The organism is Stenotrophomonas sp. TWI819, assembly GCF_039673075.1.
Lineage (GTDB): Bacteria > Pseudomonadota > Gammaproteobacteria > Xanthomonadales > Xanthomonadaceae > Stenotrophomonas > Stenotrophomonas rhizophila_B.
Genome location: NZ_JBDJKY010000006.1, coordinates 56668 through 170125, shown reverse-complemented (window position 1 = coordinate 170125; position 113458 = coordinate 56668). Strand labels below are relative to the sequence as shown.

The following is a 113458-nucleotide window of genomic DNA, read 5'->3' as shown; positions in this document are numbered from 1 at the left end:
GCGTGGGCGCGTATGTGCCCACCCTCGGCAACGGCAGCCAGGCCGGCGCGGCCACCGGCAACGCCGGCGCACCGGACCCGGTGACCGGCATTGCCACCGGCCCGGCCATCGGCACGGTCGGCGGCAACGGCCAGGGCCCGAACGTCGGCGCACCGGCACCGGGCACCAGCGGCGTGGTCAAGCCGCCGCAGGTGTTGGGCACCGCGCAGAATCCGCTGCCGGGCCTGCTGGCGCCGGATAGTGGCCTGTACACCGTGAACCCGGGCAACCAGCGTTGGCTGGTGGAAACCGATCCGCGCTTCGCCAATTACGGCCAGTGGCTGGGCTCGGACTACATGTTCGCCAAGCTCAACCTCAACCCGGACCAGCGCCTGAAGCGCCTTGGCGACGACTTCTACGAACAGCGCCTGGTGCTGGAACAGATCACCGGCCTGACCGGCCGCAAGTACCTCGATGCCGACCTCGACAACGGCATGGACCAGTACCGCGCCATGATGGATGGCGGCGTGTCCGAAGCCGGCCGCCTGCAGCTCACCGTCGGTATCGCACTGTCGGCCGAGCAGATGGCCGCGCTGGACGAAGACATCGTCTGGATGGTGGCCCAGAACGTCGGCGGCCAGCAGGTGCTGGTGCCGGTGGTGTACCTGAGCCAGGCCACCGCCGACCGCCTGCAGCTGGGCGGCGCGGCGATTGCCGGCGAGAGCGTGGACATCCGCGCCAACAACGTGAACAACCAGGGCATGATCACGGCGGATTATCGGCTGTCAGTCGACGCCGGCAGCCTGCTGAACGACCGCGGTGCGGTCACCTCCGGCGGCAGCCTGCGGGTGTCTGCGGTTGAAGACATCATCAACAAGGACGGCCTGATCCAGGGCGGCAGCATCAGCCTGGTCGCCGGCCGCGACCTGCAGAGTGTGGCCAGCCTCGGCGTGGCACGCATCGAATCCACGGGTGGCCTGGAGCTGGTCGCCGGCCGTGACCTGTCGCTGGTGGGCGCTCAGACCAGCGCCAAGGGCAATGCCGCACTGCAGGCCGGGCGCGATCTCAACCTCACCACTCAGCAGAGCGGCGCCAACGGCGAGCTGTTCAACCGCACCACGCTGGATGTGGGTGGCAGCCTGGGCCTGCAGGCCGGCAACGACCTCACCCTTACCGCGGTGCAAGTGAAGGCCGGCAACGGTCTCAGCGCAGTAGCTGGCAACGACATCAACCTCAACGTGCTCAGCACCGAGCAGACCAGCCGCTACAAGAACACCGAGAGCACACGCCAGACCCTTCAGACCAGCGGCCTGGAAGCGGGCGGCAGCATGGCGCTGCAGGCCGGCCAGGACGTCAACCTCAACGCGGCCAACCTGACCGCCGGCAACGCGCTGGCCGTGGTGGCCGGGCGAGACCTCAACGTGGGCGAGGTCACCACCACCGACACCAGCTCGACCGACATCCGTCGCAAGCGCTATTCCCAGCAGACGCAGACGCTAGACCAGACCGTCCACGGCAGCACGATCAAGGCCGGCGGCGACATCGCGCTGGTCGCAGGCCAGGACGCCACGCTTACCTCGGCCGGCGTGTACAGCGATGGCGGTACCGTTGCCGTGTCCGCGGGACGCGACGTGGTGCTGGCCACCGCCGATGAGGAGCACACGTTCGAGCAGGACACCTGGAAAAAGAAGAAGAAGACCCTCTCCAGCACCACCACCACCACCCGCGAAACGTCGTCGGACACCTACGCGGTAGGCACCACGCTCAGCGGCGACGGCGTGCAGATCGCGGCAGGCCGCGACATCAGCGCCACCGGCGTGCAGATCGGCGCCACCGGCGACGTGCTCCTGGCGGCCAACCGCGATATCACCGTGGAAGCGGCCACCGAGCAGCACAGCGAGTCGTTCGACCAGAGCAGGAAGAAGTCGGGCCTGTTCGGCGGCGGCGGTGCCAGCGGCTTCGGTGGCATCGGCATCACCGCCGGCAGCCAGAAGGGCAGTACGTCCACCTCGCTGGAGCAGACCACGCGTTCCGGCAGCATGATTGGCAGCCTGGAAGGCAATGTCAGCATGATCGCGGGTGGCGACGTCACCCTCAGTGGCAGCGACGTGCTGGCCGGCCGTGCGGCCGACGACGTGCTGGGCTTGGGCGGCAACATCGCCATCCAGGGCAAGAACGTCACCATCAATCCAGCCGAGGAAACCGAGCACTACCGGGCAAGCCAGAGCAGCCGAAGTAGTGGCGTGTCCGCAACGCTCACCGGCACACCGATCGACACCATCCGCAACCTGCAGCAGGTCAGCAACGGCTCGGGCAGCACCGCGGACAAGGCCGGTGGCTACATCAAGGAACTGGGCGCGGCCTCGCTGACCCTGCCCGGCATCAACGTCGGCTATGGCAGCAGCAAGAGCCAGGGCAGCGTTGCGGTGGACACCACCACCCAGCGCGGCAGCAGCCTCAACGCCGCTGGCAACGTCAGCATCCGTGCCACCGAAGGCGACATCACCGTGGCCGGCAGCTCCATCGCCGCCGGCGGCACCGCCACCCTCGATGCCCAGCGCCACGTGATGCTGCTCACCAGCATCGACACCCAGTCCAACGACCAGAGCAGTTCCTCACGCACCAACCAGTACGGGGCCAGCTCCATCTCGCTCGGCGACATGTTCCGCCACATCCAGGGCGGGCCGAACAGCAGCGGCGTGCGCATGTCGCCGTACAACAGCGGCAACAGCGACGGCAGCAGCACCCAGCAAGTGATCGGCCAGACCGGCAGCACCATCAACGCCGACAAGATCAACCTCGTCAGCCGCGAAGGCGACATCACCCTGCAGGGCGCGCAAGTTGCCGCCGAGAACGCACTCAACGTGCTGGCCCAGAAGGGCGGCATCGAACTGCTGCCGGGTGAGATCACCCGGACCTGGCAGGAAACCCAGCGCAGCAAGCAGATTGGTGATCTCGGTGGCGACGGTTACACCGGCAGTACCGGCGTGCGCAATGAATACCATGACGTCAACGGTCGGCAGACTGACCAGAACAGCGTCCGCACCAGCCTGACCAGTAACAAGGGCGACATCAGCCTGGTCGCCAAGGAAGACCTGGTCGCGCGCGGTGCGGATATCGCCGCAGGCAATGACGTGACCCTGGTCGGCCGCAATGTCATCCTTGACGCTGCTACCGATACCCTCACCCAGGCCGAGCGCCACCGCGTGAACCAGGCCGGCGGCACCATTGCCCTGTCCGGGTATGGCGTGCAGGCCGCGCAGGCGGCCGAGTCGGCGCAGCGCGCCTCTCAAGCCGGCGACGACCGCCTGGCGGCGCTCTATGCGGCGCAGGCCGGCTACGCCGCCAAGGACGCCATGCAGGGCACCGGCGCAGCAGTGAAGGTCACCGCCAGCGTGGGCAGCAGCAGCGCCTCCAGCAGCAGCACCCTGCACCAGTCCATCGAACAGGGCAGCACGGTATCGGCCGGGCGCAACGTCACCGTCGTTGCCACCGGCGACGGCACTACTGGTGCGGATGGCTACGCAGCGAACGGCGACATCACCCTGCGCGGCGCGCAGATCAGCGCCGGCAACAACGCCAGCTTCGATGCCGCCCGCGACATCAACTTCCTGTCCAGCCAGAGCAGCAACCAGCAGGATGGCGCCCACAAGAGCGGCAGCGGCAGCGTTGGCGTAGGCTTCGGCTTGGGCGGCTCGCAGAATGGCTTCACCATCGAACTGGCGGCGTCTGCCGCGCAGGGTCGGATGCAGGGCAACGGCACCACCCACCAGGCAACCCAGGTGGAGGCGGGCAACCAGCTGTCACTGACCAGCGGCCGTGACACCACCCTGCAGGGTGCCCAGGCCATGGGCGACAGCGTGCTGGCCGACATCGGCCGCGACCTGACCCTGACCAGCAGCCAGGACCGCCAGTACTACGACCTGAAGGACCAGAACGGCGGCTTCGGCGTCTCGCTGTGCATTCCGCCGCTGTGCTTCGGCGCCAGCAGCGGCAGCGTGAGCTACGGCCAGACCGACATCCACAACAACTACAACAGCACCACCCAGCAGACCGGTATCGCGGCGGGTGCGGGCGGCTACCAGATCAATGTGGGCAACCACACGCAGCTGGATGGCGCGGTCATTGCCAGCACTGCTGACCCGTCCAAGAACCTGCTTTCCACCGAGAGTCTTGGGGTGACGGATCTTTCCAACCAAGCCAACTACAGCGGCGGGAGCTTTGGCGGCTCGGTCGGATTCAGTGGGTCGATTGGTGATCAGAGCAATGGAGGCGCGAATGCGGGCGCACCGAACGAAACGCGTTGGAGTGGTCCGATTCCCGGTCCGAGCCTGGGTGTTCCAACGGGTGACTCGGCTAGCAGTGTGACCCGCAGCGACATTTCTGCCGGTACGGTCGTGGTGCGAAATGGCGATACCTCTGCTCTGACAGGCTTGGATCGCACTGCCACGGATCTGCAGCAGGAAGGTCTTGCGAACAAGTTTGATGCGGAGAAAGTGCAGCGCGACCTGATCGCGGCGCAAATCGCGAAGGAAGTGGCGTTCCGCGCGGCGGGCGATCTTGCAGAAGAAATGACGAGCAAGTATCGCGACGCCCAGGTGAGTGCAGCAGCTGCAGAGCGCGTGCTGAAAAGCGAAGGCGCCACGGAAGCGGACCGTGCCGCCGCGAGCGAGCTGTTGCGGCAGGCAAACGAAGTCATTGCCTCCAACCAGGGCCAGTATGACCTCTGGAAGGATGGTGGAACGGCCAAGTCAATCCTGCATGCAGTGACTGGCCTTGTGGTCGCGGGCGCCGGAAATGGCGACCTGCTCTCCGGAGCCTTGGGGGCAGGTGCAGCCGAGCTGGGACGGCCTCTTACGGACTCGGAATCGGCATGGGTCCGCGAGCTCGTCAGCGCCGCGATCGGGGCGCTTGTTGGCGGCGAAACCGGCGCAGCGACTGCACTCGCTGGTGAGCAGTTCAACCGCCAGCTCCATCCGAACGAAGTGCAGTGGATCAAGGACAACGCGATTGCCTATGCGGAGATCTGCGGGTGCTCAGTGCAGGAAGCGGAGAAGCGCCTGTTTGCCGAGGCAGCACGAACGGTGGACAAGGAATGGAGCGATCTGTTCGACAAGGTGGGGGTGAAATCGGATGCGGACGCCTATGTGTTCCTCATCGAGGGCGCGATCCGAACCGGCGCGGGGGTAAATCGGCCAGGTGAGAGCCTGTTTGCGGCATCGCAAACGGCTTTTGAGAACCAGGATATCTACAAAGGCCTGATGACAAAGAATCCGCAGCTGCTCGCGAGCTTCGCGTCGTCCATGCTGTTGGTTGCCAGCGATTCGAAGGATGACAAGGCAGTTGAGTATGCTCTTTCGCAGCTGAGGCGCTACACGAATGATCGAGATTCCTTCCCTTGCGATGGAATGAACGATTGCGAACAGATGCACATGATGCGCCAGATGCTGAATGGCGACATGACAATCGATGAGTACAACGTGCATACCACCCAGCGGGGCGGCGTTGGATCGGCCGCAGGCGTGCTCGTTGGCACGGCCTTGTTGGCGCCAGAGGTGATCGCGGTTGTGCGAGGCGTCTGCATGAAGTCGCCTGGTCTATGCCAGAAGGCATATGCGTTCGCGGCAGATGTGGCGGCAGGAGATGCACTGGGCGGCGCATCGTTCGGCGGTGCAGCGGTTGCCGGATCAACGGTCGCAGGCAAGGCTGAGGGCTTGGCGGAGCAGATTACGCGAAAGTTTGGCGATGATGCTGCGGCGGCAGCGGCCAAGGCCGCACACGAGGCAACTGAGTCGCGCGTTGCGCAGAACACTATTGCGGAGGCGCTGAGTGCGCCTTCACAAAACGTCACCGCGGGCGGATTCCTCAGTAAGCAGAAGGTGTGCGACGGCGGCTGCGTGGTTGACGTGGTAAGCGACGCGGAGAAAGCTCTCGTTCAGAGGATCGTAGATCACGGCGATCAGACCGGCGTGCTGACCGAGGAGCTCGTTGAACACATTGCCAAGCGAGAAGGCCTCATGTCCCTTGGTGGTACTAAATATGGCAGCAACAACGGCTTCGACCACGTGCTGCAATCTGCAGATGGGACGGTCACCATAATCTTGGACTCAAAGCAGATCTCTGCCGGGACAGTCCAGCTTGGATCTACGAAAGCCGGTGTCCAGCTATCGGACGATTGGATCAATGCGGTGCTTGGAAAAATTGGCCCTACACCGGCGGAGGCAGCGGTTCAACAGGCAATAAAGAACGGAACTTTGAGGATTGCGGTGGCCGGGGTGAACAAGGAAACTAGCGAGTTGGTAATGGTGAACATAAATCGGTGGTGACGAACGTGAAGAGCGCTGACTACCTCAGTGACATAAGCGGTGCGATTGAGCTTCTGCACCATCGGTTGCAGCCGGGTCAGTTCTATGACGCGGAATCCTGTCTTCGTTTCATCGAGACAAACACGGGAGACCCGTACGCCTGCAAAGAGCGTCTGCACATGTATGCGGTCGCTAAGGCGATGCTCTCGTGGTTCGAGGGTCAAGACCTGGAAGGGATGAAGCAGTGGTCGTACGTTGCAGCAAAGATCAGGCTCATCCTGTTTCAGGAGCGTCCAGCAAAAGACTGCCGGACGCCCATGTATCTGACGCCTTTGCTTTCCGACAACGTGGACCTCGTCGAGTGGTTCTCGCGTTTCGACTATCCATTTATGCCTGGAAGTGGCTCGCTATCTGGGAAGCGGCGTAACAATCCAAAAATGGATGAGTACTACCACTACAACACCCTGCTGGCGTTGCGTGGTGATTGGGAGACTTTGGTCCCGCGCTGCGAGGTATTTCTGGGGGATGTGCCTACCAAGCTTGGAAATTACCAAGCTGACTCTCGCTTTCACATGGCGCTAGCGGAAGGGGACGTCGCCCGCATGGAAGCCTCCCTGGACGAGTTGGTCGAGCCAAAGCTGATGAAGCGTCGGCAGGAAGAGGAAAGCGGTACCACCGGGCCATTCATATGCACGTTCGCTATTGTCTACGCAAAGATTGCATGGCTTCACGGTCACCGGGTGCAGGTGTCATCTCCATACGTGCCGAAGGAGTGGCTGCGCATTGCGCCGCTGCCGAAGTACGAGGATACATTTGCGTTCATGGCGCAATCTGACGACTCGATGCCGGTAGGACGCACGTGATTGCGGGAGCGCGCTTGGGGCAGATATAGTGCTGCGCAACATGACCGATGAACTTAACGATCTTGAAAAGGCGCTTGGGGGGCGACTGGCGCGAAAAGGGCAGCGCGAACTACCAGGCCTCAATCCCAGGGAGGGGTTAGAGGTCATCTATTATCAGGACGACGGAAGAACTACGGCCCGAAAGCTTTTCCGGATGCTTATGGAGGGCGTAAGCACCCCTAGCGCCAAAGCCGGCGGACTCGTGTCAGACCCGTGCACCATCGTCCTCCCGGATGGAAGACTATTTCGTGCAGCGTCATATCACGGCGATATCGATGGTTGGCGACAAGATATTGTCACTAATACGCGTGCGAAGGGAATTCTGTTAGGGAAGATCGATAGAGATCAATTCTTGGTAGCAGATGGCTCAAAGTTTCCACTACAGGAGTGTGTAGTCAAAGCAGAGGGTTGATCCGTGAGTCAAGAGGACCTTCGGGCCGGGATACAGCGACTGAACGAATCCTTGGATCCTAAGAATTCAGGGATAGACACTAGGGATGGTCTGAACAAATCTGCGCGAAATCTGATGGTGGCGCCGGCCGCTGGCGGGCAAGCTTGAGGTTCCTCAGACACCCGTTGTAGGACACTCCATGCAGCTGACATTCGGTGATGCCGAAGGCTTGGGCCAGCGCAAGAAGACGCGCCGCGAGCTGTTGCTCGACGAGATGGATCAGGTGGTTCCCTGGAAACGGCTGCTGGCGCTGATCGAGCCGCACTATCCGGTTTCAGGCCGACGAGGTCGTCAGCCGTACCCGCTGGCGACAATGTTGCGCATCCACTTCCTGCAGCAGTGGTACGCCCTGAGCGACCCGTCGATGGAAGAAGCGCTGTATGACATGGCGGTGATGCGCCGATTTGCCGGCATCAACAGCCTTGAGCGTATCCCCGACGAGACCACGATCCTCAACTTCCGTCGGTTGCTGGAGACTCAAAGGCTGGGCGCCAGGATGCTTGAGGCCGTCAACGCACACCTGCAGCATCACGGCCTGAGCCTACGCGCAGGTACGATCGTGGATGCCACGATCATCCACGCGCCCAGTTCTACCAAGAATGCCGACAAGGCGCGTGATCCGGAGATGCACCAGACCCGGAAGGGCAATCAATGGTACTTCGGCATGAAGGCGCACATCGGCGTGGATGAGTTCTCCGGCCTTGTGCACCACGTGAAGTGCACGGCTGCCAATGTCGGCGATGTCACGATCACGCACGAGCTCCTGCACGGCAAAGAGGGCTGTGTGCTGGGCGACAGCGGCTATACCGGAGCGGACTCGCGGCCGGAGCTTCAGGACTCGAAGGCGGCCTTCTTGATCGCCAGGAAGCGAGGCAAAGTGAAGGCGATCAAGAACGCGAGGGAGCGCCGGCAGCACGAGCGCTGGGAAAGTTGCAAAGCCAGCATGCGTGCGAAGGTGCAGCATCCCTTCCGGGTGATCAAGCGCCAGTTTGGTTACACCAAAGTGCGCTATCGCGGCCTGGCCAAGAACAGCACGCAGGTGCTGACGCTGCTTGCGCTGTCCAACCTGTGGATGACCCGTCGGCAGTTCCTGCCGGCCCGGGGATAAATCCGTCTGGAGGTGCCTAACGGGACCTCCAAAACCCCATTTTCGCAACTATCCGCTGCTCAGGTAACGCGCGGACGCTGTTTTACTCAAGAATCCAGCATTGCGCGTGATTTGCTCAGACCATCCCTAGAGATCCAGGTAATGGTCTGTACCTGGGGCAGCTGATCGACTACCAGCAGATGGTTCCGTCAGCGAATGAGGCAGCCAAGTCCGGGGCTGTAACAATTCCTTTGTGCGCAACCGGTCTTGGTTGCATGGCCGTAAGCGCCAAGGGCGTGGCTGACGGCATCGGTGAGATCAACAGAGGTAACGAAAAGGCTGGGTGGGCCATCATCGCTGCTTCCCTCGCCAGCGGTGGACTCAGCGCTCCGCTCGCGAAACAGGAGGCTGCAGTTGTCACTGGTGCGATTAAGGAAGCTGTCTCCAACCGGACTCTCATTGCCGAGCTTCTCTCTGTTGGAACGAAGATAACCGTGCAGGATGTTGTGGCCGTCGTGCGATTGCCAAATGGAACAATCGCATTCCTGGAGAGGGGCACGCCGAAGGCAGGCTTGGGCCATATCATCAAGGAGCATGCGGGCGACTTTGCTAACATTGGCGTGTCGCAGGCCGATATTCCAGCATTCGTTATGTATGCTTTGAAGTCAGGTAAGTTCGTCGGATACCAAGGCCAAGGAACGGGTCGTTCCGTCTATGAGGTTATGTTGAATGGCAAGGTCCAAAGAGTCGCGATTACCGTTTCCAGGAATGGATTCGTAGTGGGCGCAAATCCTGCAGGAAGCGGTCCGAGATGAAGATCAAGGTGATGCCTGACTACAAGGCCTATGCGCTATGGGACGACGAGTTCGCAACGGGAGATATTGACCCGGAGTCCCTGCCGATTTCAAAGGATCTGGTTCTAGAACTTAAACGCTGGGTTGAGTTCTATGAGCAGAAGCTAGATTGGGACGATCCTACTGCAGACCATTGGACCCAAGCCGAAGAACTGGATTTCGAGGCGAAAGGCCGATCGCTGACTTCAAAGGTCGCCAAGGAACTGGGGGCAGCACATCACGTTAGGTATTGGCAAGATCCCACAGATTATAGGGAACCATACTAGACAGAGGGTCACGACATATCCAATTCACGGGAGCGTGGTTCTCGCGGCGGACTGACACGTGTGGAGAAGACATGGCTTGGCGAGAACGCCCGATTCCGTGGGCGAAGAACCACGCTGGTTCGAGGGTGCGTTACCACCTTCGATCTGCGGCCTCGCCGAGGCGCTTTACGAGATTACTGCCGAGAACGCGGTGCGCACCGCCATGGCGAACGGAACGTTGAAGATCGCAGTAGCTGGCGTAAACAAGACTTCCGGTGAATTGGTTATGGTCACGCTTAGTCGATGGAAATGAATAATGAAAGATGACAACAATATGGCGAGCTTCGAAGCCGGAATCGAGCGTCTAAAGCTGTTTCTTGATCCCAACATTGGCCTCGACGCTGATGCGTACATTGCACACATCGAGAAGGGCACTGGTGATCCCTACATCTGTAAGGCGCTGCTGCACGAATACGCAATGGTGAGAGCCCTGCTGGCATGGTTTGAAGGCGGAGATATCAATGGGCTTAAGCAGTGGGCGTACGTATCGGGCAAGTTGAAGCGCATCACGTACCAACATGACCCGAAGGGCGTGTACTTCACTCCGGTGTACCTGATGCCACTGCTCTCCAACGAGCCATCTCTCATCGATTGGTTCGGCAAATTCGCCTATCCATTCTCATTGGAGAGTGGCAGCCCTGCTTCTACTCGCCTCAACAATCCCCGGATGGATGAGTACTACCACTACAACACGTGGCTGGCACTTCGCGGCGACTGGAAGCCGCTCGCAGAGCGCTGCCGCGAATTCCTCAGCGACGTCCCGGCAAAACAGGCGGCGTATCAGGCAGATAGCCGTTTCCACCTTTCGCTGACGGAGGGCGATGTGGGTGGGATGGAGTCGGCGCTGGCCGAGCTCGTTGAACCGAAGCTGATGCGGCGTCGTCAACGCGAGGAGAGCGGCTACAGCCAACACTTGATCTGCACGTTTGCCATCGTCTACGCAAAAATCGCTTGGCGGCATGGATTCCAGGTCAACGTTGACTCGCCATTCGTTCCGAAGGAGTGGCTGCCCATCGCGCCGCTACCGAAGTACGAAGATGTGTTTGCGTTCATGGCGAAATCTGACGACTCGATACCCGTAGCACGCACCTGATGAACTTGATCGTGAGGCCAATGCGCCTCTACCAAGGAGCAACAGATGTCAGTCATCCGCTCGGGTCGCAGTCGCAGTGTTCTTGTCATTGCCCTGGTCATCTGTAGTCTCTCCGGCTGCGTGACGCTTTCCGGTACGTACGTCGTATCGGCCACCGATGCAGAGGGGCGTGAGCTGTCTTCCAACCTGCGCATGACCGCCGATGGAAGCCGCATCTACACGGCGCGCAATGCGCTATGTGCGGCCCACCCTGGTGCGGTGGTGCACATCAAGGACCTGCAGACGGGTGAAGAGCTGCGCTCGGAGGGCCCTTACACCTGCAATCCGGCGAAATGACGCGCGAGGTGGCTAAGGGTCACGGCCCCGATCAAGCTCAAGGTCACGGCGGACTACGGGAGCTTTGCCTATTGGGACGACGAGTGCCCGACTGGGCCCATCGATCCTGCACCGCTGCCACTGACGCCCGGGTTGGCCGAGGATGTGCAGCGGTTGGTGGACCTCCTCGAATCCATGCTCAACTGGGACGTTCCGCCTGAAAATCGACCCCAACCTGCTTCCAGCGCTACCCGAAAAGACCTGGATGAACGACCTACTCAATGATTGGCTAATGTTCTCCAAGGGTTTTGCGCGAATTTGACAAGTCGCACTTACTTTGATTATTCAAAGATGAGCTTGATCAAGATCAGCTGCGCTCCATCTTCAGTGACGGCTCAACGGGTACGGAGCTGCACCGTAGGGCCGAGGAAGTGCTCGTTGTGTCAAAATTGGATGGCTACCTCTACTTCCAACCAAAAATCCCCGTTGATCCCGTGCTTCTGCTATCAGCCGCCAGGGCGGGGTTGGAAAAGCCCGCTGCATTCTGCAGCGACCGAGGAAATGCAAGACTTCAAGGTATAGCGGAAGGAGCGCGCATCGTTATACGCGACCGGCGATCTTTTCAGCTTCCAAAAGACCCAGACTCGCCAGCGGGATGGATGCTTGCATTCATAGGCGATGAAGTGGACTTCGCTCTTGGAGATGTCGATCCGGTGATCGATGCGCTGATGGAAGCACTGCTTAGACTCATTTTCCAAGTGCAACACCCGCTAACCAGTAGGGTGTCAGCATGTCCAGGCATTACAGCCATTTGAGCGCGGAAGAACGCGCCGTTGTCCAGATCGAGATCCAGGATGGCAAGAGCATGCGATCCATCGCCAGGCGCTTGGGCCGCAGTCCCTCGACCCTGAGCCGCGAGGTGGCCCGGCAAGGTGCGGCGACGTACAGCGCCGCCGAGGCCGGCAAAGCCTATCGCACGCGCCGACTACGCTCTGTTCGGCGTCGAAGGCTTGTCGAGGGCAGCGAGCTGTCTCAGTTCGTTCGTGATCACTTGGTGCTGTATCGCTGGTCGCCCCAGCAAATTGCTGCCAAGCTTCGCCACATGCATCCGGACGATTCCAGCCAGCGCATCAGCCACGAGGCTATTTACGCCAGCATCTATGCCCACCCGCGTGGCGAGCTGAAGAAAGAGCTGGTGGAAGCACTTCGGCAGAGCAAGCCGATGCGGGGTCTGCGCCGTACGACGGCAGCCAAGCGGACATGGGCTCCTGAGCAGCTGCGTATCGTGCATCGCCCGGAAGAAGTGCAGCAACGACTGGTTCCTGGCCACTGGGAAGGCGACTTGATCAAGGGGGCTTTCGACCGCTCCTGCGTAGCGACACTGGTCGAACGAAAGACCAGTTTTGTGATCCTCTGCAAGATGGACGGATGCACAGCTGAAGCGGCACTGGAGGGCTTCAGTCGCCAACTAAAGAAGCTGCCCGAATCCATGCGCACCAGTTTGACTTACGACCGAGGCACGGAGCTGACGTGCTACCCAGAGCTGATGGGCCGCCTGGATATCGACGTGTGGTTTGCTGATCCACACGCGCCATGGCAGCGCGGCAGCAACGAGAACACCAACGGATTGCTTCGCCAGTTCCTGCCGAAGGGCATTGATCTGTCGAGCGCGAGCCAGGAATATCTCAACCACGTTGCGATGCTCATGAACACACGACCACGTCAGACGCTGGGCTGGAAGACACCTGCCGAAGTGATGGACAAAGAGATCGCAGAATTCAGATCACGTGTTGCGCTTGCTTCTTGAGACCGCCCAGTCACTACTCAGCAGGAAGTTGCTATCCGTAAAGCAATATCCGACCAATCCAATGGCGTCATCAAGCCAGAATCAATCGACTTCATGAGGTGACAGCAATGAGCAACGTAGGATTCAGGGGGGGGAGCTCCCTGTTTGACTTGGGAAGCTCGCAAGCAATGGCAGCTTTCTTCGAGCTGATCCGCTCCCACCCTCAGCTTCTGGCGAACGCAGGATGCGAGCTTGTTACTGATCGGCTTTACAGACGCTACGTACGAAGAGTGGATGTAGCGTCTACAAGGCAGATACTGGAGAAGGTGAAGGACGTGTTTTCTGGAACTTCCAGCTCGGCGCTCTTGTCAATACTAAATCAAGTTGAGGCAATGCAAGGTGGGCTTGATCTTGGGGCAGATAATCTTGCGAAGGTATTCTCCCGATACTTCGATGCGATCGAGCATTGCATGGAGTCTGCTGAGGTTAACTTTCAAGAGTTTGCATCAGATCCAGCATCAAGCTACTGCTATGAACCGGTAAGGGTAGTCCGGAGTCAAATGCCTGCTTATATGATGGACAAGCGAATTCCGCTTGCGGCATATGATGATCTGGATGGCCGCCCGTTCTGGTTGCAATAGACGATGTAATACATGGGGCCTCGCGGTCTAACCTGTCGCAGGCCTACAACTGGGAAATGTGGAAGTTGCTAGGGGCCGAGGGCGTGGTGCCATGGAAGAACCTGCTGAACTGCGGCTACAACAGCCCGTTCAGCGGTGCTGGGGTGAAGGCTGAAGTGCCAAGAGCCCTCAGCCAGGTCGCAGGCACCATGATCTGTATGGAGCGGCTTGGATATACCCATTCCCTAGGAGGGCGTGACATCCCGATATGTCGCATCAGTGGCTGGAAGACGACAGATGCGTGTCTGTTGGGGAAAGATATTCGGACAACCGATCCGCAAAAGCGGTTGAACGGTGGCTACAGCAAAACGTACCCAAAATCGAGCGCGTGCATTCCCTGATCAGCATTGCGCTGCGGAAGCCTTCCAGCGCAAAGACTGAGTCATAAGTGCTGCCCAAGGAGTAACAGATGTCATTCATCCGCTCGAGTCGTAGTGTTCTTGTCACTGCCTTGGCCATTTTCAGTCTTTCCGGCTGCGTGACGCTGTCCGGTACGCACGTCGTATCGGCCACCGATGCAGAGGGGCGTGACCTGTCCTCCAACCTGCGCATGACCGCCGATGGAAGCCGCATCCACACCGCGCGCAACGCGCTGTGTGCGGCCTACCCTGGTGCGGTGGTGCACATCAAGGACCTGCAGACGGGTGAAGAGCTGCGCTCGGAGGGCCCTTACACCTGCAATCCGGCGAAATGACGCGCGAGGTGGCTAAGGGTCACGGCCCCGATCAAGCTCAAGGTCACGGCGGACTACGGGAGCTTTGCCTATTGGGACGACGAGTGCCCGACTGGGCCCATCGATCCTGCACCGCTGCCACTGACACCCGGGTTGGCCGAGGATGTGCAGCGGTGGGTGGACCTCCTCGAATCCATGCTCAACTGGGACGTTCCGCCTGAAAATCGACCCCGACCTGCTTCCACCGCTACCCAAGAAGACTTAGATGAACGACCTACTCAATGATTGGCTAATGTGCTCCAAGGGTTTGCGCGAATTTGACAAATCGCACTTCCTTGGACTATTCAAACAAGAGCTTGATCAAGATCAGCTGCGCTCCATCTTCAGTGACGGCGCAGCGGGTACGGAGCTGCATCGTAGGACGAAGGAGGTGCTCGATGCTTCAAAATTGGATGATTACCTCTACTTCCAACCAAAAAGCCCCGATGATGCCGTGGTTCTACTGTCAGCCGCCAAGGCGTGGCTGGAAGAACTCGCTGCCTTCTGCAGCGAGCGAGGAAATGCAAGACTTCAAGGCATAGCGGAAGGAGCGCGCGTAGTCATCCGCGACCGGCGATCTTTTCAGCTTCCAAAAGACCCAGATTCGCCAGCGGGATGGATGCTTGCATTCATAGGCGATGAAGTGGACTTCGCCCTTGGAGATGTCGATCCTGTGATCGATGCGCTGATGGAAGCGCTGTATGGGATCGCGGGCGATTACTATCTCTGTTGGTACGTCATCGAGGTGATGATTGAGCTCCCTCTGACCTTCGCGCCCTATCTATCCATCTGGCGCAATGGTGCTCGACCAGTGTTCGCTGAGGATGAGTTAGTACTTCTTGTTGAGGTTGATGGTTGAAAACTATTTCGCGAACATGGTGGCTGGCAATGAGTGAAGTAGTGACTCTGCATGGGGCTCGGTTTCTGACCTTCGTGCCTGCGCCGAAAGATTGAGAAGCGTGCCCATGAGCGAAGACCTCACTGAAATCGAAAAAATTCTGGGCGGGAAGCTGGAGCGGCGGGAAGCTAGGCTAGTCCCTGGGCTGCAGGAAGTGGACGGCCAAATGGCCATTTACTACCAAGATGACGGGAGAACTGCTGAAAAGTTACTTTTTAGAACTCTTTTGGACGGAGTTGCAGAGAGGAGTGCAACGTTTGGCGGTCGCATATCTGATCCGTGTTCGGTCCTGACTCCGGACGGCGACTTGTTTCGCGCGATGATCTGTCGGGGTGACATAGATGGGTGGAGGGCGGATGTGGAAGACGGGGCGCGCCACCTTGGACTTCTGCTGGCTCGGTTTGAGGGTGACAGTTTCGAGCTCTCGGACGGTCGTGTGTATTCTCTGAAGGAATGCGTCGTAACGTTTGAATGAGACGGATTTTGGCGGCCGCTGGATGTTCATTCCTGGTGCGCTAAACCCGTCCGCAGGTAGCTGACAAGGAGAAGAGATTGATCAGGATCACCCTGTTGGCCTTCGTCGTGTTTCTGACAGCAGGTTGCCTTCCACGCAATGCATTCGCTCCACCGCCCGACAATTGGGAAATGTGGAAGAAGCCAGGGACCGAAGACGTGGTGCTATGGAAGGACCTGCTGAACTGCGGCTATGACAGCCCCTTCGGCGGCCTGCGGGTGAAGGAGCGCGTGCCAAGAACGCTCAGCCAGGTTGCAGGCTCAATGATATGCATGGAACGGCTCGGCTATACGCACTCTCCTCGAGGACGTGACACCCCGATCTGTCGCATCAGCGGCTGGAAGTCGACAGACGCGTGCCTGTTGGGGAAAGATATTCCGATACCCGATCCCCAAAGGCGGTTGAACGGTGCCTACTGCAAGCAGTACCCCAAATCGCGCGCGTGCATTCCCTGATAAACATTGCGCTGCGGATGCCTTCCAGCGCAAAGACTGAGTCATAGGCGCTACCCAAGGAGCAACAGATGTCATTCATCCGCTCAAGTCGTACTCATAGTGTCCTTGTCACTGCCTTGGTCATCTGTAGTCTCTCCGGCTGCGTGACGCTTTCCGGTACGTACGTCGTATCGGCCACTGATGCAGAGGGGCGTGACCTGTCCTCCAACATGCGCATGACCGCCGATGGAAGCCGCATCTACACCGCGCGCAACGCGCTGTGTGCGGCCCATCCTGCTGCGGTGGTGCATATCAAGGACCTGCAGACGGGTGAAGAGCTCCGAAACGAGAGCCCCTACACCTGCAACGCAGCGAAATGACGCGCGAGGTGGCCGAGGCTCATGGTCCGATCAAGCTCAAGGTCATGGCGGACTACGGGTGCTTTGCCATCTGGGATGACGAGTTCCCGACCGGTGCCATTGATCCTGCATCGCTGCCACTGATGCCCGGGTTGGTCGATGATCTGCAGCAGTGGGCGGATACTTTCGATTCCATGCTCAATTGGGACGATCCGCATGAGAACTACTGGACTGCAGAAAGGGAGCAGGCCTTCAATACGCAGGGCAGGATGCTGACTTGCCGCGTTGCGGTTGAGCTCGGTAGTGGTTACGCCGTCCGATACTGGCGTGGGGCGGAATCGCATGACGCGCGGGATTTTGAGCTCTAGGAGAAGATGCAGTGATTCCGGAAGACTTGGTCATTTGCCAGGAACTATTCGCGCTCATCGATCAGGGGATCGTCGATGGCTACGATGCCTTCTCCTACGACTGCAGGGTGGCCATCTGTAGTCTCTCCGGTTGCGTGACTCTGTCCGGTACGTACGTCGTATCGGCCACCGATGCAGAGGGGCGTGACCTGTCTTCCAACCTGCGCATGACCGCCGATGGAAGCCGCATCTACACCGGGCGCAAAGCGCTGCGTGCGGCCCACCCTGGTGCGGTGGTGCCGAAGTCCCCCCAAGATCTACCGTTACGATCCAAAGACTGGAGTTCTTACGGAGTTCGAATGAGAAAGCTCGTTGTGATAGCCATCCGCTCTCGCGCGGAAACTACCAATCTGGCCTGGGCAGGGCGTTGATCTCTGCCCTTGCCTCCGAGGGCATGGCTCCTCAACAGGTGTCTCATAGTGCCGATCGTTTCACAGAGAGCTTTGATGGAGAGGCAAGCATTGCCGCGCACTGGGCGGAGATGGCAACCGTCAGTTCACGAGGGCGCTCATACCAATCGCCCCGGAGATTCGCATGGCGGAGAAAGACGCTAGTCAAGTCAAACGGATATGTGCGGCACGGTATCGTCAACGATGCGGGAGCGCCGGTGCCTGCGGCGATCGTCATCACTGCTCCCTGGAACAAGTCAGTCGCATGGGAGCGCTTGTTCCGTTCCATTCTGACGTTGTTTCCGGCACAACTTGCCATGCTCCACCTTTTCACTGCACCGGAAAACGTGAAGAGTGCGGCTTGGGCGTCGTTTGAGGCCGGATCGTTAGGGGCATCTCTATCGCCCCAACTCCCCAATCTTGCCTGGGCTACCTACTTCGGGGATGAGTTCGCCATTGAGGGCAACCGGCAGGAAATCCGGGACGCGGGGTACAGGGTGGACGATTTCGCCAACGGCTATCTGGTGAAGGTCACTGATGATCTACAGGATGTGGAAACGGATTTCGCAGATTTCTCGCTTCGTCGAGCAAAGCTGAAGGCGATGTATAGAAAAGGCCTTTTCCGCATCGAAGAAGAGCCTGTGCTTGGCGGCTGAAAGTTAGGGCATCGCGGAATACCGGGGAAGGCTGCGGGGATCTTCAGGAAGAAATACTCCTGATCCCGGTATCCGTAGGCCCGGCGCTTGATGACCTTGATGGTGTTGTTGATGCCTTCGACGATGCTGGTATTGAGCGGGTGTCGGCAGCGAGACAGGATCCCGGGCAGATAGGCTGTGAGAGGTTGTGCGAACAGGGCCAGAGCAGCGATTCCGCTGCCTTGGGCTTGTTCGAGCCAACGCTCCCACGCCTGTTGGACCTAGGCAGGGCGGCGGTAGAACCATAGCCGCTTCAGCTCATCACGCATGAGGTAGGTGGTGAGCAGCGGTTGATTTGCCGCCAGTAGTTCGCTCAGCTGTACCGCTTGCCCCCTATCCAGGTTCTTCCGGTTGCGCAGCAGCAGCCAGAGACTGGACTTGATTACCCGGCGGGCCGGCTTATCGTCCCGCAGCTTGCTGACCTGATCGACACGAACCCGGTCAATGACTTCGCGGCCGCACTTGGCCACCACATGGAACAAGTCGAAGACGATCTCAGCGTTGGGGCAGTTGCAGTTGCTTGAAGAACGTCGCTGCGGTCTCACGGGAGCGACCGTTGCCGATCCACAACACCTGGCGACTTATCGGGTCGACGACGACGGTGGCGTAGCGATGGCCCTTGTGCAGTGCGAACTCGTCCATCGCCAGATAGTGGACCTGGCTCCAGTCCGGCTCTTGGACGGTTCGGCCCAATAGGGCTTTATCCAGCGATTTGACCGTGTGCCACCGCAGCTGGAAGAAGCGGGCGACCGCCAGAATGTTGCTGGAAGCCAGCAACTGATTGACTGCCTCAGCCAGCCGGTCGGTGACCCGTTGATAGCGGCCCAGCCAGCTCAGCCTCTCCAGCCGCGGGCCACCGCACTGATCGCACCAGACCCTACGCCGTGGAACTACCAAAGCAACACGAAACGCCATCATGGGCAGGTCCCGCACCCGGCACACCGTCGTCTCACGCACCTGCCGGCATCGGCTGCCGCAGTGCTCGCAGTGCATCGTCCGCGCAGACGGTTTGAGTTAGATCGTGACGGTGCGGCTGCCATCCTCAGGCCACGCAAGACGCTCTACCCGATAGCCCTCCCAGCCACCAAGCTTCTCGATCGTCTTCCGGTCCAGCATGGCCGCACCCTCGAGCCCAGGAAATCAGGCCTCAAGGGTACCGTTGGTCAGCCAAGGCTCCACGCTAGTCCGCGATAAACCTTAATCTTGTGGTGAGTCTCCGCACGCAATCTGTTGCGCAGAACATCCTGGACCAGATCAGAGATGCGGGTGGCAAAATCTATCGCTATGATCCGAAGACGGGAGTATTGACGGGATTCTAATGAAGGCATACGTCAAAATTGCGCTTCGTAGCCGCATCGATACGAAGCCACAGGAGGTTGGAAGGGCGTTGCTAAACGTTCTCTCCTTGGGCGACGGGCATCTGTATCCGCAGCAGGTGTCCCACAACCCAGATAGATTCAAGGATGATTTTGAAGGCGCTGATGCCTTGGATGTCTGGTGGAGCGAGGTGGCGCAGATGCGAGTTGAGGGTGCTGTCTCTGATTTCAGCCTTGACTTTGCGTGGAGGCGAAAGGACGCAGTGAAGTCGACCGGCTACGTTTGCCATACGATGCGAAACAACCGGGGAGCATTGTTGCCGGGGACGGTTAGCCTTACGGCCCAGTGGAGTCCGAAGATAGAATGGATTGAAGTCTTTCGTGCGCTCATTGGCGTCTTTCCCCCTCGTTTGGCGATGCTCCATCTTTTCACTTCTCCGGAAATAGGGCGGCCGAGTCCATGGTCGTCTTTCGAAGCGGGATCGTTTGGGGCAGCTTTGAATCCAGATATCACCAATATCGCGTGGGCTATGTACTACGGAGATGAGTTCGCAGATGAAGGAGATCGTCAGAAGATGCGCGAACGGGGATTTTCTGTAGACGAGCAGTCCAATGGATACCTCGTCACCGTGACCAAAAGGTTGGAAGATGTGAAGAGTGATTTCGATTCCTTCTCCCGTCGCCGCGCAGAGCTCAAGACGTTGTACCGCCCCGGAAGATTTCGGATTGAGGAAGAGCCCATGCTTGAGCGCGATGTCACCTGATCAAAAGAGGGCGGCGTCAAGAATCAAGTGCTTGGACTCGACTTCCAAGTGCAATACCCCGCAATTACGTAGGGTGGCCGCATGGGAAAGCAGCCCAGTCATTTGAGTTCCGAAGAGCGTGCCGTGCTTCAGATCGAGCGCGGTAACGGTGCGAGCATCCGCTCCATCGCGCGCCGCCTCGGTCGTAGTGCGTCCACGTTGGCGCGTGAAACGGCTCGGCAGCATGGATCTGTCTACGCTGCCAGGAAGGCCGCCATCGAGGCAACGGGCGGAAAGGTCTATCGATACGACCCAAAAACCGGAATTCTCACGGAGTATTGATGAAGAAGTACGTGCAAATATCCATCAGAACTCGTGTGAACACTATCGAGCTGGAGCGAGGTCGGGCACTGGTCGCGCTCCTCGAAAGTCACGGCATGACTCCGGAACAGGTTTCTTTCAACCCGGACAAGATCAAGGATGACTTCCTTGGGGATGAATCGTTGGAACGTTGGTGGGCAGCGATGGCTACCGTCAAATCGCAGGGCCGGAGCTTTGAAGCACCCATGTCGTTCGCCTGGCGGCGGAAGAGGGTTGTAAGGTCGAGTGGCTACGTGCGACACCGAATCTATAACCATGCAGGGAAGGTGGTCCCCGCGAGTGTCAGCATCTCCGCCCCGTGGAACTCCCGAGTCGACTGGGGAATGCTGTTCAGTGAGCTTGTTCGGATCTTTCCGCCCCAGATTGGAATGCTCCATCTGTTCACTCCGCGCGAAACTGGGCGACGGGGCGCATGGTCGTCATTTGAAATAGGGTCGTTCGGCGCTTCGCTTGCTCCTGAGCTGCACAACGTTGCGTGGGCAACTTATTTTGGCGACGAGTTCTCCGAAGAGGGCGACCGGGATGCGATGAAGGCGGAGGGCTTCATTGTCGATGAGTACGAAAATGGATACCTCGTGCAGGTCACCCCGAGTCTGGAGGATCTGGATCGAAGCTTTGACGTGTTCTCAGCGAAAAGGATTAAGCTGAAGACCCTGTATCGTCGGGAACTGTTCAGCATCACAGATGAGCCAGAAGCATCAGGTGTTGCGTAGGATGGTGCCGTCGGAGATCAGCACGCTGCTTCCGGGCCGTTCATCCAAAGCGTGCGCCGCCGCGCCAAGTACCTGCGGTTCGATACCGCCATTGGCAGCGCGCTGCTGCACCTTGGCATGCCCGGTAGCCTGCGCATGCTGCCCGGCGACACCTCGGTGCGTGCGTACCGGCGCAGCCGCGGCCGCGGCTGCAGCACCTTGGTGAAGACCTTCTTGATGGACCAGGACAACGCGTCGTGGCCAAGGTCCAACGATGGTGATTGAAATGCAGAGGGACCGGCACATTCAGGGTGTTCCACCAGCGGTTGATCACCTCAAGACCTTCTTGGATCCCATGTGGGGACTCAAGCCGGAGGCGTACATCGCGCACATTGAGGGTTCAACAGGCGACGCCTATACGTGCAAGTCACTGCTAGGCGACTACTCGACCGTTAGGGGGCTTCTTGCTTGGTTTGAGCAAGGAGACATCGACCTGCTTAGGCGGTGGGCCCTTGCGTCCGGTAAGTTGACTCGCGCGATGTATCAACAGCGTCCTGATGGCATATGTTTGACGTCGACGTACCTGATGCCGCTGATCTCGAACGAGGTCCCCCTGATCAACTGGTTTGCCGGGTTCGAACGACCGTTCTCTCCTGGATCCGCCGCTGCTACGCGAATCGACAATCCAAGGATGGATGAGTTTCATCACTACAACACCTTGCTTGCGCTGTCCGGCGCGTGGGAGGTCCTGACGCCGCGCTGCGTCAACTTCCTATCGGACGTTCCTGCCAAGCAGGCAGCTCACCAAGCGGACAGCCGCTTCCACATCGCACTTGCGGCGGGGGATGTTCCGAGCATGGAAGCTGCTTTGACGGAGTTGGTGGACCCAACGTTGATGCGACGCAGAAGCAGAGAGGAAAGCGGATTTACAACAAAACCTGATTTGCACTGCAGCGGTCGTCTACGCAAAGATTGCGTGGTGGCATGGCTTCCACGTTGAGGTGGTCTCTCCATGGATTCCCGAAGAGTGGCTTCCTATCGCCCGGTTAAAGGACTACGAAGATCCTTTCACGTTCATGGCACAGCCGGATGACTCAATGCCGGTGTAGGCCGGGGTGAAAATCGCATCTGTGGCTGGAAGTCAACAGATGCCTGCGTGTTGGGTAGAGACTTTCCGACACCCGATCCCCAGAGGTGATTGAACAGCGGCTACTGCAAAAATTGCCCGGAATCGGCGGCATACGTCCCGTAATGGCGCAAAAGCAGGAGATGCTCAACTTCCATGACCGTCCGCCGCTGATATAAGATCGCCCGCCGGCGAACATGCCGGTACGCGCACGACTGCCTGAAAACAGGCAGAAGACAGGATGATCCCGGCACGCCGGTCGATCAGCGTGTTCTGCAGGCTCGGCATGTTGACTGCGATGGATCGCAGCAGGAAGAACATGGACGTGGATGCAGGGCCGTTGCACCGATGGGCGTCCACGGGTCTCGCCAAGGACGACCCAGGAACGACACCATGAAAACCCAGTACACCCTCCTCACCGCGATGCTGCTCGGCGGCATCGTCATCAGCATGCAGACCATGGCCAGCGAGCCGGTATCCGTCGATCCCCCCGAGCTTGCCGTGGACGACAGCGAACTTCCCTCCGATGCGATTGCCGTGGCCGCTGATGCAAGCGCCACAGACGATGCCGCTGTCGCCCCTGCAGCACCGGCATGGGAGCATCTGATCCCCATCACCGCGCAGCTGCAGACCGACTCCGGCGGTCAACCCATCGGCGCCAAGTCCCTGCGCCTGGTGCAGCGCTCCACCACGGCCAAGGTGGCCGGCGCGCAGGTCGCGATGTCGCTGCTGTCTGGCAGGATCGCCGGCAGCTCCTTCGGCAAAGGACAGTTGAAAGGCACCCGCATCGAGAGCGTCGTGCATCCCGCGTTCGGCCCAATGCAGGCGCAGGTGCGCACCCGCCTGGACGACTACTTCAAAGCACACCCTGGCGCTGTGCCTACCGAGGAGAAGCCGGTGCAGGCCACGCTGGGCGACTTCATCCTGGTCTACCAGGAACTGGATGATTCGCAGACCCTGTATGAACTGCGTCAATCGCTGAGCCTGGGCTTCCCGTACCGGCGCAAGCTGCCCACCATGCGCCTCACCGGTGGCGAAGGTGCCCAGTGCAACGTCACCGAGCCGGTCGCCGCCCCGCTGGAGGCCTGGCAGGCCGATGACTATGCGATGGTGAAGCAGACCGTACAACGCTATGCCGACGACTGCCTGGTCCAGTTTGTCGCCACACTGCCTACGCTGTTCCCGGACAAGCACCCGGTGACGGTGAACGCGCCGAGCGATACCGCCGAACCGGCCGACGCAGGCAACCCCGCGGTGCCGGAGGACGCGCAGGCCTGAAGGGAAGCGCACCGTGTTGCGGTGGGTCGTAGTCGGCCCTCCGCAGCCCGGCGCTAGAATCCCCCCATGCCCGAGCTCCCCGAAGTAGAAACCACCCGCCGCGGCCTTTCCCCGCACCTGGAAGGCCGCAGTGTCCACGGCGTGATCCTCCGCCGCCCCGACCTGCGCTGGCCGATTCCGCCGGAGATCAGCACGCTGCTCCCCGGGCAGGCCATCCAGGGCGTGCGCCGTCGCGCCAAGTACCTGCTGCTCGATACCGCCATCGGCAGCGCGCTGCTGCACCTGGGCATGTCCGGCAGTCTGCGGGTGCTGCCCGGCGACACCCCGGTACGTGCGCACGACCACGTCGACATCAGCCTGGACAATGGGCGGTTGCTGCGCTTCAACGACCCGCGCCGCTTCGGCAGCCTGCTCTGGCAGCCGGCCGGGCAAACCCATGAGCTGCTGGCAGCGCTGGGGCCCGAGCCGCTGGATGAGGCCTTCGATGGCGACTATCTCTTCGCCCGCAGCCGCGGCCGCAGCGCGTCGGTGAAGACCTTCCTCATGGACCAGGGCATCGTGGTCGGGGTGGGTAACATCTACGCCGCCGAAAGCCTGTTCATGGCCGGAATCAACCCGCTGCGCGAGGCCGGCAAGATCTCCCGCGCGCGCTACCAGCGCCTGGCCGATGCGGTGAAACAGATCCTGACCTACGCCATCACCCGCGGCGGCACCACCCTGCGCGATTTCATCAATCCGGACGGGGCGCCGGGGTACTTCGAGCAGGAGCTGCTGGTCTACGGGCGTGAAGGCGAGCCCTGCCGGCAGTGTGGCCGGCTGCTCCGCCACGCCACCATCGGCCAGCGCGCCAGCGTCTGGTGCGGCTACTGCCAGCGTTGAGCCGTCGCGCGGCCATCGCCTGCCGGGCGGTATAGTCCGGCCAACGTCACCGGCGGGGGTGTGCGATGGACCAGGGACCGGATATCACCGTATGGCTCGATTCGGCCCGGGCGGGCGACCGCGCCGCGCTCGACCGGGTCCTGACCCTGCTCTATCACGAGCTGCACAGCATGGCCCGTCGGCAGCTGGCCGGGCAGCAGGGGCGCACCCTGGATGCCACCTCGCTGGTGCACGAGTCCTATTTGAAGCTGCTCGGCTCCCGGGGCGCGGCCCGCTTTGAGGATCGCGCCCACTTCTTCGCCTACGCCGCCTCGGCGATGCGCAGCGTGGTGGTCGATTACGCACGCAACCGGCTGGCGCGCAAACGCGGCGGTGATCTCAAGCGGGTGGAGCTGCCGGAGAACAGCAGCAGCGGCGTGCGCCTGGATGAAGACCTGCTGGCGCTGGATGTGGCGCTGGCCCGGCTGCATGCGGTGGATGCACACCTGGCCAAGGTGGTGGAACTGCGTTACTTCGCCGGCCTGTCCGAGCAGGAGATCGCCGATCTATGCCAACGCTCGGAGCGCAGCATCCGCCGCGACTGGCAGAAGGCGCGCATGTTCCTGCTGGCTTCGGTCGGGGAGCCCTGAAAAGCCACGCATCGTCCGGGGAGAGGACCGATGGAGGCGTCACGCTGGCGGCAGTTGTCCTGCCTGCTGGATCAATTGCTGGAACTGCCCGAACCGGCGCGAGAGCAGCGGCTGCTGCGCCTGCGCGCCGACGATCCGGGGCTGGCCGAGGATGTGGAGCGCCTGCTCGCCCATGAGCGGGACAGCCATGAATTCCTGGCGCAGCCCCTGTGGACCGCGCCGCCGGAAGACAGCCGGGCAGGCACCCGGGTCGGTCCCTACCGGCTGTTGCGGGCGCTCGGCGAAGGCGGGATGGGTGAGGTCTGGCTGGCCGAGCGCGCCGATGGCCTGTATGAGCGCCAGGTCGCCCTGAAGCTGCTGCGCAGCGGCTACGCCGATCCCGGCCTGCGCCAGCGCTTCAGCCGCGAACGCGAAATTCTGGCGCGGCTGCAGCACCCGAACCTGGCCCAGCTGTTGGATGCCGGTGTGGACCTGGACGGCCAGCCCTATCTGGCGCTGGCGTATGTCGAAGGCGAGCCGATCACCGAGCACTGCCAGCGCCTGGCACTGCCGCTGGAGCGGCGCCTGCAGCTGATGCTGCAGGTCTGCGCGGTGGTCAGCCACGCCCACGCCAACCTGATCGTGCATCGCGATCTGAAGCCGTCCAACATCCTGGTGACGGCGGAGGGCGAGGTGAAGCTGCTGGATTTCGGCATCGCCAAGCTGCTCGACGATGACCACGGCAAGCCGCCCGCGCACCCGCCCACGGAAGCACGCGCGTTCACCCTGCACTACGCGGCGCCGGAGCAGGTGCGCGGCGAGCCGGTCTCCACGCTGACCGATGTGTACTCGCTGGGCGTGGTGCTGTTCGAGGTGATCACCGGGCAGAAGCCGTACCGCCTGCGCCGGCACAGCGATGCCGAGTGGGAGCGCTCGATCCTGGAGGTGCAGGCACCGCGCGCCTCGGCGGTGATGGCCCGCGCGGCCGCTGCCGGTGGGGAGCAGGCCGGGGCGGCAAGGCGCCTGTCGCGTCGCCTGCGCGGCGATCTGGACACCATCCTGCTCAAGGCCCTGCAGAAGGAACCTGCGCAGCGCTACGCCTCGGTGGAAGCCTTGGCCCAGGACCTGCGCCGCTTCCTCGAAGGCCGCCCGATCCACGCCCGCCCGCAGCACGTGGGCTACCGGCTGCGCAAATACCTGGGCCGGCATCGCTGGGGCGTGGCGTTGGGCAGCATGGCAGTGCTGGCGCTGCTCGCACTGGCGCTCACCGCGCTGTGGCATATGCAGCAGGCCCGGCGCGAGGTCGCGCGTGCGCAGGCCATGCAGGATTTCACCGTAGGCCTGTTCGACCGCGCCGCGGGCGTGCGCCATGGCAGCTTCGATCTGCGCCAGCTGCTGGCCACCGGTCAGCAACGCGGTGAGGCGGAACTGCGCGATCAACCGCTGTCGTTGGCCGAGCTGGAAGGCGTGATCGGCCGGTTGCGGATCGGTATGGGCGACTACCAGCTGGCGCTGCAGACGCTGGACCGCCAACGCGCGCTGCTGGAGGAGGCCGGCGAGGTGCCGCCGACCCTGCAGCTGGAAGCGGTGACCCAGCGCGGCCGTGCGCTGCGCATGCTCGGACGTTCCCGCGACTGCGTGACTCACCTGACACCGATGCAGTCGCTGGCCGCCGAGTACCGCCTGCGGCTGCCGGCGGCCGTGGCCGAGTACCACACCCAGTTGGGGCGATGCCAACAGCTGTTGGGCTACCGCGATGAGGCGCGCGGGGCGTTCGAGCAGGCGCTGGTGCTGCGCCGCGATGTGCTGCGCGATACCCCCGGCACCTCGGAGAGCGTCGCCGACCTTGCCGCACTGGACGGTGACGATGGCCGCGCGCCTGCTGCCCTGGCCGGTTACCGGCAAGCGCTGCAGCTGCTGCAGGCCGGTAACACGGTGCGCTACCCCCAGTTGATCGCGCTGCGTCGGCACATGGGCGAGACCCTGGCTGCGCAGGGCGATCTGGAGGCGGCCGAGCAGGCTCTGCAGCTTGCCGCCCATGATGCCGTGGGGCTGTATGGGCCCGATCACCCGGAAACCCTGTCGATCCGCCGCCTGCGCGCGCTGCTGGCGATGCAGCGCGGCGAACTGGCGCAGGCGCAGGTCCAACTCCAGCAGGTCCATCAGCTGACCCGGCAGGCCTTGGGCGAGCAGCACCGTGATACCGGATTGACCTGGCATGCGTTGGGGCGGCTGGCGCTGGCGCGCGGCGACAGCGCGACGGCGATCGATGACTTCGCCCGCGCCGTGGCGATCTGGCGCCAGCCCGATTGCGTGGGGCTGCTGCCGCAGGGGCTGTACGACCAGGGCGAGGCCCTGGCGCTGGCCGGTCGCTGGCAGGCCGCGCTGACCGCCCTGCATGAGGGGCGGCAATGGCAGGCAGCGCAGCGCGGCGATGACGATGCCTCGGTGCAGCAGGCCGACCGGCGCATGGCCGAGCTGGTCAGTGCCCACGGCGACCCCCATCAGGCCGGGGAGCAACTGGCGGCGCTGATGCGGCGGGTGGACCGGGCCGGGCCTGCCAGTGCGGGTCTGCACCGCGCGCTGCAGCTGGCCTGGGCCCGAAATCTGGGCCGCATGGGCCAGACCGTGGAAGCGCGACGTGCGCTGGCACCCCTGCTGGTGGGCGACGCCGCCGACCTGGACAGCCGCGCGCTGCGCTGGCGCGCCCGTGCGGCGATGGCCGAACTGGACTGTGGCACCGCACCCGTGCGTGCGCGCGCAGCGCTGGAGCAGCTTCAGCAGGAGCTGCAGGCGCAGTGGCCGCAGGGCGGACAGCTGCGACAGGAGCTCGGGCAGATCCTTGAGCGCTGTGCGCCGGCGACGGTTGCGGTCACCCCGTCACCCACGCTGGCTGAACGCCGCCCCGCATTCACCTCGGCGAATTAACGTCTGCGTGCCTATGATGGCCGGCCCTCCCTTGCCATCGCTGCCTGCATGCAACGACGCGACTTTCTCCGCAATGCCTCCGTGGCCCTGGCCGCCTTCGGCCTGCCTGCACTGCCGGCGTGTGCCGCGCAGGGCAACCAGGTCGGCCTGCGCCGGCTGGGCGAGCCCCAGCCGTTCGATTTCGCTTCGCTGAAAGGGCAGGCGCGCGCGCTGTCCCAGGCCGCCTACCAGAGCCACAAGCGCACCCTGCCGGGTCCGGTCGAAGCGCTGAGCTGGGACCAGTACCAGTCGATCCAGTACCGCCAGGATCATGCGCTGTGGGCGGACCAGCCCGGTCGCTACCAGGCCAAGTTCTTCCACCTCGGCCTGTACTTCCACTCACCGGTGCGGATGTTCGACGTGACCGATGGCAAGGCGCAGGAACTGGCCTACGACGGCGCGGCGTTCGACTACGGCAAGAGCGGCCTGAAGGGCAGTCATCTGCCGGCCGACCTGGGCTTTGCCGGCTTCCGTCTCAACACCCGCAAGGACACCGATCGCGACTTCGCCGCGTTCCTGGGTGCCAGCTATTTCCGCGCGGTTGGCAAGGAAGGTCAGTACGGCCAATCCGCGCGCGGCCTGGCGATCGATACCGGCATGGGCAAGCCCGAAGAATTCCCGGATTTCATCGCCTATTACCTGGAGCAGCCGGCGGCCGACTCCAATACGCTGGTGGTGTACGCCCTGCTGGATTCGCCCAGCACCACCGGCGCCTACCGCTTCGCGATCACCAACGGTGACGTGCTGCTGATGGACATCGACTGCGCGCTGTACCCGCGCAAGGCGATCGAGCGGCTCGGCATCGCCCCGTGCACCAGCATGTACCAGGTGGGCGAGAACGACCGCCGCATGGCCTGGGACTGGCGCCCGGAGATCCACGATACCGATGGCCTGTCGATGTGGACCGGTGCCGGTGAATGGATCTGGCGCCCGCTGTGCAACCCGCACAACCTGCGCTTCAACATGTTCGTGGACAACAACCCGCGCGGCTTCGGCCTGCTCCAGCGCGACCGCAACTTCGATCACTACCAGGACGACGGCGTTTTCTACGAGAAGCGCCCGTGCCTGTGGGTGGAACCGAAGGGGCAGTGGGGCAAGGGTTCGGTGCAACTGGTCGAAATCCCGACCGTGGATGAGACCTTCGACAACATCGTGGCGTTCTGGAACCCCGAGGCCAAGCCGCAGCCCGGCCAGGAGCTGCTGCTCGGCTACCGCCTGTACTGGGGCGCCGAGCCGCCGGCGCGCACGCCGCTGGCGCACTGCGTGGCCAGCCGTACCGGCCTGGGCGGGGTGATCGGCAAGAAGCGCGAGTACTTCTCGTGGCGCTTCGCGGTCGATTTCGAAGGCGGCGAACTGGCCGCGTTGATCGACAAGGGCGAGGTGGACGCCGTGGTCCAGGTCAGCCGCGGCCGTACCGAGATCGTCTCGGCGCGTCCGCTGCGCGAGATCAAGGGCTACCGCGCCATGTTCGATCTGGTACCGCCGGATGACGCCACCGAGCAGATCGACATCCGCCTGTACCTGCGCAGCGGCGGCAAGACCCTCACCGAAACCTGGCTGTACCAGTACAGCCCGCCGCCGAAGGGCGCGCCGGAGCGCACGCTGTATTGATCACAGCGGCGGGTGGCGACCGCTTAGCGGTCGTCAGCTCCCGGGGGACGTTCAGTGGCCTGCTGCAGGGGAGAGCCGACTTCCACGGTCCCGCGACGGATCTTCGACCACGTTTCGTCCTGCCAGCGCTGGTATTTATCCGGGTCCCAATATTTGGGGTCGTACAGCCGATCGGCCTTGATGGTTTTGGTGACGCCTCCCTCGCTGTAGACGATATCCACGTTGTTGGACATCGAACCAGTACGGCTGCCGGTCATGGCCCGCCGCCCGCGATTGAGCACCGCCGCAATGCGAGGCTTGGCAACCTCATCGCCGTATTCAGCACGCAACTCGCTGGCTCTAGCGCGCGCCACGGCGTGCTGCTCCAGCGGTAGGGACGCCCAGTACTGGTTACGAAGGTCGACAAAAAGCGGGTATCCACGCTCTGCGGCGACGTCCATCCAAGCGAAAGCCATCACAGGATCGGAGGGCATCTCGACGCCGAACCAGTACATTTCACCCAGGTATCCTTGAGAAGGCTTGTCGGCAAAACGCGCCGAGAGCCTAAAGTTCTCCATCGCTCCCTTGGGATCTCCCCGATGGAGCGAGGCAACACCCCATTGGCGATACATCATGTCCGGATGGCTGTCCATGAAGCCTGCGCCGACCACGGTGGAGCCCATATCGAGCGAAGAGGAGCCACTCTGCGCAAACAGGGGGAGCGGACAAAACAACAACAGCAGGGTGAGCGGGGCCGCAGCGCGCTTCATGGAAAATCCATCTTCATCCGTTGGTTGATGCAGCGTAGGCTGCATAGCGCCGACTGTACATCTGTCGAAAGCCATGGGTTTATAGCGGCAGACGCGCCTGCATCGGGTCGATGCGGCCCTCACCGCGCGTGATCTTCTTGAACTCCGCGCGGCTCACCGACACGTAGCGCTCGTTACCGCCGATCTCCACCTGCGGGCCGTCCTGCACCGCGTGGCCGTGCTCGTCCACGCGCACGGTCATTGTGGCTTTCTTGCCGCTATGGCAGATCGTCTTGATCTCCTGCATCTCGTCGGCCCAGGCCAGCAGGTACTGGCTGCCTTCAAACAGCTCGCCGCGGAAATCCGTGCGCAGGCCGTAGCAGAGCACCGGAATGCGCATCTGATCGACCACCTCGCTGAGCTGCCAGACCTGGCTGCGGGTCAGGAACTGCGCTTCATCGACCAGCACGCAGCCCAATGGACCGTGCGTGTCGATGTCGTCGGCGATCAGCTGCTGCAGGTCGGTGTCCTGCTGGAACGCGATCCCGTCGGCCTTCAGGCCGATCCGCGAGGCGACCACGCCGCGCCCGGCGCGATCGTCCAGCCGTGGGGTCAGGATGGCCACGCGCATGCCCCGCTCGCGGTAATTGTGCGCCGACTGCAGCAGGGTCGTGGTCTTGCCGGCGTTCATCGCCGAATAATAGAAGTAGAGCTTGGCCATCGGCCAATTCTAGACGCCGAGCCACGCCCTGTGGGCTGTCAGGGCGGAGGCCGGACGCTTTCGTCCGCTGCCGGAGATCTCCACGCCCCGGCTTGACGGCCCGGTACAATGCCCCTCCCCTGGAGATGGCATGCACGGTCTCAATCCTCCCCAACACGCAGCAGTGATGCACTGCGAAGGTCCACTGCTGGTGCTCGCGGGCGCGGGCAGCGGCAAAACGCGCGTGATCGTGGAGAAGATCGGCCAGCTGATCGCCAGCAAGCGCTACCCGGCGCGGCGGATCGCGGCGATCACCTTCACCAACAAATCGGCCAAGGAAATGCGCGAGCGCGTGGCCAAGCGCCTGCGCGGTGACGACGCCGATGAAGTGACGATCTGTACCTTCCACGCGCTGGGGCTGAAGTTCCTGCAGATCGAACATGCGGCCGTCGGGCTCAAGCGCGGCTTCTCGATCTTCGATGCCGACGATTCGACCGCGCAGGTCAAGGACCTGATGTATGGGGCCAAGCCGGATGACATCGAGGACGTGAAGAACCTCATCTCACGCGCCAAGAACGCCGGCCTCTCGCCCGAGCAGGCGATGGCCGCGGCGCGCAGCACCCGCGAGAAGGAAGCGGCCAGCGTTTATGAGCGCTATCAACTGCGCCTGACCGCGTTCAACGCGGTGGATTTCGATGATCTGATCCGGCTGCCGGTGCAGGTGCTGGAAGAGAATCCGGAGATCGCCATCGCCTGGCGCGAACGCATCGGCTACCTGCTGGTCGACGAATGCCAGGACACCAACGATGCGCAGTACCGGCTGCTCAAGCAGCTGGCCGGCAGCAAGGGCAACTTCACCTGCGTGGGCGATGACGATCAGTCGATCTACGCCTGGCGCGGTGCGAACCCGGAAAACCTGCAGCAGATGGCGCGCGATTATCCTGCGCTGGAAATCATCAAGCTGGAGCAGAACTACCGCTGCTCCAACCGCGTGCTGCGCGCGGCCAACGCGCTGATCGCCAATAATCCGCACGAGCATCTGAAGAAGCTGTGGAGCGACCAGGCCGACGGCGAGCGCATCCGCGTATGGGAATGCCGCAACAGCGAGCACGAAGCGGAAAAAGTCGCCGCGGAAATCTCCTTCCTGGCCACCTCGAAGAAGATTCCGTGGAGCGATTTCTGCATCCTGTTCCGCGGCAATTTCCAGTCGCGGCCGCTGGAAAAAGCGCTGCAGCTGGTGCGTGCGCCGTATCACATCACCGGCGGCACTGCGTTCCTGGAACGGCAGGAGGTCAAGGACACGCTGTCCTGGCTGCGCCTGTTGGTGAATCCGGACGACGATACCGCCTTCATGCGCGCGGTGCAGTCGCCCAAGCGCGAAGTGGGCGCCGGTACGCTGGCCAAGCTGGCCGAGCTGGCCTCGGAAAAAGACCTGCCGATGGCGCATGCGGCCGAAGCGATCGGTGCGCTCTCGCAGCTGCCACCGCGTGCGGCCAACGGCCTGAGCCGCTTTACCGACATCCTGCGCGATCTGCGCGCGGAGATGCCCAAGCTCAGCTCCGGTGACCTGGTACGCAAGCTGGTGAAGGACTCCGGGCTGGTCTCGGACCTGCGCAGTGCGTGCAAGGAAGAGTCCGTCTACCAGCGTCGCCTCGGCAACCTGGAAGAACTGGCGCAGTGGTTCGAAGGCGGCCCGCGGGGGGCCTCCACGGCGGATCTGGCCGCGCAGCTGGCGTTGCTCTCACGCAACGACAAGGACGACGGCGGCAACCAGGTGCGGATGATGACCATGCACGCCTCCAAGGGTCTGGAATTCCCGTACGTGTTCATCATCGGCTGCGAGGATGGCGTGCTGCCGCACCAGGTCAGCCTGGACGAAGGCAACCTGCAGGAGGAGCGGCGCCTGCTGTACGTGGGCATCACCCGCGCCAAGGTGCAGCTGTGGATGAGCTACAGCAAGCTCACCCGCAAGTTCGGCGAGCACGTGCGGCTCAAGCCCAGCCGTTTCTTCGATGAGATACCCGCCGAGGAAATGCAGCGCGATGGTGCAGATCCCGTCGCCGATGCCGCGCGCAAGAAAGAGCGCGCGAGTGCCGGGTTGGCCGCGATCCAGGCGTTGTTTGACTGAGCATCGCCGGGTAGAGCCACCCATGGGGTGGCTCTACGGCACAATCGGCCTATCACCCTTCACCGGTACCCGCATGTCCGCCGTGATCCAGACCGACCGCCTGCACCTGCGCCTGATCGACCCCGACCATGACGCGGCCGACATGCTGGCCCTTCTCAACGAGCCCGGCTTCATCCGCAACATTGCCGACCGCGGCGTACGCACCCTGGCGCAGGCGCGGGATTACACCGCCGAGCGCGTGCTGGGTAGCTACACGCTCAACGGCTTCGGCATGTACGCCGTCATCCGTCGCGAAGATGGTGCATGGCTGGGCAACGCCGGCCTGGTGCGCCGTGCCGGGTTGCCGGCGCCGGATATCGGCTATGCACTGCTGTCGCAGTACGAAGGCCACGGCTACGCGTTCGAGGCCGCGCGCGGGGTGATGCATTACGCGCGCGATGTGCTCGGCCATGCCGATCTGTACGGCATCGTCTCGCCGGACAACGTGCGCTCGGCGGCGCTGCTGCGCAAACTGGGCATGGAGGATCGCGGCGATCTGCTGCTGCCACCACCGCATGGCGGCGATGTCGTGCTGCTGTTCGCCACCCCGGGCGCGCCGGCCGTCTGACCCGGTATACCCACGCCGCCCGACCCGGAAGAGCCACGCCATGCGTGGCTGCAGTTCAGCCCCCCAACTGTGCGCGCAACGCCGCCAGCTGTTCCTGCAATTCGGCCACGGTGGCCTCCAGCTGCTGCACACGGGACTCCAGCGCCGGGTTGGCACCGCTGCCGCCAGCGCTGCTCGGTGCAGACCTGTACTGCTCGGCCAAGGCCTGCACGTCCACCGGGCCGGCCAGCAGGTGCATGTAGCGGTCTTCGCGCTGGCCACTGGCGCGTGGTAGCTGGACCGCCATCTCGCGCTGGATCATGCGCTCCAGGTGGTGGCGCAGTTCTTCCACGTCCTGGAAGCGGACCAGGCGCTCGCTGCGGGTCAGCAGCTCATTGAGGGTCTGCGGGCCGCGCAGCAGCAACAGGCCCAGGATCGCCAGCTGCTGGCGGGTCAGGTCCAGCGCGGCACCGGCGCGGTGCTCGTAGCGCTCGGCGCGCGAGGAGTACTGCTGGCGCGCCAGGCCCAGGGTCTCCAGCTGGCGCAGCGCGTGGTGCACATCGCCGGCCGACAGGGCCATGACCGGCTCGCGGGCGGTCTTCTGGTTGGCGGCCACCTGGGCGGCGTTGACCGTCAGCGGGTAGGCGTCCGGGGTGGTCGCCTCCTTCTCGATCAGGCAGCCCAACGCGCGGGCCTGGGCCGCGCTGAGCACGGGCAGGGCAGGGGTCTGGGTGTCGTCGGTCATGGGGCGCTCCGGGGTGTTTCAGGGGCGTGCAGCATAGCCGAGCCCCGCCTGTGGCATGAATGCCGCGGGACAAGCCGCTAAACTGGCGCGAATCTGTTGCCGGTGAATGCCATGCGTCGTAGTGCTGTTTCCCTGTCCGTGCTTGCCTGCGCCGTGATGGCGCTGAGTGCCTGCAAGCGCACTGAAACCCCGGCCGAGGCCGCCCCGCCGGCCGCCGCTGCCGCAGCGAGCGCGCCTGCCGCCACCGGCGATGCCGCCGTGGCCGCCAATGACAACCTCAACGCGGTGCTGTGGATGCAGCGTTCGCAGGAGTACCGGGCGATCACCGAGCAGACCTACCGTTCGGCGGCCGATCACCTGGACAAAGCGCTGAAGGAAGCCAACTGGGACGCGCTGGTGCCTGAAGAACGCGGTAATGCCGCCAAGGGCCTGAAGCCGGCGGTGGTGCTGGACGTGGATGAAACCGTGCTGGACAACTCGCCCTACCAGGCGCGCCTGGTGCGCGATGGCAAGGAATACGACGAGCTGAGCTGGGACCAGTGGGTGGCCGAGAAGAAGGCCAAGGCGATTCCAGGCGTGGTCGATTTCGCCAAGGCCGCCAATGCCAAGGGCGTGACCCTGCTGTACATCTCCAACCGCGCCGTGCATCTCAAGGACGCCACCCTGGCCAACCTGCGCGAGCAGGGCCTGCCGGTGGCCGACGACAGCGTGTTCCTCGGCCTGGGCACCGTGGTGGAGGGCTGCGAGCAGGCCGGCAGCGAGAAGAATTGCCGCCGCCGCCTGGCCGGCCAGCAATACCGCGTGCTGATGCAGTTCGGTGACCAGCTGGGCGACTTCGTGGAAGTCACCGCCAACACCAATGAGGGCCGTGACGCGCTGCTGCAGCAGTACCACGACTGGTTCGGTGAACGCTGGTGGATGCTGCCCAACCCGACCTACGGCGGCTTCGAACCGGCGCAGTTCAACAACGATTACAGCCAGTCGCGCCAGGCCCGCCACGATGCCAAGCGTGCCGCGCTGGACTACGCACCGTGAGCCGCGCGCCGCTGCCGCTGCGTGACGAGGAGCGCCTGATCTTCGCGCTCGACGTGCCGGGCCGCGCCGACGCGCTGGCCTGGGTCGATCGCCTCGGCGATGCCGTGTCGTTCTACAAGATCGGCATGGAACTGCTGGCCTCCGGCGAGTACTTCGAGGTGCTCGAGGCGCTGGCCGCACGCGACAAGCGGGTGTTCGTCGATCTCAAGTTCTTCGACATCCCGGCCACCGCTGCAGCAGTGATCAAGCGGCTGTCGCACTGGCCGGTGAGCTACGCCACCATCCATGGCTGGCACCCGGCGATGATGGAGGCCTGCGCGGCGGCCAACGGCAGCGACATGCGCCTGCTGGCGGTGACCGTGCTGACCTCGATGGGCCGCAGTGACCTGGCCCGGATGGGCATCGACCGCGAACCGGTCGAGGTGGTGGTCGAGCGCGCCTTGGCTGCCCAGGCCGCCGGCATCGACGGGGTGATCGCCTCCGGCCAGGAGGCCGGGCCGATCCGCGCCGCCACCGGCGCCGGGTTCTCGATCGTCTGCCCGGGCATCCGCCCCGGTGGCCCGGTCGGCGATGACCAGAAGCGCACCGTAGGCGTGGCCCAGGCCTTTGCCGACGGCGCCGATGCGATCGTGGTCGGCCGTCCGATCCGCTTGGCCAGCGATCCGCAGGCCGCCGCGCGCGCCATCCAGGCCGAGATCGCCCAGGCGCTCGCCGCGCGCTGAGGCGGTGACCGGGCGGGACGCTCCGTCACACGCGGTTTTTCTGTACATTCAAGGGCTTGCGCACCGAGCGCAGGGCCGGCAGGTCTGCCGGCTTGCCGCTGTCACCGAACAGGCCGCAAGATGCGGACCGGTCCGGGGAGTCCGAATTCATGTCCATGTCGTTGAAGCCGTGGCAGTACCGAGGGCAGGCGTTGGCGCTGGCCCTGTGCGGGTTGGTGCTGCTCAGTGCCTGCAAGGACAAGCAGATCGATCCGGATGCGCCGGCGTCCGAGCCGGTCGCGGCCCTGCAGCAGCTGGCGCAGCGGGTCGCCGACAACGATCTGGTCGGCTATGCGAAGGCAGCGGTGCCGCCCACCCAGTACGCCCGCCTGCAGGGCGCCTGGAGCCAGGGCCACAGCCGTTGGCCGCTGACCGAGCTGCCGCTGGATGGGCAGTTGCTGCCGATGCTGGCCGCACTGTCGCGGCCGGATGCGCCGCAGCGGCTGCAGCGTTCGTTCGATACCCAGATCGCCGGTCAGGCCACCCAGGTCCGTCAGGCGGCCCACTCGATGGGGTTGTTCGGCGAGCAGTACCTGCGCAACCAGAGCGAGTACAGCGACAGCGAGCGCGCCCACTACACCCAGGTGGTGAACGCGCTCAGCCGCTGGGCCGCCGCGGCGCCACTGACGGACAAGCAGCGGGCGAAGACGACCATCACCCTGCTCACCGCGACCGCGCGCACTGCGGGGCTGTCCACGGATGCCGAACTGCAGGCCGCGGGCATGGAAGAGAGTCTGCGCCGGCTCGGGCCCTTCATCAAAGCCTTCAAGACAGCCTTGGCCAGTTACGGGCTGTCGCTGGACGGCGCCTTGACCGAGCTGCGCGGCGAGCTGACGTCCGAGCTGGGCGACGATGCTGTGGTGCGTATCCAGTACACGCTGGCCGGCGAACAGATCGACGCTCAGGTGCGGATGACACGGCGTGACGGTCACTGGTACGTGACCCGCACGCTGGAAGACACCGATGCGCTGCTGCAGGCCGCCGACGCCGCACAAGCTGAACATGACGCCCGCCAAGCGGCCGAAGCAGAGGCGGCGGCGACGGTCAAGGACGGTGCTTCTGCACCGGCTAAGCCATAATGAAGCCGATGCCGAACCAGAATCCCCTGCCTTTCCCCGGCGAAGAGCCGCCCAAGACGCCGGACGCTACGTCCTCGTCACCCGCTACCGTGCCGTCCGACGGTGCTGCCGCTCCGGTTCCACCGGCCGCTGGCGCGCCCGTGGAGGCCGTTGCCGTGGATGCGGAGCCCGCCACCGTCGTGCCGTCCGCGATCGTGCCCGGCACCCGTCCGCCCAGTGGTCGCCCGCCGTGGTGGGCGCGCCTGCTCGGCCGCCTGGTCGAGCCGTGGCTGTCGCTGAAGATCGAGCCCGAACACCCCGGCCAGTACAACGACGGCCGCCCGGTGGTCTACGTGCTGGAGGACTACGGTCTGTCCAACGCGCTGATCCTGGACAAGGCCTGCCGCGAAGCCGGCCTGCCCTCGCCGCTGGTGCCGATCGCCGGCGATCCGACCGGGCGCAAGCGCGCCTACCTGGCCCTGTCGCGCCGGAGCAGCAGCAACTCGCTGATCCCCGAGCAGCGTGGCGCCAAGACCCACTCGGACTCGCTGGCCAAGGTCCTGCAGGCGCATCGCGCCCGCGGCGAGCTGGACGTGCACCTGGTGCCCGTGTCGATCTTCGTCGGCCGCGCGCCGGACAAGCAGAGCGGCTGGTTCGCGGTGCTGTTCTCGGAAAACTGGGCCCTGGTGGGTCGTTTCCGTCGCCTGCTGGCGGTGCTGCTCAACGGCCGCAGCACGATCGTGCGCTTCGCCCCGCCGATCTCGCTGCGCACCACGGTCGATGAGGGGCTGGACCCCGAGCGCACCGTGCGCAAGCTGCAGCGCGTGCTGCGCACCCATTTCCGCCGCATCCGCGAATCGGTGATCGGGCCGGATCTGTCGACCCGCCGCCTGCTGGTGGACAAGGTGCTCGACGCGGACACCGTGCGCGAAGCGATCGCCTCGCAGGCCAAGCGCGACAACTCCAAGCCGGCTGATGCCTGGAAAAAAGCCCACGCCTACGCGTGGGAAATCGCCGCGGACTACTCCAGTCCCGTGGTGCGCTCGGCCAGCTTCATGCTCAGCCATGTCTGGAACCGCATCTACGCCGGCGTGCTGGTCCACCACCTGGACAAGTTCAAGGCGGCCGCGCCCGGGCATGAAGTGGTCTACGTGCCCAGCCACCGCAGCCACATGGATTACCTGCTGCTGTCCTACCTGCTGTACGACCGCGGCATCGTGCCGCCGCACATCGTGGCCGGCATCAATCTCAACCTGCCGGTGGTCGGCACGCTGCTGCGCAAGGGCGGTGCGTTCTTCATCCGCCGCTCGATCCGTGGCAACGCGCTGTACTCGGCGGTGCTCAGCGAATACGTGGCGCAGCTGGTCGCCGGCGGCTACTCGATCGAGTACTTCGTCGAAGGCGGCCGCTCGCGCACCGGGCGCCTGCTGCAGCCCAAGGGCGGCATGATCTCGATGACGCTGCGCGCCTTCCTGCGCCAGCCGCGCAAGCCGGTGCTGTTCCAGCCGGTCTACATCGGCTATGAAAAGCTGATGGAGGGCGGCAGCTATCTGGACGAACTGTCCGGCCGGCCGAAGGAAAAAGAATCGATCTGGTCGCTGTTGTGGTCGATCCCGAAGGTGCTCAAGCAGAACTACGGCCAGGTCGTGGTGAACTTCGGCGAGCCGATCGCGCTCAACGACGTGCTCGCCCAGCGTGCACCGGACTGGAATGGCCAACCGGTCGGCGAAGACGAGAAGCCCTCGTGGTTGTCCGGCACGGTGGATCACCTGGCCGAACGCATCCAGGTGCATATCAACGGTGCGGCCGACGTCAATCCGATCAACCTGCTCGCGCTGGCGCTGCTGTCCACGCCCAAGCATGCGATGGGCGAGGCGGACCTGATCGCGCAGATCGAACTGTGCAAGACCCTGCTGGTCGAGATGCCGTACTCGGACCGGGTGACGGTGACCCCGCACTCGCCGGAGCGGATCATCGCCCACGCCGAGGAAATCAACGTCCTCACCCGCATCAAGCACCCGCTGGGTGACGTGCTCAGCGTCAGTGGCGACACCGCGGTGCTGCTGAGCTACTTCCGCAACAACGTCATCCACCTGTTCACCGCCTCGTCGTGGGTGGCCTGCTGCTTCCAGAACAACCGCCGCATGAGCCGCACCGGGCTGGTCCAGCTGGGCCGCACGGTGTATCCGTTCCTGCAGGCCGAGCTGTTCCTGCCATGGACCGAAGACGAGTTTGCCCAGCGCATCGAGCAGACCATCAACGTGTTCGTGCGCGAAGGGCTGCTGCAGAACATCAACGATGACGACGGCGGCATCCTGGCGCGCAACACCGGGCAGACCGACGAAGTCTTCCGCCTGCGCGCGATCGGCCATTCGCTGCAGCAGGCGTTCGAGCGCTATTACATCGCGATCTCGGTGCTGGTGAAGAACGGCCCCGGCACGTTGGGTGCGGCCGAGCTGGAAAGCCTGTGCCAGCAGGCCGCGCAGCGACTGAGCCTGCTCTATGCGCCGGCCGCGCCGGAGTTCTTCGACCGCACGCTGTTCCGCGGCTTCATCCAGAAGCTGCGCGAACTGCGCCTGGTGTGGCCGGATGAAAACAGCAAGCTGCTGTTCGATGCGCGCCTGGACGCGTGGGCGAAGGATGCGAAATTCATCCTCGGCCGCGAACTGCGCCACACCATCGAGCGTGTCAGCCCGGAAGCGGCGAAGCCGGAAGAGCCGGTCAGCACCGATTGACGACGGCACGTCGTCAATCCCAACGCTACGGGTAGAGCCACGCCATGCGTGGCTGGCTCAGGCCGGCTCGTCCGGAATCAACATGTCTTCCAGCTTGGCGATGCAGTCCTTCAGCTGCAGCTTGCGCCGCTTCAGGCGCTTGGCTTCCAGCTCGTCGTCGCCATTGGCGGCCATGCGCAGGATCTGGTCATCCAGCGCACGGTGCTCCTGCCGGAGCGTGGCAAGGCGGGCACTGATATCGGTGGGCGTCATGGTTTCCACAAGCTCCGAGCATACACATCCCCGATGACCGCCGGGAGTGAACGCAGTCACTTCCTGGCACCTGTGAGGGTGCGTCCCAGCCGGTAGAATGACAGGATGAGCGCTGTCATCCGCCTGCCTGATCCCGTCCCGCGCGCCCGCGATCCGCGCGCGCCCGGCGGTGTGCAGGACCGGTTGGCGCGGCAGCTGCGCCGCCAGGTCGGCCAGGCCATCGCCGACTTCGGCATGATCGAGGCCGGCGACAAAGTGATGGTGTGCCTGTCCGGTGGCAAGGACAGCTACACCCTGCTCGACATCCTGTTGCAGCTGCAGAAAAAAGCGCCGGTACCGTTCGAGCTGGTCGCGGTGAACCTGGACCAGAAGCAGCCGGGCTTTCCCGAGCACGTGCTGCCGACGTACCTGGCCTCGATCGGTGTGCCGTTCCGGATCATCGAGCAGGACACCTATTCGGTGGTCAGCCGGGTGATTCCGGAAGGCCGCACGATGTGTTCGCTGTGCTCGCGCCTGCGCCGTGGCGCGCTGTACCGGCATGCGGCCGAACACGGCTTCACCAAGATCGCGCTGGGCCACCACCGCGACGACAGTGTGGCCACGTTCTTCCTCAATCTGTTCCACCACGCCAAGCTCTCGGCGATGCCGCCCAAGCTGCGCAGCGACGACGGCCAGCACATCGTGATCCGCCCGCTGGCGTATGTGAGTGAAGCGGACATCAGCGCCTACGCGCAGGCGCGTGCGTTCCCGATCATTCCCTGCACGCTGTGTGGCAGCCAGGACACCCTGCAACGCCGCCAGGTGGAGCAGATGCTGCAGCAGTGGGAACGCGACCAGCCCGGCCGCATCGACCAGATCGCCCGCGCGCTGGGCAACATCCATCCCTCGCAGCTGGCCGATCCGGCCCTGTTTGATTTCATGGCACTGGGGCGCGCTGCGGCGGCCCCGCTGCCCGACCCGCCGGCCTGGGCCGGCACTGCCCACGACCTCGGCGACGCCCCCGGCCCGGCCTGAGCCACGCCGGTGCGCCCGCCCTCCCTTTCACGCTCTTACTCTGGACGTCCATGTTCTTTCGCAACCTGACGCTGTTCCGCTTTCCGACCGCTACCGATTTCTCCGACGTAGACACCCTGCTGCCGCAGGTGCTGCTCAAGCCGGTCGGTCCGCTTGAAATGAATTCGCGCGGCTTCATCTCGCCGTTCGGCCGTGAAGAAAAGGCGGTGTTCTCGCACCGCGTCGGCGATGCGCTGTGGCTGACCGTCGGCGGTGAGGACAAGATCCTGCCGGGTGCGGTGGTCAACGATCTGCTCGCGCGCAAGCTCGAGGAAATCGAGGAGAAGGAAGGCCGCAAGCCCGGCGGCCGCGAGCGCAAGCGCATGAAGGACGACCTGCTGCACGAGCTGATGCCGCGTGCCTTCGTGAAGAGCTCGCGTACCGACGCGCTGATCGACCTGACCCACGGGTACGTCGCCGTGGATTGCTCGAGCAGCAAGAAGGGCGAGAACATGATGTCCGACATCCGTGGCCTGCTCGGCAGCTTCCCGGCGATGCCGTTGAACGCCGAAGTGGCGCCGCGCTCGATCCTCACCGGCTGGATCGCCGGTGAAACCCTGCCGACGGGGTTGAGCCTGGGCGAAGAGTGCGAGATGAAGGATCCGGCCGAGGGCGGTGCGGTGGTCAAGTGCCAGCACCAGGAACTGCGCTGCGACGAGATCGACAAGCACCTGGACGCCGGCAAGCAGGTGACCAAGCTGGCCCTGGTCTTCGAGGACAACCTGTCCTTCGTGCTGGGCGACGACCTGATCGTGCGCAAGCTGAAGTTCCTGGATGGCGCGCTGGACCAGCTCGAGCACGCCGACGATGACGGCCGCCGCGCCGAACTGGACGCCCGTTTCGCCCTGCAGAGCGGTGAAGTGCGCCGCCTGTTCCTGCTGCTGGAAGAGGCCTTCAAGCTGAGCAAGGCGGACTGATCGGTTCCGATCAGTCCCCAGTCATGCGCCGGTCACGGCCGGCGCTATGCTGTACCCATGTCCGGATTCCTCCGCCGCCTGATTTCGCCGGCTGTCAGCACGCTGCAGCGCGATACGGTACGGCTGCGCCTGGAGGATGCCGAGATCGATGTCCTGCGCGTGCGCGACCCGCGTGCGCGCCGGATCAAGCTCAGCGTCGATGAGCGCGGCGTACGCCTGACCCTGCCACCGCGCGCCAGCCTGGTGATGGGCGAGCGTTTTCTCGACCAGCATCGCGGCTGGTTGTCCGAGCAACTGCGCAGCTACCAGGCCACCAACCTGCCGCCACCGCTGGTGATCGGCGAGGCGGGGGTGCTGCCGCTGCGCGGTGCGCTGCTGCCGCTGCGCTGGGAAACCGGTCGCTACGCGCACATGCATGTAGACGAGCAGGGCGCCTGCCTGCACTGGCCCACGCGCGGGACCGATGCCACGCTGCGCCGCACCCTTCGCGAATTCTACGAAGCACAGACCCGTGCCGACGTCGGTCAGTGGCTGCCGCGTTACCTGCCCGGCCTTCCGCGTGCACCGGCGCGGCTGCGGCTGAAGGTGATGTCCTCGCAATGGGGCTCGCTGGCGCCGGATGGCAGCATGGCGCTGGATCTGGCCCTGGTGCTGGGGCGGCCTTCGGCGTTCGAGTACGTGCTGGTGCACGAGCTCTGCCATCTGATCCAGGCCAATCACTCGCCGGCGTTCTGGGCGGAGGTGGAAAAGCGTTTCCCGGCGTGGCATGCCGAGCGGGACTATTTCCAGCTCGAAGGGCGGCGGCTCAAGGCGATGCTGCGGCAGCTGCTGACCCCGGCACCGTAACGGCGGCGGCAACGCTCGCTCCTCATCGGTAGTGCCGTCAGTTGCCCACCCGCACCGCGGCCGCCTGCGCCCAGCGCGCCGCCACCCGCGGCGCGGTGATGCACACGGCCTGATCGGTCACGGTGGTGACCGCGCGCTCCAGCAGCTGGATGTCGGCTTCGTGCTGGCGGGCGACGTGCGGGTCTTCGAAGAAGATCGCGCGCTGGCAATGGCCTTCCAGCACGCGATCGGCAATCTGCGCATCGCCGCCCATCGGGCCGCTCTGGTAGCGCGTCACCCATTCCTCGCCCTGCGGCCAGCCGCGGCTCCAGGCCAGCTCGTTGAGGCGCTGGCCGGTGGTGCCGGTGCCGACCCGGCTGCGGAAGCGCGACAGCACCGCGAAGTGTTCATCGGCGAAGGCCAGCATCGCCGGCTTCATCGCGTCATGCGCGATCAGGGCCAGCGTGTGCTGCTCGAAGGCGTGCAGGTCATCGGCACCCGGGTCCGGTGCCAGGCCGGCGTGCAGGCGCTCCACCTCGACCCAGTCGCGCGCGGTGGCGACGGTGGAGATGAAGGGCTTGCCGTGGATCACGCACTGGCGCTTGAGCGCGGTCGCTTCCGGAAAGACCGAGGAAGGATCGACCGGGTCCATCAGGTAGATCGCGCCATCCAGCGTGCGCTCCGGCGTGCCCATCCCGACCACCTCGGCCACCAGCTTCATCAGGCCGCCCTCGCGGCCGTTCGGGTAGCGCCGCAGCGGGGAGAAGTCCTGCAGGAAGCCCAGCCGCTGGATCGCATCGAAGGTGCGCCCGACCGCATGCAGTTCGACGCCCAGTTCGCGCAGGCCGGTGTCGCTGGCGCGCAGCCAGCGGAACAGCGCGGCGTGCTTGTCGTGGTGATGCAGGCGGTTCGCGGCCAGGCCAATGCGCATGGGGGCAGTCCAAAGGGAGTCGTCGCCAGTGTAAGCCGTTCAGGTTGCACCGATGCAAGCTGCGAAACGTGATGCGGCTCACGCGCCTTCACGCATTTTCGTACTTGTTGCATGGTGTCGGCAGGGGCCATATCCGACAGTGGAGGTCGTCCGTCAATCAGGAAACCCCTGCCATGACCCTCCCCCTTTCTTCCGTTGCCGCCTCATCCCAGCCCTTTGTTGCGGATCAGGGCAGTCGCATCCGCGCGCTGGCCGCCGTGCTGCGTGACGCCCCGCAGGCCGATGCCGAGGTCCTGCTGGCCGGGCTCGCACGCATGCTGGATGCGCATATCGGCCGCGGCCACGATGATGTGGTCAGCAACCGCCGCATCCGCGACCAGCTCGACAACATCGAGCTGCTGATGGCGCTGGAGATCGAGCGGGCCGGCGTGCGTCACACGTCGGTACCGGCGGTAGCGCGCGCCGCGTGAACGGCGCGCTTCGGTAGGGCACCCCGTTACGCCGAAAGCAGCTGCACGATGCTGCCGGCCGCGTCGCGGCCCTCGGCCACGGCCGTCACCACCAGATCCGCACCGCGCACCGCATCGCCACCGGCAAACAGGCGTGGGTGGGCGGTCTGGAACGGCAGGCGGCCACTGCCACCGGCCACGATGCGGCCGTTGTTGCCGGCCTCCACACCCTGTTCGGTCAGCCAGGCCGGCGCCGTCGGCGAGAAGCCGAAGGCGATGATCACCACGTCGGCTTCCAGCAGCGATTCACTGCCTTCAATCGGTACCGCGTTCCGGCGGCCTTGGGCATCCGGATCGGACAGGGTGGTCTCGACCACCATCACCCCGATCACTTCGTCATCCGCACCCGCCTCGATCGACAACGGCTGGCGGTTGAACAGGAAGCGCACGCCTTCCTCGCGGGCATTGGCCACTTCGCGCGCCGAGCCCGGCATGTTGGCTTCGTCACGACGGTAGGCGCAGGTCACCTTGGCCGCGCCGAGCCGGATCGCGCTGCGCACACAGTCCATGCCGGTATCGCCACCGCCCAGCACCACCACGCGCTTGCCCTCCAGGTCGGGCAGGGCGATCTGGTCTTCCCAGCCCGCGATTGGCCGGCCATGCGCGTCGCTGCCACTGACGATGCGGCTGTTCTGCACCAGGAACGGCAGTGCCGGCAGCACACCCTTGAGGTCCTGGCCAAGCAGGCCACCATCGGTATAGCGGTACGCGCCGGTGCCGACGAACACCGCGTCGTACTCGGCCAGCAGGTCATCGATGCTCACATCGCGGCCGATCTCCACGCCGAGACGGAACTGCACGCCCATGCCTTCAAGCACGTTGCGACGGCGGCTGATCACCGATTTGTCCAGCTTGAAACTGGGGATGCCGAACTGCAGCAGCCCGCCGATCTGTTCGTAACGGTCATACACCACGGCCTGGATGCCGGCATGCGCCAGCTTGTCGGCGCAAGACAGCCCGGCCGGGCCGGCGCCGATCACGGCCACGCGCTTGCCGGTGGCTTCCACTGCGGTCATGTCCGGGCGCCAGCCGGTGGCCAGCGCGGTGTCGACGATGTACTTCTCCACGGCGCCGATGGTGACCGCGCCGAACTCCTCCAGCGTGCAGCTGCCTTCGCACAGCCGGTCCTGCGGGCACACCCGGCCGCACACCTCCGGCAGCGGGTTGGTCGAGTGGCAGAGCGTGGCCGCTTCGTGGATGCGGTTTTCCTGCACCAGCTGCAGCCACTGCGGGATCGCGTTGTGCACTGGGCACTTCCAGCTGCAGTACGGATTGCCGCAGTCCAGGCAGCGACCGGCCTGGAACTGCGCGTCTTCCTTGCCGAACTTGCCGTACAGCTCGCCCCAGTCGCCGGAGGTGCGCAGTTCGACCGGGATGCGCTGCGGCATCGTCCGGGGCAGATCGAGGAACTGGAAAGCTTGCTTGCGGCTCATGGCTTGCTCTGTGGTGAGGTTGCCGGCCAGCGGCCGGCACTACAACGGTGGGAACACGAGGCCCCGGTCGATACCGGTGCTTCTCCGCGCTTACGCAGCGCGGCGCAGTGAGTCGGTCAGCGATTCGATGCTGGCGGCCTTGGGTTTGACCAGCCAGAACTTGCCGACGTAATCGCGGAACTCATCGAGGATCTGCTGCGCCCAGATGCTGCCGGTCAGTTCGCGGTGGCGGCTGATCAGGGTATGCAGGTGCTGGCGATGGTTCTCGAAGCCCTCGGCCGAGATGCGGTGGATGTCGATCAGCTCGTGGTTGTAGCGGTCCACGAAATCACGGTCGATATCCAGCACGTAGGCCAGGCCGCCGGTGAAGCCGGCGCCGAAGTTGAGCCCGACCTTGCCCAGCACCAGCACGATGCCGTCGGTCATGTATTCGCAGCAGTGATCACCGGCGCCTTCGATCACCGCCAGCGCGCCGGAGTTGCGCACGCCGAAGCGCTCGCCGGCACGGCCTGCGGCGAACAGTTCGCCACCGGTGGCGCCGTACAGGCAGGTGTTGCCGATGATCGCGGTGTTGCGCGCCTCGAAGCGCGCGCCACGCGGCGGGCGCACGACCAGCCGGCCGCCGGCCATGCCCTTGCCGACGTAGTCGTTGGCCTCGCCCTCGACCTCCAGCTGCAGGCCGCCCACGTTGAACGCGCCGAAGCTCTGCCCGGCCGTGCCACGGAAGCGCAGGGTCAGCGGTGCATCACTCATGCCCTGGTTGCCGTGCGTGCGCGCGATCTCGCCGGACAGGCGGGTACCGATCGAGCGGTCGGTGTTGTGGATCAGGAAGCGGTGTTCGCCGCCGAGCTTGCCGGCGATCGCCGGGGCCAGCAGGCCGTCCATCTGCGTGGCCAGGCTGTCCGGCGATTCATACAGACGCTGCGCGGCGCAGTGGCTGCCGGCGTACTCGGCCGGATTGAGCAGGCGCGACAGATCCACCTTGACGCCCGGGCGCGGGGAGACCTCCAGCTGCTGCAACAGGTCGGTGCGGCCGACGATCTCCTCCAGCGAGCGCACGCCCAGGTAGGACAGCCAGCCACGCACTTCCTCGGCCAGCAGGCGGAAGAAATTCTCCACGCGCTCGGGCAGGCCGGTGAAGTACTGCGCGCGCAGGCGCTCGTCCTGGGTGGCCACGCCGGTGGCACAGTTGTTGAGGTGGCAGATGCGCAGGTACTTGCAGCCCAGCACGATCATCGGCGCGGTGCCGAAGCCGAAGCTGTCCGCACCCAGCAGCGCGGCCTTGATCACGTCCAGACCGGTCTTCAGGCCCCCATCGGTCTGCAGCAGGGTGCGCCCGCGCAGGTCGTTGGCCACCAGTGCCTGGTGCGATTCGGCCACGCCCAGCTCCCACGGCACGCCCGCATAGCGGATCGAGCTGACCGGGCTGGCACCGGTGCCGCCGTCATGGCCGGACACGGTGATCAGATCGGCACCGGCCTTCACCACGCCCGCGGCGATGGTGCCGACACCGGCATGGCTGACCAGCTTCACCGAGACCAGTGCGGTCGGGTTGACCTGCTTGAGGTCGTAGATCAGCTGGGCCAGATCTTCGATGGAGTAGATGTCGTGGTGCGGCGGCGGCGAGATCAGGCCGATGCCCGGCTTGGCATAGCGCAGCCGCGCGATCAGTTCGTTGACCTTGTGCCCGGGCAGCTGGCCGCCTTCGCCGGGCTTGGCGCCCTGCGCGACCTTGATCTGCAGCACTTCGGCATTGACCAGGTACTCGGCGGTGACGCCGAAGCGGCCCGAGGCGACCTGCTTGATCTTGCTACGCTTCTCGGTGCCGTAGCGCACCGGGTCTTCGCCGCCTTCGCCGGAGTTGCTGCGGCCGCCAAGCCGGTTCATGGCGATGGCCAGCGCTTCGTGCGCTTCGGGCGACAGCGCACCGAGGCTGATCGCCGCGGTATCGAAGCGGCGGAACAGGTCTTCGGCCGGGGCCACCTCGTCCAGCGGGGTCGGCGTGGGCGCGGCCTTGAGCTGCAGCAGGTCGCGCAGCGCCGAGACCGGGCGGCCGTGCACGGCCTCGCAGTAGCGCTGCCAGTCCGCGGCATCGCCACTGCGTGCGGCGCGCTGCAGGGTCATGACCACGTCCGGGTTGTACATGTGGTATTCGCCGCCGTGCACGTACTTCAGCACGCCACCCACATCGGGGCGCAGCAGGTCGTTCCAGGCACGCACGGTGAGTTCGCGCGCTTCGTCATCCAGGCGCGCAAAGCCGACCCCGGCCACGCGCGAGGCGGTGTCCGGGAAGCACAGGTCGACCACCTCGTCATCCAGCCCGACGATCTCGAACAGCTGCGCGCCGCGGTAACTGGCCACCGTACAGATGCCCATCTTGGAGATGATCTTGGACAGGCCCTTGTAGATGCCCTTGCGGTAGCGGCGGCCGATCTGCGACTGCTCGCCGCCCTTGCTCAGCTGCAGGATGCCGCGCCGGCCCAGATCGAACAGGGTCTGGTAGGCCAGGTAGGGGTACACCGCGGTGGCACCGAAGCCGAGCAGGCAGGCCATGTGGTGCGGATCGCGCGCGGTGCCGGTTTCCAGGATCAGGTTGACGTCGCAGCGCAGCCCCGCGTTGGACAGGTGGTGATGCACCGCACTGGTGGCCAGCAGCGCATGCACCATCGGCCGGTCGGCGACCGGGTAACGGTCGCTGAGCAGCAGCATGACGATGCCTTCGCGTGCAGCGGCTTCGGCCTCGGCGCAGATGCGCTCGATGCCGGCCTTGAGGCCTTCGTCCAGGCTGTAGGACAGATCGATCAGCCGGTTCTTGTCGGCGTACTGCTCCATCTTGATCAGCTGGCGCAGCTTGCGCTGGCTGAGCACCGGCGAGTTGAGGATGACGTGGTTCACCGTCTCCGCGCCGGCATGGAAGATGTTGGTCTCCTTGCCGAGCTGGGTGGACAGCGACATGACGCAGTCTTCGCGCAGCGGATCGATCGGCGGGTTGGTGACCTGCGCGAACGCCTGGCGGAAGTAATCGTAGAGCGGACGGCTGTGCTGGCTGAGCACCGCCATCGGGGTGTCATCGCCCATCGAGCCGGTGGCTTCCTGCTCGGTCTCGGCCAGCGGGCGCAGGATCTGCTCCACTTCCTCGGTGCTGAGCTGGAACAGCTTGTGATAGCTGCGCAGGGTGCGCTCGTCGAAGGGCTCCTCCACCAGCGACGGATCGATCAGCTCGGTCTGCAGGTAGGTCACACCCTGCTGCAGCCACTGCTTGTACGGCGCGCGGCCCCGGTTGATGCGGTCGATGGCGTCCGAATCGAGCAGGTCGCCACGCTTCAGGTCGATGGCCATCATCTCGCCCGGGCCGAGCTTGCCCTTGCGCACCACGCGCTCGGCCGGCACTTCCCACACACCGGCTTCGGAGGCGACCAGGAAGTGGCGGTCGGAGGTCAGCATCCAGCGCGCCGGGCGCAGGCCGTTGCGGTCCAGCGTACAGGCGGCATAGCGCCCATCGCAGGCCACGATCCCGGCCGGGCCGTCCCACGGCTCGCTGTTGAGGCCGTAGAACTCGTAGAACGCGGCCAGGTCCGGATCCTTGAACTCCAGCGACTGGGTCGCCGGCGGCACCAGGATGCGCAGCGCCTGGATCAGGTCCATGCCGGCGCTGACCATCAGCTCCAGCATGTTGTCCAGGCTCTGCGAGTCCGAGCCATGCATGGAGATCACCGGGTTGAACTCGCCGATGTCGAAGCGCGGGGTCTTCCACACCTTGCTGCGCGCCTGCGCCCAGCGGCGGTTGCCCTCGATGGTGTTGATCTCGCCGTTGTGGGCGAGCATCCGGAACGGATGCGCCAGCGGCCAGCGCGGCAGCGTGTTGGTGGAGAAGCGCTGATGGAACACGATCGCGCTGGAGGCCAGATCGTTGCGCTGCAGATCCACGTAGAAGCGGCTGAGCTTGTCCGGCAGCACCATGCCCTTGTAGCTGATCGCATTCGGGCTGAGCGTGGTGACGTAGTAATCGGCGTGCTCGCGCAGCTGCTGTTCGCTGCGGCGCCGGGCCAGGAACAGGGCCAGGGTGAAGGCGGCCTCGTCCTGCGCGGCGCCGGCGTCGACGAACACCTGCTCGATGTGCGGCAGGGTGTCGCGTGCGAGCTGGCCGCACACGCTGGGATCGGTCGGCACCACGCGCCAGCCGACCGGCTGGCAGCCGGCGTCGCGCAGCTGCTGTTCCAGCGTCTCGCGGCAGGCCTGTGCAGCGGCGGCCTCATGCGGCAGGAACACCACGCCGGCGGCGAAACGCGCGCCAAGCGTGAGGCCCGCCTCGGCGGCAAGCGCCTTGAGGAACACATCGGGGCGGCGCAGCAACAGGCCGCAGCCGTCACCAGTGATCCCGTCGGCGGCGACGCCACCGCGGTGGGTCATGCGCGAGAGTGCGGCAATGGCCGTGTCGACCAGCAGCCGTGACGGCTGGTCGTCGAGCTGGGCGACCATGCCGAAACCACAGGCATCTCGCTCATCTTGCGGGTCGTAAAGCCCTTGGCGGTTGCGGGGGGCCATCTGTGCCTCGATGCGATGTCAGGTGAGCGGCGACACTCGTCCCCGCTCAGTCCTTGCAGCGCGGGTCGAAGCACCGGATGACCCGACTAGATCACAGTTGTTGCAACGCCGCAATACACGGTTGCAGGCGCAACCAAACCCCTATGTTTCCCGTGTTTTCCCGGCCCCTGTTCAGCCGCAACGGACGCTGGCGACCACGTTCTTGCCGTCCACTTCGATGTTCAACCGCTCACCCACGAAATCCATCGTGGTCATGTCATTCGGCTTGAGCACGCGCAAGGTGGTGGCGCCGGCATCCTGCTGGGCCTGGCTGCCGATCTGCTCGGTGTAGGGCTGGCCGACCAGGCTCTGCACCTGGGTGGCATCGCAGTTGCCGACCGGCGGCGCTTCCAGCGCCTTGCCTGCTTCATCGGTGGGCGCGGCGGCGGCCTCGGCCGCCTTCTGTGCATTGGTGGCGACCGCTTCCTGCTCGTCCATGGGCGGGGCGCTGCACGCACCGAGGACCAGCAGGGCGGGGAACAGGGCGATCAGCCCGAAAGAGCGCCGCAGGCGGCGGGACGACAGAGGCGACATCGATACTCCTGAAAAGCGAGCCAGTAAACGATGGAGGATATCGCCAAGCGCGGTGTGAGGTGTTTGTGTTGCGTTATTGACGCGGTGCCGCACCGGCACCGGCGACACTGCGTTCCCCTGATCCGCGCCGCCTCCATGAGCCCGAGCCGCACCGCCACCCCCGAAGTCGCCGCCGCCCGCCAGGCCGGGCTGCGCTATGTCAGCGATGAACTGCCGGGCATTGCCCGCCGCAAGGCCGGCAAGGGCTTTGCCTACCGCGATGCCGATGGTGCGGCGGTCCGCGATGCCGCCACCCTGGCCCGGATCCGCGCGCTGGCGATCCCGCCGGCCTACACCGATGTGTGGATCTGCGCACTGCCCAACGGCCATCTGCAGGCCACTGGGCGTGACGCGCGCGGGCGCAAGCAGTACCGCTACCACGCTGATTGGGCGCGGGTGAGGGGCGATGGCAAGTTCGATCGCATCATTGCCTTTGGTACCGCCCTGCCCACGCTGCGCCGGCGCCTGCGCCGCGATCTGAAGCTGCCCGGCTTCCCGCGCGACAAGGTGCTGGCGATCGTGGTGGCGCTGCTGGCACAGACGCTGGTGCGCGTTGGCAACGAAGTCTATGCACGTGACAACCGCTCTTACGGGCTGACCACGCTACGCAACCGCCACCTCGCGCTGGTCAAGGGCGGCCGGGCGCAGATGCGCTTCCGGGGCAAGTCCGGGCAGGCGCATGAGGTGGATGTGGATGACCGCGAACTGGTCAAGCTGATCCGGGGCTGCCAGCAGCTGCCCGGGCAGGCGCTCTTCCAGTACCGCGATGATGATGGCGCGGTCCAACCGGTGGATTCGGGCATGGTCAACGACTATCTGCACGATGCGATGGGCGAGGACTTCAGCGCCAAGGACTTCCGCACCTGGGGCGGCACGCTGGAGGCGATCCGTCAGCTTGCCGTGACCGAGCTGCCCGAACCTTCCAGTGAGCGCGCGCTGGCGGCGTTGCAGAAACAGGTGGTATGCGAGGTCGCGAACCTGCTGGGCAACACACCGTCGGTGTGCCGCAAGGCCTATATCGATCCTTGCGTATTCGATGGCTGGCGGGCCGGCTCATTGAAGGCCCTTGCCGGCCTGCGTGGCGAGCGTCAGTGGGAACTGGCCACGCTGAAAGTACTCAAAGCCGCGCGGCGCACCGTCCGGCGTGCCCGCGCGGGATGAGTGCAGCGGTCAGCCGCAGTAGAGGGCGGTGATGTTGTTGGTACGACCGGTTTCGATGGTCAGCCGTTCGCCGCCCTGCTCCGCACCCGGGGTGGGATTGGCCGCGCCACTGGCAGTGGCGCCACTTGCGGCACGCTCGCTGCGCACGACGATGACCTGCAAGCTGTCGCTGTCCACGCGGGCACGCTCGACCGTGGCTTGCGATGCCGCCAGGCCCACGGCGCCGCGGACCTTGTCCACGTGGCACTGGCCGGAAATGACGCCGTCGATCGGCTGGACCTGCGCGATGGGGGTGCTGCTGCAGGCGGACAAAGCAAGGACGGCCACAGCCGCGGACAGGTAACGAAGCATGCGACGCACTCCATGGGAATTGCGCTCAGGGTGCATCGGTGGCCGTATGCGGCGCATGAATCTCTACACGGTGTGGGCACGCTCCATTCACCGTCCCTGGCCGCCGGGTTGACCATAGTGGGGCTGCGCATTTCCACGGCGGCCAGCGCCGCGACGAACAGACGAACATGCGCCCGCGTGAGATCCACGCATCTGATCCGGCAACAGGAGTCGAACATGGCCACGGCCAAAACCCGTAAGACCACCAAGACCCCCACCTCCCGCAAGCGTCCGCGTCCGGCGGAGGCGGCTGCTGCGGCGGCCGAACCGCGCACCCGTACCCCGGTCGTCAAAACCGCGACCCGCAAGGCTGCCGCCACCGATCCGCGCGCTGCGCGCGTGGCGGCCCGCCAGCGCCGTCTGCAGGACCAGGAGAAGGCAAAGGATGCGCGTGCGGCGAAGAAGGTCGCCGCGTCCAAGGCCAAGAAGGTTACCCAGGCCGGCACGCGTCGCCAGCCTGAGAAAATGCCGGCCGAGCAGCTGGCCAAACCCGGCAACGAACACGAGATGCAGCTGGCCCCGCGTTTCCTTGCGCCGGACTACCAGGGCAGCGGCAAGCTCAAGGGCAAGCGCGCCATCATCACCGGCGCGGATTCGGGCATCGGCCGCGCGGTGGCCGTGCTGTTCGCCCGCGAGGGGGCGGATGTCGCCGTACTGCACCTGGATGAAAAGAAGGATGCGAAGATCACCCGCGAGCACGTCGAGAAAGAAGGCGGTCGCTGCGTGGTGATCGCCGGCGATGTGCGCGATCCGGCGTTCTGCAACAAGGCCGTCAAGCAGGTCGTCAAGGCGTTTGGCGGTGTCGACATCCTGGTCAACAACGCGGCCTTCCAGCTGCATTGCGATCGCTTGGAAGACCTCGAGGACGAGCACCTGCAGGAAACCCTGCAGACCAACATCGGCGGTTACATCCAGATGGCGCGCGCCGTATTGCCGCACCTGGGCGAAGGCGCCAGCATCATCAACACCGGCTCGGAAACCGGCCTGTTCGGCAGCAAGGCGCTGGTGGACTATTCGGCGACCAAGGGCGCGATCCATGCCTTCACCCAGGCGCTGGCCAGCCAGCTGCTGCCACGCGGCATCCGGGTCAATGCGGTTGCGCCGGGTCCGGTCTGGACCCCGCTCAATCCGGCCGACAAGAAGGCTCCGGATGTGGCCGAGTTTGGCCAGGACAGCGACATGGGCCGGCCAGCGCAGCCGGAAGAAGTGTCGCCGGCCTATGTATTCCTCGCTTCCCCGGTCACCGCCAGCTACATCAGCGGCGTGATCCTGCCGGTCATGGGCGGGCCGCGCGGCTGACAGACGGCATCTTGCCGAGATGGACCACCGAGGAACACCTCGGTGGTTCCCATCCGTACCGAGGCCCGATGGCGTGAGCATGCCGCCATGGCCCTCCGCCTTTCTGCGTCCATCTCCCGTCCATCCCCATCCCCATCTGCAGATTGACTACGCAGCCGCAGGCGCATGGCCAGCGGCCGACCGCAGCTGACCGTTCGTCGGCACGGACCCTCCGGCACTTGACGACATCTGTAGTCACTGGCACGGTAGCGACACGTGTAGTCATAGGGAGTGCGCCATGCGCGGCAAGACCATCGGGGACCAGGAACTGGCCCTGCTGCAGTACATCGCGGAACAGGACCGCCCCAGTGTCGGGGAAGTCGCCGCCGGGTTCGGTGAGCCGCGTGGACTGGCACGCTCCACCGTGCTGACCATGATGGAGCGCCTGCGCGCCAAGTCGTACCTGAGCCGCAAGCAGGTGGACGGCGTCTACCGCTATGTCACCACCAGCGGCCAGGACAGCGTGGTACAGGGTGCGGTGGCCAGCTTCGTGGAGAAGACGCTGCAGGGCTCGGTCTCGCCGTTCGTGGCGTTCATGTCGCACAAGGTGGATGTCAGCGATCAGGAACTGGCCGAGCTGGAAGCGCTGGTCGCACAGTTGCAGTCACGCAAGCGGGAGGGCTGAGCGATGGACATGATGATGAGCGAAGTGCTGATGCGGCTGGGCTGGACCAGCGTGCAGAGTGCGGTGCTGGTGGCGCTGGTATGGGGCGTGTGCCGGCTGTTGCCGCAGTTGCCGGCCGCTACCCGCTGCCGGTTGTGGTGGCTGGTGGCCGCGCAGGCGGTGCTGGGCCTGTTCTGGAGCAGCCCACTGGAACTGGCGGTGCTGCCCGCCCCGGCGGCAGTGACGGCACCGGCGATGGCGCTGCCCGCATTCGACGCCGCGGTGCAGGCCGCGCCGGTCACGTACGCCGCCAATGCGGTCGAGACGGCGACGATGACAGCCTTCTGGCCCGTGCTGTTGCTCGCCCTGTGGGCTGCCGGTGTGCTGCTGATGCTGGTGCACAGCCTGCGTGGCTACCGCGCCAGCCGCGCGCTGGTCCGCAGCGCTACCGAGTGCACCGACGCCGGCGTGCAGCAGGCGCTGCAGTTGGCCGCCGAAGCGCATGGCCTGCGGCGCTCGCCGCAGCTGAAACTCTCCACGCAGATCCGGTCGCCGCAGTTGATCGGCCCGTGGCGGCCGGTGCTGCTGCTGCCGGCCGGCGAGCTGCCGACGATGTCGGCAGACGATCTGGACATGGCGCTGACCCACGAACTGATCCATCTGCAGCGCCGTGACCTGTGGTGGGGGTTGCTGCCAGCGCTGTCGCAGCATCTGTTCTTCTTCCATCCGCTGGTCCACGTGGCGGCCCGCGAATACGCGTTGGCGCGCGAAGAGGCCTGCGATGGTGCGGTGGTGGCCGGGCATGATCACTGCCGCCATGACTACGGTCGCCTGCTGGTCCAACTGGGGGTGGCGCCGCGTCCTGCGGTGGGCGTGGCCAGCGCCTCGCCGGACCTGCGCAGCCTCAAGCGTCGCCTGCTGACGCTGCAGCAGACCCGCAGCGTGCCGCGTGTGGCCTCGTTGGCGATCACCGCGCTGTTCGTGGTGATCGGAATTGCACCGTTGCGTCTGGTGGCTGCGCCGCCGCCGCCGGCTGCACCCCAGGCACCGGTCGCCCCCAACGCACCGACGCCGCCGACACCACTGCCCGCATCTGCGGCCCGGCCGGTACCTGCGCCGGTCCCCGCGCCCGAGCCAATGTCGGCACCAGAACCATTGCCTGCTCCGGAGCCGCCCGCCGCGCCCCCTGCGCCGGAACCGCCGAAGGACCTGGATGACGGCATGTCCTTCGTCACCCACGGTCAACTCAACATCACCCGTCAACCCGCGCAGGCGTTCGTACTGATTGGCGGCGAGAGCAATTTCGTCGATGCGTCCGTCGCCGATCTCAAACAGGCGCGGCGCGATGCCGGCAATGATCAACCGGCGCTGTGGGTGCGCCGGGGCCAGGACCGCTATCTGATCCGCGATCCCGCGGTGCTCAAGGCGCTGGGACACGCCCAGACGGAAGTGGCCGCGCTCGGAACCGCGCAGGCCGAACTGGGCAACCGCCAAGCGGCGATCGGTCAACAGATCGCGGCGGCATCACTGCAGGTCACGTCCGATGCGTTGGCCGCGGTGGATGTCAGCGCGGTGGTCAACAGCGCGATCCGCGATGCCGGTCTGGATGCCGCTGTCGAAGCTGACCGGGCGGCCCGCCAAGGGGCTCGCCAGTCACGTGCAGCGGCGTCCGCAGCCAGCCAAGCCGCACGTGAAGCACGTACCGCCTCCGCCAGGGCGGTGGACGCCCGCCAGATCGCGCTGGTGGCGCGTGAGCAGGCCGAACTGGGCAAGGAACAGGCGCGCCTGGCGCAGCAGCAGAGTGTGGCTTCGGCGCGTGCGGTGCGCAACGTGCGTACCGCGATCGATCAGGCGCTGGCCAGCGGCAAAGCACAGCGCGTGCGCAACTGATCAACTCACCCGCAGTTGGCGCGCACGATCCTGTTCTGCGCGTCGACTTCGATGCTGAGCCGGTCTTCGCGGTAATCCATGGTCATCGCCATGCCCGGCTTGAGTACGCGGGCATGGCGGGCACCGCTGTCCTTCACCGCCTTCTGGATGACCGCCTCGGTGGCGGTCTGCCCGGTCAGGCCGGTGAGTTTTTCTGGGTCGCACTGGCCGCCACTGCCAGCCACCGCGGGTGGGGCGGTCGAGGTCGGGCTGTCAGGCGGCGTCGCGGCGGTCTTGGCCGGAGTGCTGCAGGCGGCCAGCGGCAGGGCACAGCCCAGGGCGAACAGAAGGTTCAGACGCATGTGGTGGTCCTCCCACGGTAAGTACCCGCAGTGTCCGTGGGCCGGCCTTTACACCGCGTCAATGGCCTGCAGCGCCAAGGTCTCCCGGTCGCGCTGTTCCTCGGCCACCAGCCGCCGCATCAGCAGCGCCAGGGTCACCACGTCCTGATGGTTGTGCTCGGCCACCCGGCGCAGGTTCACCGCACTGCCGCCACGCAGATAGTTCAACCACGCGGCCGGCGCTTCCGAGCCGGGCAGGTCATCCTCGCGCACGATCTGCAGCAGCTGCCGCTCGATCGTGGCCAGCCGGCAGTTCTCCCAGGTACCGCGATAGCGGCGGCGGGTCGGGAACAGCAGGTCGACATGATCCAGCGGCGTGATCGGGCAGCGTTGCCGGGCCAGCCGATAGCGCGTCTTGAGCAGCGGCGCGTCGTAGCAGCGCCCGTTGTAACTGGAGAACACCGTGCTCGGCTGCAGCCATCCGGCGAACTCGCGCAGCATCGCGGTTTCCGCGGCCATCGTGGTCATCAGCAGCTGACGGATACGCAGGCCATCGCCGTGCTCGGGATGGGTGTGCCAATCCGCGGCACCGATCATGAAGGCGCGGGTGCCGGTGCCGCCGGCCAGGCCGGTGGTTTCGGTATCGAAGAACAGCAGGTCCTGCGGCCGCACCTGCTCGCCGTCGCGCTTGGCGAAGGCCAGCGACAACGGTTCGGTCGGAATGGCCTGGGCGACGAACGATTCGATCAGGAACAGGCCCGGTGCGATTTCCTCACCCGGCACATGGCGGTCATTGGCGTTCGCGCGCGGGGTGGCCGTGCTGAGGCCGCGATCGCGCAGGCCGAGCAGACGGCGCAGGCCACCAATCTCGGGCTTGCGCAGCGCCGGCGCGGGAGCAGGAACAGGAGCAGAAACAGCGGGAACTGCCGGTGCGGTCTCGCGTGCGGCCGCGCCGGTCGGCTTGTGGCGGATCTCCTGCTCGACCCAGCCGAACACGGAGGCCGGTGCGGGCGCACGCGCACGCGCATCGTTGGCGGCGGCCGGAAGCGGGACGCCGCCCGTGTCGCCGGGAGCGCCGGTGTCAGCGGCAGCGGATCCGCGCCCAGGGGCGATGGCCGGACCAGAGGCAGGCGCCGCCGTCGCATCACCGGCCTGCCGGCGCAGCAGGCGCAGCTTGTCCAGGCTCAGGCTCACGGCGTCACCACCTCGGTGCTACGGCGCTCCTGCTCTTCAGCAGACGGCAGCGCGGCGCTGTCGAACAGATCCAGCACCTTCAACGCCAGCGCCTTGGGCGTGGTGGCGTCGTCCTCCTGGCCGGCCAGCACCGGGCCCACGCAGGCCGGGCAGCCGGCCTTGCAGTCACAGCCCCGCACCAGCTCGCGCGCGCGCAGCAGCAGCTCGGCCTGGCGCAGCCACAGTGGTTCGCTCAGGCCCACACCGCCGGGGAAGTTGTCGTACAGATACACCGTCGGCACGAACTGCTGCTGCAGCTCGATCGCGCTGGCATCGAACTCGGCGCCCCGCAGCTGCCCGCGTCCGCTCTGGTCGGCCACTGCGAACCACGCACCATCGCCATTGCCGACGGCCTTCTGCAGGTCGCGCGCATCGGCCATCACCGCCACCGTGGCGACGATGTGCAGCGCGTAGGCGGCGCCGAGGAAGCCGTCCAGCGCTTCCTGCTTGCTGTCGAACGCGGTCAGCAGCAGCGCCTGCGGCAACTGCCACCACACCGCGGTGGTGTGCAGCTCCTGGTCGGGCAGGTTGACCGGGCCGTAGCCGATGTTCTCGTGGGTGTAATAGCGGATCTTCTTGTAGCCGGCCACGCGGCGCACCACATGCACCTCGCCATGGTGGGAATCGCCGCGCCCGGCGATGCAGCCGTCGAAGCGGTCCAGCACCTTGAGCTTGGTGAAGTCGATGCTGTCGGTGTAGTAGTCCACGTGGGTACGGGTGACGTAGGCCTTGCGGCCTTCCCAGTCCAGACGCTCCACCTGGTACGGGGTGGACTGCACCATGTGGATGGCGCCTTCATACAGCGTCAGCGCGGCGGCGGAGTAATCCACCTCGGCGATGATCTGCTGCTTGCCATCGCTGCGGTCCACCACCACGAAGTTGCCGTCGGCGACCGAGCGCAGGCTGACCGCGTTGGCCGGGTAGCTGTCGGCGATCCACTCCCAGCGGTCGCCTTCGCGATGCACCACCACGGTCTCGGCCAGGGCTTCCAGGAACACCAGCGGATCGATCGGGCCGAACGGATCGCCGGCCAGGAACGGCAGCTCGAAGGCGGCGCAGCGGATGTGATCGAACAGGATCAGCGGCTGGTCCGGCGCAATGCGTGCATGCTCGGGCGAGGCTTCGGCGAAGAAGTCCGGATGCCGCACCACGTATTGGTCCAGCGGCTGCGAGCTGGCCACCATCACGCCCAGTGCGGGCTGCTGGCGCCGGCCGGCACGGCCGAAACGCTGCCAGGTCGCGGCGACGCTGCCCGGATAGCCGTTGAGGATGACCACGTCCAGGCTGCCGATATCCACGCCCAGCTCCAGCGCCGAGGTGCTGACGATGCCGTCGATCTGCCCCGCGCGCATCGCCCGTTCGGTCTCGCGCCGCTCGGTGGGCAGGTAGCCGCCGCGGTAGGCACGGATGCGCGCCGGCTTGCGCGGGTCGTGGTCGAAGATGTCCTTGAGGTACTTGGTCAGTACCTCGACCATCAACCGGCTCTGCGCGAAGATCAGGGTCTTCAGCCCGGACTTGATCGCGATGCGGGCGATGCGGTTGCTCTGCGAGCGCGCCGAAGCCCGCAGGCCCAGATCGGCATTGACCACCGGCGGGTTCCACAGCAGCACATGCTTTGGCCCGGTCGGCGCGCCGGATTCGGTGATCGCAGTGACCGGGGCTTCGATCAGCGCCTCGGCATGCGCCTGCGGGTTGCCGATGGTGGCCGAGCACAGAATGAACTGCGGCTCCACCCCATAGAACGCGCAGATCCGCTTGAGCCGGCGCAGCACGTTGGTGACGTGGCTGCCGAACACGCCGCGGTAGGTGTGCACCTCATCGATCACCACGTAGCGCAGGTTCTCGAAGAACTGCGCCCACTTGGTGTGATGCGGCAGGATCGCCTGGTGCAGCATGTCCGGGTTGGAGACCACGATGTCGCCGTGGAGGCGGATCGCCTGGCGCGCATCGCCCGGCGTATCGCCATCGAAGGTGAAGGCTTTGACCCCCAGGTCGCCGGCGCGGTTGAGCTCCAGCAGCTCGGCCACCTGGTCCTGGGCCAGTGCCTTGGTCGGGAACAGGTACAGCGCCTTGGCCTTGCCCTGCATGGCGGCGCTGACCACCGGCAGGGTGTAGCACAGCGACTTGCCGCTGGCGGTCGGGGTCACGATGGCCACGTGCTCGCCCCGCTGGCTGGCCTCCCAGGCCTCCGCCTGGTGGCTGTACAGCTGCTCGATGCCGCGCGCCTTCAGTGCATTGACCAGCGCATCGGGCACATCGGCCGGGATCGGCGCGTACTGGCCCTCGCGGGCGGGAATCGTGAAACTGCCGGTGATGCGGTCGTTGTAGCGGCGCTGCAGGCGCGCGGTCAGCAGCGCACCATCGCGCGAGGGCAGCCCATCGGTGGTGGCGAGGTTGCGCTCGGCGTCTTCGGTGCGCTTGGCGAGTTCGTAAGCCATGGTCACAACGGTCTGCAAAGGACGCTATGGAAACATGACCGCGTCTCAATGTCTGAGACATTGCGCTGCGCCGGGGTGAATCGTTCAGTGCCCCTTGGCGTCCCTTGGACAGCTGCCATAAACGAAATCTGACACCGGCCTCCGTATCCTTGGCGACAGCCCGCTACCAACACGGACGGAGTCGCAGTGGCATTACGTGAATATCAAGGCCTGGCCGTGCTTGCGGGGTGGTTGCTGGCCGCCGCAGCGCAGGCCCAGCAGGCCGGCGCCGTACCCGAGCCGGTGGAACCGCCGCCCGCGACAACGCAGGGGGATGTCACCACGCTGGGCGAGGTGCGCGCCCTCAAGCCCGACGACGAGCCGCTGGATCTGTACCGCTTCAAGAATCCGGTACAGGTGCAGCCCAACCGCTTCAGCCGCACCTGGAGCGAGCCGCCGTCGCCTGAGCAGGTCAGCATGAGCGGTGGCTATCTGATGATGGGCATCAACAAGGGGCTGGCCGCCGCTGCGCAAGGCGTGAACAAACTCACCGGCGGACCGGATCAGATCCAGTCCGCGACGGCCCGCCCACCGCCGGAGCTGACCGACGAAGAGCAGCGTCGCGCGCAGGAGGTGTGCGCGCAGCAGGGTGGCTGCCCGGTGCTGCCGGAGCCTTGAGCCGTCAGGCCCACGGTGGCCGTCGCAACGCCACATCGGCGGCCAGCGCCTGCCTGCGTTTCACCTCCCTGTAGAGGCAGTACACCAGCATCGCTGCCTGCACGAGCAACAGCAGCAGCGCCAGTGCACGCCATACGGTGTGTACCAGCGCAGCACTCGCCTGATTCCCGGCGGCATCCGCGTCCAGTGTCAGGGACAGGCCTTCGGCGTCCTGCTCGATACCCACCACGCTTCCCTGCATCGTGAAAGGCCTTGCCACAGTGAGTTGCTCGACGGTGTGGTCCCAATGCGCTTGTGTGTCGGCCAGCGCGCTGGGTGCAGGAGGGCGGGCGTACACATACTGCGTCCCCAATCCCCTCAGCCGGATGCTGTTGAACTGGACACGTGAGATGGTGGGCGTGATGTCCGCCAACCAGCGTGCCACGTGGTCATCGAGATATCGGTAGAGCAGCGCGTTGATGCGGCGCGTGGATGCATTTGCGAGCAAACGATCGCTCCCACCGTCTTCGACGAACTCATGCAGTCGCATCGACAGTCCATACCAATCCAGGGCAGTGATGACGTGGGATCCCTCCCCGCCCTCGCGTTGCGCTTGTGCGGCGAGGTGGGACACCAGGTCCTGGCGCAACGCGGGGCAGTTCGACAACCCGTCCCTGCACGCCTGCTCGATGTGGTCCACCACGCGGCGCAGCGCTGTGGTCGTCATGGGATCTGGAGCGTGATCGGCCCGACCCGGAAGGAATGCCTGCACAGGCGGCAGGTAAGGGGACGACGCAAGCGTGGCGATACTGTCGGGCAGCGACAGCCGCGGCAACGCCATCGCCGCTCCGCCCCAGCGCAGTTCGTCGCATCGCACACCCAGCCGGGATGTCCCGTTGATGTTGTCCACGGCAGGCATGCAGTGCGCCTCTCCCTGTATCCGCACCCAATCACCAACGCGTGGCGGCATTGCGATCAGGGTCTCGACAGAGCTCTCCTGGCGATATCCTTGATCTTCAAACGTGTGCGCCGCCAACCTCAGGTCCGTCTCGACAGCGTTGCCGGTGACCAGCGCGCCTGCCAACGCCACCGCGGCCACGATCAGCCAGATCAGATGATGGGCGTAGGGGACGGGGGGAAACCGGCGCGCTTCATCCACCAATGACCACGCCGGTCCCAACGACAGTACATGCCGATCGATCGTACGCACCTGTGCATCGACGGCGGGGCCAATGGGCAGAGTACCCAGACAATGCCAGTGATCGGGCAGCTCCACCGTCTGTTGACGACCGAGCAGGAACGGAGGCCCGAACATCGGCTGACCTGCAAAATGGAAGGCCGTGCCGTTCAATACACCACGAACGCGGTTGACCTCACCCGGTACCGCTTCCGGGCGAACGCGGCGTCGCGTCAGAACGACGCCCACCCCGGCCACGATCGCCGCGGCGGCCGACGCACCCCAGGTGACCGCATCGGCATGGCGCGCCCAGGTCGCGAACCAGAACACCCCGCAGGCCAACAGCCAGCAGGCGGCGGGCACAAGCCCGAGCCACGGGGCACGGCAGAGGTCCAGTTCCTCGTTCGACTCCTGCCGCTGCGCCAGGATCACCGCGTCCCCCGGCACTACGCGTGAGCGCGGCCGCGCGTGATGCGCCTGCGTGGTATGTGCGTCTGGGCTCGGATCCTGCCCCGCTTGCCACGCCGCTTCGGCGGCCTGCTGATGCTGCTCACGACGCAGTCCCTCCGCGATACGGAACGCGCCCAGCCGGACCACGACAGCGACCGGATCGGCGAGCATCACCCTTCGGCCGAGCACCACTTCCGCATGGTTGTACTCGCTGACATGCTGCATGGCGTCGTACGGCAAAATGACGTTGGTGCCGCCGATGTAGTGGTAGATCACCCCATGCAACACGCCGCCGACGCGTCGGCGCTGGAAATCGCCTTCGATGCAGCGGACCTCGCGGTCCATGCCCAGTCGTCCGTCTGCCCTGAGGTGGGCGAGGGCCTTGTACTCCGCGTCATCCAGCGTTCGCGTGACAGGCGCCGCCCGCAGTACGCGGCGCATGCGCGTACGGCGGACTTCATCCGGAAGGACGCGGAAGAGGATCAACCACAGGGCCACCGCGAGCGGGAGCCCGTACAGAAGCGTGTACGGATCTACGCTCATCGACGACACTCGGGCAACGTGACCGGGGCAGGGGTGTGCATGAAGAACAAGCGCAGTCCGATGGGGCGCGCAGCGTGCGGGAATGGGTACGTGCAGACAAGAAGCGGTGACGTTCCCGGCGCGGCACAGTGCTCTGAGCGTGTGTCCCCCGTGGCCGTGAGCCCGCTGGACAGGCCCCTACCGGCCGAAAACGTCAGGAATGACCGGTGGGCGTGTCGATCAAACCCGTCTGTCAGGTTTTCCACGCGCGGACGGTCTTCTAAAGGACGCACGCCCACATGGAGAGCCGCATGCTTACCCCTGACACCGTTCTGCCGTCACCTCACGCAAGCACCTGGTCCGCCCGTCGTCTGTGGCACTGGTTGGCCGCAGCCTGGCGTATGTACCAGCAGGCACCGATACGCTGGTTCGGGCTGTCCCTGGTGCCGATGGCGATCGAACTCGTCCTTCAAGTGTCCATTCCGGTGGCCGGCGTGGCGCTGTCCAAGTTCGTGGTGCCGATCGTGTCGGTGTGGTGTCTGATCGTGCTCGATCAGCGCGTGCGCATCGGTCGCTTCGCCATGAGGCAAGGCATGGCCCGGATGTTCGGGCTGCGCGGCCGTCTGCTGCAGTTGGTGGTGTTGTCAGCGAGTGTGTTCGCCTTCCAGATGGCGCTGCTGTGGATGTGGGTCGGGCCGTCGGCAGCGCTCGGCGTGGCGACGGGGGATCCGGCGGTGGTCACCCAGCTGACCCGCCTGCATCTGGCCACCGTCTTCGCGGCGGGGACGGTGCCCGGCGTGCTGCTGTTCTTCACCGTGCCGCGGGTGGTGCTGGACCGGGTGGGCGTGGCGCAGGCATTGCGCGAGAACCTCCGGCTGCTTGGCGTGGGCTGGCGGCCGCTTGCGGTGTACTTTGCGCTATCAATCCTGCTGGTTGGCAGCGTGGTGTTCCAGCCGTGGTTGCTGCTGCCGTTGCTGCAGCTGGGGTATGTGGGCTACTGGGCCTACCGCGATGCGTTCGATTCCGTTGCCGTTGACTGAGCCGCTTCCTTGTCGCCGCCGATATCCGACGAACTACCGTCCCTCCTTCGTGAGCACTGGCCGATGCTGACCCGGTTGGCGTCCAGCTACACACGCGACAGCGCACGTCGCGACGATCTGCTTCAGGAGATCAGCATCGCGGTATGGCACGCGCTCCCGCGCTGGCGTGGCGACGGCTCGTTGCGTGCCTTCGTCGCACGTGTTGCCCACAACCGTTGCGTCGATGTACTCGCCAAGGAGCAGCGCTTGTCTGCCAGTGATCTGGATGAGACCTGGCCCGATCCGCATGCCGATCCGCTGCGCCATGCCGAAGCACAACAGCAGCGCGACGGCCTGCTGAGTGCAGTTCTCAGTCTGCCACTCGGCTACCGGCAGGTCGTGTCCCTCGCGTTGGAGGGATTCGCCCACCGCGAGATATCCGAAGCGCTGGGGCTGGAAGAGAATGCCGTCGCGCAGCGGTTGAGCCGCGCCAGGCGAATGCTGCGAGATCTGATGGGAGCTTCGCGATGACCGCGATCGACGACGAGAACACGGGGTGGGATGCACTTGCGACCCGCTGGCAGGCCCAGCCCAGCGGAGTGCCCGATGTGCAGGTACTTCAGCGCGAGGTGCATCGCCGGAGCCGCCGCCTGCGCATGGTCTGGAGCATTGAGCTGGTCCTGGCCGTACTGTCGCTTGCCAACTGCGCTCGCGCGCTGTCGCTGGGCGATCGGCTGCCGGTGCCGGCGGGCCTTGTTTGGTTCCTGATGGGACTGGTGATGGCCATGACGGGCTGGACGCTGTGGCAACGCCGACGCCAGTGGCGCGCGAAGGCACTCGATGCACGCGCGCTGATGGCGTTCGAAGCTGAGCGCTCACGCACGGCGCTTCGCATCTGGCGCGTGTCGACATGGGTGAGTGTGGCGCTGTGGACGGCGATGACGCTCTGGGCATTGTTCACGGCGCAAGGGCGGATGCCGATGGTGCAGGTTGCACCCCCTGCGGCATGGGCCTTGAACATCGTGGTCAATGCGCTCGTTGTAGCCGTGTTTGCTGTCGCTGCATGGGTGATATGCCGCCGGCACCGGCAGCGACTGCAGCGGTGGCAGTCGCTGGAGCGGATGATGGATGTTGACTGAGCTCAGCAGGTGGCATCGCTGACACCCTTGAGGTATCAACGTACCGGGGCTGCCACCCGTCGCCGCTCCACCCACCACAACAGTCCTGCCGCCAGCACGAAGGCGAGCAGCCACGGCCACCGTGCGCCCGGCGTCCCGACCACGCCAGCCGATGCGGCGGCGGCGCCGATGGCCAGGCGCTGGGCAGTCGCGTCGCGCAGCTGCTGCCGATACAGCGGTCGAGCGCTGGCCGGATCGAAAACGTAGAACGCGTGGCGGCCTTCGCCCTGCTGCAGCTGATGCCAGCCCGGCTGGTTCGGCCAGTAGCCGGCGCAGTGTTCGGCACCGCTGGCCGGGTCAACCCGAAGCAGGATCAGTGTGCCATCCGGCGCGCGCACCTGTGCCGACTCCCGAAGCTGACACAGTGCCACGCGCTCGCCGGCCCAGGGGGTGGTGGTCTCGATGCGTGGTGCATCCGCGGCGGGAAGCGGGCGCGCCACGCTGGCCAGCACGCCGCTCCACAGCTCGGCGTGGCGATCGTCGCGGCCGGCCAGCACCAGCCGATAGCTGTCGGTGATGGGCAGCAGTGCAATGCGGCCACGCCCGAGGGCGCGATAGCCACCGATTGCCATGCCCTTGTCATCGTGCAGCAGGGGTGTCACATCGCTGATCTTCAGGCCCAGCTGCTCCAACACCGGTAGCGCGGCCTGGTGCGAGGCGGTGTCGGCCTCCTCGATGTAGGCGGTGGTGTCCGATGCGGGTCGTTGTGGGCCACGACGTGCCTGCAGCAACGCGGCGTCGACATCGGCCGGCAGTGACAGGGGCCCCGCTTGGTTGCCGCCGGTGACGGCCAGTCCCCAACTACGCAGCGTCTGGCGGGCGCTGTCGCCGAGCGGGCCGCCGGTGCGGACGAGCACGCCCAACCCGTTGCGGACCGCCTGCTGCAGCGTGCTGCGCTGCGTGGCCGACAGCGCGGCCAGACTGCGCTCATCCAGCAGCACCACATCGGCCTGCGCCACCGTGGCTGCCGTGAGCGCGATCGGTGCATCGCCGAGTGATACCCCACCGCCGGCGTTGGCCTGCGCCTGCACGCGCAGCCCGGCATCGGTGGCCCACCGGCGCAGGTACTTCAACTCCGGGCCGGGTGCGCCGGCCAGTATCAGCAGGCGGGTCGCTGCGGCGGCGGCGGTGTCCACGGGCACGGCAAGCGTATCGATCACATGCTGTTCGGCGTCGAGCAGCCGCAGGCCAAATACGCTCTGTCCGGCGACGCGGGCCACACCGCTGAGTTGCATCTTCCCTTCGGCATCTGGCGTAGACCTGTCGATGACCACACCGGCAGGATCCACCAGCTCGGCGCGTGCGTTCGGCATGCCCTGCGCACGCGCGCTGACGGTGAACACCGCACCGGGCGCCGTGACCGGCGGCGGCTGCAGTGCGATCCAGCCCTGTGGTGCGCTGGGCAATTCGATGCGCACGCCACGGGGCAGCGCGGCATCGCGATCGCGGGCCGACAGGCCATCGCCGATCAGCCGAAGGGAGGTGGGACCCGGATGTTGGCGCAACACGGTGGCCAGATCGGGTGCTGCGAGGGCGTCTGCTACCTTCGTCGCTTCCGGCAGCGCGACCACGGTCTCGCCCGGCGCCGCCGACCAGCGCACCTGATCGGCCGCGCCAGCCAGCACGGTCAGCTGTCCACCGGCCACGCGCTGCATCGGTGGCACCAGGGTCAGGTAGAGCAGCACGGTCACCACGGCCTGCAACAACAGCAGGGTGGCGAACACGCCGCTTGCCCGCGCCGGTCCACGCCACTGCTGCCAGCACAGACGCGCGCTGCTCAGCAGCAGCACGGCAAGCAGCGCGAACAGGATCCAGCGCGGGTCGCTCACGGTGTCGCCTCCAGTGCATCGAGGTAGCGCTGACCCATGGCGTCGGGTGCGCTGCGCCGGGGGACCTGCGGCAGCGGGCGTAGCAGGGCACGCCACAGCTGCGCGCGCAGGGCCTGATGGCAGTCGGCGCAGTCGGGGGTGATGCGCAGTGTTTCAATGGCGGCGGCCAGGCTCAGCGGGTCCGGCAGGCGTGCTTCATTGCGTCGGAGCCACAGGGTCAGCGCGTCCAGATCGGGGACGCTGGCAGGATCGGCCAGCTGCTGCCAGACCTGCACGATGGCCTGGTCGGGTGCCTCCAGCGCACGCAGTGGCAAGGTGCGGCTGGCCAGGTCGGCGCGATCGCCGCTCATGCGTCGGCTCTCGTCGATCGGCGGCAGTTCCGGGCCGACCCGCGCCAGGTAGATGCGCTCGGCCTGCTGCACTTCCTTGATGAAGCCCAGCGCCTTGTAAGCGTAGGGCAGGGCACGCTCGGGCTGGCCCTGGCGCAGCTCGCCCTCCGACGACCACATCTGGTCCAGCGCCGCCTTCAGCGTGGCGCGGGTCTTGGGATCGAGCAGGGTGGCGGCCTCGGCGTGGTCGTGGGTATGGCCATACTCGGACAGCACATCGGTGGCGCTGCCGAACACCGGTGCGCTGCCGTCGGTCGGCGCGCCGTGGTCGTGATCATCATGGCCGGCCTGCGCCTGGGCATGCTCACCATCGTGATCATGATCGTCATCGTGCGCGGCCGCCGGTGTGTCACTGGTCGGCAGGGCATCGCTGGTCGGCGGCGGCTTGGCCCCGCCTTCGCTTTCCTCGCCAAGGAACTGGCCATAGCGCAGGCGCAGGATGCGCTGGTCCACGCCGATCGCATCGGAACGCTTCACGAATTCCTCTGCCGGCAGCTGGCGACGCTGTTTGATCAGGGCTTCAGCGTCGATGATGATCTGGCGCTGGCTGCGGAAATACGCTGGCAGGGTCTTCTTGACCATGCCCTCCATGTCGGTGCCCTGGATCTCCGCGGCGCTGGGCAGGCGCAGGATCACGCTGCTGCTCTGGGCGCTCTGCGCAGTGGGTGTGTGGGTGTCACGCACGGTCAGCTGCGCGATCACGTCGTTGCCTTCGGTGGCGCCCAGCGCGGCCAGGTCCAGCGTGCGCGCGAAACGCCGCTGCGTCGCCGGTCCGGTGCCGGTCAGGCCGAACGTCTGCTCGCGGAAGGTGATGTTCTCGCCGCTGCCCTGGGCCAACGTGACCTTCAACTGCGCGGTGGCGACCACACCATAGTCGTCGGTAGCCTCGAACTGCAGCGGCCACTGACGTTGGCCGGGCGTACCCAGCACGAGACTGCGGTCGGGCGCGATCACGCGCACCACAGGCGGGCGATCGGGCACCACATCGAGCCGGTACAGGCGGGTGTCGCGCAGGGCAGGCTCGGTGACCACGCGATACAGCGCCGGACGCGTGGCAGTCCACTGCGCGGTCCATTGCTCGCCGTCACGCGCCAGCGCGATGCGCTGGCCATCGTGGAACTGCAGGGTCGCGGTCTGCGGCTGCGCTGAGAAACGCAGTGACCAGTGCAGGCGGCTGTCCTGCGGGACCTTGCCGTCCAGCGCGCTCTGCACACGCGCGGCCTGCCCGGTGTAGGCCGGGGCGGTGATCTCCAGCCGGGCGGAACGCAGCTGCGGTGGTTGCGCAGGTGTGGCCGGCGGTGCCGCCCTGCCCGGGAACAGTGGCGCCGCGTTCTGGCCGCGTGGCCAGCCCAGCGCAAGCGCGATCATCACCACCGACGTGATCACCGAGGCCAGCACCCACCGGCCCGGCCAGCGCGGCCGCAGTTCGGGCATGCGCGACTGCAGGGCGGCGGCGACATGTACGCGCTGCCGCTGCTGCAACGGGTTCAATGCCGCCGGTATGGCAAACAGCAGGTCGGCACTGTCCTGCACGACCGGGTGGTCGTCCAACCGGCGGACCAGCCATTGGCGATCCAGACGACGTGCGCGCCAGGTTGCCACGCCGACGCTGATCAGCAACGTCAACAGCAGGACCACCGTAGCCGCGTTGAGGCCGGCCAGCCGCCACGCCACCGTGCTGATCGCCAACGCGACCGGCACCGCGAGCATGGTGGTGATCCACCACTGGCGCCGACGCGTGCGCTGCCAGGCGTCCTGGATGGCAGCGTTCATGCGCGTGCTCCGCGGCGCGGCGAGGTCGCCATCGCCCGTTCCAGCGCGAACAGCAGCACGATCAGCGCCAGCAGCCATGGGCTCAGCTCACGCGGTGCGGGAAGCGGTGCGACAGCCCCACGCAACGGTGACTGTGTGGCTGCAGGTGCGAGGGTGGGTGCGGCCGGTGCCGCGACGACCGCCAGCAATTGGCGCGGGAAGCCGGGATCGCGCAACGCCGGCAGCTCCGTCGGCGACAGCGCTGCGCTGAAGCGCAGCAGACGACCGCTGCCTTCCTGCCGTTGTTCCAGCACCACTGCACCCTCTGCATCGCGCAGGACGGGCATCCAGCCGGCCCCCGCAGCACCGGGCGTGACCAGCACACTGCCGCCCTGTTGCACCCACGTCTGCCAAGCGGTGGGCAATGGCCCAGTGGCAAGCCACACGCCGAGCTGGCCATCGTCCGGGGCGGTGCCCGCGGCGCGTGCAGGCGACAGGGGGTGGTTCGACCATGCGCGCTGGATCGCTGCCAGCACCCACTGCTCGGCGTCGGCGATGCCGGCGCCGACCTGCACCTCAGGAAGCGTCGCTGTGCGCGCGCTGGCCGGCGCCAACGGCACCGGCCGCCAGTTCACGGCACGCGACAGGCGCGGGCGCTCGCCATCCAGCCCGGGCATCGGGTCAGGCACGTACGCCGTCAGCGGTGCGCCGGCGGGCAGGCGCTGATCCAGCTCGCGCAGCAGGCTGGCCAGCGGTTGATGGGGCGCCGGTGCGCCGTCGGCCAGCGCAGGGAAGCCAGGCGCGAGCCATCGCCAGTCGCCTTCGGCATCCTGGCCACGCAGCGCCGCCCCGTCGAGACCGGGGGCGACCACCGTGACCGCGTGGGTATCGGCCGCGCCCCCGTGCAGCACCGGCCGCGCCAGCAGCAGGGCCAGCGCGGCAAGCAACAGCAACCGCACCAACAGCAGCGGCCACTCATCGAAGCGGATCTTCTGACGCGGCCGGATCCGGGCCTGCAGCCAGCGCAGCGCGGCGAAGTCGAGTGGCGCGTACTGGTGGCGCCGCGCCAGGTGGATCAGCAGCGGCACCAGCCAGGCCGCCAGTGCCATCAGCCCGAGTGGATACAGCAGGCTCACGCGCCGCCTCCCGCACCAAGCAGCGCACGCAGCGGCTGGTCCAGCGGCTGGTCGAGATAGCCGGTCGCATGCACGATGCCGCTGCTCTGCAGTCGCGCTTGCAACGCGCGCTGCGCGGTATCGAAACGGGCCAGGTATTCGGCACGGATCGCACGGCCGTCGCCCAGCAGCTCGTGGCCGGTCTCCGGATCGCGGAAGCGGTGGCCCTCGGTGAACGGGAAGTCGCGCTCTTCGGCGGTCAGCAGCTGCAGGTGCAGCACCTCGCGACGAGCGGTCGCCAGCCGTTCCAGCAGCACGATGCCGCCCTCGTCAAAACCGTCGCCCAGTGCGACCAGCAGGTCGCCGGCCTGCACCCGCTCCCAGACCGGGGCCAGCGAGGTCTCCGGCGGCCAGCCGCCATTCGCCTGCAGCTGGCGCAGCAGCAGGTGCACGCGGTCGCGATGGCGCGGGCCGTGCCCAGCGGGGACCAATTGCACGCCCTCGCCGCTGATGGCGATCACACCGAAGCGGTCGCCCTGCTGCAGGGCCAATTCCACCAGACAGGCGGTGGTCGCGCAGGCGTGGTCCAGCCGCGACCAGTCCGGTCGCGCACGGTCGCGCTGGCCCGCCGAGGCGGTCGCATCGATCAGCACCCACGCCGTGATCGGGCTCTCGCGCTCGGATTCGCGTACAAAGAACCGGTCCGAGCGCGCGTAGAGCTTCCAGTCGATCTGGCGCAGCTCATCCCCGGGTTCGTAGGCACGGTACTGCGCGAACTCCAGCCCGGCACCGCGGCTGCGGCTGGCGTGCTGGCCGATCCCGTGCGCACCGCGCGCGCGGCGTGGCAGCAGCCGCAGCGCCTTGAGGCGGCTGCGGACATCGGCGGGGATCGCGATCGGTGCGTTGCGGCTCACGGCGTGTGGATCACCCCGGGAACGGCACGGCCTGCAGCAGCGCGGCGACCACGTCGTCGGCGCTCTTCTGCTCGGCTTCGGCGGCGAACGACAGCAGCAGCCGGTGACGCATCACCGGCGCGGCCAGCGCCTGCACGTCCTCGCGGGTGGCCGCGAAACGACCCTGCAGCAGCGCGCGCGCCTTGGCCGCCAACACCAGCGACTGCCCGGCGCGTGGGCCGGCGCCCCACTTGATCCACTGGTTCACCGCCGCCGGTGCGTCGCTGCCCGGGCGGCTGGCCCGCACCAGGCGCGTGATCCAGGTGAGGACGTCTTCGCTGATGTGGACCTCGCGCACGTCAGCCTGCAGCGCCAAGACCTCGTCAGCCTCCATCACCTTGGGGACGCTGCCACTGGCGCTGCCGGTGGTCTGCAGCAGGATGTCGCGCTCTTCCTGCTCGGTGGGGTAGTCCACCCGTACGTGCAGCAGGAAGCGGTCGAGCTGGGCTTCCGGCAGTGGGTAGGTGCCGGCCTGTTCGATCGGGTTCTGCGTGGCCAGCACGAAGAACGGTGCGGGCAGCGTATAGGTGGTGCCGGCGTAGCTGACGGTGCGCTCCTGCATCGCCTCCAGCAGTGCGGCCTGGGTCTTGGGCGGGGTGCGGTTGAGCTCGTCGGCCAGCAGCAGGTTCGTGAAGATCGGGCCCTTCTGGAACCGGAAGTGGCGGTGCCCGGTGCCGTGGTCTTCTTCCAGCAGCTCGGTGCCGAGGATGTCGCTGGGCATCAGGTCAGGCGTGAACTGCACGCGCCGGAACTGCAGCTCCAGCGCCTGCCCGAGCGAGCGCACCAGCAGGGTCTTGCCCAGCCCGGGCGCGCCTTCGAGCAGGCAGTGGCCACCGGCCAGCAGGCCGATCAGCAGCTGCTCCACCACCGCGTGCTGGCCGACCACGGCCTGGGCCAGCGCGCCGCGCAGCTGCTGCAGTTTGGGAAGAAGGGCATCAAGGCGGTCGGTCGTCATAAGGCACTCGCAGAAAATCGGTGTAGAGCCACGCCATGCGTGGCTGAAAATGCAGGAAGGAACCTAACTGTTCAACGCATACATGATGATGTTGACCGCGAAGCGGGTGTTGTCTTCGGCCAGGAAGCGCTTGTTGCGCCAGTCGTAGTCCCACTCGCACCCGTAATCCTTGTTGCTGTAGAGCACGCCCAGGCGGCCGTCGATCTGGATGCCCTTGAGGTAATCGTGGACCAGATCATCGCCCCAGCCATTGAGCTCGAACCCGGTGGCTGGCGGGCCCTCGGGGAAGCGGAAGAAACTGCGGTACAGCGCGTGGGTGTTGGGCAGCTTGGTCAGTGCCTTGGGCCCGAACAGCTTGGCCATCTGTGCTTCGAAGGACTTCGCGAACAGACCATCGATATCGTGGTTGCAGTCATCGACGAACACGAAGCCGCCGTTGCGCACGTAACGCACGAAGTTCTGCCGCTCGGCGGCATTGAACTCGACCAGCTTGTGCCCGGCCAGGTAGCAGAACGGCGCCTCCAGCATGCGCGGATCGGACAGTGCGATCACATGTTCTGTCGGGTCCACGCGCAGGGAGGTGTAATCGATCAGCGAGGTGATCACGTTGGATGGCATGCGCGCATCCACGTCCCAGTCGCCGGAGTCGTACTTGAGGCGGGTGAACCAGAAGTCATATCGCGCGGCCTGGGCGCGCACCGGCGCGGGCAATGCGGCGAAGGCGGCACTGCCCAGCATCAGGCGCAGGAACTGTGCGCGGTTCATCGCCACGCACGTTCCCGGGCGTCACCGGTCAGACGAAGAGACGGCCAGTGGCCGTCACGACCGTTCATCAGACCGCGTCGGACAACGAGGTGAAGGTGAAATCGCGCAGCTTCATCGGCGGAATCATCATCACCAGGCTGGACTCGTCACCGGCCACACGCACCGGCTTGCCCAGTTCTTCGATGTTGTTGAGCATGATCACCGGCGACTCGTTGAAGCGGAAGTTCTTCACCGGGTGCTTGATCTGGCCGTTTTCGATGTAGAAGGTGCCATCGCGGGTCAGGCCGGTCAGCAGCACGGTCTGCGGATCGACCATGCGGATGTACCAGGTGCGCGTGACCAGGATGCCCTTCTGGGTGCCCCGGACCAGCTCGGCGGTGCTCTTGTCGCCACCGGCCATCAGCAGGTTGCCCGGCCGCGCGTTGGCGGTCTTGCCCTGCTTCTGCGCCCAGAAACGCGAGTAGTTGAGGTTGGCGATCTTGCCATCCTTGATGATGTCCAGCTTCTCGCGCGGCTGACCTTCGTTGTCCCACGGCAGCACGGCCGCGTCCGGGTGCCACGGGTCGGCCACCATGGTCACGCGCGGGTCGTAGACCTGTTCGCCCAGCTTGTTGCCACCGCCCTTCCTGGAAAGGAAGCTGCGGCCTTCATCGGCCGAGCGCGCATCGAAGAAGTTCATCATGAAGCTGATCAGGCCGGCCGCGGCTGCCGGCTCCAGGATCACCGTGTACTTGCCCGGCTCCAAGGCCTTGGCTTCGGCCGATTCGGTGGCCTTGCGCATGGCGATGCGGATGTCCTGGTCGGCCTTGAAATCGGCGGCATCCTTGAGGTTGCGGCCGACCCAGCCCGAGCCGCGGCCGTCTTCGGTGCGCACGGTGCAGGTGTAATCGAAGTTGGTGCCGCGCTGGTAACCGAAGTTGCCGTTGCTGTTGGCGGTGGCCTGGAAGCTCTGGCCGTCCTCCAGGAAGCCGGCGGCGATCAGGCCGTTGCCGCGGCAGGGCGCGATCGAGTCGGCGGCGACCTTGGCGCGGAACGCCGGGTCGATCGCCGCGGTGGATTCGCTGAAGGTCGGGCTGGACCGGTAGGTCTGCTTGCCGATCGCCGGCAGGAACTCCGGGTTCTCCGGGGCCAGGCGGGCCAGATCTTCGGCACGGCGCACCACGCGTTCCAGCGCGGCGTCGTCGAACTCGTTGATCGAGGCGGTGCCGACCCGCTTGCCGAAGGCGACCGTGACGGCCAGTTCGGTGTTGTCGACGATGCCGCTGGTGGAGACGTTGTTGAGCGCGAAACGGATGTTGCCGTCGATCGAGCCGGCCAGCACGGCAGTGCACTCATCGGCCTTGGAGAGCGCGATGACCTTGTCGAGGATGGCCTTGGCCTGGGCTTCGGTGAAGATACTCATGGATTGGGGCTCCTGACCGGTCAGCCGAGGCTGCGCGCGGTGTTGATGACGTTGATGCCGTTGAAGCGCGCGGTGGACGAACCGTGCGAGACCGCCGAGACCTGGCCGGGCTGGCCCTTGCCGTCGAAGAACGAACCGCCCAGGCGGTAGTCGCTTTCATCGGCCACGGCGGTACAGGCGTTCCAGAACTCCGGCGTGCGGATCTGGTAGGCCACGTCCTCGAGCATGCGGGTGATCTGGCCGTTCTTGATTTCATAGAACAGCTGGCCACCGAACTGCGCGTTGTAGCGCTGCTGATCGATGGAGAACGAGCCGTCGCCGATGATGTAGATGCCGTTCTCGACATCCTTGATCATGTCGGCCACGCTCAGTTTGGTCTTGCCCGGCGCCATCGAGACATTGGCCATGCGCTGGAACTGCACGCTGGACCAGGAATCGGCATAGCAGCAGCCGTCGGACTCGGTCTTGCCCAGGATATGGGCCTGGTCGCGGATGGTCTGGTAATCCACCAGTTTGCCTTCGCTGATCAGGTCCCAGCGCTTGGTCTTGACGCCCTCATCGTCGTAGCCGACCGCACCGAGGCTGCCCGGCTGGGTCTTGTCGGCGAAGATGTTGACCTTGTCGCTGCCGTACTGGAAATGCTGCTCGCGCTTGTCCAGCGTGGCGAAGCTGGTGCCGGCGTAGTTGGCTTCGTAGCCGAGCACGCGGTCCAGTTCCAGCGGGTGGCCGACCGACTCGTGGATGGTCAGCCAGGTGTGCGAGGGATCCAGGATCAGGTCGTACTTGCCCGGCTTCACCGACGGTGCCTTGAGCTTCTCCTGCGCCTGCTTGGCCGCGGCGATCGCATCGGCCTTCATGTCATAGGAGTTGCGGTAGTTGACCACGCCGTTGGGCGAGACCGCCTTGCCGGTGCCGACGCCATCAAGGTACTCGTAGCCCAGGCCCATCGGCGAGGACAGCCCCGAGCGGGTGCGGAACTTGCCGGTGCTCTTGTCGATCGCGGTGACCGTCATCGGTGCCCAGATGCGGTGCACGTCCTGGTCGATGTAGGAGCCATCGGTGGAGGCGAAGTACTTCTGCTCGTTGACCAGGAACAGCATCGAGTTGACGAAGCTGGCGCCGGCGCCCATCGCGCCTGCATTGACGTCCAGCAGCAGCTCGACCTTCTCCTTGATCGGCACGTCCATCGCGTTCTTGCGGATCGGCGTGCGCCAGGACACCTCACCCACGCCGGGTGCGGCGGCCAGCTGCACCGGGGCGGTCTGCACGCCGGCGTTGGCCTTGGCGATCGCGGCGGCCTGCTGCGCGGCACGCGCCACATCGGTGGTGCCCAGCTGGTTGGTGGCGGCAAAGCCCCAGGCGCCGTTGACGATCACGCGGATGCCCACACCGGTCGATTCGGTGTTCACCACGTTCTGGACCTTGTCCTCGCGGGTGATCACGTACTGGCGCAGGTAGCGGCCGATACGCACATCGCAGTAGGTCGCACCGGCCTGGCGCGCGGCGGCCAGGGCGGCATCGGCCAAGCGCTTTTTCAGCGCCGGATCGAGTGCGCTCTGCAGTTGTTCGGCGGCAATGACCTTGCCGAAGAACGACGGCACGATCAGTCCGCCAGCGGTAAGCCCGGTCAGGGCGAGAAAGTCACGTCTTTGCAAGGCAGCTCTCCACGTCGGTGTGGGGGTGGCAGGGAAACAGCGACATCAGGGCGACCGCCGCGGCGGCACAGCCGATTCTTGCGGCCGTACGGGCGCCGCGGTAGTGACATTCGGCACGGAGTGGGAACAGGCTCATCCCAGGCTGCGTGCGGTGTTGATGATGTTGATGCCATCAAAGCGCGTGGTCGATGAGCCATGCGAGACCGCCGAGACCTGGCCCGGCTGGCCCTTGCCATCGAAGAACGAACCGCCGAAGCGGAAATCGCGCTCGTCGCAGATCGCGCTGCAGGCATTCCAGAACTCCGGCGTCCGGATCTGGTAGGCGGCGTCCTCGACCATGCCGGTGATCTCACCGTTCTTGATCTGGTAGTACAGCTGGCCGCCGAACTGCGCGTTGAAGCGCTGCTGGTCGATTGAATAGGAGCCACGGCCGTGGATGTAGATGCCGTTCTCCACGTTATTGATCATGTCGGCCACGCTCAGCGGGGTCCTGCCCGGCGCCAGCGACACGTTGGCCATGCGCTGGAACTGCACGCTGGACCACGAATCGGCGTAGCTGCAGCCGTGACTCTCCTTCTCGCCAAGGAGATGCACCTCGTCGCGGGTCGCCTGGTAGTTGACCAGGATGCCGTCCTTGACCAGGTCCCAGCGCTTGGTCTTCACGCCTTCGTCGTCGTAGCCCACCGCGCCCAGGCTGCCCGGAGCGGTCTTGTCGGCGAAGAAGTTGACGATGTCGCTGCCCCAGCGGAAGCCCGCATCGCGCTTGTCCAGCGTGGCGAAACTGGTGCCGGCGTAGTTGGCCTCGTAACCGAGCACGCGGTCCAGCTCCAGCGGGTGGCCGACGTTCTCATGGATGGTCAGGAACAGGTTGGACGGGTCCAGCACCAGATCGTACTTGCCCGGCTTCACCGACGGCGCATTGAGCTTTTCGCGGGCCTGCCGGGCCGCGGCGATCGCATCTTCCACCGGGTCATAGGAGTCGCGGTAGGCCACCACGCCACCGGGCAGCGCGATCTTGCCGCGCGCCTCGCCATCCAGGAACTCGTAGCCCATGCCCATCGGCGAGGACAGCCCGGCGCGGGTGCGGAACTTGCCGCTGGCCTTGTCGATCGCGGTGGCGGTGAAGGGCAGCCAGATGCGGTGTACGTCCTGGTCGATGAAGGAGCCGTCGCTGGAGGCGAAGAACTTCTGCTCGTTGACCAGGAACAGGGTGGAGTTGATGAAGTCGGCGCCTGCATTGAGCGCGGCTGCGTTCAGCGACAGCAGCATGTCGAGCTTGTCCTTGATCGGCACCGCCATCGCGTTCTTGCGGATCGGGGTCTTCCAGCTCACATCGCCCACCCCGGTGACCGGGGCCAGCTGCACGGGACGGGTCTGGATGCCGGCGTTGGCGCGGGCGATTGCCGCGGCCTGTTCGACGGTGGCCAGCACCGCGGCCGGGGTCTGCAGATGGGTCGCGGCAAAGCCCCACGCGCCGTTGACGATCACCCGGATGCCGATGCCTGAGGACTCGCTGTTGGTGACGTTCTGGACGTTGGCCTCGCGGGTGATGACCGCCTGGTTGAGATAGCGGCCGATGCGGACATCGCAGTAACTGGCGCCGGCGCGCTTGGCGGCGGCGAGCGCAGCCTCGGCCAGTGCCTTCTGGCGGCCGACATCGCCCGGTTCGAGCAGTTGCTCGGCGGCGATCAGCCGACCGTGCGGCAGTACCAGGCCAGCCAGGCCCATTCCAGACAGCGCTAGGAACTCACGACGTTGCACAGCTCACATCCCCCAAGGACGGCCGACGGCGCGAGGGCCGGCGGCGTTGGACAAGCCTTCGACTTTCAACGCCATGACAGGGTGGCACAAGTGACTGCGGTCATGGTTGGATGGACATCGATTCCCTGCCGATGTGACATTCCCATGAGTGAGATGCGCTGGTCCGAGGCCTGTGAGCGCAACCGCGCACCGATCCTGGCGGTGCTGCAGCGCCACCTTGCCCCGCGCGAGCGGGTGCTGGAGATCGGCAGTGGCACCGGCCAGCACGCGGAGCACTTCGCGCGGGCACTGCCGCACCTGCAGTGGCAGGCGAGCGACCATCCGGATCATCTGCCCGGAATCGCCGCGCGGCTGCAGGCCGCCGGCCTGCCCAACACCCCGGCGCCGTGGCCCTTGCAGGCGGTGCTGTCGCCGACGCCGGGGCTGGGGCCGTTGCCCGCCGCGCCGCTGGCGTTCGATGCGGTGTTCAGTGCCAACACGCTGCACATCATGAGCTGGGCGCATGTCCAGGCATTGTTCGCCGGGTTGCCGGCGCTCATGGCCGCCGATGCGCTGCTGTGTGTGTACGGCCCCTTCAACGAGCAGGGGACCTTCAGCAGCGAGAGCAACCGCCAGTTCGATGGCTGGCTGAAAGCACGCGATCCGGCCTCGGGCATCCGCGATGCCGACGCGGTGGATGCGCTGGCGGCCGGGGTGGGCCTGGTGCTGATCGAGGATGCCGCGATGCCGGCCAACAACCGGCTGCGGGTCTGGCGGCGCACCCGCTAGGCCCGACCGTTGGTCGGCGGCGCTTGGTGCCGGGCGCGCGCTGCGGTTAGGATCAGGAGGGGAGGTTGTTGTGACAACCTGGGGGAGTTTGCATGGCAGTTGCAAGACAGATGCTGGCCAGCCTGGCGCTGGCCGTAGGGGCTTGTGTGTTCAACGCGTCGGCGCAATCGCTGCCGGCGGTGCAGGAGTTCTACTTCGACAACGACGCGGCCGCCACGCCGATGGTCGCGGTGGCGGGCAGCAGTGGGGACCTGGTCGACCAGCTGATGAAGCAGCGCGAGCGCGGCCGCAAGACGCTGGAGGCGACCGTGCAGTTGGCGGGTGTGGCGATCGCGCAGGGGCGGCCGGAACTGGGGCGCAGCCTGTACGAGCAGGCGACGACGGCGGCGACGGCCACCTCGGTGCAGGGCCGTTCGGTCCGCTGGAACTACGGCTGGGACCTGTTCCGGCTGGGCGAGCCCGAGGCGGCGCTGGCGCACTGGTCGGCGGCCCAAGGCGGGCTGCGTGGCAACCCGTCGTGGGTGCCACCTACGTATGCCCTGGCCTTGTGGACGCTGGGCCGCAAGAATGAAGCGGTGCAGTGGTATGCAGCGGCGGTACGCACCGAGCCGCAACAGTGGAGCGGAACGGACCGCTACGCCGCCCTGTTGCCGGGCTGGCGCGACAGCGAACGCAGTACGCTCGCCGAGATCCAGCAGGCGTGGGCGGAAAAGCCGCCGGCCTGGCCGTGATCGCGCGGGCCTGCCCGGGTAAGCGGGCAGGCCCGGCCCATGCCGCGAAAGGGCCACGCTTCGACCATCGTCGGGGCGGCGGTGGCGGCCGAGTGGGCTAGGCTGTCGCGATGGCCTTCGATGCATTCGCGCTGATCCTGACCATGCTCGGCCTGGGCATGGCCTTCTCGCGCCTGCGCGCGCTGCCGGACAACACCGCCGATGTGCTCAACCGCATCGTGCTGTACGTGTGCCTGCCGGCGGCGGTGCTGATCTACGTCCCCCGGCTGCATCTGGATGTCAGCCTGATCGGGCTGGTCGCCACGCCGTGGCTGTTGATGCTGTGCACGCTCGCTGCGGTGAGCCTGGCCACACGCGTCTTCGGCTTCGCCCGCGATGTGCATGCCGTGCTGTTGATCTGCGTGGCGCTGGCCAACTCCAGCTTCATCGGTTACCCGATGGTGCGCGCGCTGCTCGGTGATCATGCGCTGCCCTATGCGGTGGTCTACGACCAGTTCGGCACCTTCGTGCTGCTGTCCACGTTCGGCCTGTATGTGATCGCGCGCTACAGCGGTGACACCCCGCCTACCGCCACGCAGATCCTGCTGCGGATCGCGAAGTTCCCGCCGCTGTGGGCGTTGCTGTTCGCGCTGACCCTGATGCCTGAGCAGCCGCCGCGCTGGATCGGCACCGGGCTGAAGCAGCTCGCCGATGCGATGCTGCCCCTGGTGATGCTGGCGGTGGGGTTCTCCATCCAGCTGCGCCTGCCACGGGATGAGCTCACGCCGCTGGGCGTCGGGTTGCTGCTGAAGCTGCTGGTGATGCCGGCGCTGGCGCTGCCCATCTCGTGGGCGTTCGGGTTGCAGGGCGCGATGCTGCAGGCCAATGTGCTGGAGTCGGCGATGCCGACCATGATCACCGCCGCCGCGCTGGCGATGTCACATCGCCTCGCCCCGCGCCTGGCGGCCGCGCTGGTTGGCTACGGCATCCTGCTGTCGCTGGTGACGCTGCCGGCGTGGGTGTGGGTGTTGCACCGCCTGGCGGGATGACGCGCGCGGATCATTCGTCCGCGCTGACGGTGCGCCCGCGCGCCCACTCACGCAGCGCGGTGACCTGTTCGGCCATCAGCACCGACAACGGCCGGCTGCTGCGGATCTCCTGCATCAGCAGGTCGGTATCCAGCACGCGCGACTCGGCATGCGCGGCATACAGCCCGGAGACCACCGCCTGCTCGATCTCCGCACCCGAGAAGCCATCCGCCGCCGCCGCCAACGCCGGCAGCGCGAAGTCGTCGGCGTTGAGCTGGCGCTTGCCCAGGTGCAGGCGCAGCAGCTCCACCCGGGTGTTGGCATCGGGCAGATCGACGAAGAAGATCTCGTCGAAGCGGCCCTTGCGCAGCAGCTCGGCCGGCAGTTCATGCACCTGGTTGGCGGTGGCGACGATGAACACGGTGCTCTTGCGCTCGGCCAGCCAGGTCAGCAGGTGGCCCAGCACGCGGCGCGACACGCCGCCGTCTTCGCCGCCACTGGCCAGGCCTTTCTCGATCTCATCGATCCACAGCACGCAGGGGGCCAGCTGCTCGGCCGAGGCGAGTGCGTCGCGCAGGTTCTTCTCGGTCTCACCGTGGTACTTGTCGTACAGGCTGCCGAAATCCAGCCGCAGCAGCGGCACGCCAAATCCGGCCGCGGTCGCCTTGGCCAGCATCGATTTGCCACAGCCCTGCACGCCGAGCAGCAGCATGCCCTTGGGCGGGTCCAGGCCGGCCGGGCCGGCACCGCCCAGGAACACCGGGCGACGCTGGTTGACCCAGCGCTTGAGCCGGTTGGCGCCAGCCACGTCGGCAAAGCGGGTGGTGTCGTATTCGAAGTGCAGGTGGCCGGCGCGGTTGAGCAGCTCGAACTTGAGCCGGGCCAGCTGCGGCAGGTCGTCCTGGCTGAGCGCGCCGTCGGCGAAGATCAGCTGCCGCGCGATCCGCCGTGCATCGACCAGGCTCAGCCCTCGCAGGTTGTGCAGGATCTTCTGCACGGCCTCGTTGTCCACTTCCACGCGCCGCCCGCCGTTCTCGCGCGCATAGGCTTCGGCTTCCTCGCGCAGCATCTTCAACAGGGCATTGAGGTCGGGCAGGCGCGGGTTGAACCGGGTGGCCAGCGCTTCCAGCTCGGCAGGCAGCTCGACCTTGGCCCCGATCAGCACCAGCACGTGGGCCTCGCAATGCCGCCGCTGGATCAGATCGCGCAGCGCGCGCTGGTGGCTGGCATAGCCCAGGTACGGGTGAAAATCGAGCAGCAGGTAGATGCCGCGCTGCTCGGCCTGGCGGATCATCTGCAGGGCCGCGCTGGCATCGGGTGGACCGACCGGGTCGTCCTCGCGGTCCATGTCGATCCGGCGCAGGCCCTCGGTGATCGACCAGCGGTGCAGGGCCCGCCAGACATGCATCAGGGTCTGGCGGAACAGCTCCACCACGCGGCCTTCATCCTGGGTCTCGATGATGATCAGCGGGGTGTTGGCGCGGATCAACGCGCTCAGGTCCTGTAGTTCGCTCATGCCGGCGGTCAATCCCTTGGAACCATCCACGATAGCAAAGCCGCGGCCGCCGGTTCTGGTTCAGCGCTGCGACTATCTCCGTCACAGGCGCCGGTGTAGGCTGCGGGAACGTTTCCCGGAAGCGAGGCTTGCATGAAGACGATCCTGGTGGCCGGTTCCAAGGGCGGGGTGGGCAAGACCACCGTCGCCACCCACCTGGCGGCGCATTCGGCATTGGCAGGCAAACGGACCGTGCTGGCCGATGCCGATCCACAAGGCTCCAGCACCCGCTGGGCGCAACGCCGTTCGGTTCTGGAAAGCGCCGTGCTACCGATCGACGTGTACCGCAAAAAGAGCTGGGAGCGACTGGTTCCCGAGGGCACCGACGAGGTCATCATCGATGCCCCGGCCGGTGCGATGGCCGACGACATTCCCCATTTCCTGGACGCGGCCGACGCCGTCGTGGTGCCGGTGCTGCCCTCCGCGCTGGACATCGAAGCCATCGTCGGCTTCCTCAACAGCCTGTCCAAAGTCCCCCGCGTACATAACCGCCGCCTGCCGGTCGGCCTGGTGCTCAACCGCACCAAGCCCTGGACGCAGACCTCGCAGCAGGCGATACAGATGTTGGCCGAATGGCCGTACGAGGTCGTCGCACAGTTGCGCGACAGCCAAAGCTATGTGGTGATGGTCGGGCTGGGCCGGAGTCTGTTCGACTACCGCTCGGCCCAGGTGCGCGAGCACCAGAGTGACTGGGAGCCGCTGTTGAAGTGGCTGAAGAACGCCTGACACGAGAGATCCCATGCGAGAACTGATACTGCTGCGTCACGCCCATGCCGAAGCCGCCAGCACCGGCCAGGCCGATCTGGACCGCCCGCTGTCGCCGGTCGGACTGGCCGAAGCCGAGGCCGCCGGCCGCTGGCTCAAGGAAAACAACCTGCTGCCCGACTGCGTGTTGTGCTCGCCGTCGCGGCGGACCCGCGAAACCCTCGAAGCCGTGCTGGGCATCACCGGCTTCGTCGAGAAGCGGCTGGAAGATGCCGTCTACGATGCCACCCCGGGCACCCTGATGGGGTTGATCGATGCGCGTCGCGATGTCGACCGCCTGCTGGTGGTCGGCCACAACCCCGGCCTGGAACAGTTGGTCGCCCTGATGAGTGAAGGCACCAGCAGCGACTACCGCGGCATGCCGCCCGGCGGGATCGCGGTGCTGGCGTTCGATCGTGATGCTGCCATCGAACCCGGTGTCGCCAGCCTGACCGCATTCTGGTGGCCATAACCCGTGTGGGCAGTCCGCGCGGCGTGGGTCGGGCTGCTGCTGATGGCAGGGGCGGCGCATGCCGCCCCGCCGTCGTCCGTACCGGCACCGACCAGCCATGCGCTGGCCTTCGACACGGCCAAGTCGCGCTTCGGGTTTGAGATCCGGACCCGGCTGGGGCAACGCATGGAGGGGGTATTCCCCCGCTTCGAAGGCAACATCGAGGTGCTCTCCGATGGTCGCCACCAGGTGCACCTGCGGATGTTCACCCGCTATGTCGAGATTCCCGGCAAACCCCGCTACACCGGCTGGATGCGGGGCGAGGAGTTCTTCGACTCGGCCCGCTATCCGGTGGTCGAGTTCGACTCGCTGCCCTACTGGCCGGAGGTGGTGGACAAGGGCGGTGCCATTGAAGGCCGCCTGATCCTGCGCGGGGTCAGCCACCCGGAGACCCTGCGGGTGGAACCGCCGGAGTGTGCCCGGGCCGGGTATGATTGCGACGTCGTCAGCCGCGGTACCGTCCAACGTGGCCGGTATGGAATGGACAGCTGGCAGCTTGCCTTGAGTGATCGAGTGACCTTTGTATTGCGTGCGCGTCTGAGCGAGGCGCCGAAACCGTGAATCCATTGCTGCGTCTGTTGGTGCTGGCAACCCTGTTGCTGGGCAGCGGCTGTGCCTCGCTGTCCAACGCCGAGCGCGACCGTGCCGCTGGCATCGCCGTGCAGGCGCGCTCGACCGTGGTTGACTGCACCCAGGCGGACCGCTGCGCGCTGGATTCACCCCTGCGTGCTTTGGGCGGCCGTGCGTTCGCCGAATCCCACGCCGGCCAGCCGCGCCACTACGCCACCATTCTGGACGAAGGCGAAGTCGCCCTCGTCGCGCGCTTGAACCTGATCCGCAGTGCCACGCGCAGCATCGACCTGCAGACCTATATCTTCGACAAGGACGACAGCGCCCGGCTGGTGCTGGACGAGCTGCAGGCGGCCGCTCGCCGCGGGGTCAAGGTCCGGCTGCTGATCGACCAGCTCTCGGCGATCTCCGATCTGGAAATCCTCGGGGCCCTGTCCGGCAGCCATGCGAACTTCGAGCTGCGCGTCTACAACCCCACGTTCGGCAAGGCGCGCCTGAACTACTTCGATTACGCCGCCAGCGTGGTCTGTTGTTTCCGCCGCTTCAACCAGCGCATGCACAACAAGCTGCTGGTGGTGGACGATGCGCTCGGCGTGGTCGGCGGACGCAACTACCAGGACGACTATTACGACTGGGACAGCGAATACAACTTCCGCGACCGCGACGTGATCGTGGCCGGCCCGGAAGTGCGCGAGATGGCCGCCAACTTCGATGCGTTCTGGCGCGCGCCGCGCAGCGTGCCAGCCGAACGCCTCAATGACGTTGGCCGCACCCTGCTGCGCCAGGGCGTCCCGCCCATGCCGCCGGCCGACGTCCGGCGGCCGGAGCGACTCGAACGGGTCAGCGAAGAGGCCAACGACCCCGACTACGTCCGCCGCACCTTCGTCGATACCGCCCTGCCGGTGGCCTCGGTGCAGTACGTAGCGGATCTGCCGCGCAAGCACCGCCGCGAACGGGCCAGCCAGCCGGCCAACGGCCAGCACGTGACCGAGCCGCAGCTGGATTCGCTGATTGCCAGCGCGCAGACCGAGGTGCTGCTGCAGACCCCGTACCTGGTGCTGTCCAAGCCGGCCCAGCGCCTGTTCCGCGACCTGCGCAAACGCGAACATGCACCGCGTGTGGTGGTGTCCACCAACAGCCTGGCGGCCACCGACAACCCGATCGTCTACGCGCTGTCCTACAAGTACAAACGCCGCAACCTGCGCGAGCTGGGTTTCAACGTTTACGAGTTCAAGCCGTTCCCGCTGGATGCGCCGGTGGACTACCGCAACCTGTTGCCCGCGCCGCTGGGCACCGAAGCATCGTCTTCGCCGGGCCGGCGCAGCAGCCTGCTGGGCGGCAGTGCGGCCGGCAGCAATGCGCGCAGCAGCGGCAGCGACAGCCGCCGCGATGACGCCGCCGGCAGCGATCCACGCGTCACCCGCCAGCCCACGCCGGGCCCCTCCGCGCGGCGGCGCATGGATGGCAGCGTGGTCGAGCGCCGCGTGCTGCGTGCTGAAACCCGCCCCTCTTTCCTCGGTACCAAGGCGGTCAACAAGCCGCTGCCGGTCACCCGCACGGGCGCGCGCATGGGCCTGCATGCCAAATCGCTGGTGGTGGACCGTCGCATCGGGGTGATCGGGACGCACAACTTCGACCCGCGCAGCGAGAACTACAACACCGAGGGCGCGGTGATCATCGATGACCCGGTGTTCGCCGAGGCGCTGGCACAGAGCATCCTGCGCGACATCCACCCGCAGAACTCATGGGTGGTGGCGCCGCGCGCCAAGCCGCCGGTGCTGTCCGGATTGAACTACAGCGTCGGCAAGGCCTCCGAAGCGTTGCCCGTGCTCGATTTCTGGCCATGGCGCTACGCCACCGATTACGAATTCCAGTCGGGCCCGGCGTGCCCCGAGCCGCTGCGGCGGCAGGACCCGGCGTTCCACACCTGCTACGTCGCGGTGGGCGACTTCCCCGAGGTGAATGTCGGGCCGAAGTGGTTGCTGGTGCGCATGCTGACCGCCTTCGGTGCCGGGCTGGTTCCGATTCTGTAATCCTCCACGGAGAAGCTGCATGCCCCAGGTATTCCGCGACGCGGTGTCCCTCGAGACACTCAACGACCTTGGTCGCAACACACTCATCGAGCACCTGGGCATTGTATTCACGGCCGTGGGCGAGGACTGGATCAGCGCGACCATGCCGGTCGACGAACGTACCCGCCAGCCGTACGGCATCCTGCATGGCGGTGCGTCGGTGGTGCTGGCCGAGACGCTCGGCAGCAGTGCCGGCAACCTGTGTGTGGATACCAGCGCGCAGGTCTGCGTCGGGCTGGAGATCAATGCCAACCATATCCGCGCCGTGCGCGCCGGCACCGTCACCGGCACCGCGCGTGCGGTGCACGTCGGCCGCAGCACCCAGGTCTGGGACATCCGTATCGAAGATGAGGCCGGCAAGCTGGTCTGCACCTCGCGGCTGACGCTGGCCGTGGTTCCGGCGGTCCGGCCGGGCTGATCGGCGGCATGGCATGGACGCTGTGTTGCACCGGTCATGACAGTGCGCCGGCGCATGTCGCCCGGGTGGCTGTGCCGTGCAGGGGCACCGGCTTGACCGCGTGCGGCCAGTGGCGTGCCGCTGTCATGGAATTGTCCGGATTCCGCTGGCAGAGCCTGCGGCGCTCGGGTATCGTTCGCGGATGAATTCCCCCACTCCGGCCTCACGTGGCGGCGTGGCGCGTGTGTGCCGTTACCTGTACCGCGTACCGCTGCTGCTGGTCCACCTGTTGCTGTTCCTGCCGATGCTGCTGATCGCCATGCTGCCGCCGTGGGGGCGTATGCGTGTGGGCGAGCGTACGTTCGAGCATGCGGCGGTCAACGCCTGGTCGGCCGGCCTGATGTGGATCTTCGGCTTCCGGCTGCACCGGATCGGCACACCGCTGCCGGGCGCGGTGCTGTTCGTGGCCAACCACGTCAGCTGGGTCGACATCTCGATGCTGCACAGCCAGCGGATGATGGGCTTCGTGGCCAAGCAGGAGATCGCCGGGTGGCCGGTGGTCGGTTGGCTGGCGGCCCGCGGGCAGACGATCTTCCATCAGCGTGGCAGCACGGAATCGCTGGGGGGCGTGATGCAGGAAATGGTGGTGCGCCTGCGCGAGGGCAAAGCCGTTGGCGTGTTCCCGGAAGGGCGTACCCGCGGTGGGCACGAAGTGGGCCCGTTCCACGCGCGCATCTTCCAGGCCGCCGTCGAGACCCAGGTGCCGATCCAACCGGTGGCACTGCGCTATGGCGTGCGCGGTGACGCACAGACCATCGTCGCGTTCGGCCCGAAAGAGAGCTTCTTCGCCAACTTCCTGCGCCTGCTGGGCGAGCCGGCGCGGCGGGCCGAGGTGCACTTCCTCGCGCCTATTGGTACTCACGATCTGGAAGGCCGTCGGCGCATCGCGGAAACCTCGCGCGCGCGCATCCTGGCGGCCATGTCCGCCGAGTAACCCGGTGCTGTTCCTTCACGCGCCAGCGTCGCAGCCGGGAGCAGGCTCGCGCCCATGTTGACCGCTGCCGACTATCAACCGCCGCGTTGGCTGCGCAATCCCCACCTGCAGTCGATGCTCAGCTCCAGCCGCATGCGCATGCAGCGCGGCCTGGTGTTGCTTGCGGCCACCGGCGCGCACACCGACGAACTCATCCTCGATGGTGGCGAAGGCGTCCGCCTGCAGGGCTGGCACAGCTATATCCAGGGCCGTCAGCCGATCGGCATGGCGCTGCTGCTGCACGGCTGGGAAGGCAGCGCCGAATCCAGCTACATGCGCATGACGGCGGCGCGGCTGCTCGAAGAAGGCTATGACGTGGTGCGGCTGAACTTCCGCGATCACGGCAACACCCATCACCTCAATCCCGGCATCTTCCACTCCAACCGCATCGATGAAGTGGTGCACGCCGCCGGCGACATCGCCCGGCGTTGGCCTGAGCTGCCGCTGGTCGCGGCCGGCTATTCGCTGGGCGGCAACTTCGTGTTGCGTTTGGCCCTGCGTGCACCGTCGGCCGGGGTACCGTTGCGCCGGGTCGCCTCGGTCTGCCCGGTGCTGGACCCGGCCATCACGATGGAGAGCATCGAGAACGGCCCGGCGATGTACGACTGGTACTTCCGCCGCAAGTGGGCTGGCTCGCTGCGCCGCAAGCGCGACCTGTTCCCCGAGCTGAGCGACTGGGACGACCGCGTGCTCAAGCTGGACATCCGCGCGCTGACCGCCTGGCTGGTCGAGCACCACACCGATTTCGGCTCGCTGCAGGCCTACTTCGATGGCTACTCGATCGCCGGCGACCGGCTGGCCGGGCTGCAGGTACCGGCCGACATCCTCATGGCCCAGGACGATCCGGTGATCCCCGTCGCGACGTTCAACGGCTGGCGCCTGCCGGCCCATGCCCACCTGGAAATCGCCCCGTGGGGCGGCCACTGCGGCTTCCTGGAGAACTGGCGCGGCGATGGCTTCTCCGAGCGCTGGGTGGCCCAGCGGCTGGGGATCGAGGCGAACGCGCCCGCCTGATCGGCCGTTCTGGCGGGCCGGCCCCGCTACAATCGGGGTTTGACCCTCGAGTTCGGACCGTCATGCAAGACCAGATTCTTCAAGCCCTGCGCCGCAATGCGGTGGACGACGCCGTGCAGCTGGCGCGCGAATGGACCACGGCCGAGCCGGAGCAGCCGCAGGCGCACCGCTGGCTGTCGCTGTCGCTGCAGCAGCAGGGCCAGTTCGACGACGCGCTGACCAGCCTGCAGCAGGCACTGACGCTCGCCCCGGACAATGCCGATCTGCACCTGCAGCAGGCTGGCCTGCTGTTGGCCCTGCGCCAGTTCGATGCCGCCGGCTCGGCGCTGGACCGCACCGCCGAACTCAATCCCAATGAACTGTCCGCCTATGTGATGCAGGCGCACCTGGCGCTGGCCCGCAATGACGTCGATGAAGCCGACCGGCTGACCCGCCTGGCCACGCGTGTGGATGCGGACCATCCCGAACTGGCGGCCTTGACCGGCATGGTGGCGCTGCGCCGGGGCGAGGTGGATCGCGCGCTGTCGCTGCTGTCGGCCGCCAGCGAAGCCCTGCCGGGTGATTCGCGGGTGCTCTACGCCCTCGGCTTTGCCTACCTGGGCAAGGACATGCTCGCCTTCGCCGAGCAGGCGTTCCGCCGCGTGCTCGAGTTGAACCCGAGCGTCACTTCGCTGCAGGGCTTGATCGTGCAGCTGGCGCTTCGCCAGGGCCACGTGGATGTGGCCGCCGAGATGATGCGCCACGTGCTGGCCACCCCGGCCGGTGATACCCCGGCGATGCGCCGTCTGGCCGGCGAGTTGGAACTGCAGGCCGGGCAACCGCTGCAGGCGCTGGAGCAGCTGCTGCCGGTGCTGGCGCAGTGGCCTGCCGATCGCCACACCCTGCAGCTGCTGCTGATGGCCTGGCAACGCCTGGGCCGCGAACAGCAGGCCCGCGAAACGCTGGATGCGACGCTGGCCGATCACCCCCAGGTGCATGACCTGTGGATGGCGCGCCTGACCGTGGAGCCGGTCGGTGGGCCGGAAGCGGTTGCCGTGGGCGAGCGTTGGCTGGAGGCCATGCCCGAGCACCTGCCGGCGCTGGAAACCCGCCTGCGCCTGCACGACATGAACAATGAGGACGACGCGGCCGAAGCCGTGGCCGAGCGGATCGTGACCCTCGAACCGGGCCGTGCCAGTGGCGAAATGCGGCTGGTCGACGGCCTGCTCAAGCGCGATCCCTCGGCCGCCATCGCCCGCGTGCAGGCGCTGCACGATGGCGCGCCGGACGCGGCCAAGCCGTCGCTGCGCGCGTGGCTGGGCTCGGTCCAGGACCGTGCTGGCCAGTACCGTGAGGCGATCCGGACGTGGGTCGAACTGCACGCCGCCGAAGCACCGCAGCGTCTGCCGCTGCCGCCCCAGGCCAAGGCGCCGCTGAGCTGGCCGGACCTGGCGCCCCTGCCGGAGGGCAATCCGATCGCACCGATCTTCGTCTGGGGTGCCCCGGGCTCGGGCGTGGAGCGCGTGGTCGCGGCCATGGCCGCCGCCAGCCCGGTGGTGCGCGGGGATCGGTTTGGTGCGACCCCGCCCAACGATGCCTTCCAGAGCTATCACACGCTGCAGGACCTCTCGACCGGCAAGCTCACTGCCGAGGCGCTTGTTGAACAATGGCGCAGCCAGCTGCCGGCGCGCGGCGTTCCCGAAGGTGCGGTGATCGACTGGCTGCTGTGGTGGGACAACGCATTGCTGTGGGCGTTGCGCCCGCAGCTGCCGGAGGGCCGCCTGATCATCGCGCTGCGCGACCCGCGCGACATGCTGCTGGAGTGGATCGCCTTCGGTGCACCGGCACCGTTCGCGCTGAACTCGGTGCACGAAGCCGCCGAATGGCTGGCGCGCTCGCTCGCCCAGATCGCGACCCTGCACGAGCAGGACCTGTACCCGAACGCGCTGGTGCGCATCGACGACATCGGCCACGACGCCGTCGCCATGGCCGAGCACCTGGGCGAACTGTTCGGCATGCGCTTTCCGCCGGCGCCCTCGCTGGGGCCGGCACGCATGGCACCGGGCCATTGGCGCGACTACCGCGATGAGATGGGCCCGGCCTTCGCGCTGCTGACCTCGGTCGCGGTGCGCCTGGGCTACCCGGAAGAGTGAGGACACGCACATGCAGCTGAGCAGTGACAGCATCACCAACGGGCAGCCGATCGCGGCCACGTTCGCGGCCGGCAACGCCGAGGGCTTCGCGCCCAACCGCAACCCGCAGCTGGCCTGGCACGACGTGCCGGCCGGTACCCGTTCGTTCGCGTTGTTGTGTATCGACCCGGATGTGCCGACCGTGCCGGAGACGGTGGGCCGCCAGGATTGCACGGTGCCACGCGATCAGCCGCGTGCGCACTTCGCGCACTGGGCGATGGCCGATATCCCGGCCGACGTGCGCGAGCTCGCCGCGGGCAGCTGCAGCGACGGCTTCACCGTACGCGGCAAGACCCAGCCGGCGGGCCCGGCAGGCAGTCGTCAGGGCCTGAACGATTTCACCGGCTGGTTTGCCGGCAATCCGGACATGGCCGGCCAGTACCTGGGCTATGACGGCCCGTACCCGCCGTTCAACGACGAACGCGTGCATCGCTATTTCTTCCGCGTGTTCGCGCTGGACGTGGCGCAGCTGGCGCTGCGCGATCCGTTCACTGCAGCGGACGTGCTGCGTGCGATGCAGGGGCACGTGCTGGCCGAAGCCTCGCTGCATGGCACCTACACGTTGAATCCGGCGCTGGCCTGAGGTGAGGCCGACCGTTGGTCGGCAGGTGCCCCGGTAGGTACCGACCGTTGGTCGGTACTGCGCTATCGGGAGCCGGCCAGCGGCCGGCACTACAGAATGAAGAAGGGCGGCCGGTGGCCGCCCTTCTGCGTTCTTATTTCTTCTCGTTCGCGGATTCGACCACCATGTCCAGCACGTAGGCGTTGGACGAGGCATCGGCCGGCGGGTTGGCGATTTTGTAGCGCTTCACGCGCACCACGTTGCGCACGCCGTCTTCGTGGGTATAGCCCTCGATGACGTCGTAGAAGTTCTGCCACTCGCCCGGCTCACCCTGCTTGATGCCGTTGGCGTCGTAGCGGATCTCACGGGTCTGCAGGCACTGCTTGTCGCGGATCATCGGGTGCGGGCACGGCTTGGTCTGCGCGGCCACTTCCAGGAACACCGTTTCGCCTTCGCCGCCGTAGCGGGTTTCAGCGGTCGGTTCCGGGGTGAACACCAGTACATCACCCTTGGCGGTGCGCAGGGTCAGCTGACCGGCATCGCCCAGTTCGGTCCTCAGTGCGCCTTCCAGGCGGCTGCCCACGGCCTGGTCCAGCGCCATCAGGTTGTTGTCCGTGCAGGCCATCATGGTCGAGGCCATCGGCGAGATGGTCAGCGAACCATCGGCCAGCGTGTACCCGCCGCCCATGCGGTTGCAGGTGTTGCTGATCGCGATGCGGTCATCCTTGAAGTCCAGCGTGACCGGCTTGTCGGCACGGGCGAACAGCGCATCGATGCGGTTGCCGCTGGCATCGGTGGCCGAATCCAGGCGCCAATGGCTGCCCTGCAGGCGCTGCACGTCCAGACGGGCCACAGCGGCCTGGTCGGCGGCGGCGGTCGGGGCCGGGGCGAGGTCATCGCGGCCGGCCGGGGCGGTGGAGGGGTTGCTGCAGGCGGCCATCAGGGCCAGCGGCAGGATCAGCATCAGGGTGCGTTTCATGTACATCTCCTTGGGAACCTGGGGAAAAACGCCGGCGCATCCACAACGGGGTTGTGCCGGCGCCGGGCCGTTCAGTTGCCAGCCGGCAACCAGAGCAGCAACGCCGCGCCCAGGGCAATGCGGTAGAACGCGAACGCCGTGAACCGGTGCGACTTGATGTAGCCCAGCAACCACTTCACTACGATGAAGCCGGTGACGACCGCGGCAAGGAAGGCCACGCCCACATCGGTCCAGTTCTCGCTGGCCAGCTTGCCGTCCTTGGCCAGTTCCAGGAAGGCATAGCCGCTGGCGGCGAACATGGTCGGGATCCCCACCAGGAACACGAACTCGGTGGCCTTCGCGCGGCGGCTCAGGCCGAACAGCATCGCGATGAAGATCGCCGCGGCCGAACGCGAGGTCCCCGGGAACACACCGGCCACCACCTGCGCCACGCCGACCAGGATGGCGACCTTCCAGGTCACCTCATCGCGCTCGGGCAGGCGCGCGGTGTAGGCCTCCACCAAGAGCATCCAGAGGCCGCCGATGATCAGCGCCCAGGCCACCGGGGTGACCGTCTCGGGCAGCTCCCAGCCGGCCAGGCGGACCGGCAGGCCCACCACGGCGGTGACCAGGAAGGCGGTGCCGAGCTTGAGCACGTAATCGCGGTTGGCGCGCTCATGCAGGCCGGTCGCCAGGGACCACAGCCGCTGCCGGAACACCAGCGTGATCGCCAGGATCGCGCCGGCCTGGATGATGATGTTGAAGAAGTCCGAGCGTGCGCCCAGCCAGTGCTGGGCGATCAGCAGGTGGCCGGTGCTGGAGATCGGCAGGAATTCGGTGAGGCCTTCAAGAATGCCCAGAAGGAGGGCGGAGAGCAGGTCGGACATCGGCGGTACTGGAGCTCGCGGAGGGGTGGAATCGGGCAGCGGCGACAGCGGGACGCTGTGGCCAACGTCGCCTGTCGACGGCCCGTGGGCGTAAAGCATAGAGCATCCCGCATTGCACCAAAGGTGTGCGTGGTGCAGCGTTTGCACTGCTTTGGTGCGTCCGTCCATGCGCCGCGCGGCGCGCCAGGCCAGTGAAATCAAGGATTTGTGAACGCTGAAAAGTTGGCACGGGGTTTGCTGTATCTACCTACGCAATCACCCATCTGAGGTTTCACCGATGTCCGTGGAAAATGTTGAGAAGCTGATCAAGGACAACCAGATCGAGTTCATCGACCTGCGTTTCGTCGATATGCGTGGTATCGAGCAGCACGTCACCTTCCCGGTCAGCATCGTGGAGCCGTCGCTGTTTGAAGAAGGCAAGATGTTCGATGGCAGCTCGATCGCCGGCTGGAAGGGCATCAACGAATCGGACATGGTCCTGCTGCCGGATCCGTCCAGCGCCTACATCGACCCGTTCTACGCCGACCCGACCCTGGTCATCAGCTGCGACATCCTCGATCCGGCCACCATGCAGCCGTACGGCCGTTGCCCGCGCGGCATCGCCAAGCGCGCCGAGGCCTATCTGAAGTCCTCCGGCATCGCCGAGCAGGCGTTCTTCGGCCCGGAGCCGGAGTTCTTCATCTTCGATTCGGTCCGCTTCGCCAATGACATGGGCCACACCTTCTTCAAGATCGATTCCGAAGAAGCGGCCTGGAGCACCGGTGACAAGTACGACGGCGCCAACAGCGGCTACCGTCCCGCCGTGAAGGGCGGCTACTTCCCCGTCCCGCCGACCGATTCGCTGCACGACCTGCGTGCGGAAATGTGCAAGACGCTGGAACAGGTCGGCATCGAAGTGGAAGTGCAGCACCACGAAGTGGCCACCGCCGGCCAGTGCGAGATCGGCACCAAGTTCAGCACCCTGGTGCAGAAGGCCGATGAACTGCTGCGCATGAAGCACGTCATCAAGAACGTCGCCCACCGCAACGGCAAGACCGCCACCTTCATGCCCAAGCCGATCGTCGGCGACAACGGCAGCGGCATGCACGTGCACCAGTCGCTTTCCAAGGGCGGCACCAACCTGTTCTCCGGTGACGGCTACGGCGGCCTGAGCCAGCTGGCGCTGTGGTACATCGGCGGCATCTTCAAGCACGCCAAGGCGATCAACGCCTTCGCCAACTCCGGCACCAACAGCTACAAGCGCCTTGTCCCGGGCTTCGAAGCTCCGGTGATGCTGGCCTACTCGGCCCGCAACCGTTCGGCTTCGTGCCGCATTCCGTGGGTGTCCAACCCGAAGGCGCGCCGCATCGAAATGCGCTTCCCCGATCCGATCCAGTCCGGCTACCTGACCTTCACTGTGCTGATGATGGCCGGCCTGGACGGCATCAAGAACCAGATCGACCCGGGTGCACCGAGCGACAAGGATCTGTACGACCTGCCGCCGGAAGAAGAGAAGCTGATCCCGCAGGTCTGCTCCTCGCTGGACCAGGCCCTGGAAGCGCTGGACAAGGACCGCGAGTTCCTCAAGGCCGGTGGCGTGATGAGCGACGACTTCATCGACGGCTACATCGCGCTGAAGATGCAGGAAGTCACCCGCTTCCGCGCGGCGACCCACCCGCTCGAATACCAGATGTACTACGCGAACTGAGCAACAGGTGACGATGACGAAGGATATCCCTCCCACCCTTCGTCATCGTCGCCGCCCTTTGCAGCCCTCGCATCCGGGCGGCAACGGGGCCGCAGGACATGTGCTGCAGCTGGGGAGCCGCAGCGCAGGCAACACGCACCACCAGGGGCAAGAGAGACCGGACGCGTCATGGGCCCTTCCTCCCTCCCGCGTCACCGCTGGCGTCGCCCTTCGGGCGTCGGCATCGGCGTGGCCCATGCAACGTTCGGCGCAACGACCGGCGGCCATGTGCAAGTGGCCGCCGGTTGACCTGACATCGGCCCTACGCGGGCCGGTTCCATCCACCATCGGGATATGCGCATGAAACTGATCTCCGCCATCATCCGGCCGTTCAAGCTCGACGAGGTCCGCGAGGCCCTCTCCGACGCTGGCGTGTCGGGCATCACCGTGACCGAAGTCAAAGGCTTCGGGCGCCAGAAGGGCCACACCGAGTTGTATCGCGGCGCGGAGTACGTCGTGGATTTCCTGCCGAAGATCAAGATCGAGACCGTCGTGACCGACGATCGCCTGGAGGCCGTCGTCGAGGCCATCCAGACCGCGGCTGGCACCGGCAAGATCGGCGACGGCAAGATCTTTGTCACCGCGGTCGAACAGGTCGTCCGCATCCGCACCGGCGAAATCGGCGCTGACGCGCTCTAACCCCACTCGGAGCCCACAATGAAGACCTCTTTGTTCACCGGGTGGCAAGCCCGGTTCCATGCCGTGTGCCTGATGATGTTGATCAGCGCGTTGGCCGTTGGTGCCTTCTCCAGCAGCGCGCACGCCCAGGCGCAGGTCACCCCGGCACCGTCGGAGACGGTCGCGGTCGAGCCGTTGCCGACCGCGCCGGAGGCCACGGCTGCCCCGGTTGCCGAAACCGCCGCTGCGGCCTCGTTCGATCACGGCGATGTCGCCTGGATGCTCACCTCCACCTTGCTGGTGCTGCTGATGGTGGTGCCGGGCCTGGCCCTGTTCTACGGCGGCCTGGTCCGCTCCAAGAACGTGCTGTCCATTCTCAGCCAGATCCTGGTGGTGTTCTCGCTGGTGCTGATGCTGTGGGTGGCCTACGGCTACAGCGCGGTGTTCAGCGAAGGCAACGCCTTCTTCGGCTCGTTCACGCAGTTCGCCTTCCTCAAGGGCTTCGGCCCGGATACCGTCGGCAACACGCCGATCGCCGGCCTGCCGGATTACCTGTTCGTCGCCTTCCAGTCGACCTTCGCCGGCATCACCACCGCCCTGATCGTCGGCGCGTTCGCCGAGCGCATCAAGTTCAAGGCCGTGCTGCTGTTCTCGGCCCTGTGGTTCACCCTGAGCTACATCCCGATGGCGCACATCGTGTGGGGCGGCGGCTATCTGGGTGAGATGGGCGCGATCGACTTCGCCGGTGGCACCGTGGTCCACATCAATGCCGGCGTGGCGGGCCTGGTGGGCGCGTACTTCGTCGGCAAGCGCATCGGCTACGGCCAGACGGCACTGAAGCCGCACAACGTGCCGTTCACCTATATCGGCGCGATGCTGCTGTGGGTGGGCTGGTTCGGCTTCAACGCCGGCTCGGCTGCCGCAGCCGATACTGTCGCCTCGCTGGCCTTCATCAATACCATCCTGGCCACCGCCGCCGCGGTGCTGGGCTGGACGCTGGTCGAAGCAGTCAGCAAGGGCAAGCCGTCCGCGCTGGGCGCTGCCTCCGGCGCCGTCGCCGGCCTGGTCGGCATCACCCCGGCCTGCGGCACCGTGGGCCCGCTGGGCGCGATCGTGATCGGCCTGGTCGCCGGCGTGGTCTGCGTCTGGGGCGTCACCGGTCTCAAGCGCCTGCTCAAGGTCGATGACACCGCCGATGTGTTCGGCGTGCACGGCATCGGCGGCATCGTCGGTGCGCTGCTTACCGGTGTGTTCAGCGCGCAATCGCTGGGCGGCACCAAGGCCGACCTGGACATCGGTCATCAGGTCTGGGTGCAGCTGGTCAGCGTCGGCTTCACCATCGTCTGGTGTGCCGTGGCCACTGTGCTGATCCTGCTGGTGGTGCGCATGGTGTTTGGCCTGCGCGTCACCGAAGAAGCCGAGCGCACCGGCCTGGACGTCACCTCGCACGGCGAGTCGGCCTACGAGGCCTGATCCGCGCGCAATACCGCATTAGAAACGAGAGAGAGATGTTTTACCTTTGTCGGCGGCCTTCGGGTCGCCGGTTTTTTGTGGGCGCCTGCTGGGCATTACCGCGCTTTGGCAGCTGATCGTGCAATCACGCACAATGCAGGCATGCACGTGACCCGTACTTCCCTCGCACTGCTCGCCCTTCTGCTGCTCGCCGCCTGCGCCAGCACCGAGGTCCGCAGCCCGCTCGCCACCTGGGTGCCGTCGCCGAACCACAACGCGCGCGAGCCGGTCGTGATCGTCCTGCACCACACCGATCAGCATTCCGTGCAGGAGAGCCTGGATACGCTGCGTAGTGCCAACAGCGGCGGCAAGGTCAGCTCGCACTACCTGGTCGGCGCCGATGGCCACATCTACCAACTGGTGGGCGATGACCGCCGCGCCTGGCATGCCGGTCCCGGGCGCTGGGGCACGATCACCGATCTCAACTCGGCCTCGATCGGCATCGAGATCGACAACGACGGCGATACGCCGTTCGCACCGGCACAGATCGCGGCCCTGATCCGCCTGCTGGATGACCTGTGCACGCGCCTGCGCATCCCGCGGACACAGATCATCGCGCATGCCGATCTGGCCCCGTCGCGCAAGCAGGATCCCAGCCGTTTCTTCCCGTGGCAGCAGCTGGCCGAGGCCAGTTTCGGCGTATGGCCGCGCGCGACCGATGGCCCGGCACCGATGGGCTTCGATCCCTGGATGGCCCTGCAGGCCTTCGGTTACCCGATGGACGACCGGGCGGCCGCCGTCGGCGCCTTCCACCGCCGCTTCCGCGGCCGCGACGATCTCCCCGCAGATCTCGATGCCGAAGACGCCCGCATCCTGCACTCGCTGCTGCTGCAACAGGAACGCCGCCCATGAAGTTCACGCCCGTCCTCCCCGCACTCAAGCACGCCGCGCTGATGGGGGTGGGGCTGGCGCTGTTGAGTGCCTGCGCGGTCGCGCCGCCGCGCTCGGCATCACCAGCGCCTGTGCAAACCAGCACTTACGCGAAGGCAAATTGGAACGCATTGCCTGCCGTCGCAGACGCCGATCTGCAGGCTGGCTTCGCGGCCTGGCGCAGTGCCTGCCCACGCCTGAAGACGGAGGCCAACTGGGCATCCACCTGCGCCGCAGCGGCCAATGTCGCCACCACGCCGGCCGCCATCCGCAAGTTCCTGCAGGCGAATCTCGACGTCTATGCCCTGCGCGCCGGTGGCAGCCGGGCCGACGGATTGATCACCGGCTACTACGAGCCGATCTATGCCGGCAGCCTCAGCCGCACTGCCAAGGCATCGGTACCCGTGTACGGCGTGCCGGACGACATGGTCAGCGTCCAGCTCGACAGCCTCTACCCCGAACTCAAGGGCAAGCGGCTGCGCGGCCGCGTCGAGGGACGCGTGCTCAAGCCGTATGACGATGCCGCGCGGATCGCCGCGAACGGCGTCAAAGCGCCGGTGCTGGCCTGGCTCACCAGCCCGATGGACCTGCAGTTCCTGCAGATCCAGGGCTCCGGTCGCGTGCAGCTGGCCGACGGCCGCCAGCTGCGTATCGCCTACGCCGACCAGAACGGCCATCCCTACCGCCCGATCGGCCGCTGGCTGGTGGAGCAGGGTGAGTTGAAGCAGGCCGATGTGAGCATGGCCGCCATCCGCGCCTGGGCCGACGCCCACCCGACGCGTGTGCCCGAACTACTGGCCAGCAATCCCAGCTATGTGTTCTTCACACGCGGCCCGGACAGCGATGAAGGCCCGCGCGGCTCGTTGAACGTGCCGCTGACCGCCGGCTACAGCGTCGCGGTGGACCGCAACGTCGTGCCACTGGGCAGCCTGCTGTGGCTGTCCACCACGCGCCCGGACGGCACCGCGCTGGTGCGCCCGGTCGCCGCGCAGGACACCGGCGGTGCCATCACCGGCGAAGTGCGCGCGGATTTGTTCTGGGGCACTGGCGATGCCGCCGGCGAGCTGGCCGGGCACATGAAGCAGAAGGGCACGATCTGGATGCTGTGGCCGAAGGGTGTGGCGTTGCCGAAGGCGCCGGACCCCGCCAACTGACGGCAGGTGCACGCTGCCCGGGCGTTTGCCAGCGCGCGGCTGCGCGCAGCACAAGATCAACACGCCTGCCGTTTTGCACTACATTGGTGCAATGACCACCACGCTCCTGCCCCCCGCCCTCGACGCCCTCGGCACCCCTGTCGCCTGGGCCGACGCCAGCGGCCGCGTGGTGGGCTGCAATCCCGCCTTCGCCCGCTGGCTGGGCGTGAGCGTGCGCCGCCTGCTGGGCCAACCGCTGGCGTCGCTGGAGGCGCAGGGCGATGCCTTGGCCCACTTCCTGGCCCGCGATGAGCGCGACACCCTGCGTCTGCACCGGCTGGCCTTGGCGCTGCCGGGCGATGCACCCCGTTTTGCCGAGGGGTGGCTGAGCCGCTGGGACGAGGGCGGCTGGTTGCTGGAGGCGCATCCGGTCGATGAATTCCCGGGGCTGGACCCTACCCAGGCGCTGCCCAGCGCGCTCAGTGCCGCGCTCAAGGGCCTGGCCCACGAGCTGCGCAATCCGCTGGCCGGCCTGAAGGGTGCGGCCCAGCTGCTGGCACGCCGCAACGCGCAACGCGATCCGGACGAGCGTGAGCTGATCGAGCTGATCGGCTCGGAGATCGAGCGCCTCAACGGCCTGCTCGAGCAATTGCTGTCACCCGCGCCGGCCGCGCCGCATGCGCCGCTCAACATCCACGCCTCGCTGGAGCGCGTCCTGCGCCTGGCCGAGAGCGAGGGCGGCTGGGCGGTCCGGATCCAGCGCGATTACGACCCCAGCATTCCCGAGTTCGATGGCGATGCGGACCGGCTCACCCAGGCGGTGTGGAACCTGGTCCGCAATGCGATCCAGGCCGGTGCGGGCACCGTCACCCTGCGTACGCGCGTGGAGCACGGCGTGCGCATCACCGATCAGCTGCATCCGCTGGCGCTGCGGCTGGAAATCGCCGACGACGGCCGTGGCGTGCCCGAAGACCTGGCCGAGCATCTGTTCCTGCCGCTGGTCAGCGGCCGCGCCGAAGGCACCGGGTTGGGCCTGGCGCTGGCCCAGCAGGTCGCGCGCGAGCACCGCGGCACCCTGACCTACCGCTCGCGCCCGGGCCATACCGTATTCACCGTGCTGCTGCCGATCGGGCAGGGCACCCCCGCCGAGGACACTGCCGCCCATGGCTGACCAGGTCGACACCACCGCCCAGCGCGTCTGGGTGGTCGACGATGACCGCGCGGTGCGCTTCGTGCTGTGCACCGCGCTGCGCGAGGCCGGCTACCGCGTCGAAGGCTTCGACGGCGCGGCGGCCGCGTTGGCGATGCTGGCCGAGCAGGCGCCGCCGGATCTGCTGTTCACCGATGTCCGCATGCCCGGTGATGATGGTCTGGTCCTGCTGGACAAGCTGAAGGCAGCGCATCCGCAGCTGCCGGTGATCGTGATGTCGGCCTATACCGATGTGGCGAGCACGGCCGGTGCCTTCCGCGGCGGTGCACAGGAGTTCCTGTCCAAGCCGTTCGATCTGGATGACGCGGTCGCGCTGGCGCAGCGGGTGCTGCCCGCGCCGGATGTCACTCTGGCCGAGCCGAGCGAGACCGCCAGCACGACACCGCCCGATCAGCGTCCGCAGCTGGTCGGCGATACCCCGGCGATGCGCGCGTTGTTCCGCGCGATCGGCCGCTTGGCGCAGGCGCCACTGTCGGTCTTGATCAATGGCGAGACCGGCACCGGCAAGGAGCTGGTGGCGCATGCGCTGCACCACGAGTCGCCGCGCGTGCAGGGGCCGTTCGTCGCCCTCAATACCGCGGCGATTCCGTCCGAACTGCTGGAAAGCGAGTTGTTCGGCCACGAGGCGGGTGCGTTCACCGGTGCACAGCGTCGCCATATCGGCCGCTTCGAACAGGCCAACGGCGGCACACTGTTCCTGGATGAAATCGGCGACATGCCGTTACCGCTGCAGACGCGCCTGCTGCGCGTGCTGGCCGAGGGCGAGTTCTTCCGCGTGGGCGGGCGCGAGCTGATCCGCGTGGATGTGCGCGTGATCGCTGCGACCCATCAGGATCTGGAAACGCTGGTCGCGCAGGGGCGCTTCCGCGCCGATCTGCTGCACCGGCTGGATGTGGTGCGGCTGCGCCTGCCACCGCTGCGTGAGCGTCGTGACGATGTCGCGCAGCTGGCCGAAACCTTCCTTGTGGCGGCCGCGCACAAACTCGATACACCGCCCAAGCGCCTGACCGCAGCAGCACTGCAGGCGCTGCGCGAACACGATTGGCCCGGCAACGTGCGTGAGCTGGAGAACGTGTGCTGGCGCATGGCCGCGCTTGCCGCCGCCGACAGCATCGGCGTGGCCGACGTGGACAGCGCACTGCATCGCGGTGCCGGCGCACCGCGCTCGCGCAGTGCCGGTGATCCGGGGCAGTGGGAAACGCTGCTTTCGGCGTGGGCGCGCCAGCGTCTGGCCGAAGGGGCTGAAGGCCTGCACGCGCAGGTGCGCGACCGGGTCGACCAGGCGCTGCTCGAAGCGGCCCTGCAGATCACCCACGGCCGCCGTGCCGAGGCGGCCGCGCGGCTGGGCATGGGCCGCAACACCCTCACCCGCAAGCTCGGCGCCGGCCGCCGTCGCGGCGGATGAACCGCATGTCCACACCGCGTGTGCGCCATGTCCGGGCCGCTTTCATGGCCCGTGGACGAGCACACGGTTAGTTTGCAACCAAGGAGTCTTTCCCATGCGCAGTTCCCATGTTGTCCTCGCTGCGGCGATCGCGGTCGGTCTGGCCGCCTGCGGCAGCACGCCGCCGCCGCGCCCCGTCGCCCCCGTCGTACCGGTGGTCAGTACCGCGCAGATGGCCGAGGCGAACCTGTCGCCGGCCTCGGCCAGTCTGGTCAGTGGGCGCCTGGCGCTGGTCCCGGATGCCCGTGGCGTGCACATCACCGGTGTCATCGGTGGTCTGCAGCCGCTGCAGGTGGCCGGGTTCCACGTCCATGAGCGCGGCGACTGCAGTGCAGTGGATGCCAGCAGCGCCGGTGCGCATTTCAATCCTGCCGGGCAACCGCACGGCCGCAACAGTGCCGGTGCGCATCATGCCGGTGACATGGACAACCTGCGCGCCGATGCGCAGGGCCGCGTCAACGTCGACATCCGCCTGCCAGCAGTTACCCTTGGCGGCGGCGCAGCCACCGATATCGCCGGACGTGCACTGATCGTGCACGCCAACGCCGACGATTACCGCAGCCAGCCGGCCGGCAACGCCGGCGCCCGAATTGCCTGCGGCGTCATCCGGGTCGTGCGCTGATCGCGCAGTCCTACGACGTCGTTTCTTCCAACGCTACCCGCAAGGAGATTCACATGCGCCTGATCCACACCACGCTGTTCGCTGCCATCGCCGCGCTCGGCCTGACCGCCTGCAACAAGCCGGCCGACACCACCCCGGCTGCCGAAGCGACGGCCGCCCAGCCGACGGCTGAAACGACCCCCGAGGCACCGCCGGCAATGACCAGCGAAGCCCATGGCAACCACACCGCCAGTGCCGATCTCGCGGCCACCCAGGGCAATAACGTCAAAGGCAACGTGACCTTCAGCGTCGTCGACGGCAAGGTCCACGTGAAAGGCCAGGTCAGCGGCCTGAAGCCGAACAGCGAGCACGGCTTCCACATCCATGAGAAGGGCGACTGCAGCGCGCCGGACGGCGCCAGCGCCGGCGGCCACTTCAACCCGGGTCAGCAGGACCACGGCAGCGTGGCCAGCGAACCGCATCACGGCGGCGACATGCCCAACATCAAGGCCGATGCCCAGGGCAACGCCGTGGTCGACGCCCCGGTGTCGACCAACGTCAACATCGGCAAGGGTGATGGCTTCGACATCATCGGCCGCGGCCTGATCGTCCATGCCGACGCGGACGACTACAAGACCCAGCCGACCGGCAATGCCGGTGCACGCCTGGCGTGCGCAGTGATCAAAGCGGCCCCGTAATCCGGGCCGTGTTTGACGAAAAACGCCGGCATTCGCCGGCGTTTTTTTAAATAACGGGGACGGAGGTAGTTAAGCGGCAGGCTTAACTACCTCCGTCCCTCTTAACGCCTCCCAGAACGCGTCTCAGATAGGCATTCATCCGGGCGCAGCCTTCGGTGGTGCTTTCGCACAAGGTGGCCCACGCCTGGCGGCGACGGTGGAGTTCATGCTCAGGCAGATACGTGCGCAACCGGGCAACGGACGGTGCCATCGGATGCGGTGGGGTGAAGATCAGCCACGTTCTGGCGGAAAAGGCGGGATCTTCGATCACGGCCGCCGCGGTTGTCTGGTAGGCGAGCATGCCAGGCTCCAGTGGCAGCCCGCGCATCGCCTCCACGTCCTTGCGCATGGGCAGGCCTTGAACGAAGGCAGCGACCGTGGTGTATTCCATCGGCTCGCTGTCGGCTTCGTTGTGCTGTATCTCGCGGCTGCGGGCGGTCGCGGCGGCGAAGAGCAGCAGGATGCACGCTAGAGCGATGCGGGATGCAGCGTTGAGTGTGTAAGCGTTCGTCTGCATGTGTCTTCCATGAAATATAGATAACGGGGACTAACGGGGACGGAGGTAGTTAAGCCGCAGACTTAACTACCTCCGTCCCCGTTAATGCCTTAGCGCGCCAGCAATTCGCGCGCGTCCTGCCCGGCCTCGCAATGCACGAACAGCACCGGCAGGCCGTGCGCTTCCAGCACGGCGGCCATCTGCCGCTGGCGGATCAGGTACTGATCGTAGATGCCCTGCAGGCGATCACAGTCGCCGGTGCCGTGGTTGTAGTACGCACACCAGCCGGCGGGGTCGAACAGCGCCATACGCACTTCGCCATCAGCGTATCGAAGCAGCGGCTCCGGCGCGGCGTCGAGCCACTCTTCCACGTGCGGTGCCATCAGCGCGGTTTCGATCAGCGGCCACAGAATCGCCAGGCCCTGGTTGTCGTACTGCATCGACATCATCGCGGCGAGATCATTCACCGTGAAATAGCGGGCGTGCTCGATCTGCGCGCCAAAGGCGTTCTGCGCCTGCAGCGCGGTATCGGCCTGCGCCATGCCCTGGGCCAGCAGCACCTCTTCCAGTGCTTCGGCCACGGCCTGGGTCTGGACGACTTCGGTGCCGGTCAGCAGGAACGGGACGACCCGCAGGCCGCCGCCGGTCAGGCTGGCATCGGCCTGGAACGGCAGCGGGACATCGCCATCGGCGCCGGCACCAAAAGCCAGCACGCGCGGGCCCTGGTTGCGGCCCGGGGCGCGCATCTGCAGTTCTTCCAGGCGCCGGTGCACCGGCCAGCCCGGGCGCAGGATTTCCGCCGGATCGAAATGGGCGCCGGCGAACACGAAGTCCAGCCCGCTGACGCCGGGCACCAGCTTGGCCAGATCGCGGCCGACGCGTTCGGCCAGTTCACCAGCCTGTTCGGAGGACAGCGCGGCATGGCGCGGGGCGTCGCCGCCGGCCAGTTCCAATGCCAGTACGCCAATGGCATTCATGCCGTGGTCGGGTTTGCTCATGGTTTCACGGTTGGCCCATCACAGGGCGGCAGCTACACTTGGCCCCATTATGCCTGCTCCTTCGTGCAGGCCATGTTGCAGACACCCCTCCCATGCCAGGTATCTCCATGCCCAACGCCCGTCCCGTCGCCATCCTCGGCGGCGTCCGCATTCCGTTCTGTCGCCAGAACACGGCTTATTCGGACGTCGGCAACCTCGGCATGTCGGTGCGCACCCTCGGTGCGCTGGTCGAACGCTTCGGCCTGCACGGCCAGCAGTTGGGCGAAGTGGCGATGGGCGCGGTGATCAAGCATTCCAGCGACTGGAACCTCGGCCGCGAAGCCACGCTGTCCTCGGGCCTGTCCCCGCTGACCCCGGGCATCACCATGCAGCGCGCCTGCGGCACCTCGCTGGACACGATCATCGCGGTGGCCAACAAGATCGCGCTGGGCCAGATCGATTCGGGCATCGGCGGCGGCTCGGATACCACCTCCGATGTGCCGATCGTGTACGGCAAGAAGCTGCGCGCGCGCCTGCTGGCGGCCAACCGGGCCAAGAGCACCGGCGACAAGCTCAAGGCACTGACCCGTGGTTTCAAGCTGAGCGAACTCAAGCCGGAATTCCCGGGCGTGGCCGAGCCGCGCACCGGCAAGAGCATGGGCGACCACTGCGAAGACATGGCCAAGGAGTGGAACATCTCCCGCGACTCGCAGGACGAGTGGGCGGTGTCCTCGCACAAGAAGCTGGCCGCCGCCTATGAGCGCGGGTTCTTCACCGATCTGATCGCGCCGTTCCGCGGCGTGGAGCGCGACAACATCCTGCGCGCCGACACCTCGCTGGAAAAACTGGCCACGCTGAAGCCGGCCTTCGACAAGGTCTCCGGCCGCGGCACGCTGACCGCCGCCAACTCCACTCCGCTCACCGATGGCGCCTCGGCAGTGCTGCTGGCCAGCGAAGAATGGGCGCGTGCGCATGGCCACGAGCCGCTGGCCTACCTGCGTGATTCGCAGGTGGCGGCCGTTGATTTCGTGCACGGCGAAGGCCTGCTGATGGCACCGACCATCGCCGTGCCGGAGATGCTCAAGCGCAACGGCCTGACCCTGCAGGATTTCGACATCTACGAGATCCATGAAGCCTTCGCCGCCCAGGTGCTGTGCACGCTGCGCGCGTGGGAAAGTGAAGATTACTGCCGCAACCGCCTCGGCCTGGATGCGCCGCTGGGCAGGATCGACCCGGCCAAGATCAATCCGCTGGGTTCCTCGCTGGCCACTGGCCACCCGTTCGCCGCCACCGGCGCGCGCGTGATTGCCACGGCGGCCAAGCAGCTGGCCGAACGCGGTGGTGGCCGCGCGCTGGTCTCGATCTGCACCGCCGGCGGCATGGGCGTGGTGGCGATCGTCGAGCGCTGATCGCCCTGCGGCAGTGAACGAAGAAGGCCGCCCAAGGGCGGCCTTCTTTTTTGTATCTGGCGGAGGTATGCACCATTCGGCTCTCGTGGTGCCGGCCCCTGGCCGGCTCCTCAAATCCTCTCCGGGACTCCGCAGTGCCGGCCAGCGGCCGGCACTACCGGGTGCCGCGTCGCCCTTTACGGCAGACGCGGATTGCCGAACTCGTCGCGTTCCACGTGCAGGCGATCTTCTTCGACAGGCAGGCGACCCTGTTCGACATGCAGGCGATCCTGCACCGGGGCCGGTCCGCCCATCAGTGATTGCTCTTCGATGGTGGCGCGCTCGGGCACGATCGGATCCAGCGGAGTGGTGACCGATGCACGGGCCAGCGCCACGCTGTCGTCGCCGCGCTGATGGCGCAGGGCATTGGCGAAGCACTGCGAGGCAAGTGCGGTCTCGCCACGGTCCAGGAACACCTCGCCCAACGCTTCCCACGCGGCCGGGCCGGCGCCGGCGGCAATCGCGCGGTGCAGATAGTCCTCGGCCAGGGTGTGCTGGCGCTGACGCGCGGCAATGCGTCCCAACGCCAGCAGCAATGCGGGGCTGGAAGGCTGCGTGGTCAACCAGCGCTGCAGGTTGGCCTGGCGCGTGGCCAGCTTTTCGACCGGCATCTGGCCGTAAAGCGTCACCACCGATTCGTCCCAGCGCGTGTCCAGTGCCTGTTCGAGGTTGAGCAGGGCCGGTTCGTCCCAGTCCAGTGCAACCGCACGCAGTGCATAGGCGGAGACGACATCCGGATCGCTGCGTAATGCCTTCGGGGTGGCTTCCCACTGGGCGGCCAGCGCGTTGACGTCACCGGCTTCCAGCAGCGACTGCGCGGCCAGGCGGATTTCCAGCTCGGCCACGGCGGCATCGGGCAGCACTTTCTGCTTACGCAGCGCGCCCAGCTGGCCATAGGCCTCATGCGCGCGATCGGCACGGGCCAGCGCTTCGGTACGCAGCCACAGGCCACGCGGCGGCAGCGGCTGGATCGCGGCAACGTCCAGCACGTTGATCGCATCGACCGGGCGTTCCTGGGCCAGCAGGCGTTCGGCCAGCAGCAGGGCATGGCTGGTGGCATCTTCGGTGGCCAGGCGCTGCAAATACTGATTGACCGCCGCATCGTCATCGCGCGCCTGCGCACTGCGGACCGCGGTCACCATGGCAACCGCGCTCACTTCCTTGTCTTCAGCAGCGCTGGTCAGCAGCTTTTCCGCACGCTGCCAGTGGCCGTGTTCGTGTGCCTGCAGGCCTTCGGTGAGGCGGGCGCGGCCCTGCTTGCGGCGGTAGCGGCCCCAAGCGCGGAACGGCGAGGCCAGCAGGCTCCACAGCAACCACAGCACCAGCAGGCCGACCAGCACCATCAGCGCGACCTGGGGCACGGTGGAGCGGTAGTCGGTGCCGCCATAGCGGTAGATCACTTCACCAAACTGGCGCAGCTGATCGGTGCCGAGCCACTGCGAGGCGATCACGCCCAGGGCGACGGCCAGCAGCAGGACCACTAGAGATTGAAACGGCTTCATCGATTAACTCCCAGTGCGCATCGTGCGCAGTTGCTGCAGGGTGCTGCCCAGTTCGGGCAACGATGGACGCAGCTCACGGGCGCGTAGTTGATGCAGTTCAGCACGACGCTCGCGCAGAGCAGGTGAATCCGGCCACAGCCGCGGCAGCCACAGCGCCACACGGTCCAGCGCCTGGGCGTAACCGGCCTGGTCGCCGCGCTCCACGGCGGCGCGCGCCAGGGTCAGCTCCAGTTGCAGCGAATCCCAGGCGGCCACACGCTCGGCCTCGGTCAAGGGGCCCTGCAGGCGGGTGGGGGTGATGGTCACGAACGGGGCCAGCACCTGGTGCCACCACGGCGTTACTGCGGTGGCGTCGACCGGTGCGTCGATCTGCTCGGGGAGCCCGGTCAATGCCGCGGCGAACTGCGCCAGCGCGGCCTGTGCCTGGGCGCGCGCGCCCGGGCCGAGCGCGTCCACGGCGTTGCGCTCCTGCATCAGCGCCTGCCGCAGATTCAGATACTCACTGCCCTGCACGTCGTCCAGCGAGGTCGCCGCCAACGCGTACAGGCGCTTGGCGCCCTCGACGTCATCGGCATAGGCCAGGCGCTGCCCGGCCTGGCTCAGCAGCAGCTCGGCCTCTTCCAGCTGCAGCGCCTGGGCGCCGTGGCGGGTGCTGTCGGCGAGCTTGGCCAGATTCTCTTCCAGCAGCGCATTGCGCTGGCTCAGGCCCAGCATTTCATCGCGCAGCACGCGGTTGGTCGCGGCCGCATCCTGCACGCGCTGGGAGGTCGACCGCTGGTCGCGGCGCAGCGCCTCGACGCGGTCCAGCAGGCCCTGCATCTGCAGTTGGCTGTTCTCGGCGCGCAGGCGCTCCTGCGCCTGTCGCGATTGCCATTGCATCCAGCCCCAGGCGCCGGCCCCGACCAATACGGCCAGCGCCGCGATCGGCACGATCCAGCGCAGGGGGCGGCTCGGAGAGGAGGGCGATACAGGGTCGTTCATACAGGCATCCTTGTCGCGCGCGCCGGGCAGTCCGCTTGGCTGGCGAGCGACGTGGCGCACAGCATCGCCTGCCCCCCGAGCCCCCTGCAAGGCCGCAGGCCTTCCCTGTTCAGGAAGACGCGGGGTGCATGAGCGCGGCGTGTGCAGCGCTGACCAGCTGCGCCGGCAGCGGGCCGGCGGCCAGCGTCACGTCGAGGAAGCCGGCCGCCTGTGCCTGCGCCACCAGCCGCTCGCTGGCGGCCGCCACGGCTGCCGTGCGCAGGCGGGCCTGCAGGTCCGGGGGGAGCTGCTCCAGGACCAGTGACAAGGCCTCGCCACTGCTCACTGCCAGTGCCCAGGGGGCGGCTGCCTGCCGCAGCCGTTGCAGCGCGCGCGGTGCCAAGGGCAGGGGCCGGCGCGCATACACGTTGGCCCGCAGCAGCTGGGCGCCGCGTTGCTGGAGGATCTGCGCGATCACGCCACGTCCGCCGGGGGCCGTCACCAGCCCGGCACGCAGGCCGCGCAGGTCCGCCAGCGCAGGCAGCGCCAGCAACCCTTCGCTGTCCATCCGCCCCGGGGCGAGCACATCACGGGCGCCCTGCCGCGCCAAGGCGGCGGCCGTCCCTGCGCCGACCGCCAGCCACTGGCCAGCGTGCGGGGCATCCAAGGCGGTCAGTCGCGCAGCGGCATGGACGGCGGCCGGGCTGCTGAAGACGACCCGCTCGGCCGCCAGCGCAGCGGTGAGGTCAGCGCAGGTGGCCGCATCCCTGCGCGCCTGCAGCGTCCACGGCGACAGCGCGATGACGGTGGCGCCGGTGCCCTTGGCCGCGCATCGCACGGGCGCGTGCTGGCCACGCGGGCGCAGCGAGATCAGGGTCCAGGGCGCGACTTTCGTTTCGGTGTTCATTGCGGGCATTATGCGAGCCCTTCGATGTGACGTGATCAACCAGATGTCCGCAACCGATTCCCTGTCGGCGCAGTTGTCCGCGCTGCAGCATGTCCTGGATACCATGCCGCCGGTGGCGGCGATGCAGATCCGGGTCCACGATTATCGCGACGGCGTTCTGCACATCCGCGCCCCCCTGGCGGCCAACGTCAACGACAAGGGCAATGCGTTCGGCGGCAGCCTGGCCTCGGCCCTGACCCTGTCCGGTTGGGCGCTGGTGACCCTGCGCCTGCGTCTGGCCGGGTTCGATGCGGATGTTTACGTGGCCGACAGCCACCTCCGCTACCTGGCCCCGGTCTATGGCGACCTGGATGCGCAGGCCCAGGCCGACGCCGAAACCGACTGGGACAGCTTCCTGGCCACCTTCGCCCAGCGCGGCAAGGCGCGCATCAGCCTTACCGCCCGCCAGCCGGGCGAAGGCGACAAGGCCGCCGCAGAGCTGAGCGGCCGTTTCGTGGCGTTCGCAAGGCGGTAGGATGGGCGCCTTGCCTATTGGGGAATTCGCATGCGCCGTACGCTCCAGATCCTGCTGATCGCCTTGTTCGCGCTGACCAGCGTGACCGCGCTCGCCGCCGAGCAGAAGACCACCAGGAAGCAGCGCAAGGCGCTGGAGGAAACCCAGATCAAGTACGACGCCACGATGCGCTGGGGCACCGTCGAGGACGCCTTGCCGTACCTGGATCCGGAATACGCCAAGGCCCACCCGCTGACCGATCTGGAGCTGCGCCGCTTCGAGCAGGTGAAAATCTCCAGCTATCGCGCCAGCGACAACGTGCCCATGCCCGACGGCCGGGTGGGGCGCACGGCCGAGGTGCGGGTGATCAACAACAACACCCAGTCCGAACGGACAGTGCGGGTGCGGGAGATCTGGCGCTGGGACGCCGAGGACAAGCGCTGGCTCCAGGCCAACGGCCTGCCGGACCTCTGGCAGGACCGCTGAGGCCTGCCAGCACGGGGCTGGACGCCGATTCGCCTGCATGTGCGACAATCGGCGCCCGCTTATCGACCCGTGATCTTAGTGAATTACGAAGAGTTGCTGGCCTTTGCCGGCCGAAACCCGATGTTGTCGATGGCCCTGGTCGGCCTGACCGTGGCCATCATCGTGACCGAAGTCCGCCGACTGTTCCGCGGCTTCAAGTCGCTCAAGCCGGCTGAACTGACCCAGCTGATGAATGCCGGTGGTGCCATCGTGGTCGATCTGTCCTCGAGCAGCGATTTCGAGAAGGGCCACATCGCCGGCAGCCGCAACGTGCAGCCGAGCCAGTTCGGTCCGGAGCACAAGCTGGTGGCCAAGGCCCAGCAGAGCCCCGTCGTGCTGGTGTGCCGTACCGGCAATGCCTCCGAGACCGCTGCCAAGGCGCTGAAGAAGGCCGGTTTCACCCAGGTCAACGTGCTCGACGGTGGCATCCCGGCGTGGCAGCAGGCCGAGTTGCCGCTGGTCAAGGGGCGCAACTGATTCCCGTCGGATTGCTGCGCATGCCTTGTGAGTGGCGCACAGCGCCCCCATCGCAGGGCATGTAACAATCCGTTTTTACAGCATTCATTTTGGAGCAACAGGAAATGTCCGAAGAGAACACCAACGGCGCGGTCGCGCCGGTCGACGCCGCCACCGGTCCCTCGTTCACCGTCGAGAAGATCTACGTCAAGGACGTTTCGTTCGAATCGCCGAACGCTCCGGCCGTCTTCAATGACGCCGTGCAGCCGGAACTGCAGCTCAACCTGAACCAGCGCGTGCAGCGCCTGGGCGAGAGCGCCTTCGAAGTCGTGCTGGCCGTGACCCTGACCTGCAAGGCCGGCGAGAAGACCGCTTACGTGGCCGAAGTGCAGCAGGCCGGCGTGTTCGGCCTGGTCGGCCTGGACCCGCAGTCGATCGACGTGCTGCTCGGCACCCAGTGCCCGAACATCCTGTTCCCGTACGTGCGTTCGCTGGTGAGCGAGCTGATCCAGGCCGGCGGCTTCCCGCCGTTCTTCCTGCAGCCGATCAACTTCGAAGGCCTGTACGCCGAAACCCTGCGCCAGCGTCAGGAACAGGGCGAAACCTCGCTCGCTGATTCCGAGCCGGCCGGCAACGCCTGATCGGCGCTGCAGTACGGATGAGCAACCACGCAGACAAAATCGCGGTTCTCGGCGCCGGCTCCTGGGGCACCGCCCTGGCGAGCCTGCTCGCGCGGCACGGTCATCCGACCGTGTTGTGGGGGCGCGATGCGGCGATGGTCGAGGCCATCGACCAGCGCCACGAGAACACCCGTTATCTGCCGGGCATTCCGCTGCCCGAGTCGCTGCGCGCGACCACCGATCTGGCCGCTGCCGTCAAGGACGCTGCCTGGATCCTGGTGGTGGTGCCCTCGCACGCCTTCGGTGAAACCGTGCGTGCGCTGGCGCCACTGCGACCGGCCGATGCCGGCGTGGCGTGGGCGACCAAGGGCTTCGAACCCGGCTCCGGTCGGTTCCTGCACGAAGTGGCGCGTGAGGTCCTTGGGTCGGACGTGCCGCTGGCGGTAGTGACCGGTCCGTCGTTCGCCAAGGAAGTCACCCAGGGCCTGCCGACCGCGATCACCGTGCACGGTGACGCGCCGGACTTCGCCCAGCAGGTGGCCGATGCCATGCACGGTCCGGCGTTCCGCGCCTACACCGGCGATGACATGGTCGGTGCTGAGCTCGGCGGTGCGATGAAGAACGTGCTGGCCGTGGCCACCGGCGTTGCCGATGGCATGCAGCTGGGGCTCAACGCCCGTGCCGGCCTGATCACCCGTGGCCTCAACGAGATGCTGCGGCTTGCCGCGGCGATCGGTGCCAAGCCGGAAACCCTGATGGGGTTGGCCGGTCTGGGCGATCTGGTGCTGACCTGCACCGGCGATCTCTCGCGCAACCGGCGCCTGGGCCTGGCCTTGGGCCGTGGCCAGACGTTGACCGATGCGGTCCGTGAGATCGGCCAGGTGGTCGAGTCGGTGCAGACCGCCGATGAGGTGATGCGCCAGGCGCGCCGTCACGGCATCGACCTGCCCATCTCAGACCGCGTGCGCGCGGTGCTGCACGGTGAGCAGACACCGGAAGAAGGATTGCGTGCGCTGTTGGCGCGCGAACAGAAACCGGAGTATCCGGACACGCTGTTCAAGTGAGGCACGAAAAACCCCGGCAAGCGCCGGGGTTTTTTTGGTTCTTCGTCCAGCCGCATTGCAGGCATGAAGCGCGCTCTGAATCTTTTCAGGCGCGGCGGTGGATGGGTCGGGCGCTGGGCCGCGATGCCCTTGCCGGCGAATGTCCCCCGGCGTCGACCTGCGGCCGCCGCCTCCTCCTTTATTTCGCCCACAAGGGCATCGCGACCCACGTATCCAGACCACTGGCGCCGACAGAAAGGCACGGTCTCCCGCGCGCCTGACGCACGCTGAGTCCCCTATCGGCGGGTAGGTCCCTGGGCAAAATCAAGGAGGAGGCCGTCGCCGTCAGGCGTCGGCCGGGGGACATTTGCCAAGGGGCCTGCCCGTCGATAGGGGACCCTTACGCTCGCGGTAGACCCGCGCGGAGACAGCACGCGATCCACAATGCGCCTGAATTACCTGGGCACCGCCAGAACGAAAAAACCCGGCGCAGGGCCGGGTTGTTTCGTGGCGTACCGACGAGGGCGTCGCCAGGTGCTGCATATAAGTGAAGCCCGGCGTGAGCCGGGCTTCATGGCGCAGGGGAGAGAGACCGCGCCATCCAACAACGTACCGCGGTATTGCGTATCGCGTATTACCAGGTAAAGCGCGGACCGACGAACCACTCCTTGTCGCCGCCCTTGGCCAGCTTCACTTCGCCGGCCAGGCCCCAGTTCTGGTTGAGCTTGGCCTGGGCACCGACGCGGCCGTAGAACTCGCCGTCCGGATTGATGCCGTGCTTCTTGCTGTAATCCTCGTAACCGGCCATCACGTAGCCTTCGAAGTTCGGGGTGAACGCGCTGCGCACGCCGACTTCGGTCGAGTAGCCGTTGAAGTCCAGGCCGCGCTTCGGATCGAACTTCTGGTAGGCAACGCGGGCGACCAGATCGGTGGTCGGGGCGATGCCGTA

Annotated in this window: 105 protein-coding genes and 2 pseudogenes (2 of these 107 running past the window's edge); 72 read left to right on the top strand and 35 right to left on the bottom strand. The window is 66.2% G+C overall.

Annotation, left to right across the window (positions count from 1 at the left end):
- The 18 genes from ABE463_RS10480 to ABE463_RS10395 form a co-directional block, all read left to right on the top strand.
- A protein-coding gene (locus ABE463_RS10480; RefSeq protein ID WP_346468122.1) for a hemagglutinin repeat-containing protein crosses the window boundary here: on the top strand, positions 1-6305 show its 3' portion. Its footprint begins 5527 nt before the window's first position; 6305 of the gene's 11832 nt are visible here — the last part of the coding sequence; its start codon lies beyond the left edge, outside the window; the stop codon is at positions 6303-6305.
- Between the two features lie 5 nt (positions 6306-6310).
- Positions 6311-7147, top strand: coding sequence for an Imm49 family immunity protein (locus tag ABE463_RS10475; protein ID WP_346468121.1), 837 nt, complete (start codon positions 6311-6313; stop codon positions 7145-7147).
- 629 nt (positions 7148-7776) lie between these two features.
- Positions 7777-8745 carry an IS5 family transposase gene (locus ABE463_RS10470; protein WP_346468120.1) on the top strand — a complete coding sequence of 323 codons (969 nt, stop codon included), beginning with the start codon at positions 7777-7779 and terminating at the stop codon, positions 8743-8745.
- Between the two features lie 254 nt (positions 8746-8999).
- Positions 9000-9539, top strand: a complete 540-nt coding sequence (locus ABE463_RS10465; RefSeq protein WP_346468119.1) for a hypothetical protein — start codon at positions 9000-9002, stop codon at positions 9537-9539.
- A complete protein-coding gene (locus tag ABE463_RS10460) occupies positions 9536-9844 on the top strand; it encodes a hypothetical protein (RefSeq protein ID WP_346468118.1) in 309 nt (102 codons plus the stop codon). The genes ABE463_RS10465 and ABE463_RS10460 overlap by 4 nt, the downstream gene beginning before the upstream one ends.
- Before the next feature lie 76 nt (positions 9845-9920).
- Positions 9921-10136, top strand: a complete 216-nt coding sequence (locus ABE463_RS10455; RefSeq protein WP_346468117.1) for a hypothetical protein — start codon at positions 9921-9923, stop codon at positions 10134-10136.
- A gap of 3 nt (positions 10137-10139) precedes the next feature.
- Positions 10140-10976: an Imm49 family immunity protein gene (locus tag ABE463_RS10450; protein WP_293979392.1), complete on the top strand. Its 837-nt coding sequence runs from the start codon at positions 10140-10142 to the stop codon at positions 10974-10976.
- 45 nt (positions 10977-11021) lie between these two features.
- On the top strand, positions 11022-11312 hold the full coding sequence (locus ABE463_RS10445; RefSeq protein ID WP_293979390.1) for a hypothetical protein: 291 nt from the start codon (positions 11022-11024) through the stop codon (positions 11310-11312).
- Between the two features lie 769 nt (positions 11313-12081).
- Positions 12082-13098, top strand: a complete 1017-nt coding sequence (locus ABE463_RS10440) for an IS30 family transposase (RefSeq protein WP_346468116.1) — start codon at positions 12082-12084, stop codon at positions 13096-13098.
- Between the two features lie 107 nt (positions 13099-13205).
- Positions 13206-13718, top strand: a complete 513-nt coding sequence (locus tag ABE463_RS10435; protein WP_346468115.1) for a hypothetical protein — start codon at positions 13206-13208, stop codon at positions 13716-13718.
- A gap of 448 nt (positions 13719-14166) precedes the next feature.
- Positions 14167-14451 (top strand): hypothetical protein, encoded by a 285-nt coding sequence (locus ABE463_RS10430; protein WP_346468114.1) that lies wholly within the window; start codon positions 14167-14169, stop codon positions 14449-14451.
- A 244-nt stretch (positions 14452-14695) separates the two neighbouring features.
- On the top strand, positions 14696-15328 hold the full coding sequence (locus ABE463_RS10425; RefSeq protein ID WP_346468113.1) for a hypothetical protein: 633 nt from the start codon (positions 14696-14698) through the stop codon (positions 15326-15328).
- A 106-nt stretch (positions 15329-15434) separates the two neighbouring features.
- On the top strand, positions 15435-15842 hold the full coding sequence (locus ABE463_RS10420) for a hypothetical protein (RefSeq protein WP_346468112.1): 408 nt from the start codon (positions 15435-15437) through the stop codon (positions 15840-15842).
- A 77-nt stretch (positions 15843-15919) separates the two neighbouring features.
- Positions 15920-16336: a hypothetical protein gene (locus ABE463_RS10415; protein WP_346468111.1), complete on the top strand. Its 417-nt coding sequence runs from the start codon at positions 15920-15922 to the stop codon at positions 16334-16336.
- A 68-nt stretch (positions 16337-16404) separates the two neighbouring features.
- Positions 16405-16695, top strand: coding sequence for a hypothetical protein (locus tag ABE463_RS10410; protein WP_346468110.1), 291 nt, complete (start codon positions 16405-16407; stop codon positions 16693-16695).
- Positions 16692-17042 carry a hypothetical protein gene (locus tag ABE463_RS10405; RefSeq protein ID WP_346468109.1) on the top strand — a complete coding sequence of 117 codons (351 nt, stop codon included), beginning with the start codon at positions 16692-16694 and terminating at the stop codon, positions 17040-17042. The genes ABE463_RS10410 and ABE463_RS10405 overlap by 4 nt, the downstream gene beginning before the upstream one ends.
- 11 nt (positions 17043-17053) lie before the next feature.
- Positions 17054-17452: a hypothetical protein gene (locus ABE463_RS10400; protein WP_346468108.1), complete on the top strand. Its 399-nt coding sequence runs from the start codon at positions 17054-17056 to the stop codon at positions 17450-17452.
- The gene (locus tag ABE463_RS10395; RefSeq protein WP_346468193.1) at positions 17449-18126 is read left to right on the top strand and encodes a hypothetical protein; all 678 of its coding nucleotides are present in this window, start codon (positions 17449-17451) and stop codon (positions 18124-18126) included. Before ABE463_RS10400 ends, ABE463_RS10395 begins: the two co-directional genes overlap by 4 nt.
- 11 nt (positions 18127-18137) lie before the next feature.
- Here the strand turns inward: ABE463_RS10395 and ABE463_RS10390 are convergent.
- Positions 18138-19281: pseudogene (locus ABE463_RS10390) on the bottom strand (transposase); the annotation flags it as partial.
- 202 nt (positions 19282-19483) lie between these two features.
- Here ABE463_RS10390 and ABE463_RS10385 point away from each other — a divergent pair.
- On the top strand, positions 19484-20245 hold the full coding sequence (locus ABE463_RS10385; protein WP_346468107.1) for a hypothetical protein: 762 nt from the start codon (positions 19484-19486) through the stop codon (positions 20243-20245).
- Here ABE463_RS10385 and ABE463_RS10380 read toward each other — a convergent pair whose 3' ends face one another.
- A complete protein-coding gene (locus ABE463_RS10380) occupies positions 20246-20470 on the bottom strand; it encodes a hypothetical protein (RefSeq protein ID WP_346468106.1) in 225 nt (74 codons plus the stop codon). It abuts the gene before it with no gap.
- 95 nt (positions 20471-20565) lie between these two features.
- On the opposite strand from ABE463_RS10380, the gene ABE463_RS10375 reads away from it, so the two are divergent.
- From ABE463_RS10375 to ABE463_RS10365, 3 genes and pseudogenes are all read left to right on the top strand, one after another.
- Positions 20566-21318 carry a hypothetical protein gene (locus ABE463_RS10375; RefSeq protein WP_346468105.1) on the top strand — a complete coding sequence of 251 codons (753 nt, stop codon included), beginning with the start codon at positions 20566-20568 and terminating at the stop codon, positions 21316-21318.
- Positions 21311-21486, top strand: a pseudogene (locus ABE463_RS10370) (DNA-formamidopyrimidine glycosylase family protein); the annotation flags it as partial. The gene ABE463_RS10375 and the pseudogene ABE463_RS10370, both read left to right, overlap by 8 nt.
- A gap of 85 nt (positions 21487-21571) precedes the next feature.
- Positions 21572-22297 carry a hypothetical protein gene (locus tag ABE463_RS10365; RefSeq protein WP_346468104.1) on the top strand — a complete coding sequence of 242 codons (726 nt, stop codon included), beginning with the start codon at positions 21572-21574 and terminating at the stop codon, positions 22295-22297.
- A gap of 273 nt (positions 22298-22570) precedes the next feature.
- Here the strand turns inward: ABE463_RS10365 and ABE463_RS10360 are convergent, their stop codons facing one another.
- On the bottom strand, positions 22571-22744 hold the full coding sequence (locus tag ABE463_RS10360; protein WP_346468103.1) for a hypothetical protein: 174 nt from the start codon (positions 22742-22744) through the stop codon (positions 22571-22573).
- Between the two features lie 72 nt (positions 22745-22816).
- Here ABE463_RS10360 and ABE463_RS10355 point away from each other — a divergent pair, with 72 nt between their 5' ends.
- The 5 genes from ABE463_RS10355 to ABE463_RS10335 all read left to right on the top strand — a co-directional run bounded on the left by ABE463_RS10355 (position 22817) and on the right by ABE463_RS10335 (position 29766).
- Positions 22817-23701, top strand: a complete 885-nt coding sequence (locus ABE463_RS10355; protein ID WP_346468102.1) for a hypothetical protein — start codon at positions 22817-22819, stop codon at positions 23699-23701.
- 66 nt (positions 23702-23767) lie between these two features.
- On the top strand, positions 23768-24580 hold the full coding sequence (mutM, locus tag ABE463_RS10350; protein ID WP_346468101.1) for a bifunctional DNA-formamidopyrimidine glycosylase/DNA-(apurinic or apyrimidinic site) lyase: 813 nt from the start codon (positions 23768-23770) through the stop codon (positions 24578-24580).
- Between the two features lie 65 nt (positions 24581-24645).
- Positions 24646-25209, top strand: a complete 564-nt coding sequence (locus ABE463_RS10345; RefSeq protein ID WP_123730990.1) for an ECF-type sigma factor — start codon at positions 24646-24648, stop codon at positions 25207-25209.
- Between the two features lie 30 nt (positions 25210-25239).
- Positions 25240-28116: a serine/threonine-protein kinase gene (locus ABE463_RS10340; RefSeq protein ID WP_346468100.1), complete on the top strand. Its 2877-nt coding sequence runs from the start codon at positions 25240-25242 to the stop codon at positions 28114-28116.
- A gap of 48 nt (positions 28117-28164) precedes the next feature.
- Positions 28165-29766, top strand: a complete 1602-nt coding sequence (locus ABE463_RS10335; RefSeq protein ID WP_346468099.1) for a glucan biosynthesis protein D — start codon at positions 28165-28167, stop codon at positions 29764-29766.
- Between the two features lie 23 nt (positions 29767-29789).
- On the opposite strand, the gene ABE463_RS10330 is transcribed toward ABE463_RS10335, so the two are convergent.
- On the bottom strand, positions 29790-30515 hold the full coding sequence (locus ABE463_RS10330) for a sel1 repeat family protein (protein ID WP_346468098.1): 726 nt from the start codon (positions 30513-30515) through the stop codon (positions 29790-29792).
- 79 nt (positions 30516-30594) lie between these two features.
- On the bottom strand, positions 30595-31215 hold the full coding sequence (locus ABE463_RS10325; protein WP_346468097.1) for a thymidine kinase: 621 nt from the start codon (positions 31213-31215) through the stop codon (positions 30595-30597).
- Positions 31216-31345: 130 nt separating this feature from the next.
- On the opposite strand from ABE463_RS10325, the gene ABE463_RS10320 reads away from it, so the two are divergent.
- Together ABE463_RS10320 and ABE463_RS10315 are read left to right on the top strand one after the other, a co-directional pair.
- On the top strand, positions 31346-33322 hold the full coding sequence (locus ABE463_RS10320; protein WP_176990295.1) for a UvrD-helicase domain-containing protein: 1977 nt from the start codon (positions 31346-31348) through the stop codon (positions 33320-33322).
- A 73-nt stretch (positions 33323-33395) separates the two neighbouring features.
- Positions 33396-33929 carry a GNAT family N-acetyltransferase gene (locus ABE463_RS10315; protein WP_265309886.1) on the top strand — a complete coding sequence of 178 codons (534 nt, stop codon included), beginning with the start codon at positions 33396-33398 and terminating at the stop codon, positions 33927-33929.
- A gap of 55 nt (positions 33930-33984) precedes the next feature.
- On the opposite strand, the gene ABE463_RS10310 is transcribed toward ABE463_RS10315, so the two are convergent.
- Positions 33985-34653: a DUF480 domain-containing protein gene (locus ABE463_RS10310; RefSeq protein ID WP_346468096.1), complete on the bottom strand. Its 669-nt coding sequence runs from the start codon at positions 34651-34653 to the stop codon at positions 33985-33987.
- A 111-nt stretch (positions 34654-34764) separates the two neighbouring features.
- Between ABE463_RS10310 and ABE463_RS10305 the strand changes: the two genes are divergently transcribed.
- Together ABE463_RS10305 and pyrF are read left to right on the top strand one after the other, a co-directional pair.
- Positions 34765-35688, top strand: coding sequence for a 5'-nucleotidase, lipoprotein e(P4) family (locus tag ABE463_RS10305; RefSeq protein ID WP_346468095.1), 924 nt, complete (start codon positions 34765-34767; stop codon positions 35686-35688).
- Positions 35685-36410, top strand: a complete 726-nt coding sequence (pyrF, locus tag ABE463_RS10300; RefSeq protein WP_346468094.1) for an orotidine-5'-phosphate decarboxylase — start codon at positions 35685-35687, stop codon at positions 36408-36410. The genes ABE463_RS10305 and pyrF overlap by 4 nt, the downstream gene beginning before the upstream one ends.
- A 25-nt stretch (positions 36411-36435) precedes the next feature.
- On the opposite strand, the gene ABE463_RS10295 is transcribed toward pyrF, so the two are convergent.
- Positions 36436-36561 (bottom strand): hypothetical protein, encoded by a 126-nt coding sequence (locus ABE463_RS10295; protein WP_259260662.1) that lies wholly within the window; start codon positions 36559-36561, stop codon positions 36436-36438.
- Between ABE463_RS10295 and ABE463_RS10290 the strand changes: the two genes are divergently transcribed.
- Together ABE463_RS10290 and plsB are read left to right on the top strand one after the other, a co-directional pair.
- Entirely contained in the window at positions 36560-37528 is a 969-nt protein-coding gene (locus ABE463_RS10290) for a hypothetical protein (protein ID WP_346468093.1), read from the top strand. The two genes, ABE463_RS10295 and ABE463_RS10290, sit on opposite strands and share 2 nt — an antisense overlap.
- Positions 37528-40242 carry a glycerol-3-phosphate 1-O-acyltransferase PlsB gene (gene plsB, locus ABE463_RS10285; RefSeq protein ID WP_346468092.1) on the top strand — a complete coding sequence of 905 codons (2715 nt, stop codon included), beginning with the start codon at positions 37528-37530 and terminating at the stop codon, positions 40240-40242. Before ABE463_RS10290 ends, plsB begins: the two co-directional genes overlap by 1 nt.
- Before the next feature lie 57 nt (positions 40243-40299).
- Here plsB and ABE463_RS10280 read toward each other — a convergent pair whose 3' ends face one another.
- Positions 40300-40503: a YdcH family protein gene (locus ABE463_RS10280; protein ID WP_259260658.1), complete on the bottom strand. Its 204-nt coding sequence runs from the start codon at positions 40501-40503 to the stop codon at positions 40300-40302.
- A gap of 96 nt (positions 40504-40599) precedes the next feature.
- Between ABE463_RS10280 and ttcA the strand changes: the two genes are divergently transcribed.
- Genes ttcA through ABE463_RS10265 form a run of 3 tightly spaced genes read left to right on the top strand, consistent with a single transcriptional unit; the run spans position 40600 to position 43310 of the window.
- The gene (gene ttcA, locus ABE463_RS10275; RefSeq protein WP_346468091.1) at positions 40600-41508 is read left to right on the top strand and encodes a tRNA 2-thiocytidine(32) synthetase TtcA; all 909 of its coding nucleotides are present in this window, start codon (positions 40600-40602) and stop codon (positions 41506-41508) included.
- 50 nt (positions 41509-41558) lie between these two features.
- Positions 41559-42464 carry a recombination-associated protein RdgC gene (locus ABE463_RS10270; protein ID WP_121043899.1) on the top strand — a complete coding sequence of 302 codons (906 nt, stop codon included), beginning with the start codon at positions 41559-41561 and terminating at the stop codon, positions 42462-42464.
- 57 nt (positions 42465-42521) lie between these two features.
- Positions 42522-43310: a SprT family zinc-dependent metalloprotease gene (locus ABE463_RS10265; protein ID WP_346468090.1), complete on the top strand. Its 789-nt coding sequence runs from the start codon at positions 42522-42524 to the stop codon at positions 43308-43310.
- 37 nt (positions 43311-43347) lie between these two features.
- On the opposite strand, the gene ABE463_RS10260 is transcribed toward ABE463_RS10265, so the two are convergent.
- Positions 43348-44220, bottom strand: a complete 873-nt coding sequence (locus ABE463_RS10260; protein ID WP_346468089.1) for a methylglyoxal synthase — start codon at positions 44218-44220, stop codon at positions 43348-43350.
- 173 nt (positions 44221-44393) lie between these two features.
- Here ABE463_RS10260 and ABE463_RS10255 point away from each other — a divergent pair, with 173 nt between their 5' ends.
- A complete protein-coding gene (locus tag ABE463_RS10255) occupies positions 44394-44690 on the top strand; it encodes a hypothetical protein (RefSeq protein WP_346468088.1) in 297 nt (98 codons plus the stop codon).
- A 26-nt stretch (positions 44691-44716) separates the two neighbouring features.
- Here the strand turns inward: ABE463_RS10255 and ABE463_RS10250 are convergent, their stop codons facing one another.
- From ABE463_RS10250 to ABE463_RS10240, 3 genes are all read right to left on the bottom strand, one after another.
- Entirely contained in the window at positions 44717-46162 is a 1446-nt protein-coding gene (locus tag ABE463_RS10250) for an FAD-dependent oxidoreductase (RefSeq protein ID WP_346468087.1), read from the bottom strand.
- A 90-nt stretch (positions 46163-46252) separates the two neighbouring features.
- Positions 46253-50707 (bottom strand): glutamate synthase large subunit, encoded by a 4455-nt coding sequence (gltB, locus tag ABE463_RS10245; RefSeq protein WP_346468086.1) that lies wholly within the window; start codon positions 50705-50707, stop codon positions 46253-46255.
- A 171-nt stretch (positions 50708-50878) separates the two neighbouring features.
- A complete protein-coding gene (locus ABE463_RS10240; protein WP_123731007.1) occupies positions 50879-51280 on the bottom strand; it encodes an I78 family peptidase inhibitor in 402 nt (133 codons plus the stop codon).
- A 135-nt stretch (positions 51281-51415) separates the two neighbouring features.
- Here ABE463_RS10240 and ABE463_RS10235 point away from each other — a divergent pair, with 135 nt between their 5' ends.
- A complete protein-coding gene (locus ABE463_RS10235; protein WP_346468085.1) occupies positions 51416-52480 on the top strand; it encodes a DNA topoisomerase IB in 1065 nt (354 codons plus the stop codon).
- 9 nt (positions 52481-52489) lie between these two features.
- Here the strand turns inward: ABE463_RS10235 and ABE463_RS10230 are convergent, their stop codons facing one another.
- The gene (locus ABE463_RS10230) at positions 52490-52831 is read right to left on the bottom strand and encodes a hypothetical protein (protein WP_123731009.1); all 342 of its coding nucleotides are present in this window, start codon (positions 52829-52831) and stop codon (positions 52490-52492) included.
- A 216-nt stretch (positions 52832-53047) separates the two neighbouring features.
- On the opposite strand from ABE463_RS10230, the gene ABE463_RS10225 reads away from it, so the two are divergent.
- The 3 genes from ABE463_RS10225 to ABE463_RS10215 all read left to right on the top strand — a co-directional run bounded on the left by ABE463_RS10225 (position 53048) and on the right by ABE463_RS10215 (position 56702).
- Positions 53048-54169: an SDR family oxidoreductase gene (locus tag ABE463_RS10225; RefSeq protein ID WP_346468084.1), complete on the top strand. Its 1122-nt coding sequence runs from the start codon at positions 53048-53050 to the stop codon at positions 54167-54169.
- A gap of 277 nt (positions 54170-54446) precedes the next feature.
- Positions 54447-54833 (top strand): BlaI/MecI/CopY family transcriptional regulator, encoded by a 387-nt coding sequence (locus ABE463_RS10220; RefSeq protein ID WP_346468083.1) that lies wholly within the window; start codon positions 54447-54449, stop codon positions 54831-54833.
- A gap of 15 nt (positions 54834-54848) precedes the next feature.
- Positions 54849-56702 (top strand): M56 family metallopeptidase, encoded by a 1854-nt coding sequence (locus ABE463_RS10215; protein ID WP_346468082.1) that lies wholly within the window; start codon positions 54849-54851, stop codon positions 56700-56702.
- Positions 56703-56707: 5 nt separating this feature from the next.
- On the opposite strand, the gene ABE463_RS10210 is transcribed toward ABE463_RS10215, so the two are convergent.
- The 3 genes from ABE463_RS10210 to ABE463_RS10200 are packed head-to-tail and all read right to left on the bottom strand — an operon-like array spanning position 56708 to position 60693.
- Positions 56708-57043 (bottom strand): I78 family peptidase inhibitor, encoded by a 336-nt coding sequence (locus ABE463_RS10210; RefSeq protein WP_346468081.1) that lies wholly within the window; start codon positions 57041-57043, stop codon positions 56708-56710.
- Between the two features lie 48 nt (positions 57044-57091).
- Complete coding sequence (locus ABE463_RS10205; RefSeq protein WP_346468080.1) at positions 57092-58216, bottom strand: ribonuclease H-like domain-containing protein; 1125 nt, start codon at positions 58214-58216, stop codon at positions 57092-57094.
- Positions 58213-60693, bottom strand: coding sequence for a DEAD/DEAH box helicase (locus ABE463_RS10200; RefSeq protein WP_346468079.1), 2481 nt, complete (start codon positions 60691-60693; stop codon positions 58213-58215). Before ABE463_RS10200 ends, ABE463_RS10205 begins: the two co-directional genes overlap by 4 nt.
- Before the next feature lie 186 nt (positions 60694-60879).
- On the opposite strand from ABE463_RS10200, the gene ABE463_RS10195 reads away from it, so the two are divergent.
- Positions 60880-61350: a hypothetical protein gene (locus tag ABE463_RS10195; protein WP_346468078.1), complete on the top strand. Its 471-nt coding sequence runs from the start codon at positions 60880-60882 to the stop codon at positions 61348-61350.
- A gap of 4 nt (positions 61351-61354) precedes the next feature.
- On the opposite strand, the gene ABE463_RS10190 is transcribed toward ABE463_RS10195, so the two are convergent.
- The gene (locus tag ABE463_RS10190; RefSeq protein WP_346468077.1) at positions 61355-63499 is read right to left on the bottom strand and encodes an IgaA/UmoB family intracellular growth attenuator; all 2145 of its coding nucleotides are present in this window, start codon (positions 63497-63499) and stop codon (positions 61355-61357) included.
- A 290-nt stretch (positions 63500-63789) separates the two neighbouring features.
- On the opposite strand from ABE463_RS10190, the gene ABE463_RS10185 reads away from it, so the two are divergent.
- From ABE463_RS10185 to ABE463_RS10175, 3 genes are read left to right on the top strand one after another with little or no spacing between them, the layout of a single operon-like run.
- Positions 63790-64518, top strand: a complete 729-nt coding sequence (locus ABE463_RS10185; protein WP_346468076.1) for a hypothetical protein — start codon at positions 63790-63792, stop codon at positions 64516-64518.
- Positions 64519-64527: 9 nt separating this feature from the next.
- On the top strand, positions 64528-65028 hold the full coding sequence (locus ABE463_RS10180) for a sigma-70 family RNA polymerase sigma factor (protein WP_259260639.1): 501 nt from the start codon (positions 64528-64530) through the stop codon (positions 65026-65028).
- A complete protein-coding gene (locus ABE463_RS10175) occupies positions 65025-65636 on the top strand; it encodes a hypothetical protein (protein ID WP_346468075.1) in 612 nt (203 codons plus the stop codon). The genes ABE463_RS10180 and ABE463_RS10175 overlap by 4 nt, the downstream gene beginning before the upstream one ends.
- Before the next feature lie 35 nt (positions 65637-65671).
- Here the strand turns inward: ABE463_RS10175 and ABE463_RS10170 are convergent, their stop codons facing one another.
- The 9 genes from ABE463_RS10170 to ABE463_RS10130 form a co-directional block, all read right to left on the bottom strand.
- The gene (locus ABE463_RS10170; protein WP_346468074.1) at positions 65672-67504 is read right to left on the bottom strand and encodes a hypothetical protein; all 1833 of its coding nucleotides are present in this window, start codon (positions 67502-67504) and stop codon (positions 65672-65674) included.
- Positions 67501-69666 carry a hypothetical protein gene (locus ABE463_RS10165; RefSeq protein ID WP_346468073.1) on the bottom strand — a complete coding sequence of 722 codons (2166 nt, stop codon included), beginning with the start codon at positions 69664-69666 and terminating at the stop codon, positions 67501-67503. Before ABE463_RS10165 ends, ABE463_RS10170 begins: the two co-directional genes overlap by 4 nt.
- Complete coding sequence (locus ABE463_RS10160) at positions 69663-70781, bottom strand: BatA domain-containing protein (RefSeq protein WP_346468072.1); 1119 nt, start codon at positions 70779-70781, stop codon at positions 69663-69665. Before ABE463_RS10160 ends, ABE463_RS10165 begins: the two co-directional genes overlap by 4 nt.
- Positions 70778-71674: a DUF58 domain-containing protein gene (locus tag ABE463_RS10155; protein ID WP_346468071.1), complete on the bottom strand. Its 897-nt coding sequence runs from the start codon at positions 71672-71674 to the stop codon at positions 70778-70780. Before ABE463_RS10155 ends, ABE463_RS10160 begins: the two co-directional genes overlap by 4 nt.
- 10 nt (positions 71675-71684) lie before the next feature.
- A complete protein-coding gene (locus ABE463_RS10150) occupies positions 71685-72668 on the bottom strand; it encodes a MoxR family ATPase (RefSeq protein WP_346468070.1) in 984 nt (327 codons plus the stop codon).
- Between the two features lie 63 nt (positions 72669-72731).
- Positions 72732-73433, bottom strand: coding sequence for a DUF4159 domain-containing protein (locus ABE463_RS10145; protein WP_346468069.1), 702 nt, complete (start codon positions 73431-73433; stop codon positions 72732-72734).
- Positions 73434-73500: 67 nt separating this feature from the next.
- Entirely contained in the window at positions 73501-74835 is a 1335-nt protein-coding gene (locus ABE463_RS10140) for a TldD/PmbA family protein (RefSeq protein ID WP_259260625.1), read from the bottom strand.
- 20 nt (positions 74836-74855) lie between these two features.
- The gene (locus ABE463_RS10135) at positions 74856-76490 is read right to left on the bottom strand and encodes a TldD/PmbA family protein (RefSeq protein WP_121043958.1); all 1635 of its coding nucleotides are present in this window, start codon (positions 76488-76490) and stop codon (positions 74856-74858) included.
- A gap of 132 nt (positions 76491-76622) precedes the next feature.
- Positions 76623-78251 (bottom strand): TldD/PmbA family protein, encoded by a 1629-nt coding sequence (locus ABE463_RS10130; protein ID WP_346468068.1) that lies wholly within the window; start codon positions 78249-78251, stop codon positions 76623-76625.
- Positions 78252-78395: 144 nt separating this feature from the next.
- On the opposite strand from ABE463_RS10130, the gene ABE463_RS10125 reads away from it, so the two are divergent.
- From ABE463_RS10125 to ABE463_RS10115, 3 genes are all read left to right on the top strand, one after another.
- Positions 78396-79019, top strand: coding sequence for a DUF938 domain-containing protein (locus tag ABE463_RS10125; protein ID WP_346468067.1), 624 nt, complete (start codon positions 78396-78398; stop codon positions 79017-79019).
- A gap of 92 nt (positions 79020-79111) precedes the next feature.
- Complete coding sequence (locus tag ABE463_RS10120; RefSeq protein WP_346468066.1) at positions 79112-79750, top strand: tetratricopeptide repeat protein; 639 nt, start codon at positions 79112-79114, stop codon at positions 79748-79750.
- A gap of 110 nt (positions 79751-79860) precedes the next feature.
- Positions 79861-80778 (top strand): AEC family transporter, encoded by a 918-nt coding sequence (locus tag ABE463_RS10115; protein WP_346468065.1) that lies wholly within the window; start codon positions 79861-79863, stop codon positions 80776-80778.
- Positions 80779-80788: 10 nt separating this feature from the next.
- Here the strand turns inward: ABE463_RS10115 and ABE463_RS10110 are convergent, their stop codons facing one another.
- Positions 80789-82273 carry an AAA family ATPase gene (locus ABE463_RS10110; protein ID WP_259260619.1) on the bottom strand — a complete coding sequence of 495 codons (1485 nt, stop codon included), beginning with the start codon at positions 82271-82273 and terminating at the stop codon, positions 80789-80791.
- Positions 82274-82405: 132 nt separating this feature from the next.
- Here ABE463_RS10110 and ABE463_RS10105 point away from each other — a divergent pair, with 132 nt between their 5' ends.
- The 9 genes from ABE463_RS10105 to ABE463_RS10065 all read left to right on the top strand — a co-directional run bounded on the left by ABE463_RS10105 (position 82406) and on the right by ABE463_RS10065 (position 91407).
- Positions 82406-83038, top strand: coding sequence for a ParA family protein (locus tag ABE463_RS10105; RefSeq protein ID WP_123731026.1), 633 nt, complete (start codon positions 82406-82408; stop codon positions 83036-83038).
- A gap of 13 nt (positions 83039-83051) precedes the next feature.
- Positions 83052-83528 (top strand): histidine phosphatase family protein, encoded by a 477-nt coding sequence (locus tag ABE463_RS10100; RefSeq protein ID WP_123731027.1) that lies wholly within the window; start codon positions 83052-83054, stop codon positions 83526-83528.
- A 42-nt stretch (positions 83529-83570) separates the two neighbouring features.
- Positions 83571-84128 (top strand): YceI family protein, encoded by a 558-nt coding sequence (locus ABE463_RS10095; RefSeq protein ID WP_259260786.1) that lies wholly within the window; start codon positions 83571-83573, stop codon positions 84126-84128.
- Positions 84125-86170, top strand: coding sequence for a phospholipase D-like domain-containing protein (locus ABE463_RS10090; RefSeq protein ID WP_346468064.1), 2046 nt, complete (start codon positions 84125-84127; stop codon positions 86168-86170). The genes ABE463_RS10095 and ABE463_RS10090 overlap by 4 nt, the downstream gene beginning before the upstream one ends.
- Before the next feature lie 19 nt (positions 86171-86189).
- Positions 86190-86627: a hotdog fold thioesterase gene (locus ABE463_RS10085; protein ID WP_346468063.1), complete on the top strand. Its 438-nt coding sequence runs from the start codon at positions 86190-86192 to the stop codon at positions 86625-86627.
- 181 nt (positions 86628-86808) lie between these two features.
- Entirely contained in the window at positions 86809-87600 is a 792-nt protein-coding gene (locus ABE463_RS10080) for a lysophospholipid acyltransferase family protein (RefSeq protein WP_265309910.1), read from the top strand.
- A 57-nt stretch (positions 87601-87657) separates the two neighbouring features.
- Complete coding sequence (locus ABE463_RS10075) at positions 87658-88653, top strand: alpha/beta fold hydrolase (RefSeq protein ID WP_259260785.1); 996 nt, start codon at positions 87658-87660, stop codon at positions 88651-88653.
- 62 nt (positions 88654-88715) lie between these two features.
- A complete protein-coding gene (locus ABE463_RS10070; RefSeq protein WP_346468062.1) occupies positions 88716-90785 on the top strand; it encodes a tetratricopeptide repeat protein in 2070 nt (689 codons plus the stop codon).
- A gap of 10 nt (positions 90786-90795) precedes the next feature.
- Positions 90796-91407, top strand: a complete 612-nt coding sequence (locus tag ABE463_RS10065) for a YbhB/YbcL family Raf kinase inhibitor-like protein (protein ID WP_346468061.1) — start codon at positions 90796-90798, stop codon at positions 91405-91407.
- 133 nt (positions 91408-91540) lie between these two features.
- Here the strand turns inward: ABE463_RS10065 and ABE463_RS10060 are convergent, their stop codons facing one another.
- Together ABE463_RS10060 and ABE463_RS10055 are read right to left on the bottom strand one after the other, a co-directional pair.
- The gene (locus ABE463_RS10060; RefSeq protein ID WP_346468060.1) at positions 91541-92365 is read right to left on the bottom strand and encodes an META and DUF4377 domain-containing protein; all 825 of its coding nucleotides are present in this window, start codon (positions 92363-92365) and stop codon (positions 91541-91543) included.
- A 71-nt stretch (positions 92366-92436) separates the two neighbouring features.
- Positions 92437-93231, bottom strand: coding sequence for an undecaprenyl-diphosphate phosphatase (locus ABE463_RS10055; protein ID WP_123731036.1), 795 nt, complete (start codon positions 93229-93231; stop codon positions 92437-92439).
- 277 nt (positions 93232-93508) lie between these two features.
- On the opposite strand from ABE463_RS10055, the gene glnA reads away from it, so the two are divergent.
- The 9 genes from glnA (at position 93509) to ABE463_RS10010 (ending at position 103043) form a co-directional block, all read left to right on the top strand.
- Positions 93509-94918, top strand: a complete 1410-nt coding sequence (gene glnA / locus ABE463_RS10050) for a type I glutamate--ammonia ligase (protein ID WP_123731037.1) — start codon at positions 93509-93511, stop codon at positions 94916-94918.
- A gap of 339 nt (positions 94919-95257) precedes the next feature.
- The gene (locus ABE463_RS10045) at positions 95258-95596 is read left to right on the top strand and encodes a P-II family nitrogen regulator (RefSeq protein ID WP_019184907.1); all 339 of its coding nucleotides are present in this window, start codon (positions 95258-95260) and stop codon (positions 95594-95596) included.
- Positions 95597-95614: 18 nt separating this feature from the next.
- Positions 95615-97048, top strand: a complete 1434-nt coding sequence (gene amt, locus ABE463_RS10040; protein WP_346468059.1) for an ammonium transporter — start codon at positions 95615-95617, stop codon at positions 97046-97048.
- 141 nt (positions 97049-97189) lie between these two features.
- Positions 97190-97939, top strand: coding sequence for an N-acetylmuramoyl-L-alanine amidase (locus ABE463_RS10035; protein WP_346468058.1), 750 nt, complete (start codon positions 97190-97192; stop codon positions 97937-97939).
- Positions 97936-99111 carry a murein transglycosylase A gene (locus tag ABE463_RS10030; protein ID WP_346468057.1) on the top strand — a complete coding sequence of 392 codons (1176 nt, stop codon included), beginning with the start codon at positions 97936-97938 and terminating at the stop codon, positions 99109-99111. Before ABE463_RS10035 ends, ABE463_RS10030 begins: the two co-directional genes overlap by 4 nt.
- A 91-nt stretch (positions 99112-99202) precedes the next feature.
- Entirely contained in the window at positions 99203-100261 is a 1059-nt protein-coding gene (locus tag ABE463_RS10025) for an ATP-binding protein (protein WP_346468056.1), read from the top strand.
- On the top strand, positions 100254-101705 hold the full coding sequence (gene ntrC, locus ABE463_RS10020; protein WP_346468055.1) for a nitrogen regulation protein NR(I): 1452 nt from the start codon (positions 100254-100256) through the stop codon (positions 101703-101705). The genes ABE463_RS10025 and ntrC overlap by 8 nt, the downstream gene beginning before the upstream one ends.
- Before the next feature lie 94 nt (positions 101706-101799).
- Positions 101800-102366, top strand: coding sequence for a superoxide dismutase family protein (locus tag ABE463_RS10015; protein WP_346468053.1), 567 nt, complete (start codon positions 101800-101802; stop codon positions 102364-102366).
- Between the two features lie 53 nt (positions 102367-102419).
- Entirely contained in the window at positions 102420-103043 is a 624-nt protein-coding gene (locus ABE463_RS10010; RefSeq protein WP_346468052.1) for a superoxide dismutase family protein, read from the top strand.
- A gap of 82 nt (positions 103044-103125) precedes the next feature.
- Here the strand turns inward: ABE463_RS10010 and ABE463_RS10005 are convergent, their stop codons facing one another.
- Positions 103126-103599: a hypothetical protein gene (locus ABE463_RS10005; protein WP_346468051.1), complete on the bottom strand. Its 474-nt coding sequence runs from the start codon at positions 103597-103599 to the stop codon at positions 103126-103128.
- Positions 103600-103688: 89 nt separating this feature from the next.
- On the bottom strand, positions 103689-104576 hold the full coding sequence (locus tag ABE463_RS10000; protein WP_070472014.1) for a hypothetical protein: 888 nt from the start codon (positions 104574-104576) through the stop codon (positions 103689-103691).
- Positions 104577-104668: 92 nt separating this feature from the next.
- Between ABE463_RS10000 and ABE463_RS09995 the strand changes: the two genes are divergently transcribed.
- Entirely contained in the window at positions 104669-105964 is a 1296-nt protein-coding gene (locus ABE463_RS09995; protein ID WP_123731054.1) for an acetyl-CoA C-acetyltransferase, read from the top strand.
- 176 nt (positions 105965-106140) lie between these two features.
- Here the strand turns inward: ABE463_RS09995 and ABE463_RS09990 are convergent, their stop codons facing one another.
- The 3 genes from ABE463_RS09990 to ABE463_RS09980 form a co-directional block, all read right to left on the bottom strand.
- Complete coding sequence (locus ABE463_RS09990) at positions 106141-107505, bottom strand: heme biosynthesis HemY N-terminal domain-containing protein (RefSeq protein ID WP_346468050.1); 1365 nt, start codon at positions 107503-107505, stop codon at positions 106141-106143.
- Between the two features lie 3 nt (positions 107506-107508).
- Complete coding sequence (locus tag ABE463_RS09985) at positions 107509-108486, bottom strand: uroporphyrinogen-III C-methyltransferase (RefSeq protein WP_346468049.1); 978 nt, start codon at positions 108484-108486, stop codon at positions 107509-107511.
- 109 nt (positions 108487-108595) lie between these two features.
- On the bottom strand, positions 108596-109372 hold the full coding sequence (locus tag ABE463_RS09980) for a uroporphyrinogen-III synthase (RefSeq protein ID WP_346468048.1): 777 nt from the start codon (positions 109370-109372) through the stop codon (positions 108596-108598).
- A gap of 43 nt (positions 109373-109415) precedes the next feature.
- Between ABE463_RS09980 and ABE463_RS09975 the strand changes: the two genes are divergently transcribed.
- The 5 genes from ABE463_RS09975 to ABE463_RS09955 all read left to right on the top strand — a co-directional run bounded on the left by ABE463_RS09975 (position 109416) and on the right by ABE463_RS09955 (position 112530).
- Positions 109416-109886: a YiiD C-terminal domain-containing protein gene (locus ABE463_RS09975; RefSeq protein ID WP_259260595.1), complete on the top strand. Its 471-nt coding sequence runs from the start codon at positions 109416-109418 to the stop codon at positions 109884-109886.
- A 30-nt stretch (positions 109887-109916) separates the two neighbouring features.
- Complete coding sequence (locus tag ABE463_RS09970) at positions 109917-110351, top strand: hypothetical protein (protein WP_259260594.1); 435 nt, start codon at positions 109917-109919, stop codon at positions 110349-110351.
- Between the two features lie 78 nt (positions 110352-110429).
- Positions 110430-110867, top strand: a complete 438-nt coding sequence (locus ABE463_RS09965; protein WP_088434820.1) for a rhodanese-like domain-containing protein — start codon at positions 110430-110432, stop codon at positions 110865-110867.
- Between the two features lie 104 nt (positions 110868-110971).
- Positions 110972-111487 (top strand): protein-export chaperone SecB, encoded by a 516-nt coding sequence (gene secB, locus ABE463_RS09960; protein WP_019184891.1) that lies wholly within the window; start codon positions 110972-110974, stop codon positions 111485-111487.
- A 17-nt stretch (positions 111488-111504) separates the two neighbouring features.
- Positions 111505-112530 carry an NAD(P)H-dependent glycerol-3-phosphate dehydrogenase gene (locus ABE463_RS09955; RefSeq protein WP_259260593.1) on the top strand — a complete coding sequence of 342 codons (1026 nt, stop codon included), beginning with the start codon at positions 111505-111507 and terminating at the stop codon, positions 112528-112530.
- Positions 112531-113143: 613 nt separating this feature from the next.
- Here ABE463_RS09955 and ABE463_RS09950 read toward each other — a convergent pair.
- Positions 113144-113458, bottom strand: the 3' portion of a protein-coding gene (locus ABE463_RS09950) for an Ax21 family protein (protein WP_123731060.1). The gene runs 258 nt beyond the window's last position; 315 of the gene's 573 nt are visible here — the last part of the coding sequence; the start codon falls outside the window, past its right edge; the stop codon is at positions 113144-113146.

What these genes read in the sequence shown, in the direction of transcription:
- ABE463_RS10470 (WP_346468120.1), top strand. Translation starts at nt 7,777, where the DNA reads ATGCAGCTGACATTCGGTGATGCCGAAGGCTTGGGCCAGCGCAAGAAG.
- ABE463_RS10465 (WP_346468119.1), top strand. Translation starts at nt 9,000, where the DNA reads ATGGCCGTAAGCGCCAAGGGCGTGGCTGACGGCATCGGTGAGATCAAC.
- ABE463_RS10460 (WP_346468118.1), top strand. Translation starts at nt 9,536, where the DNA reads ATGAAGATCAAGGTGATGCCTGACTACAAGGCCTATGCGCTATGGGAC.
- ABE463_RS10450 (WP_293979392.1), top strand. Translation starts at nt 10,140, where the DNA reads ATGAAAGATGACAACAATATGGCGAGCTTCGAAGCCGGAATCGAGCGT.
- ABE463_RS10445 (WP_293979390.1), top strand. Translation starts at nt 11,022, where the DNA reads ATGTCAGTCATCCGCTCGGGTCGCAGTCGCAGTGTTCTTGTCATTGCC.
- ABE463_RS10440 (WP_346468116.1), top strand. Translation starts at nt 12,082, where the DNA reads ATGTCCAGGCATTACAGCCATTTGAGCGCGGAAGAACGCGCCGTTGTC.
- ABE463_RS10435 (WP_346468115.1), top strand. Translation starts at nt 13,206, where the DNA reads ATGAGCAACGTAGGATTCAGGGGGGGGAGCTCCCTGTTTGACTTGGGA.
- ABE463_RS10430 (WP_346468114.1), top strand. Translation starts at nt 14,167, where the DNA reads ATGTCATTCATCCGCTCGAGTCGTAGTGTTCTTGTCACTGCCTTGGCC.
- ABE463_RS10425 (WP_346468113.1), top strand. Translation starts at nt 14,696, where the DNA reads ATGAACGACCTACTCAATGATTGGCTAATGTGCTCCAAGGGTTTGCGC.
- ABE463_RS10420 (WP_346468112.1), top strand. Translation starts at nt 15,435, where the DNA reads ATGAGCGAAGACCTCACTGAAATCGAAAAAATTCTGGGCGGGAAGCTG.
- ABE463_RS10410 (WP_346468110.1), top strand. Translation starts at nt 16,405, where the DNA reads ATGTCATTCATCCGCTCAAGTCGTACTCATAGTGTCCTTGTCACTGCC.
- ABE463_RS10405 (WP_346468109.1), top strand. Translation starts at nt 16,692, where the DNA reads ATGACGCGCGAGGTGGCCGAGGCTCATGGTCCGATCAAGCTCAAGGTC.
- ABE463_RS10385 (WP_346468107.1), top strand. Translation starts at nt 19,484, where the DNA reads ATGAAGGCATACGTCAAAATTGCGCTTCGTAGCCGCATCGATACGAAG.
- ABE463_RS10380 (WP_346468106.1), bottom strand. Translation starts at nt 20,470, where the DNA reads ATGCTGCCGAGCCGTTTCACGCGCCAACGTGGACGCACTACGACCGAG.
- ABE463_RS10375 (WP_346468105.1), top strand. Translation starts at nt 20,566, where the DNA reads ATGAAGAAGTACGTGCAAATATCCATCAGAACTCGTGTGAACACTATC.
- ABE463_RS10365 (WP_346468104.1), top strand. Translation starts at nt 21,572, where the DNA reads ATGGTGATTGAAATGCAGAGGGACCGGCACATTCAGGGTGTTCCACCA.
- ABE463_RS10360 (WP_346468103.1), bottom strand. Translation starts at nt 22,744, where the DNA reads ATGTTCTTCCTGCTGCGATCCATCGCAGTCAACATGCCGAGCCTGCAG.
- ABE463_RS10355 (WP_346468102.1), top strand. Translation starts at nt 22,817, where the DNA reads ATGAAAACCCAGTACACCCTCCTCACCGCGATGCTGCTCGGCGGCATC.
- mutM (WP_346468101.1), top strand. Translation starts at nt 23,768, where the DNA reads ATGCCCGAGCTCCCCGAAGTAGAAACCACCCGCCGCGGCCTTTCCCCG.
- ABE463_RS10345 (WP_123730990.1), top strand. Translation starts at nt 24,646, where the DNA reads ATGGACCAGGGACCGGATATCACCGTATGGCTCGATTCGGCCCGGGCG.
- ABE463_RS10340 (WP_346468100.1), top strand. Translation starts at nt 25,240, where the DNA reads ATGGAGGCGTCACGCTGGCGGCAGTTGTCCTGCCTGCTGGATCAATTG.
- ABE463_RS10335 (WP_346468099.1), top strand. Translation starts at nt 28,165, where the DNA reads ATGCAACGACGCGACTTTCTCCGCAATGCCTCCGTGGCCCTGGCCGCC.
- ABE463_RS10330 (WP_346468098.1), bottom strand. Translation starts at nt 30,515, where the DNA reads ATGAAGCGCGCTGCGGCCCCGCTCACCCTGCTGTTGTTGTTTTGTCCG.
- ABE463_RS10325 (WP_346468097.1), bottom strand. Translation starts at nt 31,215, where the DNA reads ATGGCCAAGCTCTACTTCTATTATTCGGCGATGAACGCCGGCAAGACC.
- ABE463_RS10320 (WP_176990295.1), top strand. Translation starts at nt 31,346, where the DNA reads ATGCACGGTCTCAATCCTCCCCAACACGCAGCAGTGATGCACTGCGAA.
- ABE463_RS10315 (WP_265309886.1), top strand. Translation starts at nt 33,396, where the DNA reads ATGTCCGCCGTGATCCAGACCGACCGCCTGCACCTGCGCCTGATCGAC.
- ABE463_RS10310 (WP_346468096.1), bottom strand. Translation starts at nt 34,653, where the DNA reads ATGACCGACGACACCCAGACCCCTGCCCTGCCCGTGCTCAGCGCGGCC.
- ABE463_RS10305 (WP_346468095.1), top strand. Translation starts at nt 34,765, where the DNA reads ATGCGTCGTAGTGCTGTTTCCCTGTCCGTGCTTGCCTGCGCCGTGATG.
- ABE463_RS10290 (WP_346468093.1), top strand. Translation starts at nt 36,560, where the DNA reads ATGTCCATGTCGTTGAAGCCGTGGCAGTACCGAGGGCAGGCGTTGGCG.
- ABE463_RS10295 (WP_259260662.1), bottom strand. Translation starts at nt 36,561, where the DNA reads ATGAATTCGGACTCCCCGGACCGGTCCGCATCTTGCGGCCTGTTCGGT.
- plsB (WP_346468092.1), top strand. Translation starts at nt 37,528, where the DNA reads ATGAAGCCGATGCCGAACCAGAATCCCCTGCCTTTCCCCGGCGAAGAG.
- ttcA (WP_346468091.1), top strand. Translation starts at nt 40,600, where the DNA reads ATGAGCGCTGTCATCCGCCTGCCTGATCCCGTCCCGCGCGCCCGCGAT.
- ABE463_RS10270 (WP_121043899.1), top strand. Translation starts at nt 41,559, where the DNA reads ATGTTCTTTCGCAACCTGACGCTGTTCCGCTTTCCGACCGCTACCGAT.
- ABE463_RS10265 (WP_346468090.1), top strand. Translation starts at nt 42,522, where the DNA reads ATGTCCGGATTCCTCCGCCGCCTGATTTCGCCGGCTGTCAGCACGCTG.
- ABE463_RS10260 (WP_346468089.1), bottom strand. Translation starts at nt 44,220, where the DNA reads ATGCGCATTGGCCTGGCCGCGAACCGCCTGCATCACCACGACAAGCAC.
- ABE463_RS10255 (WP_346468088.1), top strand. Translation starts at nt 44,394, where the DNA reads ATGACCCTCCCCCTTTCTTCCGTTGCCGCCTCATCCCAGCCCTTTGTT.
- ABE463_RS10250 (WP_346468087.1), bottom strand. Translation starts at nt 46,162, where the DNA reads ATGAGCCGCAAGCAAGCTTTCCAGTTCCTCGATCTGCCCCGGACGATG.
- gltB (WP_346468086.1), bottom strand. Translation starts at nt 50,707, where the DNA reads ATGGCCCCCCGCAACCGCCAAGGGCTTTACGACCCGCAAGATGAGCGA.
- ABE463_RS10240 (WP_123731007.1), bottom strand. Translation starts at nt 51,280, where the DNA reads ATGTCGCCTCTGTCGTCCCGCCGCCTGCGGCGCTCTTTCGGGCTGATC.
- ABE463_RS10235 (WP_346468085.1), top strand. Translation starts at nt 51,416, where the DNA reads ATGAGCCCGAGCCGCACCGCCACCCCCGAAGTCGCCGCCGCCCGCCAG.
- ABE463_RS10230 (WP_123731009.1), bottom strand. Translation starts at nt 52,831, where the DNA reads ATGCTTCGTTACCTGTCCGCGGCTGTGGCCGTCCTTGCTTTGTCCGCC.
- ABE463_RS10225 (WP_346468084.1), top strand. Translation starts at nt 53,048, where the DNA reads ATGGCCACGGCCAAAACCCGTAAGACCACCAAGACCCCCACCTCCCGC.
- ABE463_RS10220 (WP_346468083.1), top strand. Translation starts at nt 54,447, where the DNA reads ATGCGCGGCAAGACCATCGGGGACCAGGAACTGGCCCTGCTGCAGTAC.
- ABE463_RS10215 (WP_346468082.1), top strand. Translation starts at nt 54,849, where the DNA reads ATGAGCGAAGTGCTGATGCGGCTGGGCTGGACCAGCGTGCAGAGTGCG.
- ABE463_RS10210 (WP_346468081.1), bottom strand. Translation starts at nt 57,043, where the DNA reads ATGCGTCTGAACCTTCTGTTCGCCCTGGGCTGTGCCCTGCCGCTGGCC.
- ABE463_RS10200 (WP_346468079.1), bottom strand. Translation starts at nt 60,693, where the DNA reads ATGGCTTACGAACTCGCCAAGCGCACCGAAGACGCCGAGCGCAACCTC.
- ABE463_RS10190 (WP_346468077.1), bottom strand. Translation starts at nt 63,499, where the DNA reads ATGAGCGTAGATCCGTACACGCTTCTGTACGGGCTCCCGCTCGCGGTG.
- ABE463_RS10185 (WP_346468076.1), top strand. Translation starts at nt 63,790, where the DNA reads ATGCTTACCCCTGACACCGTTCTGCCGTCACCTCACGCAAGCACCTGG.
- ABE463_RS10175 (WP_346468075.1), top strand. Translation starts at nt 65,025, where the DNA reads ATGACCGCGATCGACGACGAGAACACGGGGTGGGATGCACTTGCGACC.
- ABE463_RS10165 (WP_346468073.1), bottom strand. Translation starts at nt 69,666, where the DNA reads ATGAACGCTGCCATCCAGGACGCCTGGCAGCGCACGCGTCGGCGCCAG.
- ABE463_RS10150 (WP_346468070.1), bottom strand. Translation starts at nt 72,668, where the DNA reads ATGACGACCGACCGCCTTGATGCCCTTCTTCCCAAACTGCAGCAGCTG.
- ABE463_RS10145 (WP_346468069.1), bottom strand. Translation starts at nt 73,433, where the DNA reads ATGAACCGCGCACAGTTCCTGCGCCTGATGCTGGGCAGTGCCGCCTTC.
- ABE463_RS10140 (WP_259260625.1), bottom strand. Translation starts at nt 74,835, where the DNA reads ATGAGTATCTTCACCGAAGCCCAGGCCAAGGCCATCCTCGACAAGGTC.
- ABE463_RS10125 (WP_346468067.1), top strand. Translation starts at nt 78,396, where the DNA reads ATGAGTGAGATGCGCTGGTCCGAGGCCTGTGAGCGCAACCGCGCACCG.
- ABE463_RS10120 (WP_346468066.1), top strand. Translation starts at nt 79,112, where the DNA reads ATGGCAGTTGCAAGACAGATGCTGGCCAGCCTGGCGCTGGCCGTAGGG.
- ABE463_RS10115 (WP_346468065.1), top strand. Translation starts at nt 79,861, where the DNA reads ATGGCCTTCGATGCATTCGCGCTGATCCTGACCATGCTCGGCCTGGGC.
- ABE463_RS10110 (WP_259260619.1), bottom strand. Translation starts at nt 82,273, where the DNA reads ATGAGCGAACTACAGGACCTGAGCGCGTTGATCCGCGCCAACACCCCG.
- ABE463_RS10105 (WP_123731026.1), top strand. Translation starts at nt 82,406, where the DNA reads ATGAAGACGATCCTGGTGGCCGGTTCCAAGGGCGGGGTGGGCAAGACC.
- ABE463_RS10100 (WP_123731027.1), top strand. Translation starts at nt 83,052, where the DNA reads ATGCGAGAACTGATACTGCTGCGTCACGCCCATGCCGAAGCCGCCAGC.
- ABE463_RS10095 (WP_259260786.1), top strand. Translation starts at nt 83,571, where the DNA reads ATGGCAGGGGCGGCGCATGCCGCCCCGCCGTCGTCCGTACCGGCACCG.
- ABE463_RS10085 (WP_346468063.1), top strand. Translation starts at nt 86,190, where the DNA reads ATGCCCCAGGTATTCCGCGACGCGGTGTCCCTCGAGACACTCAACGAC.
- ABE463_RS10080 (WP_265309910.1), top strand. Translation starts at nt 86,809, where the DNA reads ATGAATTCCCCCACTCCGGCCTCACGTGGCGGCGTGGCGCGTGTGTGC.
- ABE463_RS10070 (WP_346468062.1), top strand. Translation starts at nt 88,716, where the DNA reads ATGCAAGACCAGATTCTTCAAGCCCTGCGCCGCAATGCGGTGGACGAC.
- ABE463_RS10065 (WP_346468061.1), top strand. Translation starts at nt 90,796, where the DNA reads ATGCAGCTGAGCAGTGACAGCATCACCAACGGGCAGCCGATCGCGGCC.
- ABE463_RS10060 (WP_346468060.1), bottom strand. Translation starts at nt 92,365, where the DNA reads ATGAAACGCACCCTGATGCTGATCCTGCCGCTGGCCCTGATGGCCGCC.
- ABE463_RS10055 (WP_123731036.1), bottom strand. Translation starts at nt 93,231, where the DNA reads ATGTCCGACCTGCTCTCCGCCCTCCTTCTGGGCATTCTTGAAGGCCTC.
- glnA (WP_123731037.1), top strand. Translation starts at nt 93,509, where the DNA reads ATGTCCGTGGAAAATGTTGAGAAGCTGATCAAGGACAACCAGATCGAG.
- ABE463_RS10045 (WP_019184907.1), top strand. Translation starts at nt 95,258, where the DNA reads ATGAAACTGATCTCCGCCATCATCCGGCCGTTCAAGCTCGACGAGGTC.
- amt (WP_346468059.1), top strand. Translation starts at nt 95,615, where the DNA reads ATGAAGACCTCTTTGTTCACCGGGTGGCAAGCCCGGTTCCATGCCGTG.
- ABE463_RS10035 (WP_346468058.1), top strand. Translation starts at nt 97,190, where the DNA reads ATGCACGTGACCCGTACTTCCCTCGCACTGCTCGCCCTTCTGCTGCTC.
- ABE463_RS10030 (WP_346468057.1), top strand. Translation starts at nt 97,936, where the DNA reads ATGAAGTTCACGCCCGTCCTCCCCGCACTCAAGCACGCCGCGCTGATG.
- ABE463_RS10025 (WP_346468056.1), top strand. Translation starts at nt 99,203, where the DNA reads ATGACCACCACGCTCCTGCCCCCCGCCCTCGACGCCCTCGGCACCCCT.
- ntrC (WP_346468055.1), top strand. Translation starts at nt 100,254, where the DNA reads ATGGCTGACCAGGTCGACACCACCGCCCAGCGCGTCTGGGTGGTCGAC.
- ABE463_RS10015 (WP_346468053.1), top strand. Translation starts at nt 101,800, where the DNA reads ATGCGCAGTTCCCATGTTGTCCTCGCTGCGGCGATCGCGGTCGGTCTG.
- ABE463_RS10010 (WP_346468052.1), top strand. Translation starts at nt 102,420, where the DNA reads ATGCGCCTGATCCACACCACGCTGTTCGCTGCCATCGCCGCGCTCGGC.
- ABE463_RS10005 (WP_346468051.1), bottom strand. Translation starts at nt 103,599, where the DNA reads ATGCAGACGAACGCTTACACACTCAACGCTGCATCCCGCATCGCTCTA.
- ABE463_RS10000 (WP_070472014.1), bottom strand. Translation starts at nt 104,576, where the DNA reads ATGAGCAAACCCGACCACGGCATGAATGCCATTGGCGTACTGGCATTG.
- ABE463_RS09995 (WP_123731054.1), top strand. Translation starts at nt 104,669, where the DNA reads ATGCCAGGTATCTCCATGCCCAACGCCCGTCCCGTCGCCATCCTCGGC.
- ABE463_RS09990 (WP_346468050.1), bottom strand. Translation starts at nt 107,505, where the DNA reads ATGAAGCCGTTTCAATCTCTAGTGGTCCTGCTGCTGGCCGTCGCCCTG.
- ABE463_RS09985 (WP_346468049.1), bottom strand. Translation starts at nt 108,486, where the DNA reads ATGAACGACCCTGTATCGCCCTCCTCTCCGAGCCGCCCCCTGCGCTGG.
- ABE463_RS09980 (WP_346468048.1), bottom strand. Translation starts at nt 109,372, where the DNA reads ATGAACACCGAAACGAAAGTCGCGCCCTGGACCCTGATCTCGCTGCGC.
- ABE463_RS09975 (WP_259260595.1), top strand. Translation starts at nt 109,416, where the DNA reads ATGTCCGCAACCGATTCCCTGTCGGCGCAGTTGTCCGCGCTGCAGCAT.
- ABE463_RS09970 (WP_259260594.1), top strand. Translation starts at nt 109,917, where the DNA reads ATGCGCCGTACGCTCCAGATCCTGCTGATCGCCTTGTTCGCGCTGACC.
- secB (WP_019184891.1), top strand. Translation starts at nt 110,972, where the DNA reads ATGTCCGAAGAGAACACCAACGGCGCGGTCGCGCCGGTCGACGCCGCC.
- ABE463_RS09955 (WP_259260593.1), top strand. Translation starts at nt 111,505, where the DNA reads ATGAGCAACCACGCAGACAAAATCGCGGTTCTCGGCGCCGGCTCCTGG.